This is a genomic window from Marinitoga sp. 1197 (genome assembly GCF_001021165.1).
Lineage (GTDB): Bacteria > Thermotogota > Thermotogae > Petrotogales > Petrotogaceae > Marinitoga.
This window is the reverse complement of the sequence record NZ_AZAY01000010.1, coordinates 1-98358: the sequence shown is the minus strand read 5'-3', so window position 1 is coordinate 98358 and position 98358 is coordinate 1. Positions and strand designations below refer to the sequence as shown.

The window sequence follows — 98358 nt, the reverse complement described above, 5'->3', positions numbered from 1 at the left end:
ATTTCGAATGTTTGAAAACTTTGTAAAAGCAATAGATGAATCGTTAAAGGAAAGTTTTGAAAAAGGAATTGAGAAGGGTTTTGAAAAGGGAATTGAGAAAGGAATTGAGAAAGGAAAATTCGAAGGAGAAAAAACAATCGCAAAAAGTCTTTTATTTAAAAAATTTGGAGATAATATTGTTCCATACTTAAATAACCTTGATTATTTGGATATAAAAACAATTGAAGATTTAACTAACAATATCTTTGATATTACACTTGATGAGGTCATTAAAATCCTTAAAAGCACTAAATCGTAATTAACACAACCCAATGTTATGAACAATCTTATAATATAAGAAAATTGCCAAAAATCGATAAAAATTTATAAATAAAAATAGTTTAAATCGTCTGTGTTGTTTACAGACGATTTTTTTAATTTATTCTATTACTTGTAAAAAAATTTTTATAAAAATATTTAGGCGTGATTGAATTGAAGAATGCCTATTTAATGATATTTAAAAAAGTCTAAAATGAAATGACAATTTGCGAGTTTTCGCTTGCTTTACTAATTGGACACTCTAATATGATATAATATATATAAATATAAGAATTAATAAAAGGAGAAAAAACATGAAATATAATGAAAGCATTTTTATAGAAAAAATAAAATTAAAAAAAGTTCTTGCCACCGGTGACTTAATTGATATTGAACTACCAACCCAACATATTATTGGGAATAGTAGAATAATATCATTAAATTTCTTATCAAAATATGCTCAAATTTTACCTCCAATATACAAAAATTCAAAAATAAAATTATATAACGGGGAGAAGTTAAATATCAGAATATATGAAAATTCATCAAATATTATCATAAAATCCAAGGTTTTAAAAAAAGAATTGGATAACATTTTTGTATATTTGCCATTAACAGGTTTTAAAATTCAAAAAAGACTTTTTTATAGAATTCCTATAATTAGAGAAGGTTTATTACTCGATAATGAAGATAATAAAAATATTCCATTTGAAACAAGAGATTTTAGTGCTGGTGGAATGAAAATAGTTTCAAAACATTATTTAAACACTGAAAAAGAATACATAATAAAACAACTAGATATACATAAAAGTTTGATATTGAAAAATATAAATACACGTGTTGTACGATTAATTGGGGAAAATATATATGGAGAGAAAATTTATGGAATGAAATTTCTAAATATTAACTATAATTTAGAAAAAAACTTAGTTCGTTATGTAAATCTATATTCAATAAAATCAAAACATGGTATATTGGAGGATTAATAATGAACAAAAAAAATATTTTTGCTTTTTTAGAAATTGCTCTGATTCTAACATTATTATTTATTTTAGATATAACTAATAAATTTTTTGGATATATTTTTGTAGATCCTAATCCATATTTTATTTTTTCAATTCTTATAGCTATTCGATATGGTATCAATTTCTCTTTATTATCTGGAAGCATCAGTACTTTTTATATCTTTTTATCAATTTTCTTTAATGCCAGAAATGACTTTTTTAAATTTATTATTTCCTGGACTGTTTTAAAAAATCCCCTTTATATTTTTTTGTTTGGCTTTATAATCGGCTTTTTCAGAGATATGTATATTCAAAAAATAAATTATCAAAATGAACAAATAAACTTATTAAAAGAAAAAGTAAAATCATTAGAAGAAGATATACGAAAATATAAAAATATAACTGATGATCTTGAACACAAACTTGTTCTGGAAAAACAGGGAGTTTCTTTACTGGTAGAGAAATTAAAAGATATTGAATATAATAATTCAGAAGATATATTTAATGAAGCCATTGATTTAATTTCAGAATTTATCTATGCAAAAACCGTTTCTATTTATACTTTAAGTAAAAATAATTTTCTACGCATGAAGGTTAGAAAAGGTCCGCAATTTTTACCAAATTCTCTTCCAGTAGATAAATCTGTTGTAATAAGCATGGCTATGGAGTTTGGAAGTGCAAATGCAAATGTTTTATATTTGACAGAAGTAGAATATAATTTTGAATATGAACCTGCTATGGCCGTTAGTGTAAAGCATGGAAAAGAAATACTTGGTTTTATTATTATAGAAATAATAGATCCGGAAAAAATAAATAAAAATACAGAAATATATCTAAAAATTCTGGCGGATTGGTTAAGCACTTTATTGCTGGCTTCATCAAAATTATCTGAAAATCAAAACCCAGATTTTCTCACATCTGAAAAATTTAGCAATATTTTGGAAAAAATTGAAGAAAGAAGAAAAAGATTTGGAATTCCTTATTCTGTAGTAATTGTAAAATACAATAATATTAATTCAATAAATTTATTTAAAAAATTCATTCGAGATACCGATTTTCTTTTTATAGATAAAAACAAAAAAGAAATTAAAATAATTTTAACTTCGTGTTCCAAAGATGGTTTAACAAGGGTTTTAGATAATTTCAGCTACGAAAATATTAAAGTTATGGAGGCATATACAAAACAATGAAAAATATTTTTTTAATTATTTCGTTTTTTTCTGGAGTATGTGGGATTTTCTTATTTATTTTTAATTATTTTCATTATGGTTATGCTGCTGTTAGCATTTATACTATTATTTTGCTTTTCATTAATTATCATGAATATAAAAGTTCTTTTTCATTAAAAAATTTATTGCTAAAAACTACATTATTCTTTATAATATTCCCGTTTTATCCATTAATATTATTATTTCAAAAAAGGAATTTATCCCCTTTATATAAAGAAATAGATTTTTCAAAATATAATATTGTAAATTCAAAAAGTATTGGATTTTCTTCTGTTGATCTGGCTCCGTTTAATATTATTTTAAAATATGGAGATCCTGAACAGCGTAAATATGTTGTAAGATTGGTGTATAATTCAATAAAAAATGATAAAATAGATTTTGTAGAAGGGATAAATTTAATCAGAAGTGCAATTAAAGAGGACTCTCATCCTGATGTTATATTGTATGCATCTGATGCTCTGACAAATTTAGAAAATTTTTTAATTAAAAAAATCTCTTTTTATATGAAAAATTTAAAAACTTTAAAAGATTATATTGATTATGGTAAATATGCCTATTTTTATGCTAATTCTGGTTTTTTAGCAGGCGAACATAAACAGGAAGTTTTATGGCAAAGTTCAATTTTATTAAGAACTGCAATTGAAATATTTCCTGATAGCCCAAAATTAATTGTAATAACATTAAAAATCTTAGAATCATTAAATGAATTCGATACATTGGAAATATTATTAAATGAAAAGATTAACACAATTAAAGCTCAGGAAATATATGAATATGCAATAATCTATTATATAAAAAGAATGAAACAAAAAACTGTTCAAAAATTAGTTTCCGATTTTATAGACCTTGGTTTTTCAGCAAAACATAAATCTATAAAATTTTTACTGGGGGATTAAATTATATGAAAAAAAAATTTTTACAACCTTATTATTTATTATTTATATTAACTATGCTGTTAATAGTCATAACTATTATAATAAATTATAATAGCAATTATTCTTTTGACCCTGAATATATAAAAGAACTTCCATGGAATAAAAGAACATCATATATAAAACAAAAAGAATTATTAATAAAATTGGAAGGAAAAAATTATTTTAATGATGAAGATATTATACTCATAAACCAATTAATTTCTATATCTACTGCTTTAAAAGATGATAAAACTTTAAAAATTGCTCAAAAGTATAAACTTGATTTTTTATTATATTCAATAAAAAATCTAATGAATGATAATTCTATTTATGATTATATAAATAATATTGATTTCAAAACAAAGATACAGCTTTTTTTACTTTCAAACAACAATAATTATATATCTAATTTAATAAAAAACATGAACAAAAAGGAAAAACTACAAATGTTATTTATTTTAAAAATATTTTATCCAGAAAAATTTAATAACTTAAAAAACTTATTCGATAAAAAAGATATTGAAGATATTGAGTTAATTATCAAATATATTAATTTAAAAGGAGAATAATATGAAGGTTGGAATAGTTTTTGAAGGAACATACCCTTATGTTACCGGTGGTGTTTCAAGTTGGGGAAATACATTAATAAAAAGCATGAAAGATGTTGAATTCTGCATAATTCATATTGGTGATGTGCCAAAAATAAGAAAACCAAAATACAATTTTCCTGATAATGTTATAGATTATTTTGAATATTTTTTATTTGCAAAATATGACTTTTCCAGCAAATCAATTATAACTAAACAATTTGGCAATAAATTAAGAGAAATCTTAAAATATCCATTTGATGAAAAAGTTATGTCTGAAAATCTTTATAAACTTTTTCAGCAATATTCTAATTATGACTTTACAAGCTTGTTGAAATCTGAAACATACTGGGAAGTTATGCTTGATTTTTATAAAACATATATACCTTATGAAAATTTCACCAATTACTTCTGGACTTTGCAATCTATGCTTTTACCATTTTTAAATTCAATGACTGTTGATTTTCCAAAATGTGATATATACCATACTATAACAACTGGATATGCTGGTATTTCTGCAATTATGAACGGTATAAAAAATAACACTCCTGTAATTTTAACCGAACATGGTATCTATCATAGAGAAAGACAACTTGAGGTATTAAAAGCTGGATGGATAAAAGATGAATACAGACTTGCATGGATTAAATTATTTAATACCATTAGTTCATTGGTATATAAAGGATCAAAAAAAATTACAACATTATTTTCAAAAAATCAATTATTTGAAAAAGAATTATGTGAAGATGAATCAAAAATGTATGTAATTCCTAATGGAATAGATTTCGATAAATTTTCAAAATTAGAATACAGAAAAGAAAAAGATCCTTATATTGTTGGACTTGTTGGTCGTGTTGTGGAAATAAAAGATATAAAAACTGCTATTAAAGCGGCTAAAATGGTTAAAGAAAAAATTAAAAACTTCAAATTATTAATTATAGGGCCAACCGATGAAGAACCAGAATACTATAAAGAATGCCTTGATATGATTAAAATTTTTAGATTAGAAGATACTATTAAATTTACTGGAAAGGTTAATGTTCTTGATTATTATCCAAAAATAAATGTTTTATTACTCTCAAGTGTTAGCGAAGGGCAACCACTGGTTATTTTAGAAGCTTTTGCTGCAGGAATTCCTGTCGTGACTACTGATGTTGGAGCATGTTCGGAAATGATATATGGTTCCGATGAAGATATAATTGGAGAAGCTGGGATTGTTGTAAAGCCAAAAGACTTTGTAGGACTCGCAAAAGGATTAATTGAATTATATCAAAATGATGAATTTAGAATAAGTGCATCAAAACTGGCAAGAATACGCGTGAAAAAAAGATATAGATTAGAACAAATGATTAAAAATTATAAAGATTTGTATTTATCGGTGGTGAAATAAATTGGCTGGAATAGGCTTTAGATTAAATAAAATGTTTCATCAAGGTGGGGTTTCAACTGATTTATTGGCTATAGCGTATTCTGTAGTTGTTTCTTCTGGGCCATGGATAATAACAACTTTAACATTGTGGATTATCTTGAGCTTTTTAAAAATATCAAACATTTATTTTAATATTTCAATTGTTTATTCTTTTGTATTTTCTATAATAATTTCAGGATTATTTATAATGTTTGAGTCAAGAAGAATTTCAGACCTTATATATTCAAAAAAATACAAAAAAATATTACCTGAAGTAATGGGGATACTGATTTTTGCTACACTTTTCGCTATTTTTATTTTATATATATTTTTTTCTTTTTATAAACATGAAAGTTGGTTTGCTCTTTCTTTTTCTTATCTTGTTATTTCCCTATTAGCCTTATGGATAATTTCAATAGCTTCAATATCTACAAATGCTATAAACTGGTATATTATGGGATATATTATAATGGGCTTTTTCTCAATAATATTTTCAAAATATTTTGGATCAGAAAAAAATCCTTTGGGCTATATTTTAGGTTATGCTTTTGGGGTTAATATTGGAACATTTGTACATTATATTCTGGCCTTACTATATTTCGGAACAGATTTAAACTTAACCTCATTTGAATGGATAAAAGAAATTAAAAAATACTGGCATAATATTTTAATAGGATTTACCTATTACCTGGCATTATGGATAGACGATTTTATTATATGGCATTCAAAAGATTTTGGAGAAATGCCAATTAATGGTTTTTATTTTTCTTTTATTTATGACAGTCCAATGTTTATAGCTTATTTAACCATAATACCAACAGCAACTATGTTTATACTTGTTCTGGAAACCAGGTTCTACAAAACATATAAATTATTTTATGACTCATTAATTGAAGGATACAATTATTATGAAATCAATATTAGAAAAGAAAACATGGAAAAAGAATTAAAATTTGATATTAATTTAACCATCAGGGTTCAGGTAATTATTACATTTATATTATTATTGCTAAATGAATTAAATATGCTACCTTTTATTTCGGAAATATTTAAACCAATATTAAGGTTAGGTTTAATCGGAGCTATGATGAATTCTTTTTATCTCATGATTATGCTTTTGTTATTATATTTCGATTTCAGAAAAGAAACATTATACTTAAATATTTCAGTACTTTTAATAAATTTATTATTAAGTATTATTTTCTTAGATAAATTTGGTTTTTACTCACTTGGAGCAAGTTATACCTTTGCCTTTACAATAGGAACATTTATCGGATATAAAATATTAATTTCAAAAATTAAAGATTTAATAAAAACAGAATATTATAGACAAAAATTAGCTGTTGAGGATGGATATTATCTTTATTATAAAGACATTAAAAATTTAATGGAGGAAAAATTATGAAAAAATCAATTATCTTAATAGCACTTTTTTTAATAACACTTTCTTTATTTGCACAAAAAGACCTTTTGTTACTTTATAAAGGGTCAGAACAATATGGAGAATTTATGTTTAAATACCATATTATTCCAATTCTGGAAAAATATAATGTAAATTATGAAATAAAAGATATAGAAAAAATGAATTATTATAGAATTGATAATAAAAAATATTTTGGAATAATAAGCTGGTATTATTCCCCTGAATTAAAAGACTCTCATTTATATTTAAGACAATTATCTACTTTTGTAGAAAATGGTGGATTTTTTTTCTTTTTTAACAATCTTGGCGTAACTTCTGATATTAGAGAAATAAATAATTTATTGAATAAAATCGGTATACACTATATGTACGGATATAAAGAATTAAAAGATTATAAAATAACATATAAAAAAGAATACTTTTTAAGTCCTCCAGCAACTTCAAACAAACAGCCTGTTGAAAAATATGTTGTTTTTGGAAATAATGTGATATTATCATATAAATATGAAAATAACTTCTATCCAATGATTATACTGTCTAAAAATGGTGGTGGCGCTATTTTTAATAGTTTTATCAATAAACATGGTGATATTATTCTGGATATAAAAAAGATAATATTAGAATTAATAAATCAAAAAGTTGGAAAAGAAAACAAAATTTTAATAATAAAAACAAAATTTGATAGTGCTGAATATTTATCTTCCCAAAAAGAACTTAAAAAAATTTTTACCTATGCCAAACTTAATTACGAATTCATAAATGTTGAAGATTTTTATAACTTATCTTTTATTGATTTATTACCATATAAATATATAATCTGGAATACCAATGCAGAATATATCGAAACTAACACAATAAAACGATTTATCAACAATGGTGGTTCTTTTATTTTTTCGACTAGTTTAAATAACACACCTTGGAAAAATGAAATTATTGAAGATAACACAAATATATCAAAAATAATTTTTTCAAAAAAACTCTTTCCAATTGGAAATGAGAAAAATGGCGATTCTATATTAAAAAGATATTTTAGTATAACATTCAACATAAAATTTGATAAAAACAAAAATATTTTAGCTTATTTAAGTGATGATAACAATAAAAAAATTCCTATAATATGGTATGAAAAACACAATAATGGTTATATAGGATACATTTATCCAAGCATTATTTTAAAATCTACAAGAGGTTTAATATTACAAACAATCTTAGAGATGCAAGATGTATCTATTGCCGGATTATTAAATTCTTATATTTTTTATATTGATGATTTTCCATTACCTTCCTATAATATTACAAAAAATATAGATGGCAAAAAAATTACTGATGATGAATATTATTATAATGTATGGTGGCCATCAATAAAAAAATTTTCCGAAAAGTTTAATATAAAATATACTTTTGTAACTCCTTTAAGTTACAATGGTGCAAGTACACCACCCTTTGAATTTACTGAATTTTTTATAAGCAAAAGCAATAGTCCATATAAAACCTTAAAAGAAATAGACAAATCTGAGTTTGAACTTGGGCTACATGGATATAATCATAACTCTTTAACAAAAGAAAAATGGGATAATCCCGAAAATATAGTATTGAGCTTAGATGCAGCTAAAAACTTTTTAAGTAAAGTTTTAAACCACCCTATTGTAATAAGTAGTTATGTTGCTCCAAATAATTTAATAGATTCTTATGGTGCAAATTATTTATTAAAAGCATTACCAACTATAAAAACTATTGGAACCTCTTATGAAAGTAATGACGAGTTTTCTGAATATAAAATTACAAATAATTTTGTAGTAATAATTCCAAGATCCACTTATGGTTATTATCCATTGAATAGACTATATCTAACAACTATAAACACTCTTGCCAACTTTGGTACTTTTCAACACTTTATACATCCAGATGATGTATTTGCAAAAGATAGAAATCCTGAAAATAAAACATGGAATGAAATGTATCATAATCTGGAAACTTTTTATACTACAATAAAAACAAAATTTCCCTGGCTTAGAAATCAAACAGCGTCAGAAGCGTATCCATATTTTTTTGATTATCTAAGTCAAGATGTTAAATATTACTGGAAAGGTAAAAGTTTAGATGTAATAATTCCGGATTCTTCCTTATTCCCAAAATACTTCATGATAAAATCAAAAAAGATTATTAGAAAAATAAGTGGTGGAAAAATTATTCATTATTATAGAGAAAACAATTTATATATAATTGAAATGAATAAAAATATTATGAATATAACTTTTCTGGATGTGAAAAAATGAAAAATAAAATTAGAAAATTAATGTTAGAAAAACGAACAAATTTAAAAATAAAATTATATAATACCTATAATGAAATAATATTAAAAAAAACAATAGAATATCTGAAATCTATAAAATTTAATAGCATAGCTACTTATTATCCTTTCAGAAATGAAGTAAATTTGTTAAAGTTGGTTGATCTTTTAAACGATAAAGATATAGTTTTTCCAAAAATCAAAGGAAAAGATATATATTTTGTAAAGGTAACTTCAGTAAATGATTTTGAAAAAGGAAAATTTGGAATAATGGAACCCGTTGGAACATCTTACAATAAAAAAATAGATGTATATATAATTCCAGGTGTTGCTTTTGATAAAAAAATGTATAGACTTGGCTATGGTGGAGGATACTATGACAGATATTTTTCAAGAAATACAAAAACACATTTAATAGGAGTAGCCTTTGATTTTCAAATCTTAGAAAGTCTGCCTGTATATAAACATGATATAAAAATGGATATAATATTTACAGAAAATAGAGTTATAAAGGGTGATGATTTATGAAAATTGGATTAGTACAATTTAAACCTCATCTATTTCAGGTAAAGGAAAACGTAGAGAGGGGTATAAATCTAATTAAAAGTGAAAGCGCTGATTTATTTGTATTTCCTGAACTTGCATTTACAGGTTATACTTTTAATACAAAAAATGAAGTCGAATGGGTCTCTGAAAACATGAATGGCTTTTCTATAAAAGCTTTTAAAGACTTTGCAATATCAAAAAAAACAAATGTTGTTTTTGGATTTGTTGAAAATGACAATGAAAAATTTTATAATTCATCTATACTGATAAAATCAGATGGAAGTCATAGAATATATAGAAAAACACATCTATTTTATGAAGAAAAATTATTTTTTGAAAAAGGCAATACGGGTTTTTGGGTTGAAAATATCAATGGCGTTAAAATAGGACTTGCAATATGCTTTGATTGGTTTTTCCCAGAATCTTTCAGAACTCTGGCTTTAAAAGGCGCTCAAATAATTGCACATAGCGCTAATTTAGTTATGCCTTATTGTCAAGAAGCTAATAAAATACGATCTTTAGAAAACAGAGTTTTTATTGTAACCTCAAATAGATGGGGGGAAGAAATAAATGCTCTTAATTCAAATAAATTTACCGGAATGAGTCAAATAACAAATCCAGATGGAAAAGTAATTGTAAGATTCCCTCAAAAAGGTGACAAAGTTAAAATTGTGAATATAAATCCAGAAGAAGCTAATAATAAAAATCTGAATAAACATAATAATATTTTCTATGATAGAATACCTGAATTCTATAAATAAAAAATCTATGAGGAGAGGTGTATATGTTTTTATCAATAGGTGAAGTATTAATTGATATGATAAGTGAATTTGATTCATTAGAGAATGCAAACGTTTTCCGAAAATTTTTTGGTGGTTCTCCTGGAAATATAGCTGTAAATTTAGCCAGGCAAAATATAGAAAGTTATATATTATCCACTATAGGTAGAGACCAATTTGGTTTATTCATTAAAAATTATTTGAAAAAAAACGGTGTAAATACATCCTTTTTATTCGAAAAGGAAGATGTAAATACTGATATAGTATTTGTAAATAAATCAAAAAAAACTCCGGAATTTAAAGCTTATCAGAGCTCTTCAATAAATCTGGAAATACCTGATATTGACTTAAGTACTTTTAAAATTATACATATATCTTCTTGGGCAATATCAGAAACAACTCAATTTGAAAAAATACTCCAGCTGGTAAAGAAAGCTAAATCAAAAAATATAATAATAGGATTTGATCCAAATTATCGTACAGTCTTATGGCATAATAAATATTCTATAATAGAAGTTTTAAAAATCTTTGGGCCATACATTGATATAATAAAACCATCACTTGATGATGCTGAAAATATATTTGGAAATGCAAATATTGACAATTTTAAAAAACTGGGAATAAAAAATATAATTTTTACATTGGGTGAAAAAGGCGCTATTGTTTATAATAAAAATTATAATATTTCTCTTCCATCATATAAAACAAATGTTATTGATGTTACCGGAGCTGGAGATGCTGTGTGGTCTGGAATATACATAGGATTGATAAATAACTTAAATATAGTTGAATCTGTAAAATTAGGATTGGCTTTTGCTGCAGAAAAATTGAAATATACCGGTGCAATTGCACCTTTAGATAACTGGAAAAACATTAAAAATAAATATGTAAGGTGATATTATGGAAAAAACTATAATATTCATATTAATATTATTAATTGGAACTCCTTTTTTAATACCGTTATTTATAGAAAAACTTGACGTCCCATTGATATATCAATTGACTAATATAGATTTAAATAAAATTACCCTTTTTTATAATCCAAAATTTTTAATAATTGATTATTCAAAAGATGGAAGTGAAAAAAATGAGTTTAAAAAATATCAAATAGATAGACTAAAAGGAATTATAGCCTTAGCTTATTTAAGTATAGGTGAAGCGGAGAATTATAGATATTATTGGAAAGATGATTGGTATAATAATCCACCAGAATGGCTTGATGGTGAAAATAAAAATTGGCCTGGAAATTATAAAGTAAAATACTGGGATAAAGAATGGAAAAATATAATATTTGATTATCTTGATAAAATTATTTCTCAGGGATTTAAAGGTGTATATATCGATCTTGTCGACAGTTATGTATACTGGGCTAATAATGGCTATAACATAAAAATAACTGCTAACAGAATGATAGATTTTATAGTTGAAATTGCTGACTATGCCAGAAAAAAAAATCCTGACTTTCTTATAATACCTCAAAATGGCGAAGAAATTATAGAGTATGATAATGGACGATATTTAAACGTTATATCGGGTATTGGAATTGAGAGTTTATTTTATACAAAGCTGAAAAAAAACAAAGAAAAATATATAGATCATCGTTTAAAATATATATTAAAAATCAAAAATTCAGGAAAACCTGTTTTAGTAACAGATTACATATATAATCCAAAAAATATTAATAAAGAAAAGATTATGGATTTTATAAATTTATGTAATCAATATGGATTTTATGGATATCCAGCAAATAAAAATCAAAGATTAAATGATATTTCTGATGCTTTAAAATTTTTTAAAAATAAATAGAATAACTAAACTTAAAGGGTGTCCAAAAAGTAAAGTTGCTCAAACCTTAATTGCTAATCTTCAAAAATAGCATATTTTCGCCGGTCGTATCAGACTCACATCCATGTTCGGTATTTTGCATCCATGCAAAATTGACCGGCTTCATATGCTATTTTTTCAGGCAATTTTCGAGTTTTCGCTTACTTTACTAATTGGACACCATATAAACTTAAAATAAGGATGAGGTGAAAAAATGAGAATAGCTTTTTTTAATCCACAAGGAAATTTTGATAAAAAAAATTCGAGACTAACTCAACACCCAGATTTTGGAGGACAATTAATTTATGTACGTGAAGTGGCCATGGAACTCTCGAAATTAGGAGTTAATATTGACATATTTACACGAAAAATTGAAGATGATAATTGGTCAGAATTCAAAGATGATTTTGATCATTATGATGGTTTTGAAAATTTGAAAATTATTAGAATACCTTTTGGAGAAAAAAAATTTTTAAGGAAAGAACTTTTATGGCCATATTTGCAAACTTTTTCGGAAAATATTTTTGAATATTACAAAAAACTTGGTGAATTACCAGATTTTGTTACCACACATTATGGTGATGGTGGTATAAGTGGTGCAATTTTTGAAAATATTACACATATACCTTTTTCGTTTACTGCTCATTCATTAGGAGCTCAAAAACTTGATAAATTAGGGGTTAATATAAATAATTTTGATGCCTATGATAAAGAATATAATTTTTCAGCAAGAATAATTGCTGAAAGAATTTCCATGAATAGATCTGCATTTAATATTGTAAGTACAAATCTGGAAAGATTTGAACAATATGGACATCAATTATATGAAGGGGCTATAGATATAAATGATAATTCCAAATTTAAAATTATCCCTCCTGGAGTAAATACAAAAATATTTTCTCAAAATAAAAAATATATTGATAATATATTCTGGGGAAAAATAGAACAATATTTATTAAGAGATCTGGATAATCTCAATAAACAATATATAGTACTTTCAAGTAGAATTGACGAAAAGAAAAATCATATTGGTGTGGTTAAGGCTTATTCTCAATCCACACATTTACAGAAAATAGCCAATTTGGTTATTTTTGTTAGAGGATTAAAAAATGGCTTTGAGGATATTGATAAACTTTCAAAAAAAGAACAGAAAATTATCAAAGAAATAAAAAATATTATAGAGAAATATAATTTATATGGAAAAGTATCATTATTTGATGTTCCAGGCCAGGAAGAACTAGCAAGTGCCTATAGATATTTTGTAAAAAGAAAATCTGTATTTGTATTACCAGCTTTCTATGAACCCTTTGGTCTGGCACCAATTGAAGCAGCGGCTGTAGGATTATCAATTGTAGCAACAAAAAATGGTGGTCCATCAGAAGCATTTGATAATGGCAATTACGGTGTTTTAATAGATCCGATGGATATTAAAAATATTATAAACGGATTAATTGAAGGATTAAAAAATTTTGATAAATATTCTGAATTAGGTAAGAAAAGAGTTCTTACCAATTATACATGGAAAATAACAGCAAAAAAATATCTTGAAGCTATTGAAAATTATCTAAAAAACCCGAGCAAAAGTTATAATTATATACCTATTTCAGAATTTTTCTCTGATAACAACATTGCCAAAAATATTATATTAAAATATTTAAAATCAATTTAATAATATAACCTGTCTTCTGAGTAGGATACATTTATGCTATAATAATACTGAGAAAAAACAAATGTGGATAAAAGTGCAATTGATGCAATAAAACAAATAAAAGAAAAGAAATATTATGAAAAATACAGAGGAAAAGAAATATATATAATAGGAATAAATATCAATTCAGAAAAAAGAAATATTGATGATTATATAATTGAAAAGATATAATACAAAATCCCCGAAAACGGGGATTTTGTGGTAGTATAATATAAACTGTGTAAAAATAAAAAAAGAGGAGCCCTTTATGAGCTCCTCGGAGCTTCAGGCTTAGAAAGCCATCGCTCATATATGTTGGTGGAGACGGCGGGAGTCGAACCCGCGTCCGAAAGCAGAGTAAGCCGGACTTCTCCGAGCGCAGCCTGTGTTTTGATTTTTACTTAATCTTCTCCCACAGGCAGGATAAGATTAAGCTATCTCCCTAAAATTTCCCCAAAAATCCAGGAGAAAGATTTTTGGGTAAGGGTCATTGTTTATGACGCCCTATTCAGCTATTTGACCCAGAACAGCTGAAAGGACGGCTGCTATTTTATATTAAGCAGCTAAAGCGTAATTTTCTTCGGCAATTCTCTTTTTTGACCGATTATTTTACGTGGTAACAGTCTTCCACGGCTCGCTTTCCGACTTACTCTACCCCCGTCGAAACCGTTTCGTCCCCAGGCGATATTCATTATAACATAATTAAGTAACATTTTCAACCTTTTAGACGAAAAATATTTACAAAAAGTTTTAATTGGTTATAGTTAAAACCTTTTTTATTGTTTTGCTATAATTATAATAGTTTATATCTACTTTAAATATTATATTTTGAGGAAAATTTTCATTTAATGGTACTTTAAATATATTATTTTTTATATCCACTTTTTTATTATTATAATAGACAAAAAAGCTATTAATATACTCCTTTTCCGAATTCAAAAAATATATTTCTGGTATTTTTATTTTAAATAGTCCCGAACTTTTTTCTCTTCCAAGATATTCAATATCTATTTTTATATCACTGATATTTTTAGGATTGTTTTTTACCACTATTTTTTTTATTCCATTAATATACTTCCCATTAACATTTACCTCATAATATAAATCATAAGATCCACTTTCGCCAAAAGGTTCTAATATTACCGTATTATCCAAATATGAATATTTTACTTCCTTAGAATCTCCTAAAACCTTAAATTTTATAAATTTTATTTCATAATTTTTTATCTCATTTGAAAATTTGTCATATACTTTAATATTTCTTATATGTAGAATATTCTGATTATCTGTAAAAATGCTTTTTTTATCAAAATCAAAAGATATATTGGTTACCTTTGCTGGTTGAACTTTCAATATAATTGTCTTCATTTTTTTCGCTTTATTGCCTGCATAGATATTAATTTTATATTTTCCCGATTCATGAATTTTCGGTAATTTTAAATATATTTCACCAAATTGATTCGTTTTTCCAATATATACGATATCTTTATTATTTATAGAATAAAATATATCTACATTTTCTGCCACATCATTTTGAGTTTTTGCTGTTAATCTTATATTTACTTTTTCTCCTGCAATATTATATATATAATCAGGACTTTCTATATATGAAACAATATCCTTTCCAAATTTTATAACTGGTATGTTTAACCCCACACCAAAAATCTGATTATTATTCTTATTAAGAGTGTAATTAAAATAAAAATTAGAATAATTTATCATTATCCCTATAGAAAAATCATTATTATACTTCAAATATGGTTCTAAAGAAAATTTTCCTAATTTTGCAAATGTTGATATTAAACCGCTAAATTGTAAGTTATTCTGAGTGCCGAGCTGAATTTTCAAAGGTATATTACCAGAATTATATCCTATATATAAATAATGTCCGTTTATACTTTTAAAAGATTGGTTATAATATAGAAAATCATAATTATAACCAATATATATATTATGTAATTTTCCAAAAGCAAAAATAGACATAAATAATACGGATAATAAAATTAAAATTTTTTTTGCCATATTATCCCCCTATTCCGGTGTACTCCAACCTAATAAATTGGAATCTGTTTTTATAATATATGAATTACCATATTCTCTGTCATTAAATGATTTTGTTTGGCCAAATATTATATATCCACCATCTGATGTTTTTATTATACCATTTGCAATGTCATTACCTTTTCCATAGATATGTTTTTTTGTAACATTTAAACTGAAATCTGCTCTTAGTATTTCAATATTTCCATTATTGCTATTTAATACTATTAAATATCCATCTTCTGTTTTTAATATTTTTACAAATGTATTGATAAAATCATTTTCATATATTGGCGAGAATATTTCATTTAATCTATAACTGTATGTTTTTACAACTAAATCATTAGTTGTAAATCCGGCAAGTACTATATCATTTCCACTATCGTTTATATCATAAATAGCATCTATATCCGATAACAATTTCTCTGATTCTACATTGAAATTCTCATCCAGCTTTATTAAATATCCCGATCCATTTTTGCTACCAGAAAGTATATATTTTTCTTTTCCATCTTCATCTATTATATTTATAACGGAATTTAATTTAGCTTTACTATAAATTAATGTATTCAACAGTGTAGAACCATTTGATGGGTCAATCTTTTCTATGAAATCACCTGTAGAACTGCTCCCAACAATAATATAAGAATTGTCAGATAATTTTATATAATCATTTATAATATCTCCTGCAACATTTGTTGGAGTGGAATTTAATGAATTCAAATTATTATCATATTCTCTGAATTCTATTTTTCCAGAATTTATACCCAACAATGTTATATTCGAAGAAGTGTCCATAAAGTATGGAGTGAAATCTATTGTTACAGATGAATCTTTTGTTGTTTCTGTTCCGTCTTTATCCATTTTTGATAAATAATATGTATTATCTTCTTTCTGAATAAAAGTAAAATCTCCTGTACCTAATTCCTTTACATCTATAATTTCATCTAAAGTTGAATTGGCCCCTTTTTCAATTGTAAAAATATTTGTGTCTATACTTGATGTTTTAAATGTAATTGTTGATTCGCTATAATCTTCTTTTTCATCTATTGCTCTAACCTTCCAATAATATGTATTATTCGGAATAAGTCTTGATGAAAAATATTCTTTTTCAGTTGTGTTATATACTACAGTACTATAATTACTATCATCATTAGATTTCAATAAATCAAAAGTAACATTTTGACCTTCAGGATCAACAGAATACCAGCTTATTAAAGCTTCAAGTCCATTATATATAGTATATTCTATATTGGGTTTTTCCGGTTTTGTATTAACCTTAAAATTCATTATATTAGATTCTGCTATTCCACCATAAGAATCTTTTGCAATGACTTTCCAATAATAAATTTTCCCATTTTCAAGTCCCTTTATATTATAACTGTTGTATGTGTAATCTGATATTATCCTATTTAAATTCTCCGGACTATTTCCAGTGTAAATATCGTATTTTAATGTATCGTTATCTTTATCGCTTGCTAGCCAGCTTAAAGTAACGTTTTTTTCTACACCCATAGAATTATTTAATGGATAAAATTTATCATTATCAAATGTGGGATACGCATTTGATTTAAATTGTTTAACCTCAGATTCAGCTTTACCTCCTTTATTATCATATGCTACTATTTTCCAATAATACGTGGTATTATTTTTGAGATTACTTAGTTCATATTCTTTTTCTGTTGTTGTTTCAATTAGATCCATAGAATTTAAAGATTCACCAATATATACTTCATATGTTAATTCATCACCATCTGGATCATATGCATTCCAATAAATCTTATCCCCATTTTTTGCATGAGTTTGTTGGTCAGTCCTTAATGAGTCATTATATATAACAGGGTTTTTAGTGGTTGAAAAAATTATTTCTGTTGAGCTATATGATAATTTATCATCAGAAACTTGAATCTTTATTTTATAATTAGAATCTGCATCTAATGTAAAATTATAATTATTATTTGACGTTTGAACTGTTTTGATAATAGTATTTTCTTTAAATAATTTCAGTGTATAATTTAAGATATCATTTACATCTTTATCTTCTGCGTCCCATTCAATATTTAGATTAAGCTGAACATTTGTTGCATTATTTGAAATGTTTATATGAGTTATTTTGGGCTGATATGTCGTTATAAATTTTCTCAATTTTGTTTCTGTATAACCTTTCATTTCATCTTCAAGACGGATTTTCCAGTAATATGTAGTTCCTGGTTCAAGTGTTGCATTCATATTGTATTCATTTGTTCCCTGAGCATTTGAAATATATTCACTTTGTAAATTATCAATATTTTTCCCAAAGTATACATATAAACTATATGTTGAAGAATCTGGATCGTCTGCATACCATATTATCTTTGGATTTAATGAAATATCTTCTGAATTATCGCCTGGAGAATAATCCTGTAAAATGGGGGGTTGATTTATATTTAATAAAAGTTCTTGGCCTTTTAAATAAAAACCCTTATCATTAAAAGCTTTAATGTATATATTGTATTTTCCACCTTCTGGAATTTCTATTACATAAATATTATTTGTTACGTTTGTTGCTATTAGAGTTTCTTCACCATTTTTACTTTTTTTATATATATTATAGTATGATACATTTAAACTATTTTTCCATTTTATTTTTAATTTATTTGGGTATTTTTTTTCATTGAATGTATATTCTTTAGAAGGATCATAATAATCATAAATATTTGTTATGTTCGGCGCAACTATTGGAGCATCTCCTGTAATAAATGTTGCAGGAAATGTTACTGAAGTAGCCATATTGCTATCTTTCGCCAATATTTTCCAGAAATATTCTGTTTTTGGAAGTAAATCCGTTAATTCATAAGAATTATTGGTCGTGGTTGCTACCTGTTCATCATTTAGGTAAACTGTGTATTCAATATCATCATTATCTGGATCTGCCGCACTCCAGTTTAATATTACAGTTGAATTCATATCTATTTGAGAAACAGGGCTAATTAATGTTATCTGAGGATAATTGGTTGTTTTAAATGTCTGTGTCGCTGAAATTGTTGTTGCAAAATTACTGTCTTCAACAAAAACACTCCATGAATATTCAGTATCTGGTTTTAAATATTTATTATAAGTAAATTCCGTTGAATTAAGAGTATATGAAACGACTTCATCATCTGATAATTTTATATTTAATATATAACTTAATTTATCGTTATCAGGATCGTTCACATCCCATTTAAATATAGGTTTTAATGACTCATTATTCCCATCTGGACTTTCTAAAATTACTTGAGGTTTATTAGTCGTTGAAAAGGTTATAATTCCACTACTACTCGAAGCATTTTCTGTATCATAAGCAACTATTTCATATTGGTATTTTGTTTCTGGAAATAATAATCCAGAAAATGTATATGAATTTTCCAAAGTTGTTGATAACAAAGTCAAATTTTCAGAATATTTTGAAAAATATATTTCGTAATAAGAGATATTATCATCTTCGAAATTCCAGTTTATCGTCGGTTTTAAACTTATATTTTCAGCATTTAGACTTGGACTGCTTGAGTTAAAAATTGGTTTTTTATTAGTAATAAATGTTGCTATATCACTTATAGATGTTGCATTATTGGTATCAATTGCCTCAACCTTCCAATAATATATCTTCCCATAATCAAGATTACGAATAGTATATTCCTCTTTTTCTGTTGATGCCAATTTTTCCAATATTATTGGATTTTCTCCAAAATAAATATTATAAGATATTCCATCATCTGGATCATAACTTTCCCATGTCAATGTTGCTATATTTGTTGGAATATTTATTTCATTATTTGGAGATAGATTATATGGTTTTATTGGATCTAAATTTGTTCTGAATTTTACTATTTTTCCTTTAACGTAGTTTCCTTTACCATCATCAACATCCACTCTTAATGCGTAATATTTACCTTTTTCTAAATTGACATTGAAATAATTATTTACAGTTTTTTTATCATATTTCAAATCATTTGAAAAATCTATAAACTCATCATTTTCATCTATTTCTTTTAATAAGAAATGATATGTTAGCTGATCATTATCAATATCTGTTGATTCCCAGGTTATTTTAGCATTTTCAGGAACACCAACAGCATAATTTTCTGTTTCCAGAGTCTTTTTAGGATATGTTATTTCAATTTCTGGTTTATACGAAGTGGTGAATTTTAATATTGGGCTTTCAAAATTATTTTTAACATCCTTAATTTTCCAGTAAAATGTGCTTCCAGAAGGCAGATTTTTCAAAGTAAATGTATTTCCTGTAATATTCTTTTCAACGTAATATTTTCCATCATCTGATAAATCATTATTTGGAGAAAAAATCAACAAAAACTCTTTGGAATCAATTGAATAATTCCATTTTAATTCTATTGTGTTTACGGGAATACTTAAAGAATTATCTGAAGGATAAAAGCCATAAAAAGCAAGATCCGAGACTTCGATATTAATTACTTCTTTATTGCTAACTCCAATTGTATCGTATGCTATTAACTTAAAATAATATGTTTTCCCATAATCTAACTCATCTACTCTAAATCCTTCATTTAAACCTTCGAATATTTTATTTTCAGGATTAAATTCAGGATTATCTGACATATACAATAAATATTTCTTTATTCCATCTCTATCTTCTGCGCTCCAGGACAGATTAATATAATTTTGATTAATGGTTGTTTTATTAATATTGAAAAATATTTTTGGAATATCTGTTGTTTTTATTTCATATATTTTCGAATCTGTATATGAATTGCCAATTATACTCCTAATTTTTAAGTAATATGTTGTGTCAGGTTCTAAATTTGAAATTTTAGCAAAAGTTTTTGATGTTGATATTTTGTTATTTAGCAATGTTTTAGCTTTTCCATAATAAACTTCAAAATTAATATTATCAAAATTACTATTGGAATCTAAATTCCAACTAATATCAAAACTCAAAGGAAGATTATTTAATACATCTTCCTTTGGATAATCTAAAATGGGTTTTGGGGGAGGAGCCTTAAAAATGCAAGAATTTAAAACAAAAATAATCAAAATCACAAAGATATATATCAGATTTTTTTTCATTCCATCACCTCGATTTATTATTCTACGCGAGGTCTTCTATTTCTTAATTTTATTTTGAAATAAAATATAATAAATTTTCTTTTGGTTTTATATACTTAGCAGGATATTCTTTTCCTTTAAAAACTTCTTTTAATACTTTTATTTTCCTATCCCCAGATAATAAAAACAACACATTTTTGCTGTTGTTTATACTTTTATAAGTGAAAGTAATTCTTGGTATATTTGGGTTTGCTTTTTCAGGAAATACATAATCAATATATTTATCGTCTGAAATCTTAATATCTGGAAATATTGACGCTATATGTCCATCTGACCCTAACCCTAATAATATTAAATCAAAAGATATATCTTTATTTTTATCCCTAAAAAATTTTTTTATACTATTTTCATACTCATCAGCGCATCTTTCAATAGGTGTAATTTCAGTTTTTATCCTATAAATGTTTTCATCAGGTATATTAATCATTGAAAGAATATTGTTATATACCATTTTATAATTACTATATTCACTATCTATATCAATATATCTTTCATCACCAAAAAATATATATACTTTATTCCAATTAATACTTTCTGAATATTGTGAAGCTAATATCTTGTATAAAATTTTTGGTGTATTTCCACCAGATAAAACAAAGGTAAAAAAATTCTGCTTTTTTATATAATAGGTATAAAAATTATATACAGTTTTAGCTGCATCAAAGCTCATATCATTTAAATTATTATACTCAAATATCATAATTTTCTCCATTTCCTCCCATCTTTTTCAATTAAATAATTTGCTTCTTCTGGCCCCCATGTTCCAGAAGGATAATAAAATAATGTAGCATTGTCTTTTTCCCAGACATCCAAAATTGGAGTGACAACCTTCCATGACTCTTCCATCACATCACTTCTAACATATAATGTTTGATCTCCAAGCAGGGCATCTATTATTAATCTTTCGTATGCATCCTGTTTTTCATATTCAAAAAAATTTTTATATTTAAATTCCATATTTAATGTATTAATACATATTTTAGAGCCAGGCTGTTTAGCTTGGATTACAAGTGAAAACCCTTCATCCGGCTGAATTCTTAGTATTAACGCATTTGGTTCTATTTTTATCGGATAAAAATCAGAAAATATGGAATGAGGTACATCTTTAAAAATAATTGCTACTTCCGTAATTTTCTTTTTTAACCTTTTTCCTGTCCTCAGGTAAAATGGAACACCACTCCAGCGCCAGTTATCTATATACAATTTTGCAGCGATAAATGTCTCAGTTTTAGATTCTTTTTTTATATCTTCAATATATGATTTTTTCACTTCATTATTTATTTTTCCTTCTATATATTGCCCTCTGATTATAAAATTATTTAATTTTTCTTTTGGAAATGGCCTTATGGATTTCAAAACCTTTATTTTTTCATCATGTACCATATCTGCACTCAAAGATGCAGGGGGTTCCATTGTGATAAGCGTTAATAACTGTAATATATGATTTTGAAACATATCTCTTAATAAACCTGTTTGGTCAAAATATCCTGCTCTATTTTCAACACCAATTTGCTCAGCAACGGTAATCTGAATATTATCTATATATTTATAATTCCATAATGGTTCAAAGATAATATTTGCAAATCTCAACATCATTATATTTTGAACCGTTTCTTTTCCAAGATAATGATCAATTCTATATATTTGTTTTTCGTTTAAATAATTATGTAATTGATAATCAAGTTTCTTAGATGACTCAAGATTATGTCCAAATGGTTTTTCAATTATTATACGGGAATATTTTTCTTGTGTTTCTACTGTGAGTTTGTTTTCTCCCAAATAATTAATGATAGGCATATATATATTAGGTGGCGTTGCAAAATAAAACAGATGATTTCCTGTTGTATTATGCTTTTTATCCAATTCTAAAAGTTTCGATCTTAAATCTTTATACATTTTATCCTGGCTATAATTACCGGATAAAAAATAGGTGTGTAATATAAATTTTTCTATAATATTTTTATCTGATTTTAAATTGTTTAATCTTTTTAAAATTTTATCCCTAAATTCCTCATCTGTTAACTTACTTCTTCCAACTCCTAATAAATAAAAGTTTTTTAATTTCCTTTTTTTGAAAAGATTAAAAATTGATGGTATTAACTTTCTAAATGTCAGATCTCCAGAAGCGCCAAAAATTATAATGCCAGCAGGTTCAGGAGTTGGATCTTCACATATTTCAACATATGATTCTATTTTATTTTCTATAAAACTCATAATATCACCTTCTAAATTTTTCATCAGGATTAGCAGCTTTTACTTCTCCTGCACCGGCAACAGATTTCTTTATTTCTTCATTTTTTTTATAAACTGCATGACCACCAAATTCTCTTCTGAGCGCAGCTACAACTTTATCAGAAAAAACATCCTTTTGCCTTGATTGAAATCTTTTAAATAATGAATTTGATATAACAGGGATTGAAACTCCCTTTTCCACAGCTTCTAAAACTGTCCACCTTGCCTCACCAGAATCTTCAACATATCCCTGTATTTCTGATAAACTATTATCTTCTTTAAATGCATTCTCTAATAACTCTAATAACCACGATCTTATCACACTTCCCTGATTCCACAAATGGGCTATATCATGTAAGTTTAAATTTTCTCCATATTCTGAGGCTTTTAACAATTCAAATCCTTCACCATAAGCTTCCATTAATCCATATTCAACACCATTATGAACCATTTTCACAAAGTGTCCAGCACCTGTTGGCCCACAATACAAATATCCTTCTTCTGGTGACAAAGTTTTTAAAATAGGTTCGATATATTCAAAAATTTCTTTTTCTCCACCTATCATAGTACAATATCCTTCTTTAAGCCCCCATATTCCTCCGGATACTCCAGCATCTATATAATGTATTCCATATTCTTTTAATTTTTTTTCTCTTTTCAAGTCATCTTTATAATATGTATTGGCACCATCAATAATAATATCATTCTTTGATAATAATGGAATTAAAGCTTTAATATTCTCATCTGTAACCTTTCCTGCTGGTAACATTAACCATATTATTCTTGGATTTTCAAGTTTGTTGACAAATTCTTTTAATGAATATGAACCTATCGCCCCTTCATTTTTCATTTCATCTACTTTTTCTTTTGTTCTGTTATATACGACAACTTCATGTCCACCCTCCAATAATCTTTTTGCCATATTTTTCCCCATTCTTCCTAATCCTATAATCCCTATTTTCATAAAATCACCTCTCCCAGAAAATATTTATAATATAACCCGGGATATCCCCGGGTTATATTATTTTTCGAATTTTTTTGCAATTTCAAGCAATTTATCCATGCTATTTTTTATTTCAATAAGAGCTTCTGACATTTGATTTATTCCAGATAAAACTTCATTCATAGAAATTTTTGTTGAGTGTGAAAAATTCGATAAAGATTGAACAGTATACTCAAAGTCTCGTACTATTTCCGAAACAGAATCAAGAGATTTCTCAATTTTGTTCAATTCTTTAGACGTTTTTTCAGATAAAAGAACGTTTGTGGTAATATTTTTTTCTATCTCTTTTAAAATTTTTTCTGAATTTTTTGATGTTTCTCTTGATTCTGAAGCTAATTCATTTATTAATTCTGCGATTTTAGAAATACCTTCACGATCAAGATTTTCTTTACTGGTTTCAATGGAAGAATTTATTGATAGAATAGAAACAGTATCTGAAATATCCTTTATTTTATCATTAAGATCTGATAGTTTATTTATAAAATTAGATATCTCTAAAGTTTTTTCATTCATATTTTGAATATCATCAAAAAATTCCTTCATATTTGATAAGGTCAAATCCAATTCGCTTCTTCCTTCCTCTATAGAGGAAGAAAAATTTTGTATTAATTCATCCAATTTTTGAACGTTTTTTTGTGTATTTTGGGCAACAGCACCTATTTCACTAGAAGCAGAACTATTTTCCGCTATATAAGAAGATACATTTGTTGAAAATTCTTTTATAGTACCAATTTGTTTTTTAAATTCCTTTTCAATTAATTTTCCTATTACATATGAGATAAAAAACAAAAATACCATCATAATTACCAATAGAATAATAGAAAATGTTTTAACTTTGTTAATATCATAAAAAAGTTGTTTTTCTGTTATAGCGTTTGCAAGATAATATGTTGAATTATTAAATTCAAACGATGAAAACGCCACAAATCTTTTTTCATTTTCATAAACATATGTGTATATCCCGTTTTTATTTTCTTTTATATATTTATATAATTCTGGAAGTTTAGCATCTTCAACTGCGTTTATTCCTATTTTACTTAGATTTGTATGATATATAACATTTCCATTTTCATCTAAAATATAATAATATCCATTTTTTTCATCTATAAATTTTTTAGAAAAAAAATCAGACTCTAAAGAACCCATTGATTTTGAAAGAAGCTCAGAAAATTTAATAACATTATTTTCATATGATTTCATAATAAAATCAACTGTAAGGTTTTTATAATATTCGTAAACAATAAAAAAGAAAGAGATAAAAGATAATCCAAACACTAATGTAATTATAAGTGAATATTTTAAATTAACCCTCATAACAAATCCTCCTTACTAATTATTCTATTTTTCCCCAGTTTTTTTGCCATATACATTAATTCATCAGCTTTATTAATAATATAGGTAACATTTCTTTTTTTATAGTCACAAAACACTCCCGCACTAAAAGTTATTTTCTTATTTATTCCTAACTTTTCCCAATTATATTCAGATACTTTTTTTAAAAGTCTTTCCAATACTTTTTTAGCTTTAATACATTCAGTTTCAGGTAATAAAATCAAAAACTCTTCCCCTCCAAATCTCCCTATAAAATCATTTTCTCTCAATTCATCCTGCATTATTTGAGATAATTTTATCAAGACTTTATCTCCTGTGATATGTCCAAATTCATCATTTATTTGTTTAAATCCATCAATATCAAGAATTGCAACTGAAAGACCATACTTTTTTCTTTTGAATAATATAATTAATTCTCTTAATTTTTCTGTAATTTTTCGTTTATTATATAATCCTGTAAGACTATCCCTCTCAGAGGATACTTTATAATCCATATAATTATTTAATGCTTTAAATAAGGTAGTTAGTGGTTCTAACATAAAATTCATATAATATGCTATGGTGTTTTTATTTTCAAAATTGCTAAAAGATATTACCCCAAGATCGGTATTTCCGCTTTTTAGGTTAAAAAATATAGAATTTTCTAATAATATTGTTTCATTTTTACCTTTATCACAAAAATCTCCTTTAAAAATCCATTCTGAAGGTGTGGTAGGATTTAACAGTTTTTCATATAATAATTTTTTAATTTTTTTACACTGAAATTTCTTATTGTTAGAAAAAGCATAGACTCTTCCAATAACATGAGACAATATCATTATATTTAAATTTTCAAATTTAAAAAATTCTTTAAGCAAATCCTTTAATTTAATCATAATATATTCTTCATCGTATATGTTACTTATAAGATCAAGTATTGAAGATTTTATAATTTCTATTTTCAATGTTTCTTCTAATATATCAACTAATTCACTAAAAGGATTTTTTCTAAACTTATAAAATTCTCTGCTCCATTCAATTGTAAATTTATTACTTTCTAAAAATTTGACTATACTTTCCAATATATTTTCTGGTGATTTATCTTTTTTTATAAATAAATCAGCTCCACTTTTTTTAGCCCAAAATTCATTTATTGAATCTTCAGCACCCGTTAATATTATTATCCCCACCCTTGAAAAAGCATCATAACTTCGTATAAATCTACAAAAATGAATACCATTCATTTGAGGCATAATATAATCTGAAATCACAACATCAGGAAGTATTTTAAAAAAGAGGTTAATTCCTTCAAAACCATTTTCTGCAACAGAAACATCATATCCCATTTTAGTTAAATTGTCCTTGAGATATTCTCTCCAAGATTTACTATCGTCTATAACTAATATCTTTCTCATATAAAATCGCCTCTATTCAAATCAATTAAAATCCTATTTAATTCTTTTATACTTCTTTCAAAATATTTTGTTAAGCTTTGAATTGCTCTTTCTGTCATATATGGAAATTGAGCATCGTTTTGAATATAAATTTTTGCTTTGCTATTTTCAATTTTTTTTAGTCCTTTTACCCCATCATTTCCTAACCCACCTAATAAAAATATATATGTATTTTTATCAATATATGGATATAATGAATCAAATAATTTATTTATCGATGGAGACACTGGACCGGTATTTTTAATAACTGAAACTACCCTTTTGGAAGAAAAAATTATATCTTTGCCTCCTTCGGGAATATAAATTCCACTTTTTAATTCTGTAAAACCTTTAACAATATTAACTTTCTGCTTTGAAATATTTTCAAGATAATCTTTAAAATTAGATGTTTGATTATCAAGATTATGCATTGCTAATATAATAGGATATTTCAATTTTTCTTCAAATGAAAAAAGCGTCTTTAATGCAGCTGGCCCCCCAGCAGATGCACCTATTATAACTTTAATTGTTATCATCCCCCAAAAATTTTTTTAATAATATTATAATTTTTTCTATTTTATCTCCTTTTAAAACATAAGCATTTGCACCAGAACTTAAACCTTTTTTAATTTCTTCTGGATCTGATTTAGTGCTTAAAATAATAACTGGTATATCTGGATTTTTTTCCTTTATAAATTTTACAACTTCATACCCACTTATATCAGGCAACTCAACATCAACTATGGCGGCATCATAATCCTTCTTATCAAGTGCTTCTTTACCACAAGATGATTCAATAATGTCATATCCTGAACTTTTTATAAGTTTTGAAATAACATATCTGGAAACTATTGAATCATCTAATATCAACACTCTTTTCTTTTTTCTTCCTTTTATGTTGTTATTTTTAGGGATATTTTTTATAGATATTATAGGAATTGGATATGTAAATATACTTTTTGCAAATCCCAAAAATCTTTTATCTTCAGATGGAACTATACGCGTTTCAAAATATCCCTTTATTTCATCATAAATTACGGCTACATTATTTTTGCATATAACACAAAAATTTATATTATTTTTTCCAAAATCAATTATTTCAAAAAGCTGATTGTTATAATTTATTTTATTATCAATAACTTCCGGTTTATTAATTAATTTAATAATGTCATCTGAACTAATTGAGAATATATTGTTATCTCGATTTAAAACCAAAACTTTTTTTGAAGTGGCTTTGGCTTTAAATTTAACAATAAATTTTGTTCCTTTTCCTTTTTCTGTTTCAACTTTTACATCGCCACCCTTAAATTCTGCAAAGGCTTTAACTGCATCCAATCCAACTCCTCTACCAGAAGATTGATCAACTTTCTCTTTAATAGAAAAACCCGGATAAAAAATTACATCAAGAGGGTTCACAGAATCATATCCCAATTGTTTAGCTTTATTTTTTATTGCTTCAATGTTTAAACCGTATCCATCATCGGAAACCTCAAGATATATCATATTATTCTTTATATAACTTTTTATTTTTAAATTTCCTTTTTCATCTTTACCAACTTTTTTTCTGTATTCTGGGTTTTCAATCCCATGAGCAATACTATTTTTTACAATATGAATCAAAATATTTTTTATTAGATTAGCATCTTCTTTTTCAATTTTTATATTCTCTACATCAATAATAAAATTAACCTTCTTATTATTAAAAATTGCTTCTTGAAATATTAAGTTTTCAAAACTTTTTATAATATCCTTTAATAATACAAATTGTTCGTTTTCTATTGTTTTTTGTAATTGAATTCTTAAATTTTTTATATTTTTAAGAGCAGAATTTACTCTATTATTCAAAATATCGTTTTCTGCTTTCAATAAAATACTATAAAACTTTTCCATTTCTTCAATTGATATATTTTCTTGATTTAAATAAGCCATTGTTCCTTCTATTAATTCTTCATTTAATAATATATTTTTATAATAAGATATTTCCTTTTCCGTTAAATCGCTTCTTTTATTCATTAATTCATTTGATATTTTTATAACTCTAGCCACAAATTTTTCATCTAAAACATCATTTAATTTTTCTTTGAAAGCAGACTCAAGCTCATGCATAAATTTACCAAAATTATGCATTCCTACTAACCCTGCAGACCCTTTTAAAGTATGATAAATTCTATGTAATTCTTTTATTATCAAAGGGTTTCTTGTCTCAAGATATTCCTTTAATAAATTGATTGCTTTATTCAAATTTTCATTCATTTCATCTAAAAATATATTCAAAAATTCCATATTTTCACTCCAAAATAGGTAAAATTAAATTATTTGATTTAAAAAATTGTTTCTCTGTATCTTCTATTACTTTTCCATAAATTTGATTTATTCTTTTAAATAAATATCCTTTATCTTTTATCAATAATATCCAATTACCTTTATCATCAATTTCTTTAACAGGATAAACTTGATTTTTATATTCTATAAATCCTATATAATCATCAAATCTAAAATAACAAAAATTATTTTTATTTATTATAGTTATAACATCTTCATTCCTTATAACAAATTTATTGTCTATTAAAAAATAAATGGTTTTTTCCTGTTTTATTTTTTTCTTTTCTTTTTTTTCCTTTACGATTATACGATTAGGCATCTTTTTTTTTATATTTTCCATATTAAATATAAATATTGTACTATCTTCATATGTTATATATCCTGTGTATATATTTAATTCTGGATATAACTCAAACATCTTATCATTGAATTTTTCAAAGTTTTCAATCTTTATTTTGTTCAGAACGGATGTAACACCGAATGCATATGTGTCGTAAATTAGAAAATAATTCAAATAAAATTCCATATCCAGCGGAATTGTAACTACTGGATACAAGTAATTATTATATTTTGCATATCCCAAAAAATTACTGTTTAAATTTTTCTTTATATATTCATTTGATATTCCTTTTATATTATCTTCCAAAGCAATGTAAAATTTATCTTTGTCTTTAGTTTCTAACTCACATATATAAAATTCCATATCATTCACCCATCTATTATCTTTTTTATATTCCATAATTCTTCATCATTCGGATTTAAAAATAATGCTTTTTCAATAGTGTTTTTTGCATTGAGATTAAGTTCTATTTCCAATATAACTTTATACTTAAATATTAAAGGATCAATAGATTCTTCTGATATATTTGATATTAATTGATATGCATACATATATTCTTTTTTATTTATTAAATCTTTAATTATTTCAATATAATTTTCTTTATCTATATTCTCAGTAAATTCCTTTGAATTATTTTTATAAAGCCTTTCTTTATAAAACCTTTCTTTATTATTCTTTTTTAAAAGTTTTTTTCCCTTTTTTTCATAATAATCAAGAAAATTTTTTTTATTATCTGCTAAATTTTTATCTGTCTTTTTCATCCATACAGTAAAATTTTTATTATAAAAAATTTTATATAATTCCATCATTTCTGGATAAAATTCTCCATTACCCAAAATGAGAATTCCTTCATTATCCAAAATTTCATATATTCTATTTAATATATATTTTATTTTTTCATTTGAAAAATATATTAAAACACGTCTTATAGTTATTATGTCATATTTCTCTTTCGTTGAATTTAAATATTCTAAAATATTCTCCTTTTTAAATTCAACATTTTTTTTGAATTCTGGTTTTACATAATAAATTTCTTTTTCTTTATTAAAAAATTTTATTTTATCTTTTTCATTCATAAATCTAACACTCCAAAATTTATAAATACCTTGCCTTGCCTCGGCAATTCTTTTTTTTGAAGCGTCTATCCCTATAATTTGATATTTTTTCCCTTTTTCATTTAATATAAAAGAAAAATTATATACTTCTTCTCCTCTCGAACATCCAAGGCTTAAAATTTTCCAGAATTCTTTTTTTTCAAAATACCCTTTTAAAAAGTTCCACAACTCTTTATCTCTAAAAAAAAACGATTCTCCTATTGTATATTTTTCCAATATTTTATCCTCTGAGAGGCTTGTTTTATCATAATCTATTTTCTCAACTATATCCTTTTTTTTATATTCAAGACCATACTTAGCTAAAACTTGTTTTATATATCTATCTTTCATAACCTTCCCCCTGAATATACATATTTATATATTTTTAGAATGTCTAAAAAGCCAAATTCACTCAGACAGCTTGATTGCTAATCCTTAAAATTATTCATTCTCAGCCGTCGCTCAAACAATACATCCTGTATTGTTTCGCTCAAAATTACATCCATGTAATTTTGGCGGCTTACATTCATAATTTTAAGGGCAATCTTCGAGTCTTCATTTCATTTGAAACTTTTTAGACGATCTATATATTTAATTATACCAGATTTTTAATTTTAATTTAATCATCGCTAAAATATACATTTTTATAGTTGAAATCAAAAAAATAATAACCCCCTTCAAGGGGGTTATTTATATATATATTTATTTATGATGCAGCACTTTCCTGCGTATCTTCTGTTGGATATGTAGGTAATTCAAATATCGATATTTCTGATTCTAAGAAAGCTTTTAATCCTGTTCCAGCTGGTATTGGCTGACCAACAATAACATTTTCTTTTAATCCTAATAGATAATCTTCTTTTCCTTCTAAAGCCGCTTCTGTTAATACCTGAACTGTTTGTTGGAATGATGCTGCTCCCAGCCATCCTTCTCTTTCAAGTGATGATTTTGTAATTCTCAATAATTTTCTTTCATATCTTGCTGGCTCTTTTGGATTGATTAAGTATACTTTCTTTTCTCCAACCAATTTAATTTCCCCATCTTCAGTTTCAAGCAATTGTGGTTCTGTTTTAAATACTTCAATTTCTTTTATTCCCATATCTACAATTTTGTCTAGTAATTCTTCTGTTATTTCATCTCCAACATCACCAATTATTTCATTTCCTTCATCTATTTTCACAGAAATCTTTTCTGATAATTTTTTACCCAATACTTCCTGTCTATTTTCTTCAATCTTTTTATTTTCTTCATAAATTTTTCTATTTATTCTTTCTACTGATTTGATATTTACAAGATCTTTCGGCATAAATTCTGTATCTCCAGCATATGTTATTTCAACTTTATTGAACATTTGTTTTATAATTATTTCAAAATGTTTGTCATGAATTTCAACACCTTGTTCAGCATAAATCTTTTTAATTTCTTTTAATAAGTAATCAAAGGTTACTTCAGCGCCAAGTTCTTCTAGTAATCTTCTTGGTTTTATATTACCTGATGTCAATCTATATCCTGGTTCAACCTTATCGCCAACGGATACAGTAGGTTTAACCTTTGGATCTGCTATATATGTATATAATTCGCCTTTAAAGTCTTCAACGATAAATATTAATCTTCCTTTTTCATCCCTGTCAATTTTTCTAACTATACCCTTTACTGTTGAAAATTCTGCTTCTGGACCTTTTAAATTCTTTCTTGCTTCAAATAATTCTTCTGCTCTTGGAAGACCCTGAGTAATATCCCCTGCGGTAGCAATACCGCCTGTATGGAAAGTTCTCATAGTTAATTGTGTTCCAGGTTCTCCAATTGATTGTGCTGCAATTATACCTACTGATTCTCCAATGTTTACTATTTTATGATTTGATAAATCCATACCATAACATTTCGCACATACACCATGTTCAGCTTCACAGGTTAATATTGATCTTACATATATTGAAGGTCTAACTTCAATTTTTTCAACATTATATCTCTCTAATTTCTTTGCAGTATCTGTATCAATTTTTTCTTGATAATTTGCAAGTGTTATTAATTTTCCATTTTCATCTTCAACTTTTAAATTTTCTCCGACAAATACGAAGTTCACAGCTTTATATTCTTTTATATTTACAGCTTTCACATTATGTTGCTTTAAAGATATAATAACATCTTTATCTATCTCTGTTCCTTTTGAGAATAATAATTCTCCATCAATCAATATGTCTTCATTCAATACGTTATATAAATACATATTTATATTATCTAAATTTATGTTATCTTTTATCTCTACAACAGGTATATTTGTCTTATATGTTGCTAAAAATTCTGCATCTTCTTCATCAAGCATTACGTCTTTTACATATTTCTTACCTGTTGTTGGATTAATTATGATTTCATCTGTTTTTGGATCAAGAACATCTGATGCCAAAACTCTACCGAATAAATAGTCAGCTAATTTTTCTATTCTTAAACCATCTGCTATTAATTCTCTTGCTTCAATTCCTTTTTCTGTACCGCAATCTGGTTCTGTTACTGTAATAGATTGAGCAACATCTACAAGTCTTCGAGTTAAGTATCCAGCTGTTGATGTTCTTAGAGCTGTATCAGCAGAACCCTTTCTGGCACCATGTGTTGATATAAAGAATTCCAATTCAGATAAACCATTTCTAAAGTTTGACTTAATTGGTAACTCAATAACCTTACCTGATGGATCTGCCATAAGTCCTCTCATACCAGCAAGTTGTTTTAATTGGTCTATATTACCCCTTGCCCCAGAGTCAACCATCATCCATACAGGATTAAATGGATATTTCTTGAATTCCTTACTTGTAACTTCTGTAACTGCTGCTATAGTCTTTTCCCACACTCTAACAACTTCTTTATATCTTTGCTCATCTGTTAAATATCCTTCTTCATAATATTTTTCTATTTCCATAACAGTTTCTTCTGATTTCTTTATTATTTCTATTCTTTCTTTAGGTTCAACAATATCTCTAACAGATATAGTTAATCCCGATATTGTTGCATAATGAAATCCTAAAAATTTGATATCGTCTAATAGATCAGCTGTTCTATCTATTCCATGATATTTGAATGTGTCGAATATTAGATTTTTTATTTCTTTCTTTTTGTATATTTTATTGAAATCTGGATTAAATCTTCCTATTTTTTCTGGGAGTATTTCTTTAAATATTAATCTTCCCACTGTAGTTTTTATTAGTTTATCATTATAATATAATCCAATAGGTTCATGAAGTATTAATGTTGGTTTTGACCATTTTAATTCATTATTTTCAACAATTATTTCATGTTTTGTTATTTTTTCATATTCATGAACATAAAATGCTTGAAATTCATCAGCAAAAATATATTTTATGGTATTTTTATTTGATACTTCTTTTGGAGTTGAAGGAATCTTCTTTGAATCAAAATACTTTTTATCAACTGTTGTTAAATAATATACTCCTGCTATCATGTCTTTACCAGGCATTGATATTGGCTTTCCATTTGCTGGAGATATTATGTTATATCTTGATAACATCAAGAATTTTGCTTCTGCCTGAGCTATATTGGATAATGGAACATGCACAGCCATCTGGTCTCCATCAAAGTCTGCATTAAATGGAGGACATACCAGTGGATGTAATTGTATTGAATTACCTTCAATTAATTTTGGAATAAATGCTTGAATTGATATTCTATGCAGCGTTGGGGCCCTGTTTAACATTACAGGATGCCCTTTTATAACCTCTTCAAGCATTTCCCATGCTTCTGGCATTTCTTTTTCTATAATTGTTTTCTTTAATTTTCTGGCATTTTTACTTGATGCATTTGAATCTTTTAATAATTTATTCAATACAAATGGTTTAAATAATTCCATTGCCATTTTTTTCGGAAGACCACATTCATGAATTTTAAGTTCTGGACCAACTACAATAACAGCCCTTCCAGAATAATCGACACGTTTTCCAAGAAGATTTCTTCTAAATCTTCCCTTTTTACCTTTAATCAAATCTGTTAATGATCTTAATGGCCTTCCACTTCTATCTGTCATAGCCTTTCCAACGCGACCGTTATATATTAACGAATCCACAGCCTGCTGTAAGATTCTTTTTTCATTTCTTATAATAATTTCCGGAGCTTCAATTTCAAATAATTTTTGAAGTCTGTTATTTCTGTTGATTACCCTTCTATATAAATCATTTAAATCTGTTGCTGCAAATCTTCCACCATCTATCTGAATTAATGGTCTGATATCTGGAGGAACAACAGGCAATGCTTCAATAATCATCCATTCTGGTTTATTCCCTGATTTCAGAAAATCCTTTACTACTTTTAACCTCTTAATTAGCTTTAATGCTTTAGCACTTTTTTTATCTAATTTGGCTAATTCTGCCTCTAATTGTATTTTCAAAGAATGCAAATCTATAGTTCTTAATAATTTTTTTATTGCTTCTCCACCATAATCAGCAATAATTTTATCATCATATAATTCTTTATATGCTTCATATTCTTCCTGTAATAATGTATTTCCAACACCTTTTCCTATTTCTTTTTCAATTTCAGGATCTATTTCTGTAATAACCAATATTGGCGTATCTCTTTCTATATCTCTTTCAATCTCTATTGATGATGGATAGAATTGTTCAAAAATTAAATATTCACTTGCAGTTAATATTTCTTCCTCGTATAAAAATGTGTCAGCAAGCTGTGTTCCTTCTTCTATTTCATCACCATCTTCTACAAATAACGTAGAACCTTCAAAAATAGGCCATTTTTCTTCTACGCCATTTTCATCTTTAATTTTTATCCAGGTTACTTCATGTTTTGCCTGCGTCATTTCTGTTTCTATACTTACAACACCACTTCTTCTGGCAATAGGTTTTTCTTTAATATGAAGCACTTTAACAGCCTGTTCAACTTCAAAATTCATTTTTTCTTTAAATATTTCATATTCTGTATTATGGAGCATATCTCCATAATCAAACATATCAGAATCTTTTGGATCTGTTATTAACCAGATTTTTTCTACAACCCTTTTTGAACCATAATATATGATGTTTTCAAGTTCTTTTACAGATATATTCAAAAGTATGGATAAAATAGAAGGTGATGATTTTAAGAACCATATATGTACTACAGGAGCTGCTAATTCAATATGCCCCATTTTTCTTCTTCTTGACTCTTTTGATTCTACTTTTACTCCACATCTTTCACATACTGTTCCTTCATATTTTTTTCCTTTGTATCTTCCACAGGTACATTCATAATCCTTTACAGGACCAAAAATTTTTTCACAGAAAAGACCGTCTCTTTCTGGTTTAAATGTTCTGTGATTAATAGTTTCCGGTTTTTTTACTTCTCCACTTGACCATTCTCTAATTCTTTCTGGAGAAGCAATTCCCACTTTAATCTTTGCAATTTTCCTTTTAAATGATGATGTCATTTTACCCATGCTTTACCCTCCTTGAGGGGAATTTATAATTTATCAACATCTAATTCATTACCGTCCTCATCAAACAAACGAACATCTAACATTAATCCTTGTAATTCCTTAACTAAAACCTTAAAACTTTCTGGAATTCCAGGATCTGGAAGATTTTTCCCATTTAATATTGCTTTATAAACTTCATTCCTACCTTTTATATCATCAGATTTATATGTAAGCATTTCTGTTAATGTATGAGCGGCACCATAAGCTTCTAAAGCCCAAACTTCCATTTCACCAAATCTTTGACCACCGAAATGAGCTTTACCTCCAAGTGGTTGTTGGTGAATTAATGAATATGGACCTGTTGAACGAGCATGCATTTTATCCTTTGCAATATGAACCAATCTAAGCATATACATATATCCAATAGCAATTGGATAGTCGAAAGGTTCTCCTGTTCTTCCATCTCTTAATACTATTTTACCACTTTCAATTTCCGGCGAATCTCCTAAATCAAGTCCATATTCTTTACGCACTTCATCTAACTCATCCATTCTATTATTTTTCCTTGCTTCATATAATGCTTTCATTATTTCTTTTTCTTTTGCACCATCAAAAATTGGCGTTGCAAAATGTTTTCCTGTTAGTTTTGCCAGCCATCCAAGATGCATTTCTAATACCTGTCCAAGGTTCATACGTGATGGAACACCCAACGGACTTAATATCATTTCAATAGGCTTTCCATTTGGCAAGAAAGGCATATCCTCTTTTCTTAAAATATTAGAAACAACACCTTTATTACCATGCCTTCCTGCTAATTTATCTCCAACATTCAATGTTTTTTTCGAAGCAATATATACTTTTACATATTGATTTACACCTGTTTCAAGATCTGGAATATCTTTTCTTGTATATACTTTTACATCTATAACTCTTCCTTCAATACCATGTGGAACGGTTAATGAAGTGTCTTTAACATCTTTACCTCTATCTCCAAATACTGATCTTATTAATTTTTCTTCTGGTGATGTTTCTGATTCTCCTCTTGGAGTAACCTTACCTACTAAAATATCTCCTGAGGTAACATATGCTCCTACTCTAACAATACCATGTTCATCTAGATTTCTTAAAGATTCTTTTTTTACATTCGGAATATCTGCTGTGATTTCTTCTGGCCCAAGTTGTGTATCCATAGCTTTTGTTTCATAAACTTCTATATGTAAAGAAGTAAATGTATCCCTTTCAAGTAATTCTTCATTTACAAGTATGGCATCTTCAAAATTATATCCTTCCCATGGCATAAAGGCCACTAATACATTTTTCCCTAAAGCTAACTCTCCCATATCAATCGCTGGCCCATCGGCAATCGGTGCGCCCTTTTCTACTATTTCATTCATTTCAACTATTGGCCTTTGATTTATTGTCGTATCCTGATTTGATCTGATAAACTTCCATAATGTATATTTATCTTGAACAGGATTCCCATAATTATCAACTATTTCTTTTCCATTTTCATCTATTCTATTTATAATTATTGTTTTACCATCAATATATGATACCTTTCCTCTATGTTTCGCCTTGATTACATAACCCGAATCTCTTGCTGCAAGCCATTCCACACCAGTACCTACGTATGGAGCCTCTGTAATCATCAAAGGAACCGCCTGTCTCTGCATGTTTGATCCCATCAAAGCACGGTTAGCATCATCGTGTTCAAGGAATGGTATCAATGATGTTGAAACTGAAACAATTTGTTTTGGAGTAACAGCAATAAATTCAACATCTTCTCTATGAACATATGTAACCTTTCCTGCATGCCTGATTTCAACATATTCTGATTTTATTATTCCATTTTCATCTATTTCTACAGATGCTGGTGCAATAATCTTTTCTTCTTCTTGATCTGCAGTTAACCAATAAACACCTTTATCATATAAAACCTTACCTTCTTTTACCCTATAATAAGGTGTTTCCAGAAAACCAAATTCATCAACTCTGGCAAGTATTGCTAATGAGGTAATCAACCCTATATTAGCTCCTTCTGGTGTTTCAATAGGACACATCCTTCCATAATGCGAGTGATGAACATCACGAACCTCAAATTTTGCATGTTCTCTTTTTAATCCACCTGGTCCAATAGCCGATAATCTTCTTTTATGAGTTAATTCAGATAATGGGTTTACCTGATCCATAAACTGTGATAATTGACTGGTTGCAAAAAATTGATTTATGGTTGTCATTATAGCTCTAGAATTTATCAAAGAATTAGGTGTCAATTTTTGAATATTTGGAATAACACTTAGTTTTTCATTTAGTATTGGAAGCATTTTAGAAAATGATCTTTCAAATTCTATTTGCATTAATTCCCCAACAGATCTAACTCTTTTATTCCCAAGGTGATCTCTGGTATCGAGTAATTCCGGATTCTCTTTCATTTCTAACAAATGTCTTGAAGCTAATATTAAATCGAGTTTTGTTAAAGTCTTTTCATCTTTATGAGGATATTCTATATCTTCACCTTTTTCGACATTTTTCTTTTCAACATCTATCAAATATTTTTTATAAACATCTTCCATTCTATTAACTATTTTCTTTCTTCCAATCATCGAAAAATCAAACGTATTAGGATTAAAATATAAATTATTTATATAATCAGTAGCAATGTTTACTCTTGGAATTTCACCAGGTCTTAATTTTTTAAATAATTCTTTATAAGCCTCTTCTGGAGCCAATATTGAATCTTCTGTTTCATATGATTTTTTGAACAGGTCTAAGGTATTCTGCGCAACAATATGAGCAACAGTAATTTCTGAAATTCCTAAATCAATCAATTCATCAACGATTTTATCTGTTAAACGAATACCTCTGTATGTTTTATTTTCTTTATACAATTCAGAACTTTCAGGTACAGCAATATCAGAAAGTATTGTTATATTTTTTTCAAGATATTCTGTTAAATCATAATTTAAATTAATTTTTTGTGGATATAAATCTAATATTGCTAAATCCGAATCATATCCAAGCGCCCTCAAAAATAAGAAGAAATTGAATTTTCTTTTTCTATCTATTCTTATTTGTAAGAAATCCTTACCTGGATTGGGATTATATATTATTTCTAACCATGCCCCCTTAACAGGTAAAAAGTGGGCAACAAAATAAGGTCTTGTTTGTTTAACACTTTTTTGTTCTTCACTTACAAAATATACACCTGGTGACCTGACAAGCTGGTTAACAACAACCCTTTCTGCACCATTTATTATAAATGTACTTCTATCAGTTATTTTTGGTATATTTCCAAAAAATAACGAATCACTGGGTTCTATTATCTCCCCAGTACTATGATCTGTTATTCTGATTTTAGCCTTCAATGGAACTGTATAAGAAAGACCTTTTTCTTTACATTCCATTTCCTCAAAAAGCGGACCTTCCACCCACACTTCAGTAAACTCAAGTGAAACCTTACTTTTCCTTTTACCTTTTAATTCAACCGTAATTGGCGAATACTTGTCTAATACTTCTTTTACTCCATCTTTTACAAACCATTCAAACGAATTAAGCTGAATTTCCAATAAATCATGAAAAAGCGTCAAATCTTCTTTAACTTTGCCAAAAAAATGCCTTTCTCTTTTTCCCACCTTTAACACTCGGGTGTTCACAAAGAATCACCTCGTCTTCCTAATTTTTTATTAGCAAAACAATACCGCATCAGACTATAGTCTGATGCGGGTAAATTATATCATATAAAAGTTTATATTTCTTTAAGAAATTACTTCAATTCTACTTCTGCGCCAGCTGCTTCTAATTTTTTCTTTAATTCTTCTGCTTCGTCTTTTGCTGCTCCTTCTTTTATAACAGCATCTGGAGTACCTGCTTTTTCCACTAAGTCTTTAGCTTCTTTTAATCCTAATCCTGTTATTTCTCTAACAACTTTAATTACATTTATTTTCTTTGCGCCAAAGCTCTTTAATACAACATCAAATGAATCTTTTTCTTCTGCTGCTGGAGCTGCTCCTGCAACTGGTGCTGCTGCAACTGCAACTGGTGCTGCTGCTGATACACCAAATTCATCTTCTAAAGCTTTTACTAATTCTGCTAATTCTGCTACTGTCATTTCTTTAATTGCTTGAATTAATTCTTCTCTTGTCATTTAAATACACCTCCTGAAATTATTTAAGTATTATTGTTTTTCCTTCTCTTCTTTTATTGCGTTCAACGCATATAAGAATTTCCTTAATATTCCACCTAATGCACCAACCAAGCCGGATATAGGAGCATTTAAGCCACCCACCAACATAGCCAATAATTGTTCTTTTGATGGTAATTTTGCCAATTCTTCTGCTTCTTCTGAAGAAAAGATTTTACCTTCTAAAATTCCAGCTTTAATAACTGGAACATCTAACTTATTTTTCTTTTTAAATTCCACTAAAACTTTTAATGTTTCAATTGGATCAGCTTCTTTAGTGTAAAGTAAAGCTGTGTTTCCTTCTAAATATTTCTCAAAATCTTCTAAGTTTAACCCTGCGTTTTTTATTGCAGTTTTTATCAAAGCATTTCTTGTGATTTTAAATACAACTTTATCTTCGAACTTTTTGTATAATTCACCTCTAAATGCATTTGATTGAGCAACTGTCATACCTTTAAAATCAACAAAGGTAATAATTGAAGATTCTTTGAATACAGTTTCTAATTCTTTTAACAACTCAGCCTTTTGCGCTCTTGTTAACACCGACTCACACCTCCTCTAAAAAAATCTGCGGTCCCGAGGACCGCAGAAAGGCTAAAACATTATTGTTTTATCTTCAGCGTACCTCGGCAGGCGGGTTTCCACCACATTATATATTACCTGCTGTCTTCAGTACATATTTACGTGAGTATTATAACACAAGTATCGTTACTTTTCAGTTAAAAAATCAGAAACGTTTAATTTCAATCCAGGACCCATTGTTGGAGCTAATGAAACTTTCCTTATAAACTTCCCTTTTGCTCCAGATGGTCTCATTTTTTCTATTTGTTGTAAAGCTTCTACTATATTTTCTCTTAATTTTACAGCATCAAATGATTTTTTACCTACTGCTATATGTAAATTTCCTGTTTTATCATTTCTTACTTCTATTTTACCTGCTTTGAATTCCTTTACCGCATCAGCAACATCATTTGTAACTGTTCCAGATTTTGGAGAAGGCATTAATCCCCTTGGCCCTAATATTTTACCTAACCTTCCAATTTCTCTCATCATATCAGGTGTTGCTATAGCTATATCAAAATCTGTCCAGCCACCCTGTATTTTCTGAATAAATTCATCGGAACCTGCATAATCTGCTCCTGCTTCTAATGCCTCTTTTACTTTATCACCTTTAGCAAATACTAAAATTCTAACCTTTTTTCCTGTTCCATGAGGTAAGGATATATTTCCTCTAACCTGTTGATCATTTTTTCTTGGATCTATACCTAAAACCATATGTAATTCTATACTTTCATCAAACTTCGCTGTTGCTATTTTTGGAAGTACTTCTAATGCCTCATCCAATGTATAAAATTTTTCTCTATCAATTGTTTTTTTTGCTTCTAAATATCTCTTACCATGTCTTGGCATTCACACACACCCCCTTAACCTTCGACTACTTCTATGCCCATATTTCTTGCAGTACCTTTTATTATTTCCATAGCTGCTTCAATTGTTTTTGCATTTAAATCGGGCATTTTGATTTCTGCAATTTCTTTTACCTGAGATAATGTTATTTTTCCGACAATCTCTCTACCAGGATTCGAAGCACCTTTTTTCAATCCAGCTGCCTGTAAAATTAAAAAGGAAGCTGGGGGGGTTTTTAATGCAAATGTAAATGATCTGTCTTCATACACAGTAATTTCAACAGGAATAATCATTCCTGCCTTATCAGCTGTTGCTGCATTAAACTTTTTACAAAATTCCATTAAATTTACACCATGCTGACCTAACGCAGGACCAACTGGTGGCGCAGGTGTTGCTTTACCTGCTGGCAACTGCAACTTCACCATTCTTGCTACTTTTTTTGCCATACAATTCCCTCCTTTGTGGTATTAGCGGGGTTTCCCTCCCACCTTTGTTAATCTATCTTTTCTATTTCTGTTAAACCTAATTCTACTTCTGTTTCTCTACCAAACATATTTATTGTAACTTTTACACTTTGCTTATGCAAATCTATATGAGTAATTTTCCCAGTAAAAAATTCAAACGGCCCACTTACAATACGCACATGTTCTCCAACCTGATAATCCACTCTTAACTTACTTTCTTTAACTTCATAATTTTCTTCACCTGTAAGCCTCAACAGCGCTTTGACTTCTTTTGTTTTTAACCGAACAGGCGTTCCACCTATATTAATAAAATTAATAACATAAGGGATATTTTTTACCATTTCCTGTGTTTCCTTATTTAATATCATTTCAATAAACATATATCCTGGAAATAATCTTGACACTCTGGTTTTTAAGATTATAATTTCCTTCCTACTCGCAAAATCCCTTATTTCCACTTTTCCTGAAGATTTTGTTTTATATTGTCTCTTATTTCCCAGAATTTGACCTTTTTCCACATATGTCCCTTTTCTAAATGCATTAGAATCAAAATTATCCTTAAACACAAAATATACATCTTTTGCATTAGAATCGGTTTGTATAGTAACCCTTTTTAACTTATCAATAGAAATTACAATCCCGTCTAAATCAGCCTCATATCCTTCTTCTCGTGCAAGAGGTATTCCAGCATGTATTCTGGAATTTACTTTTAAACCTCCTATTATCTTTGCACTTTCAGGAATTAAAAATGTTTTTGTGAATTTTTTATCCTTTGTTTCCACTATTATTTTCCTGAAATTTTTCACTTCAATAATTGTTCCTGAATTTTTCACAATTATCGGCGGTTCTTCTGCCAATAAATCACCTTTTTTTACATTTTCTCCATTTTTTACAAAAACAATCGCTTCTTCTGATACGACCATTCTTTCAATTCTTTTATTAGTTAAATCGATTTCACTTTCCTCTGGTATTAATATCTTTCCAAACATCTTTTCTTTCTCATATAATCTCGCCTTTTCTTCAATTAATTCTTTAACTTTATACTCCATGCCAGAGAAAGTTTGTAAAATATACCATTTCTTACGCATGTTTATTCACCTGCTTTATTTTCATTGAGTAGCGCCAGTTCCCAATCCACTTTTAATACCTATCAAAGGATAAACAACTTTGGAAAATAGATTTAATAATCCATAATCAGCTATAAATAAATATAATGATACAAAAATCAATATTACCAGTACTATTAACGTTGAATTTACAGCTTCTTTCCTATTTGGCCATTTAACCTTTCTAGCTTCTTGCATAACTGAACTTAAAAATAACCAAAATTTCGACATTAAAACACCCCCAGAATTTAATCATAACCCCCTATATCAGGGGGTTGATTTCTTTTTAGAAGAAGTCTTACAATTTATATTTTTGATTCAACATGTAAAGTATGCTTATTACAATGAGGACAATATTTTCTAAATTCTAATTTTTTCTTAGAGGTTCTTTTTCTTTGTTTGTAATAATTTCTTCTATTACATTCGGTGCATTTTAATGATACGGTTAAAACAGGACTTTTTGCTGCCATTTTATTTCACCTCACATAACATTGTAATTAATGAAATGGTGGTGAGGGAAGGATTCGAACCTTCGAAGGCAATCCGCCAGCGGATTTACAGTCCGCCCCCTTTGGCCACTCGGGCACCTCACCACCTATAGAAAAAAATTATGGAGCCGACGAAGGGACTTGAACCCCCAACCTGCTGATTACAAGTCAGCCGCTCTGCCAATTGAGCTACGTCGGCAACTCATCCGGGGATTATTATACCAGATAAATACCATACTGTCAATTACTTAATGATTAAGAAGTTATTACTCAATTGAAACAACTAAAAATTTAAAAGATATATTAAGGCGTTCAAAAAACTAATAGAAATATGATATAATTTTAAAAACACTTCTTTTAAAAACATTTCTTCAGAAAGGAGCCGATTTATGAATAATATTAAAGAGTTTTTCAATTTTCTCAATTTAAATTTTGATACTAAAAGACTTTTAAAAAACGAAAAACAAAAAATAGCTGTAATGTGTTATGCAAAAAATCAATTTAATGAAATTCTAATGCTCGAAAGATTCAAAGAACCTTTTTCAGGAAAACTTGTTCCACCTGGTGGAAAGGTTAAAGATAATGAACCAATAATAGATGCAATAAAAAGAGAATTTTTTGAAGAAACAGGATTTAAACTAAATAATTTGAAATTAAAGATTTTTACATCAGAAGAAGGACCAGAATATTATAACTGGATTTTATTTATTTTTTTAGCAAATATTAAATTAGAAAATCCCGAAAAAAAAGAATTGAAAAAGTGTAATGAAGGGATTTTAAAATGGGTAAATAAAGATAATCTACTAAAAGAAAACCTTACTGAAATCGATAAAAAAATTATCCCATACTTATACGAAAAGCACGGGATATTCTTTATCGAAATAAATTACGATAATAATAAAAAGGCTAAAATACTAAACATCGAACAAATTTAACTTCTACATTTCCCTTATTTCATTAATACCAAATCTAACAGATGCTATTATCAACGCAGACAACAATATAATCGCTCCTATTATTTGTTGAGTTGTCATTCTTTCACTTAAAAATATATATGCTGATAACATAGCAAATATAGGCTCTCCCACAAAGATAAATGCTGTAGTATTGGTTGAAACAACCTTTTGATATTTTAATTGAATTAATGTTGCAAAAATTGTAGCTAAAACAGCAGTAAACAAAGCAACTCCAATCATAGGTAAAGTAATATTTATCGGCTTAGTAAATGATAGCATTCCATTTAATAATGCTACGGTCAAAAATTGATATCCCAATAATGCTGTTTCTTCTTCAATTTTAGAAAACTTTGTTATATATACCATGGATAAGGCAAAAGCTACTGCACAAATTACTGTTAAAAAATCTCCGAGATTAAATCCTTTTATTCCTCCAGATAACAAATAAGATCCTACAATTGCAATAGGCAAAGCTATTATATGATTTATATGCGCTTTTTCTTTTTCTACTATATATGAAAAAAAAGGAACCATTATTATATATAATGACGTTATAAATCCACTTTTAGATGCTGTTGTCAAAGTTAATCCTATTGTCTGGGTTATAAAACCTAATGCAATAAATAGTCCTATAATCATTCCATATTTAAAATTTTGTTTTTTCCATATTAAAAAAGATAAAAAAGAAGCTATAGCAAATCTCAAAGTTAGATATATATATACATCATCACTTCCAACTGTCATCTTCACTAAAGGAAATGTGCTTCCCCATATAAATGTTACCAGGATCAATAAAAAATATGCCTTAAACACATACATCCCCCCAATATTTCGTATTACTAATTATTTTATCATATTTATATCCCTCTGTCAAAAAAATAACATTGTTAAAAAGGATATTTCATTTTGAAAAAGAAATATATAGTAGTAAAATAATAATAGAGGGTGTTATTATGAGAATTGGCAATTCATTACCTCAACTTGATAGTAAAAGTATATACTTAGAATCAAAATTAAGAAAATTATTATTAGAAGCTATTAAAAGCAAGAATAACAACTTACTTTTAAAACTCGGTAATATAAATAATTTAATAAAATCTGGCAATCTGGATGCAGCGGAAAAAGAAATAAAAAATGCAGAAAAAACCATATCTTTTAAAGATATAAACAAAAAAAGCGTTATTAATAAAAATGTTATTAATATAGTTCAAAAAACTACAAATGATAAAAAGAAAGAAAAAATATATGACTCTAAAGAAAATAACATTTATCTACAAGATAATTCTCCTGATTCTGCTGTTTCTTTTCAATATCCAACTGCTATACCAGAAAGTGCATCTTTTCTTTTCATAAGTTCTCACGAAGGAGAACACGCAAGAGAAATTATAAAAGAAGCCATGTTTAAAGGTAAAATGGCACAAGTTTATGTGAGATATTTTACATCATATGATTCAGAAGGAAGACTTGTGTATACTGGCGGGGTAACCTGGGGGAAAATATTAGATTCTAAAGTTTAACGGAGGGATTCTGTGAATAAATTTATAATAGAAAAAATTGCATCATTCGATGAAGATATAAATAAATATAGTAAAATATTAAATATTAAAAAAAATGAAATCCTGCATTCGCCACATGAAAAACTGCAACAGATGAGTATAGTATTGGAAGGACTCTTAAGAGTGGTAAAATTCACTTCAGAAGGAAATGAACAGGTTCTGAAATATATAAAAAAAGACGAAAGTTTTGGTGAAGGATTAATCTTTTCTGGAGAAAATTATCCATCATTCATTATTGCTGAACAGGATTCTAAGATTTTCGAAATATCAAGCAAAGGTGTTTTAAACTTATTTAAAAAGAATGAAGATTTCCTTGTTTTATATTTAAATGAAATTTCAAGAAAATTAATGAATTTATCCAACATAATAGATATCCTCATAATAAAATCTATTAAAGAAAGAATTATAAAGTATTTTTCATTATTACATAAACAACAAAAAACTGAAATTATTTACTTTAAATCAAAGCAGAAAATAGCAAGTGATATTGGAAGCGTTAGAGAAGTAGTTTCAAAAAAAATAAAAGAACTGATAAATGAAGGTATAATTGAAGAAATAGATAAAAATCATATTAAATTATTAAATCTAAAATTATTTGAATAACTGCGATTTAAATCGCAGTTATTTTTTTGATTAAGTATTATCAATTAAAAGTAAAAAGTGCTATACAATTTAGTAAATATTAAATTTAAATAATTTATAATATTTTTATTATAAGATATATAAAGATTTTTTAAGAAAGAAAAAATTTTTGAACCTGATGAAATTTTTTTCGTCATAAAAAATGGAAGTCGATAAAAAAGAAAAATTTTGAAAAAGGAGGGGATAAAATATGAGTGAAATCAAAAGATATGAAAGAGGTAACTTTTTTGAACCATTTGAAACATTGAAAAGGGAAATTGAAAGATTATTCGATGATTTTGGTACTTTAGATATGTTTGAAAATCCAAAAGCTTTTGCAATGCCATCTCTTGATATTTATGAAACAGAAAAAGATATAGTCATTGAAGCTGATGTTCCAGGTTATGATAAAAAAGATATAAACATTAGATTAGATGATGACATATTGACTATATCAGCCGAGAAAAAAGATAATAAAGAAGAAAAAGGTAGAAATTACATAAAACGAGAAAGATATTTTGGAAAATTCGAAAGATCTATTAGACTACCAGATTATATAGACTTTGAAAAGATTAAAGCTAAATTTAAAGATGGCGTTTTAAAGATAGAGATACCCAAACTTGCAGAAAAGGTTAAAAAATTCAAACAAATCAATATAGACTAACAACAACTCCCACCAGGGAGTTGTTGTTTTTTAATTTTCTTTAATTCCAAGATTCTTGAAGTAATTTAAATTTACTTTTTTTGGTATAATTCCAGAACCTTTGCTTTTTTCTGGTATTTTATTTTCTGGAATATTCAGTACTTCTGAAATAACCTTTTTTATTCTTGGTATGCAAAATTCACCCTGACAAAATCCCATAGTTGCTCTTGTTCGTTTTTTTACAGCATCTATGGACTTTATAGGAATTTCTCTTGTTAGAGCATCTATAATTTCTTTTTTACTAACCATTTCACATCTGCATATTATTTGATCATTATTATTTAAGTTTAGCATTTTATTTACTTCTTTATAGGTCAAATTTTTTTTAATGATTATTGGTGGTCTGTAAGGGTCAAAATCGCTTTTTTTAATCAATTTTAAGCCGGATTTTTTTAGTATGTTTACAACCATTTTCGCAATTGCCGGTGATGAGGTTAATCCCGGCGACTCTATACCAGCAACATTAATAAATCGTTCTTTTGATTCTTCAATTATAAAATCTCCTGTTGATGGTGTTGGCCGTATTCCAGAAAAAGAAGTTAATACCTTTCTTAAATCAATATCAGGAACAGATTTTTTTGCAGTTTTTATTATATATTTTAATGTTTCTATATCTGTAGATGTATCATCCTTATCGCTATTTTCATCTGCATTTGGCCCTATCATTAAATTTCCATGAAAAGTAGGCGTAACTAAAATACCTTTACCTTTTTTTGTTGGAGTTTGAAATATTACTCTATCAATTATATTACCATAACCTTTATGAAATATAATATATTGCCCTTTCCTTGGTTTTATATAAAAATTTAGTATTCCCAACATATATGAAATTCTATCGCTATATACACCTGCAGCGTTAATTATATATTTTGTTTTATATGATGAGTTGTTTGTTATTATATTATAGTAATCACTGAATTCTCCTATACTTATAACTTCATTTTCAAGTTTTAATTCTATACCATTTTTTATAGCATTTTCTACCAATGCTATAGTCATTTCATATGGTGAGGTTATTCCTACATCTTTAGCATATAACGCAATTTTTACATCTGGACTTACATTTGGTTCTAATTCTAAAATTTTTTCTTTATATATTATATCAATTTCTTCCTCTTTTACACCGTTTTTTAAGGCGTTTTCATATAAGTTATTTATGTTAAACTCGTCTTCTCTATTGAAACCAAGCACCAATGCACCAGTTTTTTTATAACCAAAATTTAATTCGTCATTTAATTGTTTATACATTCTATTGCCTTCAAAACATAATCTTGCTTTTAGCGTTCCATGTTTAGAAGCATATCCTCCGTGAACAATACCGCTGTTAGCTTTTGATGCCCCATTACTTACATCATCAGATTTTTCAAGAATTAAAATTTTAAGATTATATCTTGATAATTCTCTGGCTATTGCTGCACCAACAACACCAGCACCAATAATTGTGACATCATACATTATATCCCCTCAAATGGGCAAATTTCCAATATTTTTATCAATTTGGCAGGTTCCAACCTAAATGGTGATCCTTTCCCCTGAAAAAAATGGTGTTTCTCGATTAAATGTATTGAAAGATCACTGTATATTATACTTTCTTTTGTATTTAAGTTTATAACTTTAGTTACGACTTTTCTAAAAAAACCATCCTCAAATGGGCAGGGCAAATGTCCTCTTGCTTCCCCCACCTGAACTTCCCATTTTTTATCTACAGTTATAGGCTCTCCCATACCTTTTTCACCATGTTTTTTTAAATATTTTAACCTTTCTACAATTTTTTCAATTGAACAATTTAGATTAGAAATCATTTCTTCATCATCTATAATTATATCCAATATATTTCTATCATCGTTTCCAAGAAAACCTTCAGCTGTTATTATTCCTGGTTTCATATTTTCCTGAGCTTTTTGAAACTCAGGTGTCATTTTCATAATTTTCCCCCCTTACTTTTAATTATTAGATTATTGTCTAAAAAGTCTCAAATGAAACGAAGACTCGAAGATTGCACTTAAAATTATGAATGAAAGCCGTCAAAATTACATGGACGTAATTTTGAGCGAAACAATACACGATGTATTGTTTGAGCGACGGCTGAGAATGAATAATTTTAAGGATTAGCAATCAAGCTGTCTGAGTGAATTTGACTTTTTGGACACTCTTTTAATTATTAACATGTCCAAAAAGTCAAGCAAGCGAGATGAGCTATTTTTGAAGATTAACAATCAAAGTTTGAGCATTTTGACTTTTTAAACATCGTACTAATTATAAAAAAGTTCGAATGAAACTTGGATACCTTACAAATTATGCAAATTTGTCATAATAAATTTTTTCTTCAGAAATTCCATTTTTTGTCAATACATTAACACATGCGTTTATCATCCCCGGACTACCACACAAATATCCTTCTTTTGGAGTTGATGGATCCATTTTTTCTTTTATGTATTTATCTAAAACATCAGTAATAAAACCTGTTTCTCCTTCCCAATTATCTTCAGGTAATGGCTCTGATAATGCCGGAACAAAGTGAAATTTAGGCCATTTTTTTTCAAGTTCTTTAAATATTTCAACATAGTATAAATCTCTTAAAGAACGAGCCCCAAAGAAGAACCATACATTTCTGTCTGTTATATTTTTTTCAAACATGTCAAGTATTATGGATTTTAATGGCGCCATACCAGATCCACCGGCCACCCCTATTACATCAGCATTTGTATTCCGTAAATAAAATTCCCCAAAAGGTCCAATTAATTCGAGTTCGTCTCCTTCTTTTAAATAGTTATGTACATATGTTGTTGCAATTCCTCCAGGAACAAGTCTGATTAAAAATTCAACACTATCTTTTTCTGAAGGAACAGATGATATGGAATATGCTCTCTGTGTATCCTCTTTTATTTTTTCATAAGGCGGAATTACTATTTGCATATATTGCCCTGCTTTAAAGTTTATTTCTGCAGGTTCTAACAATTTGAATTTCACTTCCTTGATATCGTGTGTGACATCTTTTATTTTTTCTACAGTTGTTTTATATTTTTTTACATTGAACAATTCTTCTGGAAGCCATATTTCTATATCTTTTTTTAGTTTTACCTGACAGGATAATCTTATGTTTTCCTTTATTTCTTCGGGTGTAAGCAATGGTGTTTCAGTAGGCAAATGAGGTCCAATATCAGATAACACTTTTACCTTACATGCACCACAACTTCCTCTTCCACCACAGGCTGAAGGAACAAAGATACCTGTTTCTGATAAAGTTGTTAATAATGACGCGCCGCCTTTTACTATAACATCTTTCTTCCCATTAATATTTATTTTTATATCTCCATAATTGTTTACAATTCCATCTATAATAGTTATAACAGCCGCCAACAATCCACTGATAATAGAAACTATTAAAGGTGCTAATAATATATTCATCGTATCACCTCACTGTACATTGAGCATTCCTGAAAAACCTATAAATGCCATTGCCATAATACCTATAATAATTAAAGTTATTCCAGGTCCTTTTAATGCTGGTGGTACATTTGGACTTTTATCAACTTTTTTTCTAATGGCTGCTAACGCCATAATAGCAAGCCACCATCCAAGCCCGGAACCAAGACCATAAAATACAGATTGGATTAATGTGTAATATCTTAATTGCATAAATAATGAAACTCCTAATATTGCACAATTTACCGTTATCAAAGGCAAAAATATACCAAGACTCATATATAAATTTGGAGAAATTCTATCTATCAACATTTCTAGAATTTGAACAACCGCAGCAATAACTATTATAAAGACAATATATCTTAAATATTCCAGTCCAAAAGGTATTATTATTTTATTATATACTATCCAATTTAATGCTGTGGTTATGGTCATAACAAGAGTTACAGCCATACCTAATCCATTTGATGAAGTTATATCTTTTGAAACAGATATAAATGAGCACATTCCTAAAAAATTCGCAAGAAGAATATTACTGGTAAATATTGAAGCGAAAAATAATATGAACGGGCTGATTTGTGGAGCCATTATTTAGCCTCCTTTCTCAACATATAACCTTTTGCTATCCATATGAATATCGCAAGCATAAAGAATGCACTTGGTGCCATTAACATTATTGTCCATGAAATAAAACCTTCAGGTAAAACTCTATAACCAAATAATGTTCCAAATCCAAGTAATTCTCTGAAAAAAGCCACTGCTATCAATACAACAAGATATCCTATTCCTGATGTAAAACCATCCCAGAATGAAATAATAGGTTTATTTGATTGAGCAAATCCTTCTGCACGACCCATAATTATACAATTTGTAATAATCAACCCCACATAGGGTCCAAGTGCTTTACTAATACCTGGCATATATGCTCTTAATATGATATCCACTATAATAACATAGAAAGAAATTATAAGTGTTTGAATTATCATTCTAACCTTTCTTGGGATTAAACTTTTAATTGTTGAAACGGTAAAACTTGAAAATGCCGTAACCAGACTTACTGCTATCGTCATAATCAATGTATTTATTAAATTATTTGTAACCGCCAGAGCAGAACATATGCCTAAAATCTGAATAAAAACAGGATTATTATACCAGATATTATCCTTCATTATTTTTTTGTATTCACTCATCCCAACTCACCTCCTAAGAGGTTTTTTAATATGTTTAAATATGAATTTATCATATTAAGTACAGATTCAGAAGTTCTTGTTGCACCGGTGATAGCTTCAACTTCGCCATTATCATGATTAAAATCACCTTTACCTGAACCGCCAACAATCATTTTTATTTTTCCATCTATAATTTTTTCGAATTTAAACTGTTCTTTAAACCAACTCTCTTCTATTCTTCCTCCGAGTCCAGGTGTTTCACTCTGAGTAATAAAATCAATACCGATAATTTTAGAAATGTTTCTGTCAACTGCCAATACTCCCCTTATTGTACTCCATAATCCATTTCCAACAAAAATTACAGCATATACATCTTCACCATTTACATTACTTTTATATACATCTATATCTTTGATTTTTTCTATTTTTATTTTTTCATCAAACAACTTATACGCTTCGATATCATTTTTATATTCTATTCCCATCGCTGATAACACAGCTTTCCTCAAATAAAGCTCTTCATTGATTTTTACTTTTTCTTTTGTCATTTCATTTGCAAGAGCAAGTATGAAAACAAGGATAAATGAAATTAAAAATGTGAAAATAACAACATATAATTTGTTGTCTTTCATATTTTCACCTTCTTTTTTAAAGATACAAGTTCATCAATTAAAGGCGCAAAAGTATTGGCAAATAATACAGCAAAACTTGTACCTTCTGGAAAGAGAGAAAAGGTTCTTATAAGTACAGCCACTACTCCAATTATTATCCCATAATACCAATGGGATATTTGCTTTTTTGGCGCACTAATTGGATCGGTAGCCATAAATACTATAACAAAAATAAGGCTTCCAGACATCAAATACTGAAGTGGATAATTAACTATTCCTGAAAAATAGAATGCATATATTAGTATAAATGAAGTTAAAAAGGTAGAAAGCATTATTCTCCAACTGGCAGTTTTGGTGTAGATAAGATAAATTGCACCCAATAAAATTAAGAATATGAAACTTTCTCCCATTGACCCTGCTCTAAATCCAAAAAACATTTTTACAATATCAAAAGCTTCATTTGATTCTCGCATTAATTTTAAAGGTGTTGCTGTTGTTATAACATCAATACCAAATTTTCCCGGAACCATCCAGCTTAAAGTCATAATATTAGGGAAGGTTATATATATAAATAATCTTCCTACAATAGCGGGATTAAATGGATTTCTTCCAAACCCTCCAAATACTTCCTTACCAAATAAAACACCAAAGATTATTCCTATTAAAGCAACCCACCATGGTGTTAACGGAGGTAAAGACAGGACAAACAATAGCGAAGTTACCAAAACTGCTTCAGAAACGTTTTTTTTAACTCTTTTTTCCATAATGTATTCTGTTAAAATCCCACCTGAAAAAACTACTATACTTAAAAAAATAAGTCTTATCCCGTAGAAGTAAAGAGCAAATAAATATATGGGAATTAAAGAATACAGAACACGTCTCATCATTACCTGCTTAAGAAAAAACGGTTTTTTCACTACACCACCCCCAATTGACAATGTAAAAAATAAAAAATAATATTTAAATTAATTATAGCACAATTTTATAATAATTACAATTTTATTTTTAAAAAAAAACAGCTTCCGTAAGGAAGCTGTTTATCCTCTAATTCCTAACTTTGAAATTAATTCTTTATAAACTTCTGGTCTTTCTTTCTTTAAATATTTTAACATCTTTCTTCTTTTACCAACCATTTTCATTAATCCTCTTCTGGAATGAAAATCTTTTGAGTGAATCTTTAAGTGTTCTGTTAAATGTCTGATTCTTGCTGTTAATAACGCAATTTGAACTTCCACTGAACCTGTGTCTTTTTCGTTGATTTTAAATTCTTCAATTACCTTGTTTTTAATTTCTGGATCCAATCCTCTTGACATATTTCTCTACCTCCGTATTCATATTCCATTAGCCAAGATAAGGTCTTTGCCGTTATCTGAGCTAAGGTAATAATATTATATTACATATTATGTTAAAAATCAATTGATATTATTTTAAACTTCAACAATTTCTTCACCATCAAAATCATCTTTTAATGCATATTTTAATGAAATAATAGCAACTTCAAGCTGATTTTCATCTGGCTCAGATGTTGTGATTTTTTGTAATGCTAATCCTGGCCAGGCCAAAATTTTTCCTATCCACGTATCTATAATTTTAGCTGTAAATCTCTGAAATTCATATGCAAATCCCGCTACTAACGGAAGTAGTATAATTCTTGTTATAACTTTTTCCCATAATGTCGTATATCCTAATGCACCAGTTATAGAAAAAACTATAATTGAAGCAAAAACTGTTATAATCAAAAAACTGGTTCCACATCTTGGATGCAATGTTGTATAATTTTTTGCATTATTAACATTTAAATCTTTACCATCTTCATAATTATACACTGTTTTATGTTCTGCACCATGGTATTCAAACACTCTTTTGACATCTTTAAATAACGATATTACCCATATATATAATATTACAAATACAGCTCTAACAAACCCTTCTATAAAAGAAAACCAGAATTCATTTTGTATATTAAACAACTTGGTTACAAACATCGGTCCAACACCAAAACCACCAATAGCAAATAAAAAAGCAAGTATAATTGAAATAATCATATCTTTTTTCGTTATTTCTTCTTCACCAGATACATTTGCAGAATAAGATAGCGCCTCCATTCCAATAATCATGGCTTTTAAAAGAACAAAAAATCCTCTGATGAAGGGTATTTTTTCCCATACACCAAAAGAACCCTCTTTTAATTTTTTCACCTGTATTTTACCATCAGGTCTCCTTACAGCAACAACGGTGTTTATTCCTTTCATCATTACGCCTTCTATAACAGCTTGACCCCCAACATATTTAGGCATTTTCTTTTTCTCCATTATTTATCCTCCTCAGTATTTCCTCTACAACATCTCCTTCTGTTATAACAAAATAAAAAGTCAGCGCCTCTTTGTCCACACTTTTTTCTTTTTTTAAAACAATAGAAGCTTTTCGTCTTATTTTTAATCTTTCCTCTTTATTCAATTGAGAAATTTCCTTTACTATAGAAAAAAGCCGCGCGTCTTTTTTGCACGCGGTAACTATTTCATTAATAATTTTGTTATCTATCACTTATAATACTCCTTAAATTAAGCTTCTGTTTCTTCTTCGGTAATTTCTGCAAATACCCTAAATTTAATTCCCGTTCTTTTTTCTTCCCCAACGGTTACCTCAACAAAACCAGGAACTACAAAAATCCTTTTTCCTCTTGTTTCAACAAATCTTCTTGCAATGGCAATAGCTTTAACCGCTTGATTAACAGCTCCCGCCCCAATTGCCTGAATTTCAACTTCATCTGTTTTACTTAAAACTCCTGCTATAGCTCCAGCTACTTTGTTTGGTGACGAAGAATGACCAACTTTTAAAACTTCCATGGATAGTTCAGCCCCCTTTATTTGTTTTCTAAGTTTAATTTTACCATAAAACACAATCATTTTCAAGCTTCGCTTGAAAATGATTGTTCTTATTTTAAAAAATCCTGCGGACGCAGGATTTTTTAAAATTCTATTATTCTTCGCCAAACATTTGTTATTGAATTTAATATTTCTCTTGGGCTTATTAAATCCCCATCAACTTTATTAACTAATTCCAGATGCTTCCCAAACTTATTGATTCTTGAAATCTCTAAAGCCATTTGACCTAAATTCATTTCAGCAATAATTATAGCCTGCGACTTTTTCAAAATATTTTTCATTTTTGAAACAGGAAATGGCCATATGGAAATTGGTTTAAATAAACCAACTGGAATTCTATCTTCTCTTGCCATTTTTACAGCTTTCATAGCACTTCTTGCTACAGTACCGTAAGCTACTACTATTATCTCAGCATCATCTGTCATATATTCATCATATATAGCAATTTCTTCTGCATACAACCTTATTTTTGAATCAAGATGTTTAATAACTTTATCCGCAATATGGCTTGAACCAACAGGGAATCCTGTTTCATCATGTACCAGACCTGATACATGAAATCTTGCTTTACCCATCTCAATCAAAGGATTTACAGGATAATTTTCGTCCTGAAACCCAAATGGATGGAATAAATCTTCTTCTTCAATCTCAGATTCTGAAAGCCTCTGGATAATTTCTGGATTTTCATCTTCATCGCTTAAATAAAAACTTTCTCTCATATGCCCTAATGTTTCATCCATAACCAAAACAACTGGAGTTCTATATGTTTCTGCATAATTAAACGCTTTTATTGTATACTTATATGCCTCTTCTACTGTTGAAGGATATAATGCTATTATTTGCTGATCTCCATGACGCCCCCATCTTATTTGCATAATATCACTTTGTGAAGGCTTCGTGGGCAATCCTGTACTTGGTCCACCTCTCATTACATCAACAAATACACATGGAGTTTCTGTCATTGTTGCATAACCAAGTGCTTCTTGCATTAAACTAAATCCTGGGCCACTGGTAGCAGTCATGGATTTTATACCTGCTAATGACGCACCTATTATTGCCGCAGCACTTGCAATTTCATCTTCCATCTGAATGAATCTTCCGCCAACTTTTGGCAACTCTCTTGCCATAGTTTCTGCTACTTCAGTTGATGGGGTTATTGGATACCCAGCAAAAAATCTACAACCAGCTTTAATCGCAGCTTTTGCAACTGCTTCATTTCCCTGCATAAAAACAATTTTACCCATTGTTCTCAACCACCTTTACATTTTCAACCACGTTTATTGCAATGTCGGGACATAATCTTTCACACATTAAACATCCTATACACTTTTCTGCATCAGAAACTATAGGTTTACCTAATTCAGCAGAATCTAAAGCTTTTGTTGGACATACTGAGTAACATATACCACAGTTTTTACAGAAATAGTAATTAATCTCTATTTTGTAACTTTTTTTAGCCATATATTCGCCACCTCATTATGAAAGTATTGATAGAAATACACCAGCTGCAACAGCAGAACCAATAACTCCCGCCACATTTGGCCCCATAGCATGCATTAATATAAAGTTGCTTGGGTCCTCGCTTTGAGCAACTGTTTGTGCAACCCTTGCTGAATCAGGAACAGCAGATACACCAGCTGCACCAATTAAAGGATTTATTTTATTTTTTGAAAATAGATTCATTAATTTTGCGAATAAAATCCCTGATGTCATTGCAATAATAAACGCAACAGCTCCTAATAAGAAAATCTTTAAACTTGTAGGTTTTAAGAACAAATCTGCCCTTGCAGTGCTACCAACTGACAGCATTAATAAAATAGTTACTGAATCAAGGATAAATCTCGATGCTGCTTCTGCCAATCTTTTTGTTACACCTGATTCTTTTAATAAATTTCCAAGCATTAATAACCCAACTAATGATAAAGCTTTTGGAACGAGCAATGCTACAACTATGGTTGTTGCTATAGGAAATATTATTTTTTCTTTTCTGCTAACATGTCTCATTTTTTTCATTCTTATCTTTCTTTCATCTTTTGAGGTTAGCAATTTAGAAACTGGAGGTTGTAAAATAGGAATTAACGCTATATACGAGTAAGCAGCTATTGCTATAACTGCCAATAATTCAGGAGAAAATCTTGATGCCAGATAAATTGATGTCGGACCATCTGCACCACCAATAATAGCTATCGATGCTGCGCTTTTTATATTAAATCCTATTAAATTAGCTACAACAAATGTGCCAAAAATACCTACCTGGGCTGCTGCACCTAAAAAGATTAATCTCGGATCGGCTATTAAATATGAAAAATCAGTCAATGCACCTATCCCTAAAAATATTAACGGAGGATATATACCCAAAAACATTCCACGTTGAATATACCACAATAATCCACCTACCTGATTCGAGGTTGGAGGGTTTAATAAACCCGTAACTTCCGGTGGTATATTTGCAAGTATTATTCCAAATCCTATTGGAATTAAAAGTAAAGGTTCAGCGTGTTTTACTATTGCTATATAAATCAAGATAGAACCTATAAAAAGCATAAGAATATGTTGCCATGTAAAGTATGCAAATCCGCTATTTGTAAAAAAAGCCAAAAAATTTGAAAAATCCATATTTTATCCTCCTTGCAAGTTATTTCACAGTAATTATAAAACTTTCTTAAAAATAATTCAAGCAACATTTTAACTAATTATATTAAAGTAAAGTAAAAAAAGCAAGGCTTTACCGCCTTACTTTATATCTAATCGCAGGTAGTCAATATTTTTTAAATTTAAAGAAAAAATAATAATCCCTCTTCATCAGTTTTATATTCAACATTATATGGAATAACCACAGTTTTAAAGCCATTTAAAGATACATATACACCAAATCCTTTTATTTTGGCATTTTTATTTTTTATTCTTTTTATATTAAAATACTGTGTTTTAAATTCGTTAAAATTGTTTGCAATAATATAAGGACTATCTTTTAATACGCGCAATCCTTTTTCAATATGAATCTCTCTGGGGCGTCCCCAATCATATAATCTATATGTTAAATTCGATGTTTGTTGTATTTCCAACATCATAGAATTAGGTCCAAGGGTGTGAACAACTCCGGCTGGTATAAATAACAAATCATTTTTATTTAAAATCTTTGGTTTGAATATTCCATCCCAATTTTGTTCTAATATAGCTTTTTTATTTTCTTCAATATCATTAGAAATGAAAACTTCATTTTTTTCGTTTAAGAAATACCATGCTTCTGTTTTTCCCCATGGTTCATTCTCTATTTCTTTTGCAAATTTGTCATCAGGATGAACTTGAATAGAAAGCCATTGTGTTGCAGATATTAATTTTAAAAGTAAAGGAAATCTTTCAAAATCAAGTCCTGTCAATTCTTTTATCAATTTTGATGGCGTTCCATAATTTTTACCGCTATCAATACCTATAAGCGATGTTTCATAATTTTCAACACCTGAAAATAACCACACTTCCCCTATTTTACCCATATTTTTTTTGTTGAAAAGGTCATTTAATCTTCTGTTTCCCCATATTTTTTCTATAAATAGGGGTTTTGATATCAAAACTTCATCCATTTTCACACCTCACTTTTATTATAAATTGATAAGATGTCTAAAAAGTCAAATTCATTCAGGCAGCTCGATTGCTTATCCTTAAAATTATTCATTCTCAGCCGTCGCTCAGATTTTTCATCCATGAAAAAGCTTCACTCAAAAAAACATCCTGTTTTTTTGACGGCTTACATTCATAATTTTAAGGGCAATCTTCGAGCCTTCATTTCATTTTAGACTTTTTAGACAAACTATAAATTGAGAATACATTTTTCTATAATGAATTTTCATTTTTCTATTTTCCAGTAGATTCATAATGTCTGTTAAACATCAATTGAAATCTAAATAGTATTAGTCAAAAAAATCTAAGATATTTACTAATTTTCTTCTATCTGCACCATTTTCATAATACCAATAAGCTAATGATAATGGCATTTTTTTTAAAGAATATTTGTCTGCAAATTTATTCAAAAATTCCGGCAATTCTATTCTGACATTCCATTTAATATCGTATCTTGAATAGTTTCTAATAAACACATCAAGAATTTCTTTTTCCTTTTTACTTAATTTAAAGTATTTGGATACAAATTCTTCAAAACGTGATTTTTTCATCCTTTCAAAAAAATGCTTTGCCAAAATTTTCCTTGAATTTATATATTCATTACCGTATAACATTTCTATTATAAACCATTTTTTATGAAAGTCGTTTTCGAAAAATATATTTTCTTTATTATTAAAATCAAATTTTTTTACACATGAAATATATGTAATAAAAAATAGTCTTTTTTGTTGTTCAGGTGGCATTGATTTTAATTTGCTGAAACTTTCTCTATATAATCCTTCTATATATAATTTGCCGTATTCGTTTATAATAGCTTTGGGCGAATATATATCAGGAATAATGTTTAATCCTGAAATTAGTTTTTTAATAGTATCTCCTTTTATTTCTTTAACCTTTCCTTTTAATATCAATGATAAACTTTTTCTTGAAATTCCTGTTTTTTTAGAGACTTCAGAAATATTTGACACATATTTTTTTAAATATGCTCTTAAATTTTCGGTATTTTTATAAATGGATCTATCCTCTATAACAAATTTATTTAAATAATTAAACATATTTACATAATTCTCTTTCGAATTTCTTTTTCCCTTTTCTGGTAATCTATTCCAATAGAAACTAATTATGTTTGAATATAAATACAATGTATCTATATTTTCTTTATTTATTTCAAAAAATGTGTCGAAAATATCAAACCTTTTTTCATTATCTTCAAAATAATATCCTGCATAATACATCAATTCTTTTGAAAGTGCCATTGATTTTTTTAAATCAAAATCTTTTAAATACCATGACCAGTTGTTTAAAGAACTAATAATCCCAACTCGATGTGGAATATTTATAGATATATAATAAGATGATTTAAAATTTTCCCATGCATTTTTAAAATTTTTTTCTTTTATATTTTTTAAGGCCATTCCAAGATTTATATATAACTTAGTTGGAGGATCTGCTTCATACGTTTTGCTCCATAATCTGGTTTTGATATTCCAATTCATTATATTTTCAGCATTAACTAAGACAGATGAAACGATTTTTCTTGCTTTTTTGGGGATTTTTGAATAATTCTCCTTTAAAAATAAATATAATTTTCTGGACTCTGTATAATCACGTATTAAAAAAAGATAAGATAATTTTTTTGCCAGTAATATATAGTACAATGTTTTCGAATTTTTATGCTTTAACCCCTTTTCGATTTCTTCTAATGCTTTGTTTTTTTCATCTTCCCATCGATATTCTATACTTTTAAATAGATGTTTCCATCCATCGTGTTTTGTTTTTATTATCATAAAGTTTAGAAATGGTTTTGCAAATGAACCATAATTTGATAAAATATTAAAAATCTCCTGATTTTTTCTGCTCACCGTTTAACCTCACTTTTTTACTATTATATAATATTTAATAACATATGGGAAGTTATAATACCAAAAATATTAATGTTACAATATAGCATATATTTTTTATATGTAAATCGGGTAATAATCAAACTTCTGAATATAGCATAATTTGACAGTCATATGATATAGTGTATAATATAGTTGAAAATAAAAAATAAGGAGTGTGAAACTATGAAAAAAATTACAAAAATAATCGTTATTTTGACATTTTTGTTTATTATATTATTCTCTTCCATTACTTTTGCGGGTCCGCTGGATACATCAGATTCTACAGATATTACCCAAAGTTCAACATCTTTTGCACTAAATAGCATTATCAATCAATAAGGGGATTTTCTCCCCTTTTTTATAAAGTTTTATAAAGGCTGGTGAATTGATGAAAAAGTTCATACTCTGGGTTTTACTAATAGTTTCAAGCGTAATAATATTTGGAAATAATATTTCTAATAACGGCATTGTATTTCATAGTGCTGTGTTTTTTGTTATTATAGCATTTATTATTATAACATCAATTATCATTCTTATTATAGACAGAAAGGCATTGCAGAAAAAATATGATAATAAAACTAAAGAATTAAAAAAACTGAATATGGAACTGGAAGAAACTAACAAAGAGTTAGAGGCATCATATAAAAAAATAGAAAAATTGAATAATTCTGTAATAAAAACATTAGAATTATCTTCTTTTTTTGCAGCTCCAAAATTAATGGAAAAGGATTTTGAAAAAAGGGTTTTAGAGTTGGCACTTGAAATAATTGAACCGGCAAAATATGGCTCAATTTTTTTATTTGATGATAATAATGCGAAAATGGTATTTGCAAAGGGTTATAATTATGAAAAAATTAATGCTCTTAAATTAAAAAAAGATGATTTAATAATTCCAGAAAATTCAACAATAATAAAAGACATTCATGAAAGCAATAAAAAACAGATGTCAAAACGAAAATACAAAGAGTTTAAAAAATTGGGAGGAGATTTAAAAGAAACGCTTATTACACCGATAATGTTTAATAAAGAGATTTTTGGCCTTATTACACTTGATATTTTAAAAAATGATCATATAAATACATTTGAAAATTATCATACAAAAATAATGAATTATTTTGGTAAGACATTTGCCGGTTTTTTAAAGATGCTAAACTTTATAAAACAAGAAGGAAAATTCCATAAAGATATAGCTTTAACGCTTGTAAAAGCCCTGGAATATTATGATGATTACACCAGAGGTCATTCAGAAAGGGTAGCAACATGGGCTTCATTAATTGCTGAAAAAATGAATATCGACAAACAAAGAATAGAGAGAATATATTGGGCTGGTATTCTACACGATATTGGTAAAATTTTTGTTCCTCAGTCTATATTAAATAAAGCCAATAAATTAACATCAGAAGAATATGAAAAAATAAAACTTCACCCTGTAAAAGGTGAAGAATTAATACGCAAAGTCGAAGATATGAAAGATATATCTAAAATAATAAGACATCATCATGAAAGATGGGATGGAAAAGGATATCCAGATAATCTTTCAGGAGAAAATATTCCGCTGGAATCAAGAATTTTAACAGTTGTTGATAGTTTTGATGCAATGATTAGTGAAAGACCATATAAAAAACCTTTAACAAAAGAACAGGCAATAGATGAATTAAAAAGATTAGCTGGTAGTCAATTTGATGAAAAGGTTGTTATTTCATTTATTGAGATTCTTAAAAACGAGAAAAAATAGTATTATATATTCTTTTTATATAAGCTCATAAATATTTTATCGTTCAGAATGGGTTTAAACAGAAACTTTAATAATATTAAAGAAATAAAATAAAATAATGCACTAATTAAAAATAGATATGTATATCCATTTGTAAAAGATGTTATATATCCAAATATTAAAGCTGCAAGAGAACGAGATATAAAATTTAAAAAATTTCTGAAACTGCTTATTGTTGTTATCTTATTTTGAGGTATATAACTCATAATAATTGTTGTAGATACGGGATTGGTCATATTCATAAACGAAAATCTCAAAGCATACAATACAGTAAATAAATATGGGTCTCGTACATATGCAAAGGATATTATTAAAGGTATAACAAGTATATTTAAGAAAAGTGTAAATTGATATGCTCCAAACTTTTTTGAAAGTTTGGATGAAAATATAGAACCCAGCGAAGCCCCAAGCTGTGCAAAAGCAAGGGCCACACCTATAATAGTTGGTTGCATATTAAACAAATCTTTGAATATGACATTTCCAAAATTAACAAATAATCCTGCACCAAACCCTATTAAAAATGTTCTTATTAAATGTATTTTTACAATATGACTCTGCAATTCATCAAAATCTTTTAGACTGAAGATTTCTTTTATAGAAACTTCCGAATGGTGTTTTTTGTCTTCATGTACCAGTAGTAAGAAAAAATTGGAAAATAAATGTGTAATTCCTGTAATCAATAGCGCCGCACTAAAGCCAAAGACTTCTCCAATTGACCCACCTATTAAGTTACCTATTAAACCACTTCCCATGAATAATCCAAAATTGTATCCAAAATATTTCCCTCTATTTTCATGTGTTGTAATATCCACAATTAATGAATTAAGCAAAATCATCCTTGAAGTTAACACTCCACCATTAATTAAAGCTGTATATATTAACATTGTTTCTGAGGGTATTGAAATTCTTAAAAATGTAATGGCAGCAAATGTTACCGATGAAAATATTAACATTATTTTTTTTCCAAATTTATCCCCCATTATTCCAATTAATAATCCTAGAAAAGCGGAACCTATCATTTCAAGTGATGTTATATGGCTTATAAACGTATTATTAAAACCTAAATCCCTTAAAAACAAGTTAAAAACTATTCTATATATGGATTGTGCAAGACTGCTTAAAAATGTGTAATATAATAATTTTTTCATCTAATCACTCCAATTGTTAGTTTTACAAACTATATTATACATCAAAAAAAGGTTCGTTATGTTAATAAAAGTTAAAAATATTATATTTAAATTATATATACGATGTCTAAAAAGTCAAATTCACTCAGGCAGCTCGATTGCTTATCCTTAAAATTATTCATTCTCAGCCGTCGTTCAGATTTTTCATCCATGAAAAAGCTTCACTCAAAAAAACGTCCTGTTTTTTTGACGGCTTTCATTCATAATTTTAAGGGCAATCTTCGAGCCTTCGTTTCATTTGAGACTTTTTAAACAACCTATGATATAATATATTGATTATTAGAAAATCTAAAGGAGGATAATATGAAAATTGGTAATTTCACTTTAAAGAAAAAAGATGATATTTATTATTTTACTATTCCCATATTTGAGAATTATGGGAATTTATTTCATATATTTACTACAAGAAAAACAGGATATAATGGTAAAGAATTAGACCTGGGAGTTAATACACAAACAGCTTTAAATGATGTTTATATGAATTATTTAAAATTATGCGAAACTTTTAATATAAAACAAGATAGTATAATACTTTCTGATCAAGTACATAAAGATAATATTTTAATTATAGATGAATCATTCAAATCAAATAATTTTCTTTTTAAAAGGAAGGTTAAAAATGCGGATGGTTTAATTACAAACAAGAAGAATCTATTTTTAGTGACATTATATGCAGATTGTACACCTATTTATTTCTTTGATCCAGTAAAGGAGGTTATTGCTCTGGCGCATTCAGGCTGGAAAGGAACGGTTAAAAAAATTGGTGAAAAAACTGTATTAAAAATGATTAAAGAATTTGGTTGTAACCCAAAGGATATTTTAGTTGCACTGGGACCATCTATAGGACCGGAAAGTTTTGAGGTCAAAGAAGATGTGAAAAATATTTTTGAAAAAATTTTTAATGAAAAAAATTTTAGTTTTTCAAATGAGATTATAAAACCAGGTAAAAATGAAAAATATTTAATAGATATATGGAAGACAATAGAATATACGCTTATTAATACCGGTATAAGAAAAGAACATATCTTAAATTCAAATATTGATACATATAAAAATACAGATTTGTTGTTTTCATATAGAAAAGAAAAAAATACAGGAAGAATGGCCGCAATCATGGCAATTATTGACAATTAATCTATTATATGTTATAATAGTTAGCAAAGCGAATTTTAGGAGGAGATTATGTCACAGAAAGTTTTAAAAAATACTAAAGTAGATATTTTTAATAATTCCATTATCATGTCACTATTTTTACTAAGCTGGCCTATAATAATTTCGAATTTGATGCAAACTATGTATAATATAGTGGATGCATATTTTTTAGGGAAATTGGGTAAGATTGAATTTTCAGCCACTACAGTAACGTGGCCGGTTATTTTTGTTTTTATTTCATTTACAATAGGTTTTTCAAATGCTACAGTTTCTCTTGTATCTCAATATACTGGTGCGAATAATAAAAAAATGTCACAAAAAACTGCTGGACAGGCTTATATTATTGCTATAATTTTAGGAATAACCCTGGCGTTTATAGGTGTTTTAGTATCTAATCCGGTAATTAACCTTATCACTGGAGAAAACAGCAAGGAGATAGCTCCTTATGCAATTAAATATTTTAATATTATAATGATTGGTATGCCATTTGCTTTTTTATTTAATATTTCTGGAGCTATTTTAAGGGGCTGGGGAGATTCGAAATTTTCCATGCATATGATGTTTTATTCCACTGTTATAAATATAATCCTTGATCCTCTGTTAATTTTTGGCTTTGGACCTTTCCCAACATTAGGGGTAGCTGGCGCTGCATGGGCAACTACAACTGCAAGAATATTTACAGGATTAATATCTTCATATCTTGTTTTTAAGGGCGAAAGAGGATTTAAGGTTAATTTATCAGATTTGATATTTGATTCATATATAGTAAAAAAGATTCTTTCAATTGGGTTTCCGGGATCTATGAGTTATACTTTTACATCTTTTGGGTTCGTTGTGATAATGAAATTTGTATCAAGTTTTGGCCCTGCTGTTGTTAGTGCATACGGAATCGGAAATAGAATAATTAATCTTATTACAATGATATCTTTTGGTATTGGTGCTGCGGTAACAACAATGATTGGGCAGTTTCTAGGCGCAAATGATATAAAAAATGCCCAAAAAACTGTTAAAATTGCTTTTATAACTAATTTTACAATCATAGCCTTTTTAAGCACATTGACTTTTTTCTTCGGTGCGCATCTAACACGTTTTTTTATTAATGAACCAGAAGTAATAGAAATAGGAAAAATTTTCTTTAAGTATGTATCTTTTTCATTACCATTTTTTTCATCTATGAGTGTATTTGTAAATACTCTGGTAGGTGCTGGAAGAACTGGACAATCTATGATTATAAACGTTACAAGATTATGGGGTATAAGAATACCTTTAATCGCTATTATGGCTAATACATGGGGATTTTTAGGTATTTTTTATGCAATGATTATAAGCAATATCCTTGCTATGATTATAGCCTGGCTTTTTGTTCATTTTGGAAATTGGAAAAAAGCTATTATATAATAAATTAGACAATCTAATATAATAAACTTCAATTATTTTCATCTCTAATAATTGCCAAAAAAACTTCTACAATTTCTGGAGAAAATTGTTTTCCAGAATTCTTTTCTATTTCTTCGATAGCTTTTTCTTTATCCATTGCTTTTCTATATGCTCTGCTTGATGTCATAGCATCCCATGCATCAGCTACTCCTATTATTTGTGAAATCAAAGGAATTTCTTTTCCTTTTAGTCCATCAGGATAGCCTTTACCATCCCATCTTTCGTGATGATGTCTGACTCCAATTGCAATTTCTTTTAATCCTTCTGAATTAATCAAAGCATTATATGCATAAACTGGATGCATTTTTATTTGATTATATTCCTCTTCTGTTAACCCACCATTTTTATTCAGAATATTATTTGGTATAAGTATTTTCCCAATATCATGCAGTAATGCAGACCAAAATATTTTACTTTGTAATTCCTCGCTCAAATTCAACTTTTGAGCTATTTTTCTGGAATATTCTGCTACCATTTTAGAATGGTTTTTTGTATATTCGTCATGTTGTTCAAGAAAAGATATTAATGATTTGATAATATCTTCTCTAAATTTTTCTTCTAACTTTGCTTCTTCTTTTATTTTTAAGAATGCATATGCCAGGGTTTTAAAAGATTCTAATGTTTCATTGGTTATTTCGAGATTGTTTAGTGATTCATTCAATTTGAAAAACGCAGAATATTTTATTGTATTATCCATTGATAAAATAATATGTCTGTCTTTTAAAGCACTTTCTCTTAAAGCTTTCTTTCCAAATCTTTTTAAAAATATCTTCTTTGAGTTTTCATATTTGATTAATTCAGCATATTCAATTCCTTCTAAAATAAAAGTAACCGCATCAAACAATTCGATTAAATAAAGATCTTCTGATAGATATTTTTCTTTTTCTATGTTTGATATAGTTTTAATAAGTATTTTTAATGAATTTTGTAATTTTTCATTATGAATATATAATGTTTCTAATTCTTCATTTTGCGAGGTTATTTCTTCATTAAATGATTCTAATTCTTCATTTTTTTTCCTTAATTCCATATTCAGTTTTCTTAACTGTTTCGTTCTTTTTTCAACTAATTTTACCAAAATATAATGGTTAATAATTAAGGTTATAATAAGAAAAAAAGAAATGAAAACAAATAACTTAACCCATTTAGGTATAATATTTTCTTTTTGAACATAAAGGTATTTATTTAATATTTCATAATATATTGAATTATAATCATATTTTAATAAACGTATGTTTTCGTCTAATATTTTTATTATCTTATTTTTTTCTGAATAATTTTTATTAAAAGCAATGTATATTTTTAATGGAGAAAAAACTATATCTGTTGGTATTAAATTATATTCATCTGAATTAGCCAGACCAAATGTCCTGTTAACAACAGCTGCATCAATTTTATTTTTTGATAAAGCTTTAAATATATCTTCATATGAATTAAATTCATAAAAACGCACTTTAATATCGAAATTTTCCAATATTTTTTTTATCCCTTTATATTCATCTGCATAATATACATCATCTTTTAAAACACCTATTCTTTTATTTTCAAGGTCAAAGATATTAACTATATTTGATTTATGATTTATATATACAACAGCCCAGTCTGATAAAATAAACTCTTTATTAAATTCAAACTTTTCCGCCCGCTCTTTTGAATATCCCAAACATGCAAGAGCATCTATTTCTCCACTTTCCAATTTTTTTATCAAATTTGGAAATGTGTCAAAAATATAATCTGGTTTAATATTTTCTTTTTCGAAAATATAATTTAAAAGTTCAGGAAAAATTCCGTTTTTTTCGTCTATTATTTTTGGTGGATTATAATATAAACCTATTTTTATTGGAAAAACAATTACTGCGAATAATATAACAATAATTGTTGTAATTCTTTTCAAAATTCCACCACCAATCATTTTGTCTAAGAAAATAGGCTGTCTAAAAAGTCTCAAATGAAACGAAGGCTCGAAGATTGCCCTTAAAATTATGAATGAAAGCCGTCAAAAAAACAGGACGTTTTTTTGAGTGAAGCTTTTTCATGGATGAAAAATCTGAGCGACGGCTGAGAATAAATAATTTTAAGGATAAGCAATCAAGCTGCCTGAGTGAATTTGAATTTTTGGACACCGTATAAGAAAATTTAATTTATAAATGTTATACAATTCAATCCTTTAATTTAAATTGATTTACAATATTTTTTAATCTCTTAGCAAGATCTAACATACTGTTGACTTCAGCAGTAACGTTTTCTATGTTTGCAGTTTGTTCTTCGGTTGATGCATTTATTTCCTGAATAAATTCATTTATACTCATAGTATTCTGAGATAATTCTGTCATAGCAGTAGCTATTTCATCCACAGCAGCTGTTTGTTCTTCAACACTTGCAGCAATACTTTCCAATCTTGCAGTAATATCTTTTATTGCTTTTAATATTTTCTCGAGGTTTTCACCAGCTTCAGATGAAAGCATAGAGCCTTCTTTTACCTTTTCGTTAATTATATTAGAAACATTTATAGCTTCATTTGAAACTGTTTGTATCCCCTCAACTACTTCCCTGATTTCATCTGCAGCTTTTCTGCTTTCTTCAGCTAAAACCCTAATTTCATCAGCAACAACAGCAAAACCTTTTCCTGCCTCTCCCGCTCTTGCTGCTTCTATTGCAGCATTTAAAGCCAATAAATTGGTTTGTTCTGCTATATTTGCAACTGTATCAACAAAATCACTTATTTTAATAGAACTTTCATTAAAGCTTTTTACAACTTTTTCTATATCAATGGTTATTTCTTTAATTTCTTTCATTTTATCAATAGATTTTTTTACTGTATGTCCAGCTTTCTCAGCATCCTCTGTTGAAAGATGTCCGAATTCAGCAGCTTCTGTTGCGTTATCTGCAATTAACTTTGTTGCAGATGAAATTTCTTGAACAGAGGCTGTTGTTTGCTGGACGGCTGCTGTTATATTTTCTACTTCGGAAGATATGGAATTAACAGAACTCGAAACTTTTTCAAGAGATACGGCAGATTCATTCATAGCCTGTGTGATTTCTTCCATAGATGTTGTTAATGTCAAACTTTCTTCTTTTATTTTCGCCATATCATTTATCAGTTGTAAATGCATGTTTTTAAATACTTGTATCAATCTCCCAAATTCATCTTTATTTTTTATCTCTGGAATTTCCACGGAATAATCTTTTTCGGATAAATGTTTAGCATAATTCATTAAGATATTTAATGTTTTTAAAATAACTCTTATAATTATTACAGATAGAATAATGCTGAATATCAGAGAAGTTATTATTATTATAACACCAAAATTTTGCGATTTATTTATTAAATCAAGGTTTTTTTTCATTATTTTTTCTTCACTATCTTCAATAGCCTTTTGAAGTTCATTAAATGACTGTATAGCGTTTGAAGCTATAATTTTAAAATTATCTGCATCATTTTTTATAGCATCTATAGATTTATAATTTTTTAATAAATTTAAGTAATTTGAAATATCATCAATAGCTTTTAATTTCAAAGACTTTAAATCTTCATCTAAATTTAATTTTGAAATATTATCTATTACTTCCTGCATTTTATTTTCAGCTGATATTTTTAAGCTTTCATCATTAAAGGCCATATATTCTGCTACATTTTTTCTGGCTTCCATAAATTTTGTTGAATAAAACCCTATATTTTTCATATTAAATATATACTTTTCACCCAATAACTTTTCATTGTTGTAAATGTTTAAAAAAGCATTGTTAGATATAATAAATAAAACAAATTGTAATAGTAACAATAATAAAACCAAACTCCATATTTTCCATTTTATACTCATTTTAACACCTCCCACTTTTATATATCTTCTTTATTTTATCATATAGCACTTATTTTTTAAATATGCTAAAAAGAAAAGTTAAGAAACTTAAATATTTTTTGAATATATAAAAAAGGAGAGTTTTAAAACTCACCTTTTTCTTTTAACCTACTTACTATTTCGCGTATCTCATTTATTCTATTATCTTTTACAACTAAAATACCATTTTTTGTATCTATTACTATGATATTGTCAAGACCTATAATACCAACATTTTTTTCAGATTTTACAAATACATTTTTACTGTCTATGAGATATACATTATCATTTTTATCAGAAAATCCTTCCATATCCCTTACTGATACCCAATTTCCTACGTCTGACCATTCATATTCAGCTTTTACTGTATATACTATGCTTGATTTTTCCATTAATGCATAATCTATACTAATTTTTCTTAAATCCGGATATACTTGATTCAATTGGTCTGTGTTAAAAGGATTCAATTTTATTAATGAGTTATATATATCTTCATTGTATTTTTTCATTTCCTCTAAAAATATCGATTTTTTCCAAAAAAACATACCGCTATTCCAATAATAATTCCCCTCTTTTAAATATTTTAATGCTGTTTCTAAATCTGGTTTTTCCTTAAAACTGGAAACTTTTAATATTTTTTTTTCTATTTCCTTTTCAACCTCTATATATCCATAACCAGTCTCTGGCCTTGTAGGGGATATCCCCATTGTAATTAATCCATTATATTTTTCAGCAGCATATACACCTTTTTCTACAGTTTCCCAGAACTTTTCTTTATCTGGTATATAATGGTCTGCTGGTAGTATAAATACAACTTCATTATCATCCGCAACCAATGTTCCAAGAAAACAAGCCGGAGCAGTATTTCTCGCAACGGGTTCCAGCAATATATTTTTTTCATCTAATTCAGGCAATTCTTTTAATGTTTCATTTTTATATTTTTCAGCAGTAACTATGTATATATCTTCTGAATGCAATCTGTAATTTAATCGTTCAAAAGTCTCTCGGATTAATGATTTGTTGGAAAAAATTTTTAAAAACTGTTTTGGTTTTTTTGATGTACTCAATGGCCAGAATCTTTCTCCTGAACCACCGGCTAATATTATTGCTTTCACTTCACACCTCCACTAATTATAATTCCTCTGTTTAGAATTTTCCCTCTTTCGTCCACCCATGTTGGTGATATAGTTCCATCCAGATAATTTTTTATGTTAGTATTTTTTAAATATATATCATTGCTTCCAGCAATATATATATCCATTTTATTATTTTTAAATGTTGAATTTTCTATTGTAAATTTTTCTATATTTGTTTTTTTATTACTGTTTGGATTGAAAACTTTGACAGCCACTTCATTATTTAAAAAACTTGAAAGGTATATATTAAAAGGAGTTTCAAATATATCCAGAGAAATATTATTGTTTATAAATCTGGATTTTTCTATTTTCAATTTTTCATCTTTAAGTGATTTAATTGTTTTATTATTATTTCTAAATGTAGATGAATTTATATATATATTGCTGAGATTACTCTTGATTGAGTTGATGCTGTTTAAAAAATCCGAGCTTTTAATTTTTAAATTGGAACTATATAAATCAATATCAAGTTTTGAATCCGCAATAGAGAGATTGTATAGATATATATCCGAGTCATAAAAACTAAAAGCAGTTGTATTGTCAAAAAACAAGGAATTTTTTATTTCAACAGAACTTTTAATAAGATTAACCCCTATATTATTATCGTATAATAATATATTATACGCTGTACCAATTGCATCTTTTCCATAAATGCCTGTTTTACAATTTTTTATAACAAGGTTATATAAATCAAACTTTTTATTTATAGTGATGCCGGTATAAGCATTATATATTTCTGTATTTTTTAATATTCCAGAATTTAATTCAATACCTTTAAAACTCCCTTTAATAGGTTTTATTATTAATTTGGAACTTTTATTATTAAAAACTATTCCATTTACTACGATTTTTTTATCTGGAAACATTAATATTTCTACTTTTCCTTTTATTTTTATGTTTTTAAAATTTTGATCTTCAGAGACAATATATGGAGCATCTTCTTCCTTTAAAATATCTGGAAGTTTTTTATATATCTTTTTTTTGTATAAAAAATTATCTTTTAATTTTAATTTAATTTTCTTTGTTTTTAGATTTTTAAATTCTCTCCATAAGGTTAAAGTGCCTTCACTGGTTAATTTTTCAAGTGGAATTTCCAAATTGAAAAAGTTTCCAGAAAAATTGCCTGTTTTGGAATAATCTTCAAATTCAATTGAATAATAATTATAATTATAATCATTTAAAAGCTCAATATAAAATGTTCCTATTTTTATATTCTCAAACTTCTTTATTTGTAATTCTGGTGGTTTTGTGATTTTTGTATATATTGTTTTTTTAAAAGTATTATCAATATACAAAATGAATTTATATTCTTTTCCTGGAGATAAATTTGAAAATGTAAAGTCATTTAATTTTTTTATGTCTATTCTGGTGATTAATTTATTTTCTTCATCAAGAATCTTTAATTCACAGTATTCAGAAATATTATTTTTTTTAAATTTAAAAGAAATTAAGTTTTTCTGAACATTTATTCTATATTCTGGAAAAGGATTTAAATTAATAATAATAGGGTTTGTCCTATTGTTTAATTCGTCATATGCCAGTAAAGTTGCATCTTTCCCAGTTGATTTAAATTCAAATTCGTTGCTTTCAAATGTATATGTATTTTCTTTTGTAATTAATTCAAATTTTGCCCTTTCATCAGAGATAATATTGATTTTATATTTACCATTGTATTTTAATGTTACTTTTTCTATTTTTGGCGGAGTTGTATCAAGTGTAATTGTTTTATACCACGTTATATTTTTATTTATCTTAATTATTAATGCGTTTTTACCTTCTATAAAGTTTTCTTTTGAATATTTTTTACCGTTTAGGGTTATTTCGTCATAATTCAGATTCAATTCTTTTTTACTGATTTCATCAGGTATTTCTGGTAAAGCTGGTTTTATAATTTCATATTTTTTTCCTCTATACCCTGAAGGATAAATTGGAATAATTTCATATTTTACTACGTCATATGTGAATTTGTCTTTATAACTATTATTTTTTATAGTTTCAATAAATTCACCATTTTTATAAATGTCATATTTAACAGGCTTTATCATCTTATTATTTAATTCAAATGATAGATTTATATAATTATCTATCTTTATATTATAATCTATAATTTCAGATAGAGGAGCCTTTATGTCAAATATTTTTTCATATATCTTTTTGTTTTGAATATAACCTTTTACTTTTAATGAAGTATTTACATATGGAGATATATAGATATTATATGTTGATAATGTTGTTTGGTATTCTCTATCATTATATGAAATTTTCCAATAATCCAGAATATAGTTTTTTGAATTAAGATAAAGTAATATTTTATTATAATCTTTTCTTTCATAAGAGACATTTATAATAGGTTCTTTTAAAACTATGTTATAATACTGCTTTGAAAAAGAAAAATAAGGTACTTTAATTTCTTTTTTAAATGTATTTTTGCTTAAGTTAATTTCAATTTTGTGCTTTCCTGGAAACATCCATATATCTTTCGATATATCATATGTTTTATTATCGATTTTTATTGTGTAAGTCATATTTTCAAATGGTGTATTTAAGTTTAAAACCACTTTTATTGGTTTAAATATTAAAACCAACAATATTAACGGTATAACAATAAAGAATATGTATTTTTTTTTCATATTTACCTCCAGAGAGAGCCACCTTTATTAAATTTCTTCTGCAATAATATATACTATTTCGAGATATCTGTTTCCATATTTATCAACTTTTAAAGCAACCTGAAACCACAGAAGCATATCTCTTAAATATTCATGTGTATCATTATATAGCAATTTCTTACCAATTTCTCTTATTTTTCCACTTTTTGTTGTTCCATCCTTATATTTTACATATAAATATGCATTAGGATTGTATTTTAGTGGAGCTACAAATTTTTGCGTGAATAGTCTATATGTTGCAGGTTCAAAGGATACAAGTTTCCCACCATAAAATGTCCAGAAATATATTTCCATATCTTTAGGTTTTTGATAGAACGTTTCTTCAACTAAATCTATATTTATTTTCATTTCAGGAATAAAATGAGCTTTTTCATCAGTTTTTAACTCATTTAATTTTTTTGAAATATCCTTCCAGTAATTTACAAATGAATAATTTTCTTCAGAATCTATTTTTTCAAAATTATTATAATGACTCAAAAATTCGTTTAAAGAACTTAAATTTGCATATTCTCTTTTTGCATTTAGCCTATCTTTTACATTGAAATAATTTACAGTTGAATTTTGATAGTCTGATTTTATGATTTTCTTTCTATAATTATATTTTACTTCTGTTTTAAAAAGTATTCCTATATTATCCGGTATATCTTCAGCTTTCACTTCTCTGTGCAATTTTATGTATTTTTCTGGAATACCAGGAATTCTCTTTGTAGCAATCTTTTTCATTTCAGATAGTGTTTCAACATCAACAGAATACCATTTTATTTTTATATTATTTCCATCTATTTTAAATTTTTTGGATAAAACCAAATTATTCGGTATTTTTATTTTCCTGTTATAATCGTGTGTTGTGTTTACTATCCAGATTCCATTTTCATCTCTTTTTATTGTACCTGAACTTAAAAATTCGAATTTAGCTGTATTTTCATCTTTTTCATCAAGATATTTATAATTCATAGCAAAGGATTTACCATTATAATAATCTTCTTTTTGCCTTTTTAACGTTTTTGTGTGTGATGTATTTTCTACAATATTTTCAATATAATAATTTGTTTTTACTGTAATTTTAGAATTATCAAGTGTTATCAATTCGCCATCTTTGGTTTTGAATTTTACAACATCATTGGAAAATTTATATGGTTCTATATATTTTACTATTGAACTGGAAGTTGATTTGATTTCAAACAATATAGGTTCTCCTGTTAAAGTTGTTTTTGGTAAATAAGATATCATATTGTTTAAAGTTCTTACAGGAATTAATTCATCTTTATTTATCTGCTTTGGAATATTTCCAAAAATTACACTGATTAATGAATAAAACTGTGCTCTATTGATCAAACTGTCACCTTTAAATGTGTTATTTTCCTGAAAATAAGGTAGTTTTATAACAGGTATAATCTTACCATCATATTTTATAAAAAAGTATTTTTCAAATACCGAAATATAACCAATATCATCAGGAGAGCTTATCCCTGCACCGAGTCTATAATTTAATTCTTCTGCATAGGTAATCATGTTTTTCGTATTTGTCATTGGAATATAATAGCCAAAATTCCAGTTGTTTTCCAAAGCATATAGTGTAAATATTTTTAAAATATATTTTATTGCATCAGATTTATCTATTTTTTTTAATGGAATATAAGAATCAAAAAGAGGTACTCCAAGTTTGCTTTTAAAATATTCATTAATATATTCCATATATCCAAAGTTTCTTGAAAAATCATAACCGTTTTGAATATAAATTTTTTCTAAATCGGATTTTATATCTTCAAATGTCGGTGAAGAAAGTGGATACTTTTTTAATATTTGATTTTCTAATCCCAGAATTCTAGCTGCAGAAACAGCAACTTCTACTGTATATACATTATCCTGTGGATAAAAATTATATGAAAATCTTGAGTCAAATACTGGAAAATTTGTTTCAGAATCAAGATTTTCATATAAAGCAATATTTATTAAATTCTGCAAATTTGTCGGTAATCCTTTAACTGAATCATCAACATTAAAAAACAATATAGGTTGCTTTGGAGAATTTACTGAAAATACCAATAAAGAAATTAGCAAAAATAGTGAAATCCCAAACTTTTTCACAATAACACCCCCGAGTATAAAATTTTATAGAATGTCTAAATTTTACTTTTAGAATCCTTTATAATGAATAATATTCTCTATAATTTTATCATAGATATCTTTATTTTGATATATTCTTTATTTATATTCGACCTCTTTTAACTAAACTTTAACATTAAAAGGTGCAAAAAAGGATAATATATTTCCCCTATTAACTCTTATATTATTCTTCACCTGATAAACAACCTTTTTTCAGTCTATATAATGCGCACACATTATTAATGACACTATAAATATAGTTAATATTAAAGTTTAAATTTTTCAATTTTCAATAATTTATTTTCATCAACTTTATATTCTTTAAATCTATCATTGGAAAGTATATAATAGTCAAATTTTTTGGAGATATATATTATCATTTCATCTGCAGGTGAATTAAAATAAACTCTTTTCTTTTCAGCTAATCTTTTTAAGGCTTTCCTATCATCTTCATTTAGAAAATATTCTATATTATTATCAAAAACTATATGAACCGGGAAAAATACAATTTTTTCAAGAAACATGTTGTCAAGTATTTCTATTAATTGTTGAATTGAATTTTTGTTTTCATATCTAATTACATTGCTTCCGTCAATAACAATACCTTTTACGGAATTTGTATTGAATAATTTATAATGATAATAAGAAAAATTTTTTAATTGAATATTTAAAATATGTTGTTCAAAATCATTAAGACTTTTATAAATATCCATAAGTTTTTTAAAATATGCTTTTTTATCCTCAAGAAAGTCAAGATTCAGGATTTCATCAAGCAGATTTTGAATGAATGGATTTTTTTCATCGAGAGGCACATATGTCATCAAGGCATATAAATCAATATAATCTTTAAAAGGTAATTTTTTAAAGATTACTTTTGGGAAATATAATTCTATACCATATTTTTTTAATTTTTTTTCATAACCTCCCGGCGGAAATTTTTCTGGATACATCAGGAATTTTATTGTTTCAATATCTTCTTCTAATAGGTTGTAATATTTTTTCAAATCGTTTATTCTGTTTTCTTTTGGTTTTTCTACTATATGAATCAGTAAAAATTGCAAATCATTTAAATGTTTGTTCAATATTTTCCTTTCAGCATTTTTGCTTAAAAATTTAAGTATGGATAATAATTTTCTATGCGTTAATTCTTGTGGTTTTAATAACCATTTGTTTATCTTTGATATTTCTCTTCTTGTATTTTGATTATGAATAGAAAAATCTTTTTCTTCTATTATTTTTAATATCTTACCAAAACTCATATCTATTTGCTCCTTTTGATTTTTTATTGTATAATTAGATTATCAGTATTTTAAAAAATAAAAATCTATTAAGATTTAAATGATTACAGGTGATTATTTTGAATAAAGAAAAACTAAAAAAGGTATACACAATATTTATTATAATTCTCTCATTCTCATGGGGAGGAATTGTCTTAATATATGGATTTGTTTTATGGTCTATTATATATATTTCAAATTTGTTATTTAGGAAACTACCTATAGATACAAATTACTCTGGTATTGTAAAAACTTATGTATATAAAAAGATTAAAAATAAAGAATTGAAACTGGATATATATTATCCAGAAGGGAAAAAAGAATTGTATCCGATAATCTTTTTTGCACATGGTGGTGGATGGGTTTCCGGTTTTAGAAATCAAAAAAACAATGTATCATGGTGTAAATTTTTAGCCTCCAGAGGATTTGCCGTTGTTTCTATTGATTATAGGCTTGGTATTTCACATACTATGAATGAAATATTATCTGATTATACAGATGCTCTGAATTATATAAAAAATAACTCAAAGAATTTATTTTTAGATAAAAATAACATTCTCTTAATGGGGTTGTCTGCTGGAGGGCATCTTACATTATTATACTACGCATACAATACATTTGTAAAGAATATACAACATGTTGAAGGTATAAAAGGGGTTATTCTGTATTATACTCCTGCTAATTTAAAACATTTATTCGATAAAGAAGTAAAATCTATTTTTGCAAAGGTTGCAACAGCAACTACATTAAAAGGGCTTCCAACCCCATCTAAAGAAGGGGAATATTTATATTATTCACCAATTTTCTGGATTAATGAAAATATGAAACCTGTGTTGCTGGTTCATGGAAAAGAGGATAAAACCGTCCCATTTTCATCTTCAATTGAGCTGTTAAAAAAATTAAGAGAAAAAGGAATACAGACTAAAATATTAGTCCATAAAAATGGAGATCATGCCTTTGAATTTGAAAATAATGATATTCAGACTATAAAGATATTAAATGAAACAATAAAGTTTATAAGGGGATTGATGAAAAATGAAGATTGATTTTTCATATGAAAAGAAAAAAATTGATTATATTTCCGGTTTTATTTTTAAAGGAAAGCACTATAGATGCAATTATATCAGATTCAATACACTTTATAAAAATCCAGCCAAAGGCACAGAAATTGTTGAAATATATAATTTTATGCCAAAAGACAAAACATATGCATCTGCTTTAATTTTACATGGACTCGGTAGTGCAAATGTTAAATACATGTTATGGATGGCAAGAAGACTTGCAAGTGTGGGGATAAATACATCTATTTTAATTTTGCCTGGGAATTATACAAGAGTGGATAAAAACTCTGTCAGCGGGAGAAATTATTTGTGGCCGAATATAAAAACAATGTATAAATTTTGGGAACATGGTGTTGTCGATGCATTATCTACAATTGATTTTTTAAAACAGGAAGGGTTATGGAAAAAAGAAAATATTCTTATAGGATATTGTCTTGGTGGAATGGTTGGAACTATTGTTGAAGCTTTAAATCCTCAATTAAAACATCTTTTACTTATGACAACAGGGGGAAATTTACCGGAGATATTATATAATTCTCCTGCAACAAAATTTGTAAAAAGATTGATAGAAAAGGGTTTTAGAGAAGATTGTGATCTGCATAATCCTGAAAAAATTTTTGAAATTTATAAAAAACAGTTTGGATTTGTAAGAAAAATGTCTTTAAAAGAATTAATTGAATCAGATAATATTCACCCTTTATTTAAGGTTGATCCGCTGTCGTACGCGCACTTAATTGATTCTAAAAAGGTTACGTTTGTTGAAGCAATTTTTGATAAAACACTTTCAAAAAAAAGCAGAAGGATGTTAGCAGGCGAATTTAAAGAGGCAAGATATTATATAATCCCAACGGGACATGTAACGTGGTTGCCCTTTGAATTTTTACTGGCTAAAAATATCATGAACTTGCTAAACATCGATGATTTGAGAATAAAAGCCAGACTTTATGGATTCGATGAGATTGATGAAGTTCTCGATGATGAAATACTAAAAAAATAAAAACAATGGGGGGACATAATGGTTAAAAAGATTACTTGGGGATATACAAAAAAAATAATTTTTGAAGCAATTTTGAGTTTTTTTATTTTAATTTATTTTCCTTTTGATTTCAACTTTGATTTACACAAACTTTTTGGCGTTTTATTAATAACATTTATATCAGATAATATCAATGTGAAATGGAAAAACGAGAAGCGTCTTGTATCAAATATTCCTGGATTTTTAATTGCATTTTTATTAGGACCACAATATATATTCTATTCCGCTGCGATTACTATATTAAGAATAGATAATAAAGTTAGTCTTATACAGAGAATTAGAAAATTCTTTGTATATTTTATAATGTATTATGGTTCGTATATAATTGTTGAAAAACTTGAATTTAATATAAATATTTATTTTGAATTATTTTTGTTTGTTACTATTGCCAAGATACTAAATACAATTTTTGTTGATAGCAAAAACTTTAAATTGAATATGTTTTTTATAGAATATATATTTTTTATTGCCACATTACCAAGTATATATTTATATTTGATATCCAAAAATCTTTTAGTAAGACATTATTTTTTACTTCAAAATTTGTTATTTTTAGGTATATATTTTTTTATAACCAAATATCTTTATGAAAAGGAAGAAGAACGAGTTAAAAATAAAAGATTAAAAAAATTTAATGAAATTATGCTGGAATTCTCTAATTTATTACATGCATATTCTATTAAAGCATCAAAAGAAGTTATTTTAAAAGAGGTTGCGAAGCTTCTTAATGAAAAATTTCAATATAAATATGTATTAATTTCAGAGATCGATTATCAAAACGATGAAATTAAAAGAGTTACATATGCAGGTTTTTCAAAAGAGGATTTTGAAAAATTAATAAAAAGAAAAGTAAGAGCGTCAGAAATTATTGAGAATGTATTTAAAAATGAGTACAGACATGGTGAGGTATATTTTATACCTAATTTTGCAGAAAATATAAACGAAAATAACTATTTTATTTTTGAGCAAAATATAACAGCAAATATTTATAATAAAGATTATTTATGGAATGAAAAAGATTTACTGGCACTTACACTGAGAGATAAGAATGATGAAATAATTGGATATATCTCATGCGACACTCCGGAAGATGGTTTAAGACCAACAACAGAAGATATGCAAACATTATCAGTATTGGCAAAAATAGTATCTATGATACTTATTCATGGAAATTATTTTACTGAAATAAAGAAATTAAGCGAAATAGATCATTTAACCGGATTATATAATTCATCAAAATTGAAAAAAGATTTAGAAATATATGAAAAAAGAGAAAAATTAATAGCTTTAGCCTTTATAGATTTAGATAATTTTAAACACATTAATGATAAATACGGGCATCTAAAAGGGGATAAGATTTTAAAAGAGATTTCCGATATTATAAAAGTTTCTATCAGAGAGAAGGATAAAGCTTATAGGTATGGTGGAGATGAATTTGTAATTATTTTTGAAGATGTAGACAAATTTACTGCTCGTAATATTCTAAAAAGAATAAGAAAAAAACTTTTAAAAGTTCATGTGAAATTTAGTGTTGGAATTGAGGATAACAAAAAAACTTCTATTTTAAAACTGATAAAAGTAGCTGATAAAAAAGCTTATAGAGCTAAAAACAAAGGAAAAAATAAGATAATATGTTAAAATTTTTAACCTTTTCACAACCTGAAAATTTACTTTAAAATGATATTATAGAATATACCATAATACAATAGTAAGGTGATTTTAATATGAAAAAAATATTTTTTATAATTATAATAATAATAAACATTTTTTCCTTTCCAATAACAATAGGTTTGTATAAAGCTCCACCTATTGTTATTGATAAAAATAATGGTTTTTTAAATGATATTCTTGAATTTATTGCAAATAGTAATAGTATAGAATTGAACATAATTATTGACTCACAACAAAATTTGATAGAAAAACTTAAAGGTGGCAAAATCGATGGTGTTGCCCCATTAGCTTTTACGCCCGAAAGATCTCAATTTTTTCATTTTAATCAAGAGGCTGTATTTTTTGAATGGGCTGTTATTTATACAAGAAAAAATCTTAATCTTTCATCTATTATTGATTTAAAAAATAAAAAAATTGGTGTAATGAAAACAGATATTTTTTATAAAGGAAATGGCGGAATAAAAGATATATTAAAAGGTTTTAATATTAAGGCTAAATTTGTTGAACTCGATACATATGATGATATATTTAAAATGTTGGATAAAAAAGAAATTGATGCTGGTGTTGTTCCAAGATTTTTTGGACTTGATCAGGGAAAAAAATATAATGTAAAGAAGACTTCTATAATATTTAAGCCAATTGGCGGATATATTATGTATAAGGATAATAATTTAAAAAATATTTTTGATTTGATTGATAAACAATTAAAAAAATTAAAAGAGGATAATAATTCATTTTACTATAGAACTTTTGATAAATATTTTGAACCAATTATTAGAGAAAAAATACCCACCTGGTTAAAATACATGATTCTTTTTGGTTTAATAATAGCAATATTGATAATCGCAATATTTTATTTGCATTCAAAAATATTAAAAAAAAGAGTGAAAAGTAGAACTACTGCATTGAAAAAAACACTTTTAGAATTAGAAAACAAAGTTATAGAATTGAATAGTTCAAAAAAGCTTATAGAAGAAATTGTAAATTTATCTCCTAATCCAATATACATCAAAAATATAGAACAGGAAATTGTATTTGCAAATAATGCTTTTGCAAATTTACTGGGATTAAAAAAAGAAAATATTATAGGTAAATCGTTATTGGATTTATTTAACGACACAAATAAAAACCTTTTAGAAGAATCAATAATAGAAGACATTAATATTCTATCTTCGAATAAAAAAGGGTTTATTAACATATTTATGTTAAATATAAATAATAAAAAGCTTTACTTTAAAGATTATAAAACAGCAATCACTTTACCAAACAAAGAAAATGGACTTTTGGTTTTATGGGTAGATATAACAGAAAATATTAATCATCAAAAAAAACTGGAGATTACAAATGCTGAATTGCAGTTGATAAATCAAAAATTATTTAAAATAATCGATTTAATACAATATCTCGGTAATAAGGAAATTGATCTTCATAGTTATTTTGATTATTTATTAAAATTTGCTATAGAACTTTCTGAAACAGCAGATTATGGTAGTATTTCCATTTCTGATGGAGAACACTGGGAATTTATTTCTGCTGTGGGTTATGATATTGAAAAATTAAAAAATTTACCACTTAAAAGTAAATATATGATAAAAACAGGTGAAAAACTAAAAGTAATGAAAGGCAAAGATTTAGAGAAATATAATAAAAAAGTCTTTGATAATGAAAAAATAAAACATGAATTTTTAAAAATAACTAAACCAATTAATGAAATAATGATTGCTACTATAAGAATCAGTAAAGACAAATTATTGAGTTTTTCTTTAGAAACATCAGATGATAACAAAAAATCTTTTAATGATAATGATAAAATAATATTTCAGGCATTTATTAATATTGCAAAAACAACGCTATCTTCCAAATTAAATATAGATCAGGTAAAAAATGCATATCTTAATTTTGCAAGTAAATTGGCATTAATAGCGGAAGCACATGATGATATAACTGGACAGCATATATATAGAGTAGGAGAATTAGCATCTTTTATTGCAAAAAAATTAAATTTACCTTCTGAAAGAATTCTTGAAATACGAGAATTTGCTCCGTTGCATGATATAGGAAAAATTTTTATTCCACTTGAAATATTAAATAAAAAAGGTAGACTAACAGATGAAGAATATGAGATTATGAAGAAACATACAATTTATGCTGAGCGATTATTGGGCGACGATCCTTATTTTGATACCGCCTTAAAAATAGCTATATATCATCATGAAAAATATAATGGTGGAGGTTATCCTTTTAACTTAAAAGGTGAAAAAATACCAATAGAGGCACAGATAGTTTCAATAGTAGATGTTTATGACGCACTTCGTTCAAAAAGGCCATATAAAGAAGCATTATCGCATGAATCTGCTATGAAAATTATATTAGAAGGTGATGATAGAACTTCTCCTGAAGATTTTAATCCGGAAATTTTAAAAATTTTCAGAAAATATTCCAATGAAATTAAGGAGATATATAATTCATTTTCGGATTAATAATACTAAATTAATTTTGTAACTCTTTTTAAATATAACAAATACAGTATTGTTATCTTTCTTTGTTGACAAATATATACATTTTGTATATAATATGATTGATGATATCAGACTTTTTTTGTTATATTTGGAGGGAAAAATGGAATCCATGAATAAATGTAAAGTCTTTAATAAAAGCGGGAAATTAATATGTGATCTTTTGTTGATACTAATTGCAGAGAAAGCCAGTTATGGCTATGAATTATCAAATAGATTATGTGAGATGGGAATAACTATACCAGAAGGAATTGGTCAAAAAGGAAGGGTATACAGAGCTTTATCTGAATTGGAAAAAAGAAAAGAAATAGAATTTGATTGGGATATCACATCTAGCCCACCAAGAAAAATATATAAAGTTACTAAAAAAGGAAAAGAAAGAATAAGTAATTTTATTATAGAGATGGAAGAGCAAATTGTAGTATTGAAGAATTTTATTAAAAAAGCAAAAGAAAATATATAATTCGGAGGTGTTTTTTGTGGAAAAATTATTAGATGAAAAAACATTAGAACAAGTTAGGGAATTATTATCAGAAATGAAAGGCAGAGTAAAAATAATATTATTTGAAAAGGAAAATTGCGAATATTGTGATGTAACAAAACAGTTATACACAGAATTAAAAGAAGGTGTTGAAAACGTAGATTTGGATATTTATGATATAAACTCACCTATTGCCGAAGAATATGAAATAGATAAAACTTTAGCTCCAGCTACAGTTATATTAGCCTCAAATGGGACAGATTTAGGTGTAAGATTTTATGGTATACCATCCGGACACGAATTCAGCACATTATTACAGGATTTGATATTATTATCCAAAAATGGCGAAGTAGAATTATCCGAAGATGCTGTAGCAAAATTAAGAAATATAAATAAAAAAATGAGATTAAGAGTTTTTGTTACCCCAACATGTCCATACTGCCCAAGAGCAGTATTATCAGCACAACAAGCTGCAATGATAAATGAAAACATCAATGGTGAAATGGTTGAAGCAAATGAATTTTTCGAAATATCTTCAAAACATAACGTAAGTTCTGTCCCACATACTGTTATAGAAGTATTTGAAAATGGCGAATGGGTAGTAAAAGGTGAATTCATAGGTGCATATCCTGAACCAAACTTTGTTGAAGAAGTATTAAAAGCTGTGGAGGGATAAACAATGTTTTTTGATTTGGGAACCTCTAAAAGTAAAAGCAATATAAAAGAATATTATGATATGATTATTATAGGTGGAGGTCCTGCTGGTGTTGCAGCTGGTATATATGCTGTTCAAGGTGGAATCAAGCCGTTGATAATAGAAAAGGATTTAGATGGTGGTCAGATTAATTTAACCGAATATGTTGAGAATTATCCTGGTTTTTCATCAATTACTGGTGAAGAATTAGCAGAAAAAATGGGAGAACATGCTAAGAAATTTGGTGTTGAATTTCATTATGGTGAGGTTATTAATGTAAATTTTGAGAAAGAAGAAAAAATAATTTCTCTTGATGATGGAAATATTGTAAAAGCAAAAACAGTAGTTATAGCTACTGGCGCAACACCGAGGAAATTAAACGTACCAGGCGAGAAAGAATTTGCAGGTCGTGGAGTTTCTTACTGTGCAACTTGTGATGGACATTTTTTCAAAAATCAGAAAGTTGCTGTAATTGGCGGGGGAAATACCGCGGTAGAAGAAGCATTATATCTTTCAAAAATAGCCAAAGAAGTTTATATTATTCATAGAAGAGATAAATTAAGAGCCGATAAAATCTATCAGGATAAAGCATTTAATACAGCTAATATAAAATTTATATGGAATTCTGTTGTTAAAGAAATTAAAGGAGATAAAAAGGTAAATCAATTAGTACTTGAAAACAGAGAAAATGGTGAAGTATCAAATTTTGATGTTGATGGTGTATTTGTATTTGTGGGTTTATTACCTGTAACTCAATTATTTAAAGATAAAATAAAATTGGATGATTATGGATATATAATAGTAGACGAACATAGAGAAACAAATGTAAAAGGTGTTTTTGCTGCAGGAGATGTTATACAAAAAGAATTGAGACAAATCATAACTGCAGCTGCTGATGGAGCAATCGCAGCATCGTTTGCAGTAAGAGAATATTTTAATTAAAATTTGATAAATTCAAAAAAATAAAAAGGGGTTAAAACCCCTTTTTATTTTTTATCTCGCTTGATTAGGGTGTCCAATTAGTAAAGTAAGCGAAAACTCGAAAATTGCCTGAAAAAATAGCATATGAAGCCGGACAATTTTGCACGGATGCAAAATTGAGTGAAGCCGAACATGGATGTGAGTCTGATACGACCGGCGAAAATATGCTATTTTTGAAGATTAGCAATTAAGGTTTGAGCGGCTTTACTTTTTGGACAACGTATCACTTGATAAAAAACGTACAGATTTTACATTCATACAAAAAGTTTTTAACCGATGCCCGCGGCAGCGTGTATCACCGTAGGTGAGCATTGATGAATTTTAAATTTTTAATTATTTCGTTTTTTTGACATATTTTTAAATTAAATGTAACTTCGAAACACGTTAATATTATCACAAATAGCGATATGTTAATTTTCTTTGACAAAAGAGGCTTGAATATGATATAATAATTAAAAATCCATTAAAGGGGGGAGTTTATGAGAAAGAAACTCACAGTTTTTTTTATCATGGTGGTGTTTGTTTTAATGGCGACTCTGGCTTTTGCTGATGGCGGAGAAGCGGCAAAAGTAGTTTATGGATTCTGGTCGTTAATTCCACCTCTATTAGCTATTGCTTTGGCTTTTATTACTAAAGAGGTTATATTATCATTATTGTTAGGTGTTTTTTCAGGAGCATTAATTAGTGTTTTTGCTAATTCTAGTTCAGGATTTTTTATGAAATTAGTGGAAAGTTATACTAAAACATTTGAATATCCTGTAAATGCTTTAGCTGATGGATGGCATGCTGGAATTATTATCTTTACATTAACCATTGGAGGTATGGTTGGTGTTATAGCTAAAATGGGAGGAACGAGAGCAATAGCAAATGCTCTTGCTAAAAAGGCTAGAACAGCAAAAAGCGCACAATTAGCTACAGCTTTAATGGGTGTTGTCGTCTTTTTTGATGACTATGCTAATACTTTAATTGTTGGACCTACAATGAGACCATTAACAGATAAATTAAAGGTTTCAAGGGAAAAGTTATCTTATATTGTTGATTCTACAGCCGCACCTGTTGCAACTATGGCAGCTATTTCCACATGGATAGGATATGAACTTGGTTTAATTGGTGACGCATTTAAATCAATAAACGTAGATGTTAATCCATATTCTGTATTTTTCCAATCAATACCTTATAGAATGTATGGATTATTTGCCTTAGTTATGGTGTTTATGGTTGGTTTTATGATGAGGGATTTCGGACCAATGTATGAAGCAGAAAAAAGGGCAAGATTAACAGGAAAGGTTTTAGCAGATGGTGCAGAACCTATGTTATCAACAGATTTTGAAAAAGATCTTGAAAAAGATAATATACCTTTAAAAGTTTCAAATGCTTTGGTCCCAATTCTCACTTTGATTATTTTTGCTTTTATTGGATTATGGTATTCTGGTGGTGGACTTGATAAACCTTTTACATGGGATGGCATCAGAGACGCTTTTGGTGATGCTGATGCTTCAGCAGCATTAATATGGGCTTCAGCTTTAGCAAGTATTGTTGCTATTGTTATGGCAGTGTCACAGGGAATTATGACATTGAAAAAAGCAATAGAAGCTTGGGTTGAAGGAGCCAAATCCCTAATAATTACCACAATTATATTAATACTCGCATGGTCAATTGGTTCTATAGCAACAGATTTAGGAACAGCTGATTATCTGGTTCAGATTGTTTCGAATTCATTACCAGGTTGGACAATTCCTGTTTTAGTATTTATTTTATCTTCAATAGTTGCATTTGCAACAGGTACCTCATGGGGAACTATGGCTATAATGTTACCAATAGCAATTCCTTTAGCAGCACATTATACTGGCAATGAATTGACTCCATTAATCTATGCAACACTAGGAGCTGTATTAACAGGAGCAACATTTGGAGACCATTGCTCTCCAATTTCAGACACAACTATTATGTCATCAATGGCATCATCCGCTGATCATATTGATCACGTAAAAACACAGTTGCCTTACGCTTTAACAGCCGCACTTATTGCTGCAATAGTTGGGTATATTCCTGTTGGTCTGGGAATGCCTGTATGGATTTCTTTGATTTTAGGTGTAGTTTCTCTCTGGGCTGTTTTGAGATTCTACGGGAAATCTACAAAATTAGAGGATTTAAAAGCCTAAATAATAACATAATTTTTAAAAAACAAAAAACCGGGATTCCTCCGGTTTTTTGTTTATAATATTTTTAATCTAAAACTTTGAATATCTTCATCTATATTTTCGTATTCTTCTTCATCAAGTTTTTTATATTCCCAATTAAATAAAGTTAAATATATTTTCCCTTCTCTACATTCTGTAAATACTGAAGGTACGGTATCTTCTTCATCTTCTACACTCATTGCTTCAACAATGAAAGAATATGCTTTTGCTTCTGTTATTGTTGCTACGTCTTTTAATAATACTTCTGCATCTTCAAACTCTTTCTCTGTTGCAAATGAAAAAGGAAAGGGAATAGGAATATCCTCTACATCAGTATCATATTCTTCAAGCATTTCTTTTAAATCATCTGCATAATCAGCATCATATTCTGCCACTTTTTCTACTAATTTTTTTATTTTTTCGCCATTTAATGAAGCCCATATCATAACTGTTGGATGAATATGATCACCATGAAATATTCCATCATTTGCTCCTTCTATAGCTGCTTCATGATAATTTTTACATTTTGCCATTTATTTCACCTCTCAATCTTGGCTCTCCTGCGGTGGGCTATCGGACAATAATATTTTACATTATTGAGCTATCGCTCGCCTATGGTGTTACACGCCTACGGCAAGTTATAGTTTTATAAATTTTATTAAAACTTTTTAAAGTATCTATAAATAATTATATACTTTAAATTTAAAATTAGGGTGTCCAATTAGTAAAGCGAGCGAAAACTCGCAGATTGTCCGAAAAAATAGCGAATGAAGCCGGTCAATTTTGCACGGATGCAAAATTGAGTGAAGCCGAACACGGATGTGAGTCTGATACGACCGGCAAGAATGAGCTATTTTTGAGGATTAACAATCAAGGTTTGAGCGACTTTACTTTTTGGACATCGTAAATTTAAAATAAAAATATCTTTTTATGAACATTTTGACCATCCACATGTTTTACATGAAATACATCCTTCTGCCATTAATAATGAATTTTTACTTAAGCATGTTGGACAGTAAGTATTTCCTTCATTATCTATATAATAGCCTTTTGTATATTCAAGTTTATTTGCATGAACAAATTTCTCAACTTCTTCTCTACTCAAAGGTTTGCCAATATGAAAAATTTCAATTTCATTGTCTTTCCAAAGTTCTTCAAAATCTTTAAGCGCAAGTCTTATTTCTTTTGAAATTCCTTTACAATATGTTCCTTTTACTTTTGAAAGTTGTTCCAATATTTCATCTACAGAAACACCTGACCTTAATGCTATTGAAGATAATCTTCCTATTATTTCTGCTGTTTCTGTTCCGTCAGATAAGAAAATTTCTATAGCTTCATTATTATCATCAAAAGATACGGTAATATAAACCGTCCCAGACTTTGTTTTGTATTTTCTTGTTACACTTTTTAATGTTTCTTTCCTTGGCTTTGCGCGTAACTTATGTTTTTCATCAAGTACAAAAAATGTTACTTTTTTATCTTCTTTTTTTGTTCTAGTTAAAACCTGTGTTTCTAATGATCCATCTCTATATATTGTAATCCCTTTTAAATTTAATTCCATGGCTCTTTTATAAATATTTTTTATATCTTCAACACTTGCTTCTTTGGGTAAATTTATTGTTTTTGAACACGATGCATCTAAATAACTCTGTATAACATTTTGAGCCAGCAAATGATCCATACCTGTTATATCCATTGCAGTTACAAATATTTTTTTTATATTCGAGGGTATATTTTCTATATTTTGAATAGATCCTTTTTCTATTATTTCGGCTTCTAATTCCTCTGTTAATATCCCATCTAACCTTTTTCTCAATATTTTATTCATGTAGGATAATGGAACTCTGTTTCCTTCTTTATCAGTCATATATCTAATGTAGGCGAGCATAAAATTCGGTTCTATTCCACTTGATGTATCGGCTAAGTTAGAAATTGATCCAGTTGGAGCTATTGTATTTACCTGAACATTTCTTTTATATTTTTTTGATTCTCCATAAAAATGTTCTTTTATAAGTGAATTCCAGGTTCTGATATTTTCAGAGTATTTATCTGACAACATAGGAAATGGTATAAATCCATTTTTATATTTTGATTTTTCAAATAATGGAAAATTTCCTCTTTCTCTGGCTAATTCTGCACTTGCAAGATGAGAATAATACGCAAATTGTGCTAAGGTTTCTGCCATAAATTTTCTACCTTCATCAGAATTATATGGCAGTTCTTTTTTGTACATAGCATCAGCAAGTCCCATTATTCCAAGTCCTATAAATCTCTGTTCTTTTGATACTTTATCTATTTGTTTTAGAGGATATACATTTATATCGATAACATTATCCAGAAACCTTACAGTCCAGTATATTAATTCTTTAAATAATTCTTTATTATCACCATCAGGATTGCCAGTTTCTACATAATCTACAACCTTTGATATATCGATAGAACCCAAATTACAGCTCCCATATGGCGGTAAAGGTTCTTCTCCACAGGGATTAGTAGCGCTTACAGGTGTAACATCCTCTAAAGCATAATATTTATTATGCCGCCCTAAAAATAGCATTCCAGGATCTCCAGATTTCCACGCATTATTAGCAATTAAATCAAATAATTCTCTTGCTTTAATTGTTTTTTTTATATTTGAATTAGGATGAGATAATTCTATTTCTTCATCATTTTCTAATTTTTTTAAAAATTCTTTAGGATCATCAAAATTAACCGAGATATTAAAATAATTTAATACAGATTTTCCATCATTATTTTTTTTCGAATTTATAAAATCAATAATATCCGGATGATCATAACGCATTACTGCCATCTGAGCTCCGCGTCTTGCACCTCCCTGTTCTATAGTTGAGGCTGTAGTGTTAAATACATGCATAAAACTTATGGGACCAGATGATTTTCCGCCTGTACCAGCAATTGAACTGTCTTTTGGCCTTAATACTGAAAAATCATAACCCACACCTCCACCATATTTTTGAATTAAAGCTGCATTTTTTACAGCTTCAAAAATGCCATCCATCGAGTCTTCAAGCGGAACTACAAAACATGCTGATAACATATTATGTCTTGTTCTTGAATTATATATTTTTTTATAATCTTCAAATGTCATTTCGTCTATTTTTTTTGAAAATAAATCATTTGGCAAAGTTTTTCCCGCGTTAAATAATGTTGGACTATTTGGCAAAAAAACTCTGCTATTTAGTAATTTAAAAAATTTTATTTCAGTATTTTTTATGAATTCCAAATCATCAGTATATAATGTTTCAGAACTTACTATGTATCTCGATACTCTTTTTGATATATCTTTCCATGTATGTTCTATGTAATTCCCTTCACCATCTTTTAATAGATATCTGTCTCTTAATATTCTTTCGGCATTCTCTGATGGTTTTATATCGCTATAAATATCCAAAAATTCGTCAAGATTCATAATAAATAACACCCCCATATTTTTTCTCTAGATGTTATTATACCACAATATGTTGTGTTTTCTTAGTTTTGTTACACAACATATGTGTTAATTTTGATTTAATAATAAAAAATAGCAGCTCAAAAGAGCTGCTATTTTTTATTATTAAATTTCCTCTTCTACTACTTCAGGTTCTTTGTTTGCTTTTGCTATTGCAATAAATCCTTCTATTAAAATCCAGAAAGCTATTATAAGGGTAACCACAGTTACAAAGATAAGAAGACCATTATTTGCCGCAATGAATTTCTTTAAGTTCAAAGTTGTTGCATATAATGTTATAATCATCATAAATAACATGGGTAATCCTGTAATCCATATAGGTTTTTTCTTTTTAGCAAGATATACTGTTCCTATTAATAATGCCAAACCTGCTAAAAGCTGGTTTAATGCACCAAATACAGGCCATAAAATTAATGCTCCCTTACCTCCATCAGCTGATAATGCTAATGCCATTGCTGCCAATATAACTACTGCTGTAGAAATAAATCTATTTTTTAAAGGCTTTATAACTATTTCTTTTTCTTTATTTGTAAATAATTCCTGTAATGCGAATCTTTGAATTCTTGCTGATGAATCCATAGTTGTTCCAGCAAATGAAACAATGAATACAGCCATTATTGTTTTTGCAAGATCAAGAGGGATACCATATGAATTCATTAAGTTCGCTGAACCATTAATTACAGCAGATAATTTTGCTCCCAAACCACTTGCTGCTGCCCATGATGCATAATGTGATGTAAATGCTTCAACTCCTCCTCCATTCATCCCTAAACCAGCAGTAACTGCAATTATTACTATCGTTGCTAAAACACCTTCCATTATCATTCCGCCGTAACCTATTGCATGTGCATCTGTTTCCTTTTCAAGTTGTTTAACAGTTGTTCCAGAAGCAGCCAAACTATGGAATCCAGAAATAGCGCCACAGGCTATTGTTATAAATAATATAGGGAATATTGGTGGTGCATCAGGTACTGTTTGAAATGCTGGAGCAACTATTTTAGGGTGACCAACTATAATACCCAATACTAATAGGGCAATGGCTATCAATAATTCATGTGAATTTATATAATCTCTTGGTTGTAGTAACTTGTGAACAGGCAATGTTGAGGCAAAAAATACATATGCCATTAATATATAAATCCATGTAACAACAGAAATACCTTTTATTGGGAAGATTACTCCTATTGCTATTGTTACATACATTAATATAACAGCTATAATAGAATATACTGTATCATTTTTTCCTTTATTATATATCATATAACTTAGCCACATTGCTATCGGTATTTCCATCCATACAGGAAATACAGATTGTGGATACATATTAAATAATAAGGCAACTATTAATCCAAATACAGCTAATACTATCCATAATAGGAATTGTATTAATACAAGGAATATTTTAGCTGTTCTTTCGTTTATTAAATTTCCTGTTAATTCACCTATAGTCTTTCCCTGATTTCTTGCAGATACTATGAGGGATGTAAAATCATGAACTGCTCCCATGAATATAGAACCTAAAAATACCCATATAAATGCAGGAACCCAACCCCATATTACACCAATTGCAGGACCAACTATCGGTCCGGTACCAGCTATGGTTGTGAAATGATGACCAAATAATATATGTTTTTTAGTAGGAACATAGTCAACACCGTCTTCAAATTCTTTTGAAGGTACAGGATTTTTATCATCCAATTTAAAAATCTTTCTGGATATCCATTTTCCATAAGTGTTATAGGCTATCCAATATCCAACAAATGCTAATATTGCTAAAAGCAATGAGTTCATCAAAAGTTCCCCCTTTCAGAATTTTAATTTGCAATTTTTACTATATCATAAGAATTATTCCTTAATACTTAAACATGAAAAAAAATGACCTGAACGGTCATTTTTTTAGAATAAACGATATTAAATTTTCTTGACAAAAATAAATTAAATATTCAAAATATTTCTAATATTTTTTATATATGTTTTTCCTATAGGAATAATTTTTCCATTTCTCATTTCAAGTGAATTTAGGTCTTTGATAAATTTATCAACATATTCGAGATTTATTATATAAGATTTATGTACTCTTAAAAAAGAGTAAGGAATTTCTTTTTCAAATTTATTTAAATTTTTAAAGTGTTTGAGTGTATATTCACCATTTTTTGTAATTGCCAGTATTTTTTTGTTAAAATATTCAAAATAATATATTTCCTCAAAATCTAAAAATATTATTTCTTTATTATTTTCTACTGCTAATTTGTTGAGTTTTGTATTTTTGAATTCTTTTTCTATTCTATTAATTGTTTCTATAAATCTTATTTCCGAGACTGGTTTTGTCAAATAGTCCAATGCATGTACTTCAAAAGCATCAACTGCATATTCAGAATAAGCTGTAACAAAAACGATTTTATATTTTTCTAAATATTTTGAGGCTTTTATTCCTGTTATTTTTGGTAATTCTATATCAAGAAAGACCACATCAGTATCATTTTTTATTTTGCTTTTCAGAAAATTTTCAACATTTTCAAAACAACCTAATATTTCAAAAGAAGTCATTTCTTTTATTAATTCTTTCAGACTTTCTCTTGCGTAATATTCATCATCTATAATTACAACCTTTATCATACTAATTCACCAACTTTATTTTTTATTTTTATTTCAACAATTGCTCCGCCAAATATTCCAGACTTTATGCTTAATTCATAATTTTCATTATATATTGCATTTAATCTGTTTTTTATCAATTCTAAACCTTTCCCTTTAGGTTTATTTCCTAAAAAACCTTTTCCATTATCTTCTACCACAATAGAAATGGAATCATTATTTTCTTTTATTGTTAAACTTATGAGAAGTTTACTGTCTTTCATACCATGTTTTATGGAATTTTCTATAAGTGGTTGGAGAATAAATGGAGGAATTTCTTTACTTTCTGTATTTTTGTTGCATTTTATTTCATAATCCAGCTTGTCTTTGAACCTTAATTTCATTAATTCTAAATAGTTTTTTGTAAAATCTATTTCTTCTTTTATAGTAACAAGTTTTGCATTTTCATATAATGTATACCGTAGTAAATTAGAGAGATTATCTATAAATTTGTTTACATTATCAGGTTCTTTTTTTGATATATATTTGATGGCATTTAAAGTATTGAATAAAAAATGCGGGCTCAAATTTGCCATTAATTCTCTTAATTTTTCTTCTGTAGCAAGTTTTAAAGCTTCATTCATTTTTGATATAGATATTATCAAAGATAACGTTTGAGATAACTTTTTCCCAAAAACAATATCTGTATTTTTTATGGTTTTATTTTTTGAATAATATAGTTTTAAGGTACCTATTAAGTTATTATTTAAATCTTTTAATGGCAATATTATTGCCGAGTGTAAAGGGCAATCTTTTTTTTCACAATTTATTCCATTTTTTCCAATAATCTTTAAACCTTTTTCGCTTTTTATAACTTTTTTTGTTGCTCCAGTCTTTATTTTTAATCCAGAAACATGATGATCGCTTCCTATACCAACATGAGATAATATTTTTCTTTTATCAGTTAATGCTACAGCATCGAAGTCGCTATTCTCAAGGATAGTTCTGGCTATAATATTTGCGCTTTTTTCATCAAAACCAAATTCTATTGTATTTAAACTATTTTCCATAATAATAAATATTGATGTCATAGCATTCTCAGCTGTAAGTTCAAGGTTTTCTTCTAAATTTTTTATCATAAAATTTAAAAAAGAAACCCCAAGAGCATTTGTTACAACCATAGGAAATAATATATTGAAAGTTATATCATATGCAAGACTAAAAGGTTTTACCATAATTAAAACATAGGTCAGATGTATTACTTCAATAATTGTCGTATAAAATAACGTATTAAAAAAAGTAAAATGTTTTCTTCCAAAATGTTGGGATATAAGTCCACTTAATACTCCAGCTGTTACGGTTCCCAAAAAACAAGGGAATGCTGTTATTCCACCAAAGGATAATCTAAATATTGATGAGATCCCTGCAGCTATCAAACCTGATGGAATTCCACCTGTCATACCTGCCAAAATTACACCAATATCTCTGTAATTAACTATTGCACCACTGTATTCAATACCAAATATTGTTCCTAAAATTCCCAATAACCCACCTATAATACCAAGAATAATCTTATTTCTGGCAACTAATGTTTTGCCAAATATATTTTTTATAAAATATGTTTGAAAGATTATATATGTAATTACTAGTATTAAAGATACTCTTTCAAGTAATATGAGACTGATATTTTCTAACATGGGTCTCTCATCATCGCCCTATCTCCAAAATCTCCGAGGTCTTTTAATTCAGAATTTTTAATTTCTTTACGTTTCTTTTTTGCTTCTTTATAAAAATTCAAGGTTTCGTTTATTTCTATATTTTCTAAATCTTTAAGCATTTCAATAGCTTTTCCCTGAGGAGATTTTGATATGTATACAATTATTTTGTCATAATTGTGCATCACTTTTTTTATACTTCTAATGTCAACAACTCCAAGACCAAATCCATATAAAATAAGTGTTTTCATATCTATTACCTCCTATAAATTTCTCATTAAATGCGCATAAACTTTTGTGTCTGAAATTAAATGCGCTATTTTTATATATTCATTTGGTTGATGCGCTGTATGATCCATTGTTCCCCATACAACAGCTGGAAGATTTTCGTGTCTTAATATTGCAGCACATGTACCGCCACCAATCCCCCCGACAAATGCATCAATATTTCTTAATTCTTTTAAACTTTCTTTTAATTTTATAACCATTGGATGATCTGATGGTGTGGGAGCAGGGGCTTTTTCAATTTGAGGCGTTTCAATATTTATTTTAACATCGAATTTAATTTCATATTTTTCTTTGATTTTATTTATATCATCGAGTATTTCACTTAAATCATATTGGGGGAGTATTCTGCAATCAAAATAGAGTATATCTGTTCCTGGGATTGTATTTATATTATCAACATTATATTCTTTTTTTGTTGGTTCAAAGGTTGAAATAGGAACTCTCCCAAACATTTTATCTATAGCATTATATTTTTCATGTAAAAATTCATCCAACTCCTTCGCAAAATATATCGCAGCTCTATGAGCATTTCTGGCTACATTTGGCGTAGCAGCATGAGCCTGCTTTCCTTCAGTTATGATTTTTAACCATAATATGGATTTCTCTGCTATTTCAATAAATGAACCTTCATCGTTTCCAGAGTCAGGCACGTAATACCAGTCATTTTTATTGAAAATCCCTTGTTTTAACAGATATTTTATGCCATAATCACTTCCAGTTTCTTCATCAGATACAAATACTAAACCAATATTATTTTCTGGTCTTATATTTAAATCCATAATAGTTTTTAAACCAAAAAGTGTTGCTATTAAAGAACTTCCATTGTCTTCTGCTCCTCTTCCAAAAATTTTACCATCTTTTACTACTGGTGTAAAAGGGTCTGTTTCCCATAAAGAGAGATCTCCCGCTGGAACTTTATCCATATGAGTAATGAACCAGATGGTTCTTTTTGGATTTTTCCCTTTATATAACGCAACAATATTAGGTCTAAAGCCATATTTTACAGCATCATCTGGAGCATTGTAACGTTTTATTTCATCGAATTTCATAGTTTTCATATATGATTCAAGATATTCTGCAACCTCTTTTTCTCCAGGCCCTCCACCTCTTGGATTTACAGAATTAATAGAAATAAATTTTTTTAATCCTTCGATTATATCTTCTTTAAGATTTTCTACATGATTAATAATATCCATTTTTACACCCCCACAAAAAATTTACTATAAGCTTTTAATTTTTTATTTTACAATTATTTCAACATCTTTTTTATCAAAGGCAATAGCAACTTTTATTACTTTTTCTACTCCGTAACTCTTTATTTCTTTTTCATATTCCTTTTCTTCTATTTGTTTCATCCCTCTTTCTGCACTGTCTTTTAGATTTTTATCATAATCTGTTTTAAACTTTTTGAATTCTATTATTATCCCTGGTTTTGTTTTTTCTTTGGGGATTAATATTAAATCTGCTCTTCCATATCCTGCTTCTCTATTACTTTTTATTATATATTCTTTTTGTAGTCCTACACTCATTCCTAATATTAATCCATGATAGAATCTTTCTGGTTCTTTTCCGCTTATATCGTAATAACTCATACTTTCTTTTACTATGTCCTTAAATTCTTTTGTAAATCCTATTTTTTTCCCATTTATCAGTAATCTTATTATTTTGTTGTATTCTATACTACTTTCTTTTAATATGTTTAATACTGTCATTTCATATCGTATTCACCCCTTACAAGATTTGGACAAAAAATAAGAAAGTGATAT

79 protein-coding genes, 2 tRNA genes, 1 other RNA gene, 2 pseudogenes and 1 other annotated feature are annotated in these 98358 nt (G+C 27.7%); of the genes and pseudogenes, 29 read left to right on the top strand and 55 right to left on the bottom strand.

Annotated elements, in window-relative coordinates:
- The 14 genes and pseudogenes from X275_RS11665 to X275_RS11325 all read left to right on the top strand — a co-directional run.
- Positions 1-298 (top strand): annotated as a pseudogene (locus X275_RS11665) (Rpn family recombination-promoting nuclease/putative transposase); the annotation flags it as partial.
- 313 nt (positions 299-611) lie between these two features.
- The gene (locus tag X275_RS11000; RefSeq protein WP_052913577.1) at positions 612-1283 is read left to right on the top strand and encodes a PilZ domain-containing protein; all 672 of its coding nucleotides are present in this window, start codon (positions 612-614) and stop codon (positions 1281-1283) included.
- 2 nt (positions 1284-1285) lie between these two features.
- Positions 1286-2491 (top strand): hypothetical protein, encoded by a 1206-nt coding sequence (locus X275_RS03145; protein WP_047267485.1) that lies wholly within the window; start codon positions 1286-1288, stop codon positions 2489-2491.
- Entirely contained in the window at positions 2488-3426 is a 939-nt protein-coding gene (locus X275_RS03140) for a hypothetical protein (protein WP_047267484.1), read from the top strand. The genes X275_RS03145 and X275_RS03140 overlap by 4 nt, the downstream gene beginning before the upstream one ends.
- 5 nt (positions 3427-3431) lie before the next feature.
- Positions 3432-4013 carry a hypothetical protein gene (locus X275_RS10995; RefSeq protein WP_052913575.1) on the top strand — a complete coding sequence of 194 codons (582 nt, stop codon included), beginning with the start codon at positions 3432-3434 and terminating at the stop codon, positions 4011-4013.
- Between the two features lies 1 nt (position 4014).
- Positions 4015-5421, top strand: coding sequence for a GT4 family glycosyltransferase PelF (gene pelF / locus X275_RS03130; protein WP_047267483.1), 1407 nt, complete (start codon positions 4015-4017; stop codon positions 5419-5421).
- A gap of 1 nt (position 5422) precedes the next feature.
- A complete protein-coding gene (gene pelG, locus X275_RS03125) occupies positions 5423-6844 on the top strand; it encodes an exopolysaccharide Pel transporter PelG (RefSeq protein ID WP_047267482.1) in 1422 nt (473 codons plus the stop codon).
- A complete protein-coding gene (locus X275_RS03120; RefSeq protein WP_047267481.1) occupies positions 6841-9138 on the top strand; it encodes a DUF2194 domain-containing protein in 2298 nt (765 codons plus the stop codon). Before pelG ends, X275_RS03120 begins: the two co-directional genes overlap by 4 nt.
- Positions 9135-9680, top strand: coding sequence for a 5-formyltetrahydrofolate cyclo-ligase (locus X275_RS03115; RefSeq protein WP_047267480.1), 546 nt, complete (start codon positions 9135-9137; stop codon positions 9678-9680). Before X275_RS03120 ends, X275_RS03115 begins: the two co-directional genes overlap by 4 nt.
- The gene (locus X275_RS03110) at positions 9677-10459 is read left to right on the top strand and encodes a nitrilase-related carbon-nitrogen hydrolase (protein WP_047267479.1); all 783 of its coding nucleotides are present in this window, start codon (positions 9677-9679) and stop codon (positions 10457-10459) included. Before X275_RS03115 ends, X275_RS03110 begins: the two co-directional genes overlap by 4 nt.
- 23 nt (positions 10460-10482) lie before the next feature.
- The gene (locus X275_RS03105) at positions 10483-11373 is read left to right on the top strand and encodes a carbohydrate kinase family protein (RefSeq protein ID WP_047267478.1); all 891 of its coding nucleotides are present in this window, start codon (positions 10483-10485) and stop codon (positions 11371-11373) included.
- A gap of 4 nt (positions 11374-11377) precedes the next feature.
- A complete protein-coding gene (locus X275_RS03100) occupies positions 11378-12283 on the top strand; it encodes an MJ1477/TM1410 family putative glycoside hydrolase (protein ID WP_047267477.1) in 906 nt (301 codons plus the stop codon).
- Positions 12284-12515: 232 nt separating this feature from the next.
- Entirely contained in the window at positions 12516-13970 is a 1455-nt protein-coding gene (locus tag X275_RS03095) for a glycosyltransferase (RefSeq protein WP_047267476.1), read from the top strand.
- Positions 13971-14033: 63 nt separating this feature from the next.
- Positions 14034-14180 (top strand): annotated as a pseudogene (locus X275_RS11325) (PD-(D/E)XK nuclease domain-containing protein); the annotation flags it as partial.
- 124 nt (positions 14181-14304) lie between these two features.
- On the opposite strand, the gene ssrA reads toward X275_RS11325, so the two are convergent.
- The 23 genes from ssrA to X275_RS02985 form a co-directional block, all read right to left on the bottom strand.
- Positions 14305-14667, bottom strand: a transfer-messenger RNA (tmRNA) gene (gene ssrA / locus X275_RS11320).
- Positions 14668-14738: 71 nt separating this feature from the next.
- On the bottom strand, positions 14739-16010 hold the full coding sequence (locus X275_RS03090) for a hypothetical protein (RefSeq protein WP_047267475.1): 1272 nt from the start codon (positions 16008-16010) through the stop codon (positions 14739-14741).
- 9 nt (positions 16011-16019) lie between these two features.
- The gene (locus tag X275_RS03085; RefSeq protein WP_047267474.1) at positions 16020-21092 is read right to left on the bottom strand and encodes a fibronectin type III domain-containing protein; all 5073 of its coding nucleotides are present in this window, start codon (positions 21090-21092) and stop codon (positions 16020-16022) included.
- Between the two features lie 49 nt (positions 21093-21141).
- Positions 21142-21843, bottom strand: coding sequence for a 6-phosphogluconolactonase (gene pgl / locus X275_RS03080; RefSeq protein WP_052913573.1), 702 nt, complete (start codon positions 21841-21843; stop codon positions 21142-21144).
- Positions 21828-23345 (bottom strand): glucose-6-phosphate dehydrogenase, encoded by a 1518-nt coding sequence (gene zwf / locus X275_RS03075; RefSeq protein ID WP_047267495.1) that lies wholly within the window; start codon positions 23343-23345, stop codon positions 21828-21830. Before zwf ends, pgl begins: the two co-directional genes overlap by 16 nt.
- Positions 23346-23349: 4 nt before the next feature.
- A complete protein-coding gene (gene gnd / locus X275_RS03070) occupies positions 23350-24327 on the bottom strand; it encodes a phosphogluconate dehydrogenase (NAD(+)-dependent, decarboxylating) (protein ID WP_084825089.1) in 978 nt (325 codons plus the stop codon).
- 57 nt (positions 24328-24384) lie between these two features.
- Positions 24385-25680, bottom strand: a complete 1296-nt coding sequence (locus X275_RS03065) for a methyl-accepting chemotaxis protein (protein ID WP_047267473.1) — start codon at positions 25678-25680, stop codon at positions 24385-24387.
- On the bottom strand, positions 25677-27092 hold the full coding sequence (locus X275_RS03060) for a GGDEF domain-containing response regulator (protein WP_047267472.1): 1416 nt from the start codon (positions 27090-27092) through the stop codon (positions 25677-25679). The genes X275_RS03065 and X275_RS03060 overlap by 4 nt, the downstream gene beginning before the upstream one ends.
- On the bottom strand, positions 27089-27646 hold the full coding sequence (locus X275_RS03055; protein WP_047266370.1) for a chemotaxis protein CheB: 558 nt from the start codon (positions 27644-27646) through the stop codon (positions 27089-27091). Before X275_RS03055 ends, X275_RS03060 begins: the two co-directional genes overlap by 4 nt.
- Positions 27633-29393, bottom strand: a complete 1761-nt coding sequence (locus X275_RS03050) for an ATP-binding response regulator (protein ID WP_047267471.1) — start codon at positions 29391-29393, stop codon at positions 27633-27635. The genes X275_RS03055 and X275_RS03050 overlap by 14 nt, the downstream gene beginning before the upstream one ends.
- Before the next feature lie 4 nt (positions 29394-29397).
- Positions 29398-30171 carry a hypothetical protein gene (locus X275_RS03045; protein WP_047267470.1) on the bottom strand — a complete coding sequence of 258 codons (774 nt, stop codon included), beginning with the start codon at positions 30169-30171 and terminating at the stop codon, positions 29398-29400.
- Positions 30141-31217, bottom strand: a complete 1077-nt coding sequence (locus tag X275_RS03040; protein ID WP_047267469.1) for a CheR family methyltransferase — start codon at positions 31215-31217, stop codon at positions 30141-30143. The genes X275_RS03045 and X275_RS03040 overlap by 31 nt, the downstream gene beginning before the upstream one ends.
- A 355-nt stretch (positions 31218-31572) precedes the next feature.
- Entirely contained in the window at positions 31573-36297 is a 4725-nt protein-coding gene (locus X275_RS03035) for a DNA-directed RNA polymerase subunit beta' (protein WP_084825088.1), read from the bottom strand.
- Positions 36298-36320: 23 nt separating this feature from the next.
- Entirely contained in the window at positions 36321-39929 is a 3609-nt protein-coding gene (gene rpoB, locus X275_RS03030) for a DNA-directed RNA polymerase subunit beta (RefSeq protein WP_047267468.1), read from the bottom strand.
- A 110-nt stretch (positions 39930-40039) separates the two neighbouring features.
- The gene (gene rplL, locus X275_RS03025) at positions 40040-40420 is read right to left on the bottom strand and encodes a 50S ribosomal protein L7/L12 (protein WP_047266365.1); all 381 of its coding nucleotides are present in this window, start codon (positions 40418-40420) and stop codon (positions 40040-40042) included.
- Between the two features lie 30 nt (positions 40421-40450).
- Positions 40451-40999 (bottom strand): 50S ribosomal protein L10, encoded by a 549-nt coding sequence (gene rplJ, locus X275_RS03020; protein ID WP_047267467.1) that lies wholly within the window; start codon positions 40997-40999, stop codon positions 40451-40453.
- 9 nt (positions 41000-41008) lie between these two features.
- Positions 41009-41147 (bottom strand) — a sequence feature (ribosomal protein L10 leader region).
- Between the two features lie 17 nt (positions 41148-41164).
- Positions 41165-41866: a 50S ribosomal protein L1 gene (gene rplA / locus X275_RS03015; RefSeq protein WP_047267466.1), complete on the bottom strand. Its 702-nt coding sequence runs from the start codon at positions 41864-41866 to the stop codon at positions 41165-41167.
- 14 nt (positions 41867-41880) lie between these two features.
- Positions 41881-42309: a 50S ribosomal protein L11 gene (gene rplK, locus X275_RS03010; protein WP_047266362.1), complete on the bottom strand. Its 429-nt coding sequence runs from the start codon at positions 42307-42309 to the stop codon at positions 41881-41883.
- Positions 42310-42356: 47 nt separating this feature from the next.
- Positions 42357-43415 carry a transcription termination/antitermination NusG family protein gene (locus X275_RS03005; RefSeq protein ID WP_047267465.1) on the bottom strand — a complete coding sequence of 353 codons (1059 nt, stop codon included), beginning with the start codon at positions 43413-43415 and terminating at the stop codon, positions 42357-42359.
- Positions 43416-43436: 21 nt separating this feature from the next.
- Positions 43437-43664 carry a preprotein translocase subunit SecE gene (gene secE, locus X275_RS03000; RefSeq protein WP_047267464.1) on the bottom strand — a complete coding sequence of 76 codons (228 nt, stop codon included), beginning with the start codon at positions 43662-43664 and terminating at the stop codon, positions 43437-43439.
- A 74-nt stretch (positions 43665-43738) separates the two neighbouring features.
- Positions 43739-43903, bottom strand: coding sequence for a 50S ribosomal protein L33 (gene rpmG, locus X275_RS02995; RefSeq protein WP_047267463.1), 165 nt, complete (start codon positions 43901-43903; stop codon positions 43739-43741).
- Positions 43904-43939: 36 nt separating this feature from the next.
- Positions 43940-44026, bottom strand: a tRNA-Tyr gene (locus X275_RS02990).
- A gap of 18 nt (positions 44027-44044) precedes the next feature.
- A tRNA-Thr gene (locus X275_RS02985) sits at positions 44045-44120 on the bottom strand.
- Positions 44121-44310: 190 nt separating this feature from the next.
- Here X275_RS02985 and X275_RS02980 point away from each other — a divergent pair.
- Positions 44311-44856, top strand: coding sequence for an NUDIX domain-containing protein (locus tag X275_RS02980; protein WP_047267462.1), 546 nt, complete (start codon positions 44311-44313; stop codon positions 44854-44856).
- 3 nt (positions 44857-44859) lie between these two features.
- Here X275_RS02980 and X275_RS02975 read toward each other — a convergent pair whose 3' ends face one another.
- Positions 44860-45690: a DMT family transporter gene (locus X275_RS02975; protein WP_047267461.1), complete on the bottom strand. Its 831-nt coding sequence runs from the start codon at positions 45688-45690 to the stop codon at positions 44860-44862.
- A 140-nt stretch (positions 45691-45830) separates the two neighbouring features.
- Between X275_RS02975 and X275_RS02970 the strand changes: the two genes are divergently transcribed.
- The 3 genes from X275_RS02970 (at position 45831) to X275_RS02960 (ending at position 47718) form a co-directional block, all read left to right on the top strand.
- Positions 45831-46394 carry a hypothetical protein gene (locus X275_RS02970; RefSeq protein ID WP_047267460.1) on the top strand — a complete coding sequence of 188 codons (564 nt, stop codon included), beginning with the start codon at positions 45831-45833 and terminating at the stop codon, positions 46392-46394.
- Positions 46395-46406: 12 nt separating this feature from the next.
- Positions 46407-47036 carry a Crp/Fnr family transcriptional regulator gene (locus X275_RS02965; protein WP_047267459.1) on the top strand — a complete coding sequence of 210 codons (630 nt, stop codon included), beginning with the start codon at positions 46407-46409 and terminating at the stop codon, positions 47034-47036.
- A 229-nt stretch (positions 47037-47265) separates the two neighbouring features.
- On the top strand, positions 47266-47718 hold the full coding sequence (locus X275_RS02960; RefSeq protein ID WP_047267458.1) for an Hsp20/alpha crystallin family protein: 453 nt from the start codon (positions 47266-47268) through the stop codon (positions 47716-47718).
- Positions 47719-47748: 30 nt separating this feature from the next.
- Here the strand turns inward: X275_RS02960 and X275_RS02955 are convergent, their stop codons facing one another.
- From X275_RS02955 to X275_RS02880, 16 genes are all read right to left on the bottom strand, one after another.
- The gene (locus X275_RS02955) at positions 47749-49212 is read right to left on the bottom strand and encodes an NAD(P)/FAD-dependent oxidoreductase (RefSeq protein WP_047267457.1); all 1464 of its coding nucleotides are present in this window, start codon (positions 49210-49212) and stop codon (positions 47749-47751) included.
- A complete protein-coding gene (locus X275_RS02950; RefSeq protein ID WP_047267456.1) occupies positions 49212-49682 on the bottom strand; it encodes a hypothetical protein in 471 nt (156 codons plus the stop codon). The genes X275_RS02955 and X275_RS02950 overlap by 1 nt, the downstream gene beginning before the upstream one ends.
- A 370-nt stretch (positions 49683-50052) precedes the next feature.
- Positions 50053-51165, bottom strand: a complete 1113-nt coding sequence (locus tag X275_RS02945; RefSeq protein WP_047267455.1) for an NADH:ubiquinone reductase (Na(+)-transporting) subunit F — start codon at positions 51163-51165, stop codon at positions 50053-50055.
- A gap of 9 nt (positions 51166-51174) precedes the next feature.
- Positions 51175-51771, bottom strand: a complete 597-nt coding sequence (locus tag X275_RS02940) for an NADH:ubiquinone reductase (Na(+)-transporting) subunit E (RefSeq protein WP_047267454.1) — start codon at positions 51769-51771, stop codon at positions 51175-51177.
- Positions 51771-52373 (bottom strand): NADH:ubiquinone reductase (Na(+)-transporting) subunit D, encoded by a 603-nt coding sequence (locus tag X275_RS02935; RefSeq protein ID WP_047267453.1) that lies wholly within the window; start codon positions 52371-52373, stop codon positions 51771-51773. Before X275_RS02935 ends, X275_RS02940 begins: the two co-directional genes overlap by 1 nt.
- A complete protein-coding gene (locus tag X275_RS02930) occupies positions 52370-52984 on the bottom strand; it encodes an FMN-binding protein (RefSeq protein WP_047267452.1) in 615 nt (204 codons plus the stop codon). Before X275_RS02930 ends, X275_RS02935 begins: the two co-directional genes overlap by 4 nt.
- Positions 52981-53880: an RnfABCDGE type electron transport complex subunit D gene (locus tag X275_RS02925; RefSeq protein WP_197072585.1), complete on the bottom strand. Its 900-nt coding sequence runs from the start codon at positions 53878-53880 to the stop codon at positions 52981-52983. The genes X275_RS02930 and X275_RS02925 overlap by 4 nt, the downstream gene beginning before the upstream one ends.
- A 120-nt stretch (positions 53881-54000) precedes the next feature.
- Entirely contained in the window at positions 54001-54276 is a 276-nt protein-coding gene (gene rpsO / locus X275_RS02920) for a 30S ribosomal protein S15 (RefSeq protein ID WP_047266348.1), read from the bottom strand.
- Positions 54277-54390: 114 nt separating this feature from the next.
- On the bottom strand, positions 54391-55275 hold the full coding sequence (locus X275_RS02915; RefSeq protein WP_047267451.1) for a DUF1385 domain-containing protein: 885 nt from the start codon (positions 55273-55275) through the stop codon (positions 54391-54393).
- A complete protein-coding gene (locus X275_RS02910) occupies positions 55253-55507 on the bottom strand; it encodes a hypothetical protein (protein WP_047267450.1) in 255 nt (84 codons plus the stop codon). The genes X275_RS02915 and X275_RS02910 overlap by 23 nt, the downstream gene beginning before the upstream one ends.
- 17 nt (positions 55508-55524) lie before the next feature.
- Positions 55525-55809, bottom strand: coding sequence for a stage V sporulation protein S (locus X275_RS02905; protein ID WP_047267449.1), 285 nt, complete (start codon positions 55807-55809; stop codon positions 55525-55527).
- Positions 55810-55931: 122 nt separating this feature from the next.
- Positions 55932-57092 carry a 2-oxoacid:acceptor oxidoreductase subunit alpha gene (locus tag X275_RS02900; RefSeq protein ID WP_047267448.1) on the bottom strand — a complete coding sequence of 387 codons (1161 nt, stop codon included), beginning with the start codon at positions 57090-57092 and terminating at the stop codon, positions 55932-55934.
- Complete coding sequence (locus X275_RS02895) at positions 57085-57309, bottom strand: 4Fe-4S dicluster domain-containing protein (protein ID WP_047267447.1); 225 nt, start codon at positions 57307-57309, stop codon at positions 57085-57087. The genes X275_RS02900 and X275_RS02895 overlap by 8 nt, the downstream gene beginning before the upstream one ends.
- Before the next feature lie 15 nt (positions 57310-57324).
- Positions 57325-58464, bottom strand: a complete 1140-nt coding sequence (locus X275_RS02890; RefSeq protein ID WP_047267446.1) for a sodium ion-translocating decarboxylase subunit beta — start codon at positions 58462-58464, stop codon at positions 57325-57327.
- 158 nt (positions 58465-58622) lie between these two features.
- Positions 58623-59429 carry a type I phosphomannose isomerase catalytic subunit gene (locus tag X275_RS02885; protein WP_047267445.1) on the bottom strand — a complete coding sequence of 269 codons (807 nt, stop codon included), beginning with the start codon at positions 59427-59429 and terminating at the stop codon, positions 58623-58625.
- 327 nt (positions 59430-59756) lie between these two features.
- Positions 59757-61328 carry a helix-turn-helix domain-containing protein gene (locus X275_RS02880; protein WP_047267444.1) on the bottom strand — a complete coding sequence of 524 codons (1572 nt, stop codon included), beginning with the start codon at positions 61326-61328 and terminating at the stop codon, positions 59757-59759.
- 409 nt (positions 61329-61737) lie between these two features.
- On the opposite strand from X275_RS02880, the gene X275_RS10990 reads away from it, so the two are divergent.
- Complete coding sequence (locus X275_RS10990; RefSeq protein WP_052913568.1) at positions 61738-63084, top strand: HD-GYP domain-containing protein; 1347 nt, start codon at positions 61738-61740, stop codon at positions 63082-63084.
- A 2-nt stretch (positions 63085-63086) separates the two neighbouring features.
- On the opposite strand, the gene X275_RS02865 is transcribed toward X275_RS10990, so the two are convergent.
- A complete protein-coding gene (locus tag X275_RS02865) occupies positions 63087-64271 on the bottom strand; it encodes an MFS transporter (RefSeq protein WP_047267442.1) in 1185 nt (394 codons plus the stop codon).
- 342 nt (positions 64272-64613) lie between these two features.
- Between X275_RS02865 and pgeF the strand changes: the two genes are divergently transcribed.
- Both pgeF and X275_RS02855 read left to right on the top strand, forming a co-directional pair.
- Positions 64614-65444, top strand: coding sequence for a peptidoglycan editing factor PgeF (gene pgeF, locus X275_RS02860; protein ID WP_047267441.1), 831 nt, complete (start codon positions 64614-64616; stop codon positions 65442-65444).
- A gap of 48 nt (positions 65445-65492) precedes the next feature.
- On the top strand, positions 65493-66860 hold the full coding sequence (locus X275_RS02855) for an MATE family efflux transporter (RefSeq protein WP_047267440.1): 1368 nt from the start codon (positions 65493-65495) through the stop codon (positions 66858-66860).
- A 28-nt stretch (positions 66861-66888) separates the two neighbouring features.
- On the opposite strand, the gene X275_RS11315 is transcribed toward X275_RS02855, so the two are convergent.
- The 6 genes from X275_RS11315 to X275_RS02825 all read right to left on the bottom strand — a co-directional run bounded on the left by X275_RS11315 (position 66889) and on the right by X275_RS02825 (position 77908).
- A complete protein-coding gene (locus X275_RS11315; protein ID WP_197072584.1) occupies positions 66889-68793 on the bottom strand; it encodes an HD domain-containing phosphohydrolase in 1905 nt (634 codons plus the stop codon).
- A gap of 265 nt (positions 68794-69058) precedes the next feature.
- The gene (locus tag X275_RS02845; RefSeq protein WP_047267439.1) at positions 69059-70720 is read right to left on the bottom strand and encodes a methyl-accepting chemotaxis protein; all 1662 of its coding nucleotides are present in this window, start codon (positions 70718-70720) and stop codon (positions 69059-69061) included.
- A gap of 122 nt (positions 70721-70842) precedes the next feature.
- A complete protein-coding gene (locus X275_RS02840; protein WP_047267438.1) occupies positions 70843-71853 on the bottom strand; it encodes a mannose-1-phosphate guanylyltransferase in 1011 nt (336 codons plus the stop codon).
- Positions 71850-74504 carry a hypothetical protein gene (locus X275_RS02835; protein ID WP_047267437.1) on the bottom strand — a complete coding sequence of 885 codons (2655 nt, stop codon included), beginning with the start codon at positions 74502-74504 and terminating at the stop codon, positions 71850-71852. The genes X275_RS02840 and X275_RS02835 overlap by 4 nt, the downstream gene beginning before the upstream one ends.
- A 27-nt stretch (positions 74505-74531) precedes the next feature.
- The gene (locus X275_RS02830; protein ID WP_047267436.1) at positions 74532-76631 is read right to left on the bottom strand and encodes a hypothetical protein; all 2100 of its coding nucleotides are present in this window, start codon (positions 76629-76631) and stop codon (positions 74532-74534) included.
- A gap of 284 nt (positions 76632-76915) precedes the next feature.
- Positions 76916-77908 carry a hypothetical protein gene (locus X275_RS02825; RefSeq protein WP_047267435.1) on the bottom strand — a complete coding sequence of 331 codons (993 nt, stop codon included), beginning with the start codon at positions 77906-77908 and terminating at the stop codon, positions 76916-76918.
- 98 nt (positions 77909-78006) lie between these two features.
- Here X275_RS02825 and X275_RS02820 point away from each other — a divergent pair, with 98 nt between their 5' ends.
- From X275_RS02820 to X275_RS02785, 8 genes are all read left to right on the top strand, one after another.
- Positions 78007-78972, top strand: coding sequence for an alpha/beta hydrolase family protein (locus X275_RS02820; protein ID WP_047267434.1), 966 nt, complete (start codon positions 78007-78009; stop codon positions 78970-78972).
- Positions 78962-79984 (top strand): alpha/beta hydrolase, encoded by a 1023-nt coding sequence (locus X275_RS02815; protein WP_047267433.1) that lies wholly within the window; start codon positions 78962-78964, stop codon positions 79982-79984. Before X275_RS02820 ends, X275_RS02815 begins: the two co-directional genes overlap by 11 nt.
- Positions 79985-80002: 18 nt before the next feature.
- Entirely contained in the window at positions 80003-81661 is a 1659-nt protein-coding gene (locus tag X275_RS02810; protein ID WP_047267432.1) for a sensor domain-containing diguanylate cyclase, read from the top strand.
- 86 nt (positions 81662-81747) lie between these two features.
- Positions 81748-84174 carry an HD domain-containing phosphohydrolase gene (locus X275_RS11310; RefSeq protein ID WP_084825085.1) on the top strand — a complete coding sequence of 809 codons (2427 nt, stop codon included), beginning with the start codon at positions 81748-81750 and terminating at the stop codon, positions 84172-84174.
- Between the two features lie 139 nt (positions 84175-84313).
- The gene (locus tag X275_RS02800) at positions 84314-84673 is read left to right on the top strand and encodes a PadR family transcriptional regulator (protein ID WP_052913565.1); all 360 of its coding nucleotides are present in this window, start codon (positions 84314-84316) and stop codon (positions 84671-84673) included.
- Between the two features lie 16 nt (positions 84674-84689).
- Complete coding sequence (pdo, locus tag X275_RS02795; protein WP_052913563.1) at positions 84690-85367, top strand: protein disulfide oxidoreductase; 678 nt, start codon at positions 84690-84692, stop codon at positions 85365-85367.
- A 3-nt stretch (positions 85368-85370) separates the two neighbouring features.
- Positions 85371-86327: a thioredoxin-disulfide reductase gene (gene trxB / locus X275_RS02790; RefSeq protein ID WP_047267431.1), complete on the top strand. Its 957-nt coding sequence runs from the start codon at positions 85371-85373 to the stop codon at positions 86325-86327.
- A 518-nt stretch (positions 86328-86845) separates the two neighbouring features.
- Positions 86846-88528 carry a Na+/H+ antiporter NhaC family protein gene (locus X275_RS02785; RefSeq protein WP_047267430.1) on the top strand — a complete coding sequence of 561 codons (1683 nt, stop codon included), beginning with the start codon at positions 86846-86848 and terminating at the stop codon, positions 88526-88528.
- Between the two features lie 53 nt (positions 88529-88581).
- On the opposite strand, the gene X275_RS02780 is transcribed toward X275_RS02785, so the two are convergent.
- The 8 genes from X275_RS02780 to X275_RS02745 all read right to left on the bottom strand — a co-directional run bounded on the left by X275_RS02780 (position 88582) and on the right by X275_RS02745 (position 98304).
- Complete coding sequence (locus X275_RS02780) at positions 88582-89079, bottom strand: hypothetical protein (RefSeq protein ID WP_047267429.1); 498 nt, start codon at positions 89077-89079, stop codon at positions 88582-88584.
- Between the two features lie 395 nt (positions 89080-89474).
- The gene (locus X275_RS02775; RefSeq protein WP_047267428.1) at positions 89475-91976 is read right to left on the bottom strand and encodes an adenosylcobalamin-dependent ribonucleoside-diphosphate reductase; all 2502 of its coding nucleotides are present in this window, start codon (positions 91974-91976) and stop codon (positions 89475-89477) included.
- 144 nt (positions 91977-92120) lie between these two features.
- Positions 92121-93806, bottom strand: coding sequence for a carbon starvation CstA family protein (locus X275_RS02770; RefSeq protein ID WP_047267427.1), 1686 nt, complete (start codon positions 93804-93806; stop codon positions 92121-92123).
- Positions 93807-93950: 144 nt separating this feature from the next.
- Entirely contained in the window at positions 93951-94631 is a 681-nt protein-coding gene (locus X275_RS02765) for a LytR/AlgR family response regulator transcription factor (RefSeq protein WP_047267426.1), read from the bottom strand.
- Positions 94628-96286 carry a LytS/YhcK type 5TM receptor domain-containing protein gene (locus X275_RS02760; protein ID WP_047267425.1) on the bottom strand — a complete coding sequence of 553 codons (1659 nt, stop codon included), beginning with the start codon at positions 96284-96286 and terminating at the stop codon, positions 94628-94630. The genes X275_RS02765 and X275_RS02760 overlap by 4 nt, the downstream gene beginning before the upstream one ends.
- Positions 96280-96555: a hypothetical protein gene (locus tag X275_RS02755; protein WP_197072583.1), complete on the bottom strand. Its 276-nt coding sequence runs from the start codon at positions 96553-96555 to the stop codon at positions 96280-96282. The genes X275_RS02760 and X275_RS02755 overlap by 7 nt, the downstream gene beginning before the upstream one ends.
- Positions 96556-96567: 12 nt before the next feature.
- Positions 96568-97788, bottom strand: coding sequence for a M20 family metallo-hydrolase (locus X275_RS02750; RefSeq protein WP_047267424.1), 1221 nt, complete (start codon positions 97786-97788; stop codon positions 96568-96570).
- Between the two features lie 42 nt (positions 97789-97830).
- Complete coding sequence (locus tag X275_RS02745; protein WP_047267423.1) at positions 97831-98304, bottom strand: PD-(D/E)XK nuclease domain-containing protein; 474 nt, start codon at positions 98302-98304, stop codon at positions 97831-97833.
- Between the last annotated feature and the right edge of the window lie 54 nt (positions 98305-98358).

Coding starts and splice junctions, on each gene's coding strand:
- X275_RS03090 (WP_047267475.1), bottom strand. CDS start 16,010: ATGGCAAAAAAAATTTTAATTTTATTATCCGTATTATTTATGTCTATT.
- pgl (WP_052913573.1), bottom strand. CDS start 21,843: ATGGAGAAAATTATGATATTTGAGTATAATAATTTAAATGATATGAGC.
- X275_RS02980 (WP_047267462.1), top strand. CDS start 44,311: ATGAATAATATTAAAGAGTTTTTCAATTTTCTCAATTTAAATTTTGAT.
- X275_RS02775 (WP_047267428.1), bottom strand. CDS start 91,976: ATGAATCTTGACGAATTTTTGGATATTTATAGCGATATAAAACCATCA.
- X275_RS03145 (WP_047267485.1), top strand. CDS start 1,286: ATGAACAAAAAAAATATTTTTGCTTTTTTAGAAATTGCTCTGATTCTA.
- X275_RS03040 (WP_047267469.1), bottom strand. CDS start 31,217: ATGAAAGATAGATATATAAAACAAGTTTTAGCTAAGTATGGTCTTGAA.
- X275_RS03065 (WP_047267473.1), bottom strand. CDS start 25,680: ATGAGGGTTAATTTAAAATATTCACTTATAATTACATTAGTGTTTGGA.
- pelF (WP_047267483.1), top strand. CDS start 4,015: ATGAAGGTTGGAATAGTTTTTGAAGGAACATACCCTTATGTTACCGGT.
- X275_RS02770 (WP_047267427.1), bottom strand. CDS start 93,806: ATGAACTCATTGCTTTTAGCAATATTAGCATTTGTTGGATATTGGATA.
- X275_RS02960 (WP_047267458.1), top strand. CDS start 47,266: ATGAGTGAAATCAAAAGATATGAAAGAGGTAACTTTTTTGAACCATTT.
- X275_RS02885 (WP_047267445.1), bottom strand. CDS start 59,429: ATGGATGAAGTTTTGATATCAAAACCCCTATTTATAGAAAAAATATGG.
- X275_RS02855 (WP_047267440.1), top strand. CDS start 65,493: ATGTCACAGAAAGTTTTAAAAAATACTAAAGTAGATATTTTTAATAAT.
- X275_RS11310 (WP_084825085.1), top strand. CDS start 81,748: ATGAAAAAAATATTTTTTATAATTATAATAATAATAAACATTTTTTCC.
- rpmG (WP_047267463.1), bottom strand. CDS start 43,903: ATGGCAGCAAAAAGTCCTGTTTTAACCGTATCATTAAAATGCACCGAA.
- X275_RS02825 (WP_047267435.1), bottom strand. CDS start 77,908: ATGAGTTTTGGTAAGATATTAAAAATAATAGAAGAAAAAGATTTTTCT.
- X275_RS03095 (WP_047267476.1), top strand. CDS start 12,516: ATGAGAATAGCTTTTTTTAATCCACAAGGAAATTTTGATAAAAAAAAT.
- secE (WP_047267464.1), bottom strand. CDS start 43,664: ATGTCGAAATTTTGGTTATTTTTAAGTTCAGTTATGCAAGAAGCTAGA.
- pgeF (WP_047267441.1), top strand. CDS start 64,614: ATGAAAATTGGTAATTTCACTTTAAAGAAAAAAGATGATATTTATTAT.
- X275_RS02750 (WP_047267424.1), bottom strand. CDS start 97,788: ATGGATATTATTAATCATGTAGAAAATCTTAAAGAAGATATAATCGAA.
- X275_RS02950 (WP_047267456.1), bottom strand. CDS start 49,682: ATGAAAATGACACCTGAGTTTCAAAAAGCTCAGGAAAATATGAAACCA.
- X275_RS02940 (WP_047267454.1), bottom strand. CDS start 51,771: ATGGCTCCACAAATCAGCCCGTTCATATTATTTTTCGCTTCAATATTT.
- X275_RS03085 (WP_047267474.1), bottom strand. CDS start 21,092: ATGAAAAAAAATCTGATATATATCTTTGTGATTTTGATTATTTTTGTT.
- X275_RS02800 (WP_052913565.1), top strand. CDS start 84,314: ATGGAATCCATGAATAAATGTAAAGTCTTTAATAAAAGCGGGAAATTA.
- X275_RS02890 (WP_047267446.1), bottom strand. CDS start 58,464: ATGGATTTTTCAAATTTTTTGGCTTTTTTTACAAATAGCGGATTTGCA.
- X275_RS02905 (WP_047267449.1), bottom strand. CDS start 55,809: ATGGAAGTTTTAAAAGTTGGTCATTCTTCGTCACCAAACAAAGTAGCT.
- X275_RS02780 (WP_047267429.1), bottom strand. CDS start 89,079: ATGGCAAAATGTAAAAATTATCATGAAGCAGCTATAGAAGGAGCAAAT.
- X275_RS02865 (WP_047267442.1), bottom strand. CDS start 64,271: ATGAAAAAATTATTATATTACACATTTTTAAGCAGTCTTGCACAATCC.
- X275_RS03050 (WP_047267471.1), bottom strand. CDS start 29,393: ATGGAATTTTTGAATATATTTTTAGATGAAATGAATGAAAATTTGAAT.
- X275_RS03060 (WP_047267472.1), bottom strand. CDS start 27,092: ATGAGAAAGATATTAGTTATAGACGATAGTAAATCTTGGAGAGAATAT.
- X275_RS02760 (WP_047267425.1), bottom strand. CDS start 96,286: ATGTTAGAAAATATCAGTCTCATATTACTTGAAAGAGTATCTTTAATA.
- X275_RS02785 (WP_047267430.1), top strand. CDS start 86,846: ATGAGAAAGAAACTCACAGTTTTTTTTATCATGGTGGTGTTTGTTTTA.
- X275_RS02935 (WP_047267453.1), bottom strand. CDS start 52,373: ATGAGTGAATACAAAAAAATAATGAAGGATAATATCTGGTATAATAAT.
- X275_RS02845 (WP_047267439.1), bottom strand. CDS start 70,720: ATGAGTATAAAATGGAAAATATGGAGTTTGGTTTTATTATTGTTACTA.
- X275_RS03100 (WP_047267477.1), top strand. CDS start 11,378: ATGGAAAAAACTATAATATTCATATTAATATTATTAATTGGAACTCCT.
- X275_RS03115 (WP_047267480.1), top strand. CDS start 9,135: ATGAAAAATAAAATTAGAAAATTAATGTTAGAAAAACGAACAAATTTA.
- X275_RS02765 (WP_047267426.1), bottom strand. CDS start 94,631: ATGATAAAGGTTGTAATTATAGATGATGAATATTACGCAAGAGAAAGT.
- X275_RS02755 (WP_197072583.1), bottom strand. CDS start 96,555: ATGAAAACACTTATTTTATATGGATTTGGTCTTGGAGTTGTTGACATT.
- X275_RS03055 (WP_047266370.1), bottom strand. CDS start 27,646: ATGATAACAATTAAAGTTATAATAGGTGCATCTGCTGGGGGGCCAGCT.
- X275_RS03035 (WP_084825088.1), bottom strand. CDS start 36,297: ATGGGTAAAATGACATCATCATTTAAAAGGAAAATTGCAAAGATTAAA.
- X275_RS03110 (WP_047267479.1), top strand. CDS start 9,677: ATGAAAATTGGATTAGTACAATTTAAACCTCATCTATTTCAGGTAAAG.
- zwf (WP_047267495.1), bottom strand. CDS start 23,345: ATGAGTTTTATAGAAAATAAAATAGAATCATATGTTGAAATATGTGAA.
- rplA (WP_047267466.1), bottom strand. CDS start 41,866: ATGCCAAGACATGGTAAGAGATATTTAGAAGCAAAAAAAACAATTGAT.
- X275_RS02835 (WP_047267437.1), bottom strand. CDS start 74,504: ATGAAAAAAAAATACATATTCTTTATTGTTATACCGTTAATATTGTTG.
- X275_RS02895 (WP_047267447.1), bottom strand. CDS start 57,309: ATGGCTAAAAAAAGTTACAAAATAGAGATTAATTACTATTTCTGTAAA.
- X275_RS02970 (WP_047267460.1), top strand. CDS start 45,831: ATGAGAATTGGCAATTCATTACCTCAACTTGATAGTAAAAGTATATAC.
- X275_RS02955 (WP_047267457.1), bottom strand. CDS start 49,212: ATGTATGATGTCACAATTATTGGTGCTGGTGTTGTTGGTGCAGCAATA.
- X275_RS02815 (WP_047267433.1), top strand. CDS start 78,962: ATGAAGATTGATTTTTCATATGAAAAGAAAAAAATTGATTATATTTCC.
- X275_RS02930 (WP_047267452.1), bottom strand. CDS start 52,984: ATGAAAGACAACAAATTATATGTTGTTATTTTCACATTTTTAATTTCA.
- X275_RS03045 (WP_047267470.1), bottom strand. CDS start 30,171: ATGGAATATAAAAAAGATAATAGATGGGTGAATGATATGGAATTTTAT.
- X275_RS03105 (WP_047267478.1), top strand. CDS start 10,483: ATGTTTTTATCAATAGGTGAAGTATTAATTGATATGATAAGTGAATTT.
- rplK (WP_047266362.1), bottom strand. CDS start 42,309: ATGGCAAAAAAAGTAGCAAGAATGGTGAAGTTGCAGTTGCCAGCAGGT.
- X275_RS10995 (WP_052913575.1), top strand. CDS start 3,432: ATGAAAAAAAAATTTTTACAACCTTATTATTTATTATTTATATTAACT.
- X275_RS02900 (WP_047267448.1), bottom strand. CDS start 57,092: ATGGGTAAAATTGTTTTTATGCAGGGAAATGAAGCAGTTGCAAAAGCT.
- X275_RS02915 (WP_047267451.1), bottom strand. CDS start 55,275: ATGGAGAAAAAGAAAATGCCTAAATATGTTGGGGGTCAAGCTGTTATA.
- rplL (WP_047266365.1), bottom strand. CDS start 40,420: ATGACAAGAGAAGAATTAATTCAAGCAATTAAAGAAATGACAGTAGCA.
- X275_RS03005 (WP_047267465.1), bottom strand. CDS start 43,415: ATGCGTAAGAAATGGTATATTTTACAAACTTTCTCTGGCATGGAGTAT.
- X275_RS03140 (WP_047267484.1), top strand. CDS start 2,488: ATGAAAAATATTTTTTTAATTATTTCGTTTTTTTCTGGAGTATGTGGG.
- X275_RS11000 (WP_052913577.1), top strand. CDS start 612: ATGAAATATAATGAAAGCATTTTTATAGAAAAAATAAAATTAAAAAAA.
- X275_RS02945 (WP_047267455.1), bottom strand. CDS start 51,165: ATGAATATATTATTAGCACCTTTAATAGTTTCTATTATCAGTGGATTG.
- X275_RS02810 (WP_047267432.1), top strand. CDS start 80,003: ATGGTTAAAAAGATTACTTGGGGATATACAAAAAAAATAATTTTTGAA.
- X275_RS02745 (WP_047267423.1), bottom strand. CDS start 98,304: ATGACAGTATTAAACATATTAAAAGAAAGTAGTATAGAATACAACAAA.
- rpsO (WP_047266348.1), bottom strand. CDS start 54,276: ATGTCAAGAGGATTGGATCCAGAAATTAAAAACAAGGTAATTGAAGAA.
- X275_RS03120 (WP_047267481.1), top strand. CDS start 6,841: ATGAAAAAATCAATTATCTTAATAGCACTTTTTTTAATAACACTTTCT.
- gnd (WP_084825089.1), bottom strand. CDS start 24,327: ATGAAAATAGGGATTATAGGATTAGGAAGAATGGGGAAAAATATGGCA.
- X275_RS10990 (WP_052913568.1), top strand. CDS start 61,738: ATGAAAAAGTTCATACTCTGGGTTTTACTAATAGTTTCAAGCGTAATA.
- trxB (WP_047267431.1), top strand. CDS start 85,371: ATGTTTTTTGATTTGGGAACCTCTAAAAGTAAAAGCAATATAAAAGAA.